We start from the raw sequence: 110,830 nt of genomic DNA on the forward strand, positions 1-110,830 counted from the left end.
TTTTTCATTCCTTCCCCCCACCAACCCCCCCCACCCCCCGGGGGGTTTTGGCCCGGACCCTTACTCCATTTCGATGATCACGTGCTCCTGCCACAGCTGCGGCAGGGCTTTCGAGGTTTCTTCCCAGGCCTTGGCATCCTTGATCGGCTGGACCTTGGCGTACTGCTCATTAGGCAACAGCTTGGCCTTGACCTCGGCCGGCAGGGTCAGGTGCTCGGCACGGATCGGACGGGCGTTGCCCTTGGCCAGGTTGATCTGGCCGGCGTCGCTGAGGATGTACTCGCGGGCCAGCTTCGCTGCGTTCGGGTTCTTCGCGTACTTGTTGATGATGGTGGTGTAGCCGGAGATCACCGAGCCATCGGAGGGGATCAGCACTTCGAAGCGGCTGGGGTCGATCTGGTCGCGGTAGGACAGGCCGTTGAAGTCCCAGACGATGCCCACTTCCACCTCGCCCTTCTCCAGGGTCTGGATGGTCGGGTTGGACAGGGACAGGCGACCCTGTTTGGCGATCTCGGCGAAGAAGTCCAGACCAGGCTGGATGTTCTTCTCGTTGCCGCCGTTGGCGATTGAGGCTGCCAGCACGCCATTGACCGCCTGGGCGGCGGCGCTGACGTCACCAATGGCGACCTTGTACTTGCCTTGCTTCAGGTCGGCCCAGGACTTGGGCGCTTCCTTCACCAGTTGCTTGTTGACGATGAAGGCGATGGAGCCGGTATAGGCCAGCATCCAGTGGCCGTCGGCATCCTTGGCCCAGTCCGGAATTTGCGCCCAGGTGCTGGGCTTGTAGGGCTGGGTCACGCCTTGCTGGACGGCGATGGGGCCGAAGGCCGCGCCCACGTCGCCGATGTCGGCGGTGGCGTTGTCTTTCTCGGCCGCGAACTTGGCGATTTCCTGGGCCGAGCTCATGTCGGTATCGACGTGCTTCAGGCCATACAGCTTGTTGAGGTCCACCCAGGTGTCCTTCCAGTTGGCCCAGCTGTCGGGCATGCCCACGCTGTTCACCGCGCCTTCTTTGCGCGCGGCTTGTTCGAGACTCTTCAGATCTGCATCGCTTGCCATCGCCTGGGTTCCCAGGGCGATGGTCGTTCCCATCAGTGAAGCCAGCAACAGGCGTTTCATGTGAAGCTCCTTAGCAGGTTTGGAGGTTGGTCTAGATCAGCAAGACCCAGGCCAAATCTAAAAGCCTTGGATGACGGTTTGATTGCAGGGTTGCCACCCGGTCCGGCGGTGGCAGACGCCTGGAAAGCGTAGACCATGGCTAAGTGACTGATTCGGGAGGCTGTCGCGATTGGCGATGGCATGGCGCATGCAGGTGTGCCTGACTGTCATCCCACAGTCATCTAGGCTGCCTAGGATGGCCGGCAAACCCGGCCATGACGCACCCAGATGGTGCTGGTCTATTCCAGATTGGAGTTTTTCGATGCGCGATGAGGCGCCCCGCACCCTGACCGCCATCTGCAGTGCGCTGCAGGAGCAGATCGATCACGGCCTTCTACCCCAGGGCAGCAAGCTGCCGGCCGAGCGCAAGCTGAGCGAACTGTTCGACACCACACGCATCACCTTGCGTGAAGCGTTGGGGCAGTTGGAGGCCCAGGGGCTGATCTATCGCGAGGAGCGCCGCGGCTGGTTCGTCTCGCCGCCCCGGCTGCTCTACAACCCGCTGGTACGCAGTCACTTCCACGCCATGGTGGCCGGGCAAGGGCGCACGCCTGCCACCGAGGTGCTGGGCGCCCGGCTGATTCCGGCCAGCGTGGAAATCTGCGAGTTGCTGGAGCTGCCGGCGCTGTCCAGCGTCTATCAGATCCGTCGGGTGCGCCGCGTCGATGGGCGTCTGGTGCTCTATGTGGAGCACTACCTGAACCCGGCCTACTTCCCGGACATCATCGACTTCGACCTGACCCGCTCGCTGACCGAGCTGTACGACAGCCAGTACGGCATTCGCTACGGTCGGGTTCGATTCGACATGGTGCCTACCGCCCTGCACCCGGAGGCCGCCGCACCGCTGAAGGTGTCACCTGGCAGTCCGGCGCTGAGAATCACCCGTATCAATCGCGACCAGCATGGGCGGCTGATCGATTGTGACCTGGAGTTCTGGCGGCATGACGCGATTCATGTGAGCGTCGAAGTACCCGAGTAGGGCGCAACTCTCCCCTTGCTCTCTTGGGGTGAGGGGTAGGGTGGGCTTCAGACCACGCTGGCATCAGTGGGTGGGCTGAAGCCCATCCTACAAGGCCGACGAATGCCCGTCAGGCGTAGTTCTCCGGGCTCAGCTTGCGCTCGATCAGCTCAATGAGGATGTGCACGACCTTGATGTGCAATTCCTGTACGCGGTCGGCGAAGTCGCCGCCGGGCGCACAGATGCACACATCGGCCAGGGCTTCGAGGGCAGAACCAGGCTTACCCGTGAGGGCAACCACTTTCACACCGATGGTGCGGGCGGCTTCGGCGGCCCTGAGCACGTTGGGGCTTTTGCCGCTGGTACTGAAGGCGAGCAGCACGTCGCCCGCACGGCCGTGGGATTCGACGTAACGGGAGAAGATGTAGTCGTAACCGAAGTCATTGGCGACGCAGCTGATGTGGCTGGCATCGCTGATCGAGATGGCTGCCACACCAGGGCGGTTCCTGCGGTAGCGGCCGGTCAGCTCCTCGGCGAAGTGCATGGCGTCGCACATGGAGCCGCCGTTACCGCAGGAAAACGCCTTGCCCTTGTTCTCGAAACTCTCGACCAGGAGCTCAGCCGCACGCTCAATGCTTTTCAGCGCTTGCTCGTTGGCAATGAAGTTGTCCAGGGCGGTCCTGGCTTCCTCTAGGCTGTTGCGGATATGGCTGAGCATGCGGGCTTACCTGTTCGGGGGAGTGGTCAGGGCAGGTCGTGGCTGGAGTAGAAGGCGGCCAGCACCTTCACCAGGTGAGCCAGGTCATGGCTGCCGGCCAGTTCGCGAATGGAGTGCATGGCGAAGGTTGGCAGGCCGATGTCCACGGTACGAACGCCGAGCTGGCTGGCGGTAATCGGGCCGATGGTGGACCCGCAACCCATGTCGCTGCGGGTCACGAAGCTCTGTACCGGCACTTCGTTCTCCAGGCACAGGTGGCGGAAGAAACCGGCGGTTTCACTGTTGGTGGCGTAGCGCTGGTTGCTGTTGACCTTGATCACCGGGCCAGCATTGAGTTTCGGGCCGTGGTTGCCATCGTGCTTGTCGGCGTAGTTGGGGTGTACGCCGTGGGCGTTGTCGGCGGAAACCAGCAGGGAACGCTGGATGACGCGGGCGAAGGCGTCGCCTTCCGGCAGCACACGGCGCAGCACCTGTTCCAGCATCGGGCCATCGGCGCCGCAAGCAGAGCAGGAGCCCACTTCTTCGTGGTCGGTGCAGACCATTACACAGCTTTCGTCAGCCTCGGCGGCCAGCAGGGCCTGCAGGCCGGCGTAGCAGGACAGCAGGTTGTCCAGGCGCGCGCCAGCGATGAAGTCGCCGCCCAGGCCAATGACCGCAGCGCTCTGGGTGTCATAGAAGGACAGTTCGTAATCGAGCACTGCGTCGGCGACCACGCCATGCTCCAGGGTCAGTTGCTCGGCCAGCAGATCGCGAAAATCGCGGGCCTCGCCAGCGGCCAGTTGCGCCAGGATCGGCGGCAATTCCGTCTGGGCATTGATGGCCCAGCCCTGGTTGGCTTCGCGGTTGAGGTGGATGGCCAGGTTGGGAATCACGGCGATGGGTGCCTGGAAATCCACCAGTTGGCTTTCCACCATGCCGGCGGCACGGTAGGTGACACGGCCGGCCAGGGACAGGTCGCGGTCGAACCAGGGGGCCAGCAGCGCGCCGCCGTAGACTTCCACGCCCAGTTGCCAGAAGCCGTGCTTGTGCAGCTCGGGATTCGGCTTGACGCGCAGGCAGGGGCTGTCGGTGTGGGCGCCGACGAGGCGCAGGCCGCCTTCGAGCATCGGGCGCTTGCCCAGCTTGATGGCGATGATGGAGGAGTCGTTGCGGGTGACGTAATAACGGCCACCACTTTCGATACGCCAGGCCTCGCGTTCATCGAGGCGCACATAACCGGCGGCCTCGAGGCGCTTGGCCAGGCTGCGGGTGGCGTGGAAAGGGGTGGGGGAGGCCTTGAGGAAATCGATCAGGCCTTGGTTCAACTCTTCGCGCATTGGGAGACTCCGGACAGCAGTGGCGGGAGTTTATCCCATCGGGCTTGCGAAGTAGGAGGGCAGGCGGCGGTGAAATTTCGCCAAGGCCTTGATTGGCGCTGGCGTTGTGGGAGTGCAACGCTGTCCTTATCCCAGTCGCCGGGCCACCACCGAGAACAGGTGCCAATGCTTGTTGCGGCCCTTGGCGGTGATGCCGTCTTCTTCCTTTTCTTCCAGCATCAGCACGTCCCAGCCAGACAGCAGCTCTTCCAGTTGCCGGCGGCGCAGGATGGTGATGCCGTTGTTGGCCCAGTCGTCTCGCTCGCCGAACAGGTGGCCGGCGAAGAGGCCGCCCTCCGGGAGGGAGGAGTAGATGGCCTGCCAGAGGGTGGGAAAGGCGACGGGTGGGCAGAGGGGCAGGGCGAAGCTGGAGTTGACCAGGTTCGCTGATGGCAACGGCATGGATTCGAAACGGCAGCAGCGGCTTTGCAGTCGCAGGCGTTTTTCCTCGTCCACCTGGGCTTCAAGGCGGGCCAGGGCCTCGGGTTCGGCGTCCACCGCCAGCACTTTCCAGCCGCGCCTGAGCAGTTCGAGGGTGTCACGGCCGGCGCCACAGCCCAAGTCGAGGGCGTGGCCGGGTGGCCCGTCCCAGAGTTCCAGGGCAGTCAGCAGGGTAACGCGGGCGGGTTGGCCCTCGGTGGCGTTGTAGAACTCGGTGAAGCTCATGATTTCCCCGAATCGCAACCTTTTTCTTGAGCCTAGGTCAGAACGGCGCCGGGCACTCGAATCTCAGGCGTTCGCCCGTCTGTGGGTGGGTCAGGCTGAGCAGGCTGGCGTGCAGGCACAGGCGATCATGGGCGGCCAGGGCTTCGGGGTTGGCGTAAAGGCGGTCGCCGAGCAAAGGATGGCCGATGGAGAGCATGTGCACGCGCAACTGATGCGAGCGACCGGTGATGGGGGTCAACTCGACCCGGCTGTAATGGCCGCAGCGCTCGATCACCTGCCAGAAGGTAAGGGCGTGACGGCCCTGCTCGAAGTCCACCACGTGGCGCGGCTTGGTCGGCGGGTCATAGCGCAAGGGCAGCTCGATGCGGCCGCTGTCCAGTTTCGGCTCGCCCCAGCAGAGCGCGGTGTAAGCCTTCTCGGTTTCGCGGTCATGGAACTGACGGGACAACTCGCGGTGGCTGTCAGCGTCGCGGGCCAGCACGATCAGACCGGACGTTTCCCAGTCCAGCCGGTGGACGATGCGTGCCTCCGGGTAACCGTTCTCCTGCAGGCGGGTGATCAGGCAGTCCTTGTTATCTTCGGCGCGGCCGGGCACCGAAAGCAGCAAGGTGGGTTTGTTGACCACCAGCAGAGCGTCGTCCTGGTGGATGAATTCAATCTGGGAAAGTGGCATGGGAATTCCGAAAACGCCGACGGCGGCCGAAGCCGCCGTCATTGCACAACCACTCGATCAACGATCGGGCAGGGTGATGTTCAACTCGAGAATCGAGCAACTGCCCTGATTCTCCAGCAGGACCTGAACCTGCTCCTCGTCGATGTCGACATATTTGCGGATCACGTCCACCAGGTCTTTCTGCAGAGCCGGCAGGTAGTCCGGCTGGCTGCGTTGACCACGTTCGTGGGCAACGATGATTTGGAGTCGTTCCTTAGCGATCGAAGCGCTGTTCTGCTTCTTCCGCTCGCGAAAGAAGTCGAAAATGTTCATTCACGGCCTCCGAACAGGCGTTGTAAGAGTCCTTTCTTCTGCACGTCGAGGAAGCGGTGAGGCAGCTCCTTGCCGAGCAGGCGATCGACGGCATCGCTGTACGCCTGGCCGGCGTCGCTCTGGTCGTCGAGGATGACCGGGATACCCTGGTTGGAGGCCTTGAGCACCGCCTGGGATTCCGGGATGACACCGAGCAGGTTGATGGCGAGGATTTCCTCGACGTCGTCGACGCCGAGCATTTCGCCCTTGGTAACGCGCTCGGGGTTGTAGCGGGTCAGCAGCAGGCGTTCCTTGATCGGATCTTCGCCTTTCTCTGCACGACGGGACTTGCTGGCCAGCAGGCCGAGCATCCGGTCGGAGTCGCGCACGGAAGAGACTTCCGGGTTGGTCACGACGATCGCCTCATCGGCGTAGTACATGGCCAGGTGGGCGCCTTTCTCGATACCGGCCGGCGAATCGCAGACCACGTACTCGAAGTTCTGCGACAGTTCCTCGATCACCTTGCCCACGCCTTCGAGGGTCAGGGCATCCTTGTCGCGAGTCTGGCTGGCGGCCAGGACGTAGAGGTTTTCCAGGCGCTTGTCTTTGATCAGGGCCTGGGTGAGGGACGCTTCGCCATTGATGACGTTGACGAAGTCGTACACCACGCGGCGTTCGCAACCCATGATCAGGTCCAGGTTACGCAGGCCGACGTCGAAGTCGACGATGACAGTCTTGTGACCGCGCAGTGCGAGACCGGTACCGATGGCGGCGCTGGTGGTGGTTTTACCCACTCCACCCTTGCCGGACGTGACAACGAGGATCTTGGCCAAGGTGATTCACCCCAAATGATAAGAAAAGCGGGAAGTTATGAGCTCTTTCGAACCGTCCGTCTTCCCTTTCAGGTCCCTGAAAATTCGCGGCAGTATCCGTTAAAGGCGGGTGATGTTCAACACGTCTCCCGACAGGCTGACTTGTACCTGTTGACCCCACAGCGGATCGCGCCGCAGGTCGTCGGCAACCTTGTACTGACCGGCCACTGAAACCAGTTCGGCAGCCAGTTGGCGGCAGAATATGCGCGCCTTGGTGTCGCCCTTGATGCCCGCCAGGGCACGGCCACGCATGGGACCGTAAACATGGATGTTGCCGTCTGCGAGAAGTTCCGCACCGGGGCTGACCGCGGCCAGAACTACCAGGTCGCCGCCTGGAGCATACACCTGCTGGCCACCCCGCACCGGAGTCGTGATGATCTTTGTCGGTTGCACCTCGGGTTTGGGCGGCTCGGCGGGCTTTTCGACCTTCTTCTTCGCTTCGGGTTCTACCGGATTGATGGCGCGCTCGCGGGCGCCGGACGGCGGCAGCACTGGAATGTCCAGGGCGTCGGCGGCAGCGATATGCTCTTCGCGGCTGGCGCGGATGGCCAGGGTGCGCAGGCCGTGACGGCGGCAGATGTCCAGCAGGGCAGGGAGGTCGAGGAGGGCGTCGCCGTCGGGCAGCTTGTCCAGCGCCATGACCAGTGGGGTGTTCTGGAAGAAGTTGGGGGCCTGGGCGACTTTCTCGTCCAGTTGCCTGTCGAGGCGTTCGAGGTCGTTGTGTGCCAGCTCCATCACGGTGATGGCGAGCATGCTGCCCTTGAGCTGGAACACAGGTTCTTGGTCGAGAAGGTCGGCTTGGCTCATGGTCTGCCTGCAGTCGTGAATGGCGAGGACTTATAGCGAGATCGTCCGGCGCTAGCAAGCCGGAAGGGGACGGCGCATTTGGAGTAGAATGCGCGATTTTCTCGCTCAAGCGGATTCAGAGATGGATAGACCTCAATTTCGCCCACAGTTCCTCCACCCGCGCTTTTGGGTGCTGTGGCTGGGCCTCGGCCTGCTGTGGCTGATCACCCTGCTGCCCTACCGGGTGCAACTGGGCATGGGGCGTATTCTGGGCGCGCTGATGCTGCGGCTGGCCGGTTCGCGGCGAAAAATCGCCCGGCGCAACCTGGAACTGTGCTTCCCGGAACTGTCCAGCAGCGAGCGTGAGCAACTGCTGCGGGAGAACTTCGCTTCCACCGGTATCGCTTTCTTCGAGATGGCCATGAGTTGGTGGTGGCCCAAGCCGCATCTGGCGAAGCTGTCCCATATAGAGGGCCTGGAACACCTGCAGAAGGCCCAGGCAGAAGGGCAGGGGGTGATTCTCATGGCCCTGCATTTCACGACCCTGGAGATCGGCGCTGCATTGCTTGGCCAGGTGCATACCATCGACGGCATGTACCGCGAGCACAAGAACGCCGTGTTCGACTTCATCCAGCGCCGTGGCCGCGAGCGCCACAACCAGGACGCCACCGCCATCGAGCGGGAGGACGTGCGTGCCATGCTCAAGGTGCTGCGCGCCGGCCGCGCCATCTGGTACGCGCCGGATCAGGACTACGGCCGCAAGCAGAGCCTGTTCGTGCCGCTGTTCGGCATCGAGGCCGCCACTGTCACCGCCACGACCAAGTTCGCCCGCCTGGGCCGCGCCATCGTGCTGCCCTTCACCCAGCGCCGCCTGGAAGACGGTTCCGGCTACAAGCTGGTGATCCACCCGCCGCTGTCCGACTTCCCTGGCGAAACCGAAGAGGCCGACTGCCTGCGTATCAACCAGTGGGTGGAAGGCGCGGTGCGCGAATGCCCCGAGCAATACCTCTGGGCCCACCGCCGCTTCAAGACCCGGCCGGAAGGCGCCCCTAAGCTCTACTGAAATCTATACTCGAAAAATCCCGCCCGGAGAGCTGTCCATGGATGCTAGCGCCGCCGCCAAGAAGCCCGTGACCGGGCTGATTCTTTCCGGTGGTGGTTCGCGGGCGGCCTATCAGGTGGGGGTGCTGGGCGCGATCGCCGACCTGTTGCCAGACGCCGCCTGCAATCCATTTCCGGTAATCGTCGGTACTTCCGCCGGCGCGGTGAACGCCGTTGGCCTGGCCTGTGGCGCGCTGCATTTCAGCCAGGCCGTTCGCCGCCTCAACGATGTCTGGCAGGCCTTTCGTTGTGGGCAGATCTACCGCAGCGACTGGCCCGGCGTAATCCGCCAGAGCTCGCGTTTCCTCGGCCACAGCCTGCTTGGCCTTGGCCGTGACATCCCAGTGGCGCTGCTGGACAACGCGCCCCTGCGCGAACTGCTGGCGCGCGAACTCGACTTCACCGGGATCTCCGCTGCCGTCCGCACCCGCCAGCTGCGCGCCGTGGCCGTGACTGCGTTCGGCTATGAATCCGGACAGGCGGTGACCTTCTACCAGGGGCGCGCGGCCATCGATCCCTGGTATCGCCACCGCCGCGTGGGCGTACCAACCCGCCTCAGCGTCGAACACTTGATGGCCAGTGCGGCGATTCCCCTGCTGTTCCCGCCAGTGCGTCTGGGGCGTGAGTACTTCGGCGATGGCGCGGTACGCCAGACAGCGCCGATCAGCCCGGCGTTGCACCTGGGCGCCAATCGGGTGCTGGTGGTGGGGGTGAGTGGCAACCCGCAGGGCATGAACCCCGGCCAGGAGATGACGCAGCCGCAGGGCGGCCGTCCGCCGACCCTGGCGCAGATCAGCGGACACCTGCTGAACAGCACCTTCATCGACAACCTGGAAGGCGATATCGAACTGTTGGAGCGGATCAACCGCATGAGCCAGGCCATGCCGCCTGAGTCGCGGCCACGCAATCTCAGTTCGGAACAGGTTGAGGTGCTGGTGATTTCGCCGAGCCGAGCGATGGATGAGATCGCGGCTCGCCACCGTCGCGAGATGCCGCGTGCCATCCGCACCTTCTTGCGCGGGCCTGGGGCGACCCGGGCGAGTGGGGCGGGAGTACTCAGTTACCTGCTGTTCGAACCCGGCTACTGCAATGAGCTGATCGAACTTGGCTACCAGGACGCCATGGCCAAGCGCGCTGAACTGCAGCGCTTCCTGGGTCTGGAGATGGCGCCGGTACACCCGCAGGTGATTCCGGCGCTCTAACCCCTGCGTCACTGACCGAAGGCGCCGTCTCGGTAGTCCCGCAGCGCCTGCTCGATTTCCTCTCGGCTGTTCATCACGAAGGGACCGTACTGGACGATGGGCTCGCCCAGCGGGCGTCCAGCTAGCAGCAGGACCTTTGCCCCAGCGTCGGTGGCGATCTCCAGTGCACCTTTCTCGGAGAGACGCGCCAGGCGCCCTTTGCCGATGGCTTGGCCATTGACGTGCACATCCCCCTCGTAGACGTAGAGCATCACCCGCAGGCCGTCGGCCAGGCGTGGTGACACCCGGCTGTGGGCCGGGAGGTCGAGGTCGAAGATCTGCGGTTCGGAATGCGGGCGTTGCACGGCGCCCTCTTGGCTGATCTCGCCATCGTCGAAGCGGCCGGCGATGATCAGCGCTTCGACGCCCTCCGCCGCGCGTACCCGCGGAATCTCCGTCGGATCGAAGTCACGGTAGCCGGGGTCGCCCATCTTGTCCTTGCCCGGCAGGTTGAGCCAGATCTGGAAGCCGCGCATCACGCCTTCTTCCTGCTCCGGCATCTCGCTGTGGATGATCCCGCGCGCGGCGGTCATCCATTGCACGCCGCCGTTCTGCAGCAGGCCGCTATTGCCCAGGTGGTCCTCGTGGCGCATGCGCCCTTCGAGCATATAGGTGATGGTCTCGAAGCCACGGTGCGGGTGCGGCGGGAAGCCGGCGACATAGTCGTCCGGGTTGGCCGAACCGAACTCGTCGAGCATCAGGAAGGGGTCGAAGCGGGGCACGCCCTGCTCGGCAAAGACGCGCGTCAGGTTGACCCCGGCGCCGTCGGACGCCGGTTGGCCGGGACGTTGTTCGAGAATCTGGCGATCGCTCATCTGGACCTCCTCAAGGTTGGAATGAGCGCGATCCTACGCCTATGAATTGGATCAATGGTGCGTGATTTTGCTTGGTTTGTATCGAATTTGTGGATCGTTTTGGCGCTATCTGTAGGGGTGAATTCATTCGCCAATCGGATCGAAGGTTCGGCCTCACGCGGCAAGGGGGCAGCTTCGCCGCCCTGAGAGAATGTTTCACCCCTGCAAATGCCAAGTCAGGCCAGAGGCCTTACTCGGCAATCTGCAACTTGCGCGACTCGGTGTAGACGTAGCGCAGCTTCTCGTACTCGAAGGGCGTGTTGAGCTGGCCGTAGCGGAATTTGGTGGTGTAGCGCTTGTCCACCATGCGCAGCGCGGTGATCTCCGGGTGGTCACTGCTGACTTCCGGGACGTTGAGGAAGTTGATCTGGTAGTCGGCGACGTAGTCCACCACCAGCCCGCCAGTGTCGCGCAGGTTGGACGGGCCGAGGATCGGCAGCATCAGGAAGGGGCCGTCGGTGACGCCGTAATAGCCCAAGGTCTGGCCGAAGTCCTCGGTCTGCTTGGGCAGCCCGATGCGTGCGGCCGGGTCCCAGAGGCCGACGACGCCGATGGTGGTGTTCAGCAGCAGGCGTCCGGTGATTTCCATGGAGCGTTGTCCCTTGAGCTGGAGCAGGCTGTTCAGCAGGTTCGGCACATCTCCCAGGTTGCTGAAGAAGTTGCTCACGCCGCTGCGCACGAATCCCGGTGTCACGTAGCGATAGCCGCGCACCACGGGCAGGAACACCCATTCGTCGAAGCGATAGTTGAAGTGATAGACCCGCCGGTTCCAGGACTCGTAAGGGTCGTAGACGCTCAGTGCGTTAAGGGTGGAGCGTTCGAACTCGCGCTGATCCAGGCCGGGGTTGAATTTCAGGTCTTTCAGCGGCTGAGTGAAGCCGTCCTGGTCGGGCTCCTGGGCTCGAGCCAGGGGGCTTGCCAGCAGTAGGGCGATCAAGAGTGCTTTCTTAGCCACGGAAGAACTCCAGCATGGCGTCGCCGTTGACGCGGTAGTTGAGATTGCCGCAGTGCCCGCCATGGGGGTAGACGGTGAGGCGGTCGCCCAGGGTGCGGCGCAGGAAGCCCAGGTCGCCGGGGCCGAGGATGAGGTCGTCGGCGTTGTGCATCACGGCAATCTTGCTGTTGTCCTTCAGGTAGTCCTCCAGGGCATAGAGGCTGACCTGGTTGATCAGTTGGGTCAGGCTGCCGCCGTCGTAGCGGGCGCGCCAGTAGGGAATCAGTTGCTCGGTCATGTAGCAGTCGAAATCGCACTGCAGGGCGCGCTTGTAGAAGGGCGTCAGGCTGGTGCCTTCGCTGATGGACAACTGCACCGGAGTGATCAGGCCGCGACGGTTGATCAGGTCCGAGGTGAAGGCGATGTCCGAGGAGGAGAAGCGGAAGGCCGTGCCGATCAGCATCGCCATCTGCTCGTTGGACAGCCGCTGTCTGGATTCCTGGAAGTCGAACAGCAGGGCGTCATTGAGGTCGATGTAGCCCTTCTGCTGGAAGTAGCGGGTCAGCTTGCCCAGCACCACCTGGTAGAAGGTGGTGGTGTTGTCGACGCCCTTCACGCGGGTCTGCACAAGGCGGTCGAGGTTAGTCACAGAGGTATAGAGGTTCACCGGCGGATTGAGCAGCAGCACGCGCTTGAAATTGAAGCTGCGGCGGGTTTCGTCCAAGTGGCTGACGAAGGCCGCCTCAAGGGCGCCGAGGCTGTAACCGGTGAGGTAGAAGTCTGTGATCGGCAGGCTCGGATGTTGAGCACGCACGGCCTGCATCACCCGATAGAGGTCGTCGGCGTCTTCGGCGGAAAGTCCTGGGGTCGCATGACGCGAGGCGGCGGCCATGAAGTCGTAGCTGGTGGGCGAGGAAAGCTGCACCACGTGGTAACCGGCGCCGTAGAACAGCTTCTTCAGATTCTCGGCATGGGTGCTCGCGTAGTGGCCGCCCGTGCCGGCAATGACGAACACCAGCGGGGCAGGGCCCTTTTGCTTGGCGAGGCGGTAGCGCAACTTCTTCACTGACCAGAAATTGTCCGGCAACTCGCTTTCGCGCTCCGGATGCAGCTTCAGGTCATAGTCGGATTGGTCGATGTCATCGTCCGTCGGCACCGCGCTTCGCAAGTCCGGAGGCGTGGTGGCGATGGTCGCCTCGAAAGGGTTGGTGATCGGAAAGCCATAACTGGCTGAGTCCAGGTCCGCGGCCAGCACGGGAGCGCAGAGGGTCAGGCTGCCAAGTAGGGCGGCAAGGCGAAGACGGAGCATAGGAAAGGTCCCTGTTCAGATTCTGCGGAGTCCGGACCCCGTGGTTGCGGGCAGGCTCCAGTCACTCCCCCAGGCTTTGCCTGTCAGGGCCGCCGGGTCGCGCTCCTTATAAGCGAACGTCATGAGTGAATACCGAGCCTATGACAACTGCAAGTCCTGTGAGTGCGGGCCGTACGTCAGGCCAGGTTGTGGCAGATTGTTGGAAGGTTCTTGCATAGCGCCATCGCGGGGGTATCCTTGGCGCCGCTTACCCATTCGGAGAGAACCATGTCCAGCCGTTCATCCCTCATCCTGCTGCTGATTCTGCTGCCGCTCTGGCTGGCCGCCAGCTACGGGGTTCGTTTCGCCCTGATGGAGGACGGCCAGTGGGTCGGCCTGTGCGTCGACGAAGCGCAACGCTGGGAGTGCCAGGTGCGCGCTGGCCTGGGGTTGCTGATCCACTTCCGTGTCATCGCCTGGATCGGGTTCGGTGCCGCCCTGGTCGCTTTCTTCGTACCGGGCCGTGCCGGCTGGGGCCTGGCCTTGCTGGCGCTGCTCTTTGCCCTGCCGGCCCTGGTGCTGTACACCGCCAGCCTCGCGGTTTTCGCCTGTGTCATTGCAGGCCTGCGGCTGGTGCGCCGCCAGGTGGTGTCGGTGCCCGCACTGGCCTGAGGATTCAACAGATGCAAAAAAGGACGCTTCAAGCGTCCTTTTTTGTTGCCGGTGTTCCGTCCTGAAACCGCCCCTACCGCTCCCCCGAGGGAGCGGGCCCGGGTGAGTACGGCTCAGCCGCGAACCCGCAGGCTCCGCCACAGGGCGGCCAGTAGCAGGGTGCTTACCGCGGCCCAACCGATGGCCTGGAGGTTACCCAGGGTTTCTTCATAGAGCTGGGGCACGATGCCGGCGCCGATCAGGACGGCCATCAGCGCGATCTCGCGGCGCGGGGCGGCCACCGGGCGGAACAGGTAGACCAGGGCCGGCAGCAGCAGGGCGGCGCTGGGGAAACTGCGGTAGCGGGCATCGAAAACCAGGGCCAGCATCAGCACTGCGCCGGCGAAACCGGACGCAGCCAGCCACCAGCCGCCACGGGCTTCCAGCCAGTCGAACAGGCGACTGCGCGCTCCGCCGCGAGCCGACAGGGCCAGGGCGCCATGGGCCAGGACGATCAGATTGAGTCCAACCAGGAAGGCCGCCCACAACCATTCACCGGCGAAGCGGCTGGTAACGCGCGCCATTTCGCCCCACAGGCCGAGGCAGGCAGCGCCCACCGCCGCCAGCAGCGGTAGCAGCAGGGCGGCGCGGTTGGAGGCGGGGCGACCTGCAAGTGCCAGGGTGGCGAGGAAAATCAGGCCGGAAACGCTCAGCCACATAGGCCAGTTGGGCAGGTTGCTGACCGGACCGGCGAGCACGCCTTTGTCCTGGCGGTCGGCATCGAACAGGCCCCAGTAGCCGCCGACTGCGCCTTCACTGGCGCGCTTCCAGGGTTGGTCGAAGGCTTCAATCAGGTTGTAGCCCCAGCCGTTCTGCTCGGCCATGGCAACGAAGCCACGGATGAACTTGGCTTCGTTCACCCGGCTCGGTACTGCGGTTTCGCGCTGGCGGCCTTCGCTGGGCCAGCCGGTTTCACCGATGAAGATGTCCTTGGGGGCGAAGCGGTTGCCGAACACCTGGCGGATTTCGGCCGCGTGGCGCAGGGCCTGGTCGATGCCGGCAGGGTCGTCTTCCCAGTAGGGCAGCAGGTGGATGGTCAGGAAGTCCACTGCTGGCGCGACTTCCGGGTGCTTCAGCCAGAATTCCCAAACGTCTGCGTAGGTCACTGGCTGGTTCACCTGGGCCTTGACCTGCTCGATCAGCTTGGCCAGTTGGGCACCGGTGACTTCCTTGCGCAACAGGGTCTCGTTGCCCACGATCACTGACTGCACCACGTCCGGGTTGGCGTTGGCGGCCTTGACCAGGGCCTCGATCTCTTTCTGGGTGTCCAGCGGGTTGCCGTTCACCCAGGCGCCCAGCATCAGCTTCAGGCCGTGTTTGCGGGCCAGCTCCGGAATGGCTTCCAGACCTGTCATCGAGTAGGTGCGCACGCAGTGGAAGCGGGTTGCCAGCAGGGCCAGGTCAGCATCCATGCGTTCGGGGCGCAGCACGAAGGGCTGGTCGAACGGCGACTGGTCCTTGTCGAATGGGCTGTAGGAAGCGCACTGCAGCTTGTGGCTGGGGGTGGCAGCGTCCGGCAGGATCACCGGCTTGCCCAGGCCGTACCAGAGGCCAGCGAGGGCTAATGCGGCGATCAGGAAGGAAAACAGGTAGGGGAGTGCAGGGAAACGGGCGTTCTGACTCATGGCTAAGGGTGCTTGCGTTGGGGGCAAAGCCGCGCATCTTAGCGGATTAGCCCTCTTCGCTCCTACGGCCCGCAGTGGAAAATCCGCACAGGGAATGTCCGTTACGCGTGATGGTGCAACCAGGCGTGCTTGGGAATTTCCTGGCGCGGCTTGTCGCCCTTCTCTAAGCGCTTCCAGATTTTCTCGTGGAAGTAGAAACCTACCGAGTTGCACAGTGGCTCGACCGCCGCCACCAGTCCACCGACGGTCAGGCTACCGGTCAGGGCGTAGGCCACGCTGAAGGCAATGCAGAAGTGCATGAGGGTGAAGGTCACGGTCTTGAGCATGTCACACCTCGGTAATGAGAATGATTATTCGATGTGCTCAGGCTAGACCTGCCAAACGATGGATGGAAATGTTCATACAGCATGGTGCTGATAGTTTTTCTGTATCGCTTGAGTACGACCTTGGTCGATGTTGGTCTCGAGTTACGACTAAGGTCGTCTGTTGTGCTTGTACGACCGTTCTATTGTTGGTTCCACCAGCAACCCGCGCTGTGGAGGACAACAACAATGAACGACAGCACCTACAAGCGGATTCAGGAGAATCCGCGTTTTCAGGAACTGGTTTCCAAGCGAGAGCGCTTCGCCTGGATACTCTCTGCCATCATGCTGGGCCTTTATCTGGCCTTCATTCTCCTGATCGCCTTCGAGCCGCAATTGCTCGGCACGCGCATCAGCCCTGAGTCTCCGGTTACCTGGGGTATCCCGATCGGTGTCGGTCTCATCCTGTCGGCCTTCGTGCTGACCGGCATTTACGTTCGCCGCGCCAACGGCGAGTTCGACCGCCTGAACCACGAGATCCTCAAGGAGGTCCAGTAATGATCGCGCGCATCCTTGCCGTCCTCGGCCTGATGGTCGTGGCGCCCGCCCTCTGGGCTGCCGGTGCCATCGAGGGCGATGTCCAGCGGCAGCCGCTGAACACCTCGGCCATCGTCATGTTCGTCGCCTTCGTCGGCGCCACCCTGTACATCACCTACTGGGCCTCCAAGCGCAGCAAGTCGGCCTCCGACTTCTACACCGCCGGTGGCAGCATCACCGGTTTCCAGAACGGTCTGGCGATCGCCGGTGACTACATGTCGGCGGCGTCTTTCCTGGGTATTTCCGCCCTGGTGTTCACCTCCGGCTACGACGGCCTGATTTACTCCATCGGCTTCCTGGTGGGCTGGCCGGTCATTCTCTTCCTGATTGCCGAACGCCTGCGTAACCTCGGCAAGTACACCTTCGCAGACGTTGCCTCTTATCGCCTGAAGCAGAAGGAAATCCGCACCCTGTCCGCCAGCGGTTCTCTGGTGGTGGTGGCCTTCTACCTGATTGCGCAGATGGTCGGCGCCGGCAAGCTGATCGAGTTGCTGTTCGGCCTCAACTACCACGTGGCCGTGGTTCTAGTGGGCGTGCTGATGGTGCTCTACGTGCTGTTCGGCGGCATGCTGGCCACCACCTGGGTGCAGATCATCAAGGCGGTTTTGCTGCTCTCCGGCGCCTCCTTCATGGCGATCATGGTGCTCAAGCACGTCAACTTCGACATCGCCACCCTGTTCAGCGAAGCCATCAAGGTTCATCCGAAAGGCGAGGCCATCATGAGCCCCGGCGGCCTGGTGAAAGACCCAATCTCCGCCATCTCCCTCGGCCTGGCCCTGATGTTCGGTACCGCGGGCCTGCCGCATATCCTGATGCGCTTCTTCACCGTCAGCGACGCCAAGGAAGCCCGCAAGTCGGTGTTCTACGCCACTGGTTTCATCGGTTACTTCTACATCCTGACCTTCATCATCGGCTTTGGCGCGATCCTGCTGGTCAGCACCAACCCGGCCTTCAAGGACGCTACCGGTGCGCTGCTGGGCGGTAACAACATGGCGGCGGTGCATCTGGCCAACGCCGTGGGCGGCAGCCTGTTCCTCGGCTTCATCTCCGCCGTGGCCTTCGCCACCATCCTGGCGGTGGTTGCCGGCTTGACCCTGGCCGGCGCCTCGGCCGTGTCCCACGACCTCTACGCTTCCGTGTTCAAGAAGGGCAAGGCGAGCGAGAAGGACGAGCTGCGCGTATCGAAGATCACCACCGTGGTCCTGGGCTTCGTGGCCATCGGCCTTGGCATCCTGTTCGAGAAGCAGAACATCGCCTTCATGGTCGGCCTGGCGTTCTCCATCGCCGCCAGCTGCAACTTCCCGGTCCTGATCCTCTCCATGTACTGGAAGAAGCTGACCACCCGTGGCGCGATGATCGGTGGCTGGCTCGGCCTGATCACCGCCGTTGGCCTGATGGTCCTCGGCCCAACCATCTGGGTACAGATCCTCGGCCATGCGACCCCGGTCTACCCCTACGAGTACCCGGCGCTGTTCTCCATCCTGGTTGCCTTCATCGGTATCTGGTTCTTCTCCATCACCGACAAGTCGACCGCTGCAGACGAGGAGCGTGCGCGCTTCTACCCGCAGTTCGTGCGTTCCCAGACTGGCCTGGGCGCCAGCGGTGCCGTAGCGCACTGATTCAACGTTATCCCTTGCAAGACTTGGGGCAGCCTTCGGGCTGCCCTTTTTGTTGTTTGTGAGTTGTTGGGGTGGGACATTGGCTCATTCCGGATTGGCAACTTCGTGTGAGGGGCTTGCACGGTTGGTTGCCTGGCTCGTCACCGGGTGGGCATCAGGCTCCTGTTTCGCCACCCGGCGAGTCACTTCTGGCTGTCGCCCCAGAAGTAACCAAGAAGGCTTGCCCCTGCATGCGGCCCCGGCTTCAGACCCGCGTGGGCTTCAGGATGACTCATGCCGTGCTGGCGCGAGTTACCCCCCTACCTTTGGGAGAGGGGACGGGGGTGAGGGCGACGTTTAGCGGCTCGGGGCTAGACAAAGGCAATCGCACAATTCCGCCAATCCGGTCTGAGTCCGAGCCTTCCCCTGGCGGTCAAATCATCCCCAGTAACAACAGCACGACGACGATGACCAGCAGCACCCCGACCATGCCCGACGGGCCGTAGCCCCAGTTGCGGGAGTGGGGGAAGACCGGCAGGCCGCCGATCAGCAGCAGGATCAGGATGATGAGCAGCAGAAGGGTGATCATGGGGACTCCTCGATGGCAGCATTGACCATGCTCCTAGTTACCGACTGACCACCTTTCGTGATAGTTCAAGGAAAACGAACCTGTGGATAACTTGCCGTGAGCTACCGGATCGCCGCTGATGCCGTGTTGCTGCTGCACCTGAGCTTCATCCTCTTTGTCATGCTGGGTGGGTTGCTGGTGTTGAAGTGGCCGCGTCTGGCCTGGCTGCACCTGCCTGCGGTGGTCTGGGGCGCCACGGTGGAATTCCTGCATCTGGTCTGCCCGCTCACGCCCCTGGAGAACCGTCTGCGATTGGCTGCGGGGGAGCAGGGACTCAGCGGCGGTTTCATCGAACACTACCTGGTGCCGGTGATCTATCCGGCGGGGCTGACGCCGGGTATTCAGCTCTGGCTTGGGGCTGTCGTGCTGCTGATCAACCTGGTGCCCTACTGCCTGCTGGCGCGGCGTTCGATGATGCGCCGCTAGCGGCGTTTGCCCTCATCATTCAGCAGCGTGATTCAGGGGCGGCGGGATTATGGCCTTCGCTACACTGCGGTTCATCTACCGCACAAGCATAAAAGGCACCTCACCATGCACAACCGCATCATGATCACCGGCGCCGGTTCCGGCCTCGGCCGCGAAATCGCCTTGCGCTGGGCGCGCGAAGGCTGGCAGCTGGCGCTGTCCGACGTCAACGAGCCGGGCCTGGTGGAAACCCTGAAGCTGGTCCGCGAGGCTGGTGGCGACGGTTTCACCCAACGCTGCGACGTCCGCGACTACAGTCAGCTCACCGCGTTGGCCCAGGCCTGCGAAGAGAAGCTCGGTGGCATCGACATCATCGTCAACAACGCTGGCGTTGCCTCGGGCGGCTTCTTCGAGGAGTTGTCCCTGGAGGATTGGGACTGGCAGATCGCGATCAACCTGATGGGGGTGGTCAAGGGCTGCAAGGCCTTCCTGCCACTGCTGCAAAAGAGCAAGGGTCGAATCGTCAACGTCGCTTCCATGGCTGCGCTGATGCAGGGGCCGGCGATGAGTAACTACAACGTCGCCAAGGCCGGCGTGGTGGCCCTGTCGGAAAGCCTCCTGATCGAACTGAAGGAAGAGGGCGTGGGCGTGCATGTCGTCTGCCCGTCCTTCTTCCAGACCAACCTGCTGGACTCTTTCCGTGGCCCGACCCCGGCGATGAAGCAGCAGGTGGGCAAGCTGCTGGAAAGCTCGCCCATCAGTGCGGCCGACATTGCCGAGTACATCTTCCAGGAAGTAACCGCCGGCACCTTCATGATCCTGCCTCACGAGCAGGGCCGTATGGCCTGGGCCGTGAAGCAGAAGAACCCACAGGCGCTCTACGACGAAATGGCCAGCATGGCCGCCAAGATGCGCGCCAAACACCACGGCAACGCCTGATCGGGACTGTCTGACCGGTCAGCTTCGGCACTGTTCGGGGTTGCCCGGCGGCGGACCGGGGGAGTAGGGTTTCTCCCCCGGCCTGACGGCCAACCCGGATGGACCCTCGTGAAACCCTTCTCCCGAGCGCTGCTGATGCTGGCGCTGGTGCTTGCCGCGATTAACCTGCGGCCCGGCATCACCTCACTTGCCCCCCTGATCGAACGCATTGCCCACGAACTGGCCCTGAGCCGCAGCCTGATCAGCCTGACGACCGCACTGCCGGTGCTTTGCATGGGACTCCTGGCTCCCCTGGCCCCACGCCTGGCGGTGCGATTCGGCCTGGAGCGGGTTATCACTGTCTGCCTCGTGCTGATCGGTCTTGCGCTACTGGCGCGTCTGGGCGGCCATGCCAGTGCCGTGCTGATTGGCAGCGCGGTAGCCATGGGAGCAGGAATTGCCGTCGCCGGCCCCTTGTTGTCCGGCTTCATCAAGCGTCACTTCCACCACCAGATGGGGCGCGTGGTTGCCTGGTATTCCCTGAGCATGACCATTGGCGGTGCCGCCGGGGCAGTTCTGACTCCACCGGTGACCCAACTGCTGGGTGACCAGTGGCACTTCGGTCTGGCCTTCTGGTCTCTGCCGGCGTTGCTGGCGGTGCTGCTCTGGCTGTGCCTGCCCAATCGCGCCGAGCCCTCCAGCGAAGCGGGGCAGGGCGGTTTGCCGTGGGGCGAGCCGCGGGCCTGGCTGATTACCGCCTTCTTCGCGCTCCAGGCCGGCCTGTTCTATGCCCTGACCACCTGGCTGGTGGCTCGCTACCACGAGGCCGGTCTCAGCCTGCTGCGCAGCAACAGCCTGTTCAGTTTCTTCATGCTGGTGGGCCTGCCCAGTGCCTTCATCCTGCCCTGGATGGCCCAGCGCTTCGACAACCGCTATCAGCTGCTGCTGGTCTGCGGCCTGATCAGCACAATCTGCCTGGGCATGATCTGCTTCCAGCCGACTCTGGCTCCGGAAGTCTGGGCGGCGCTGCTGGGCCTGGGGCTGAGCGGTTCCTTCGCCCTATCCCTGGTGCTGCCGCTCTACGAAGCTGACACGCCCCTGGCGGTGAGCCGCTGGACCGCGATGATGCTGTTCGCCGGCTACGGCCTGGGCAGTCTTACGCCGATTCTCGCCGGCCTCGGTCGTGACCTGGCAGGCAACTACCAGGTGCCGTTCATGGTGATTACCGGGCTGGCACTGGTCATGTGCGGGCTCGCCTGGTTGCTGGGGCGCGGCAAGCGTTGAGGACTTCGACGCATTTCCTTTCTCCCGTGGCAGTCCTGTGTTAGAAGGCTGCCACTGTTTTACTGGAGTGCCCGCGTGGAGTCCGAATCCATTGTCTATGGCTGCATTCGCGACTGGCCGTCGCTCGACGATCAGGCGCATCGCCTGCGCCGCGAGACCAATCGCAGTGTGCTGGAGAGCCTGCCCAGTGGCGAGGCCTGGCCCTTTCTCGGTCGCGAAATGTTCTCCTGCTGCGAGCAACCGGGCGAAGGTCTGTTTCGCACTCAAGTGATCCACTTCGGCGCTAGCTATCCGGCGGTGGAGTACGAGTGGAGCCTGTGGGTGAAGGCGTTCGAAGCCCTGCTCAAGCAGCTCTACTGGAGCAGCGCCGTGGTCCATCTGGAAACCGAACTCAACGGCATTCACACCTTCCGCTGGGAAAGCGAGCAGGGCTTGCACAGTCCCCAGGAAGACAACCTGCGGGTGCGCTGCGCCTGGGAACGTGAAGGCGGCGTACACGGCTGATCCGTCTACCCACTCGTCCCGCTCTTCAAGGGATTGACCCATGCTCAACTACCTCTGGTTCTTCCTCGCTGCGCTTTTCGAAATCGGCGGCTGCTACGCCTTCTGGCTTTGGTTGCGGATGGGCAAGAGCGCCTGGTGGGTTGTCCCCGGCCTGCTCAGCCTGACCCTCTTCGCCCTGCTGCTCACCCGCGTGGAAGCCGCCTACGCCGGCCGCGCCTATGCGGCCTATGGCGGCATCTACATCGTCGCCTCGCTGCTCTGGCTCGGCGTGGTGGAGCGCACCCGCCCGCTGGCCAGCGACTGGCTCGGTGCGGCGCTGTGTGTGATGGGCGCCACCATCATCCTGCTGGGGCCGCGCTTCTCGCAGAATTGACGCCGACCCCTGCCGCGCCGAACAGCTATTGCCAGTGAGTTCGCCCCATGGGATCAGGGACAGGTCGAAACTGCTGGCACCTTGCCGCTTGACCGCTGTCGAACCCCTCATGGCGACCCGGAAAGCGGCCTCCAAGGCTGCCGATTCAGATTCCGGGCAACAACCCTCCCTGCCGCGCAGGAGGATGCTGGATGAAACAGCCGTCATCAGGGACAGTGGCGCGTGTCCTGGTGGCGCTTTATGCATCGCTACTCCTGGGCTGCACCTCGCTGCCTCGCATCAACCCCGACATGATCCACTCGCCGGCCACCCCCGTGCAGGTGGACGGCACCCATGGCCCGCTTTCGGATGAGCGCAGCAAGGCCATTCTCGACCGGCTGAAGGCTTCCGGCATGGAAACCGACATCTTCGACCTGCACCTGGCGATCGAAGAGTCCCTGGTCGGCAGTCCGCTCACCGCCGGTAACCGGGTCGACCTGCTGCAGGACGGCCCGCAAACCTACGCGGCGATGTTCGAGGCGATCGAGGCCGCGCGGGATCACATCAACATGGAGACTTACATCCTCGAAGGCGACGACGTGGGGCAGCGCTTCGCCGATGCACTGATCGCCAAGCAGCGCAGCGGCGTCCAGGTCAACCTGATCTACGACAGTGTCGGCACCCTGGGCACGCCGCCGGCGTTCTTCGCGCGCTTGCGCGAATCCGGGATCAGGCTGGTGGAGTTCAATCCGATCAACCCCATGACCGCCAAGGCCGGCTGGGAACTCAACCAGCGCGACCACCGCAAGCTGCTGATCGTCGACGGGCGGGTCGCCATACTCGGCGGGGTGAACATCAGTGGGGTGTACTCCAGCGGTTCCTTCGGTTCGAGCCGTCAGGGCAAGCCGGAACGCGATCTGCCCTGGCGCGATACCGACCTGCGCATCGAAGGTCCGGTGGTTGCGGAACTGCAAAAACTCTTCATCACCACCTGGGACCGGCAGAAAGGCGGGGCCCTGGTCGCGCGTCACTACTTTCCGCCCCTGGAACGCAAGGGCCGGGAGGTGGTGCGGGCCATCGGCAGTTCGCCGGACGAGCCGTACAGCCAGATATACGCCACCCTCATCTCCGCACTGCGCAGCGCACAGAGCGAAATCTGGCTGACCAGCGCCTACTTCGTGCCCGACCCGCAGTTGCTCGATGCTCTCAAATCCGCCGTGGTCCGTGGCGTCGACGTACGTCTTGTGGTGCCCAGCAGCACCGATTCCTGGTTGGTTTTCCACGCCGGGCGAGCTTATTACAGCGAGTTGCTGGAAGCCGGCGTGCGGCTCTACGAGCGCCGCGACGCGCTACTCCATGTGAAGGCAGGGGTGATAGATGGCGTCTGGTCCACGGTGGGCTCCACCAACCTCGACTGGCGTAGTTTCCTGCACAACCAGGAGGTCAACGTTGTCGTGCTGGGGGCGGACTTCGGTGCGCGAATGCGCAATGCGTTCCTGGAGGATGTGAAAGGCTCGGACGAACTGACCTTCGAGACGTGGCAGCGCCGCTCCATACGCGCCCGACTCAGTGAGCGGATCGGGCGCGTCTGGGAATACTGGCTTTAGGCGGGGGTGTCGAAAGGCGTGCTGACGACAGGAGGGTGTTGGCTGCGGGCCAGGACCTCGTCCGCCCGGGCTCGATGGTAGGCCGCTTCGTGCAACGCCTGGGCATCGGCAAGGAGCAGGCCCAGGGCGGATGCGAGCCGAGCGGATTCCTGGGGCAGGACATTGTTTCCGTTGCCGCTCTCCAGGATGCGCAGCAGGTCGCCGAGGGCGGCCATGCGCTGGTTGGCGGCTTCGAACAGGTGGTTCGATGGCGCCTGGATGTTCACGTAGAGAACGTCGCCATAGGGCTGGGAGGAAAGTGAAAGCGGGGTGAAATCGGTAACCGTGCATCCGCATTGCGGCAGATCGCCTGTGGTGCTGATGCCTATCTGCGTGGTGTGTAGGCTTTGCATATCCTTGCTTCCTCGCTTACCAGAGAAGCCGCACCTTACCGTCACGACACGGTAGGGCGGCGGGCCGTGCAGGGGTCGCAAACCGGTTACGCGAGGAAAACCCGGCAAGGCCGAAGCCTTCCCTGCACGGCCCACCATGTAGCAATTGCGTACCAGGTGGGTCGTGACCTGCGTGAAGTTCGGGTTGCGACTCCCGATCGCGGTTCCCACCGCGACGGTCAGGGACTCTAGCGAGCGGCTTTGTAGGCGCTCAAGGTTGAAGGTCTGTATGAAATGTCTCGCCGGTGCGAGGGAATTCATAAGCAGAGGGAAGTCGATTCGCGCATTGGAGATTACGCCGCACGTGTCGAGCGAAAGTCTCGTTCTAGAGCGGTTTATGCGTTTTTCGCGGAATTTGCCGACGAAATGCAGGGTGAATTCGAGCCTACTGTCATCATTTCATCACAGGGCATCTACACTCTGGCTTCAGAGTCTATTGGTGCTCTGTGCTTTGTTTGGGTCGCCCCGTGGCGGCCTTTTTTGTGCCCGCCGTTTTTGTCACCCCGCCTGTCGCTGGTACGGAACAATCGCCGTTTCATCGCCTTTATTGTCATGTCCAGTTACAGATAAGTTCATATAAATCAAAACAATAGAGCGGGTAACCGAGCGGTCGTAGGTATTGCCAGGCCGTTGACGCTGTTGCGCCCCCCAACTACTACTGACTAACACCCCCGAATGCGGGGATCTGATCGAAATTCGGCGAAAGGCGCTGAAAGAGACGGTTATTGCCGTCATTCTGCGGAGTTTTTGCGTCCTTCCATTGGCATAGGCGCAGGCGAGGAAGCAAAAATGGGCGAGCCGGCACAGAAGTCCTTCACTTCAGTTCTCCCCGCTCGGCTAGGTCCCATGGCGCTTCGGCTGATCCTCTGTGTGTCGCTTGCCTTGCTGGTAACCCTGAACGCTGCTGCGGAGGCGCCCCAACTCAATGACAAGTGGCTGGAACCGGCGCGGTCACGGTTGCTGGAGGACAAACAGGGATTGCCGTTCTTTCCCCATCGGGCGAACACGCCGAACAATTCCTTGCTGAAGGTCAGTGACTTCGATGACGCGCAGGTCTGCGGTGCCTGTCATACCGAGATCTATCGGCAGTGGCGCTCGTCAATGATGTCCCACTCCTGGGAAGAACCTATCTACCGGGCGCTGCTGCGACATGCCAGTGAAGCCACTGAGGGGCGGGTGGACAACTTCTGCACCGGCTGCCATACGCCGATCGGCCTTACCACAGGGCAGATCAACTCGACGGTCAATCGTGCTTCAGTAGGGTTCACAGCCCTGAACAATCCCATGCCCGGCGTGGACTGCGAGACCTGTCACAACATCAATGCTCGCACCGGATTGGATAATGGGGCCTACGTGCTGAGCCCCCGCGCACATGGCAAGCCGACAAAGTTCGGACCGCGCAGCGACGCGGTGTCGCCCTACCACGACACGGTGTACTCCGGTCTGCACACCCGCTCAGACTTCTGCGCCACCTGCCACAACGTCACTCACCCCTTCAGTTCGGTGGCGGTCGAGCGCACTTATGACGAATGGCTCGAAAGCCCCTACAGCTTCAACGGTGAAACCTGCCAGAGCTGCCATATGGCGCCTTTTGCCGGCAAGGCGGCGATCATGGGGCCGGACCGCACGGACGTGGCTTCCCATTGGTTCACCGGTGCCAACGCGGCAGTGCTCGAGTACCTGGGCGAGAAGGAAGCGGCCCAGCGCGCGCGGGACAATCTGGCGAAGGCTGCCCAGATCAGCTTCGAATCGATACCGGAAACCCTGGAGCCAGGGCAGGAGGTGTCCGTGCGGGTGAAGGTTGTCAACATCGGGGCTGGACACAAGTTGCCCACGGGCTTTCCCGAGGGTCGTGAAGTCTGGATCGACTTCCATGCGGTGGACGGTGCCGGTCACGAGTTCTATCGGATGGGGGCGATCCGGGATGGCGCAACTGAACCGAACACCCGCAACTTCAAGGTCCATCTCGGCGACAAGGATGGCAAGGAACTGGACATAGAGGTCTGGAACGCCACCCAGATCCTCTCGGACAACCGCATCCTGCCCAAGGGCTATGACGTCCGGGAGTTCTCCTTCGTGGTGCCGGCGGACGCGCAGGGCCCCATTACCCTGACGGCGGAGCTGAACTACTGGCCGTTCCCGCAGCGCCTGGTGGACTACCTGCTGGGCGAGGGCAAGCTCAAGGTAGAAGTGACGCGGATGGATCAGGTGGTGAAGGCTCTGCCGCTTGGTGCGGCGGTGCAGGCGGCGAAGCTGTAAGGGGAGCCTTGTAGGGGGGCCGGGCGGCGCTCCGCTTCATCCCGCACTGACCGGCGATGTTGGGCTGAAGCTCATCTTCCGATCGGCCAACCGCCGATTGAGAAAGGGACTCGCCGGGTGGGCGAAACCAGAAACATCCGCAAAACTCGGAAGTCGATGTTCTCCGACGACGCGCATCAGGCTGGCGCCGATGCCCGGTCTCAGCGGGAAGTAAGACATTTCGTACAGTCCATCGACCTTGAGGGCCTACAAAAGCCCTCGCTAGAGTCCATGGCCGGCGCGGTGGGAACCGCGATCGGGAGTCGCTATCCGAAAAACGCAAGGCGCGAACCACCTGGATTGCAATCGCAACATGGCGGGCCGTGCAGGGAAGGCCTAGGCCTTACCGGGTTCTCCTCGCGTAACCGGTTTGCGACCCCTGCACGGCCCGCCGCCCTTTCATGTCGTGTACGCGCAAGCATTCCAATAAGTATTTTCATCAGGCTTTCCGCGTGCAAATTCAATTCACACAACACTCACCGAAAATCATATCAACCTTGTGTCAATGTATTTAGATTACGCTTAAGCAAGCTTAAGGAAGAACACCAAGAGTTCAACTTTAAAGATATAGAGCGCCCCGCCAGATCATGAAAGTAACCAAGATCCTAGCTGCACTCCTTGTTGTTTGGATGCCATCAATTTCATCTGCAAACTGTGAGTTTTATAACGGGCACTCTCAACAGCTAATAAACATAAACATACCTCCAACGCTATCCATCCCCAGGGACGCGCCAAACAACAGTGTATTATATGAGTCAGCGCCACAGACCTTTAACGGGGCTGCATCTTACAAATGCTCTTCTGATTTCAAGAAGGGTGTAAAAAACAATTTAGGCGGCGACTCTCCAACTTCAACAGTCTTCCCAATTGGCACGAGTGGACTATCATGGCAGTGGATTGTAGATGGCACGAGGCATGGTGGGTTTGGCTCGTCGACTGGCAAAGCTGGAGGCTATGGATTTAATGGCACTACACACTCATTACGAATAATAAAAACGGGCAACATCACATCTGGCACCACCTTAACAGCTGGCATTATGGGCTTCATTCAACGTGGAGCTATTCAGCCCCTTGTAATGACAATAACAAATAGCTCATCTATTGTTTTGCAGTCGTGTGAGACGCCAGATGTAAAAGTAGAAATGAAGGAGCATAATCTTAGTTTATTTAAAAGCTTTGAGAGCTACACCACGCCAAAGACATTCAGCATAAAGCTGAACAATTGCCCCAGCGGAATCAGCAAGGTTGCCTATAGCCTTTCTGCAAACCCAATGGCTCCCGCATGGAATCCAGCTCTCGGAATCGTTGAATTAAACAAGAGCTCAACTGCAAAAGGGATCGCACTGCAAGTGCTCGATAGTAAGCTGGAGCCAATTCAGCTGGACAAAACATACATATTCAGTGAATACGCGAGTAGCGGCGGGAATTTTTCCATTCCCATGAATGCCAGATATATACGAACACTGCCAAGTGGGAGCGCTGGCCAATATGATCCAGGGATGAGTGCGGGAACTGCCAATACCGAGGTCACTTTTATCATGAGCTATCTATGAGAGCTCTGGACCTTTTCCTTCTGATCGGTCAAGGCGCTATAGGTAGCTTCGCAAGCCGCCAACCAGCGCATGACCGCCCAGGCTGAGCTGTTGTGGATTCTGGAGTCCGGCAGCGACAACGCGTTGGCCCAGGAAACTGCCCGACTCGCCTCGGCCCTCGGCCTGCTCCTGGCGGATGTCCAGGCGTTGCACGAAGCGGCCTACCAACATTCGCGCGAGGAAGAAGACGCAGACGGCACTCAACTTGGCTCAGATCGTTCCAGCAACACGTAATGCAGAGATAGCCGATTCATTTGCACTGATTAGCGCAGCTGCCCTCCCGCGTTATTCCTCCAGCCACTCCTTGGGCACGTCCAGCTTGAGCATCAGCTGACAGAGTTGGCTGTCGGGGTCGTAGGCGATCACCGCCTCACCTTTCTGCAACGCCCGGCGGACGCGCTCCACGCGGGTTTCCAGTGGGGTGTCGTCGCCGTTGTCGGTGCCTTCGCGAGTCACGAAGTCCTCGATCAGGCGGGTCAGGGTATCGGCTTCGAGCAGGTCAAAGGGAATGAGCATCGGGAGATCTCCAGCGGGGGCGAAATGCTAACGCCCCCGCGCCATGCCGTCACCCGTCCACGCTCTGGCGCAGGATAAAGCGCTCCAGCGTGGCGAACAGCAGGGCGCTGTCCAGGGGCTTGCCGAGGAAGTCGTCCATGCCGGCGTCGGCGCCAGCCTGGCGGTGTTCTTCGAGGATATGCGCAGTCAGTGCGACGATCGGCACGGGTGGCCAGTTGCGGTTGCGTTCGAGCCGACGAATCTGTCGGGTGGCCTCGAAGCCGTCCATTTCCGGCATCTCGCAATCCATCAGAATCAGCTGGATGCCCTCCGGGTCGCGCTGATACTCGTCCACCGCCGCTACACCATTGGTCACGGTACGTACCAGATAGCCGCGCTTCTTGAGGAAGCCCTGGACTACCATCTGGTTCACCGGGTTGTCTTCAGCCACCAGGATGCAGGGTGTGGCGCTCACGCGGCGGCGCTCTTCCTGTTGCTGGGTGCGCTCTTCCAGGCGCCGCTCACGGTAGAGCTCCTGCAGGGTGTCGCGCAGCTGCGCCAGGGTTAGCGGCCGGGCCAGGGCACGCAGGCGCAGGCCAGCGCCAGCGGGGAGCTGCTGGCTGTGTTCCGGCGAGCAGATCAGCAGCACGCGCTGGCCGTGCTCCAGGTGCGGGCGCAGCTTGTCTACCCAGCGTTCCGGATCCCCCGGCCAGGGGGCCTGCAACACCAGCAAGGGCGGTACGTCGAAGTCTTCCAGCTGGTCAATCAGTCTGGCCGGGTCCTGGCAGCGTTCGCAGCGCATACCCCAGCGGCCGAGCAGGCGACTCAGGGCGTCCAGGCCAAGGGCGTCCTGGCAGGCGAGCAGGGCCGTGCGGCCGTCCAGGAGCCGGTTCATTTCGTCGCTATTGAACTCGCCGGGCTGCAGGGGAACATCGAAGCTGAAGCGAGTGCCCTGGTTGAGGGTGCTCTGCACTTCGATGCGCCCACCCATCATTTCCACCAGTTCTTTGCTGATCGCCAGGCCCAGGCCGCTGCCGCCGTAACGGCGCGTGGTGCTGGAGTCACCCTGGGCGAAGGAATCGAACAGCTGGGCCAACGCTTCGGGCCGGATGCCGATGCCACTGTCAATGACACTGAACACAAGGTGCGCCTTGCCTTCTGAGGTGCGGCGCAGACTGAGGTTGAGCGCCACATGGCCCTCGGCCGTGAACTTCAGGGCATTGCCCAGTAGGTTCATCAGTACCTGCTTGAGCCGCGTCGGGTCACCCAGGATGCGTCGAGGCACCCCGGTGTCCAGGCTGAGATGCAGGCCCAGGCGCTTGTCCATGGCCTGGGCGGTGAACAGGCCGAGCGTGTCTGACGCCAGGTCTTCCAGGTCGAACTCGATATTTTCCAGCTCCAGCTTGCCCGACTCGATTCGGGCGAAGTCGAGGATGTCGTTGATCACCGTCATCAACGCGGTACCCGAGCTGGAGATGGTGTCGACGTAGAAGCGCTGGCTGCGGTCCAGCGGGGTTTCCTTGAGCAGTTGCAGCATGCCCAGCACGCCATTGAGCGGGGTACGGATCTCGTGACTCATCGTGGCGAGGAAGCGGCTCTTGGCCTGGTTCTCGAAATGCGCTTGCTCGGCGGCCTGGCGCGAACGGAAACCTTCTTCCTTGAGGGTGTTGATGCGGTCCGCCAGGCCGATGGAGAGGGTGATCAGCTCGATGGTGACGCCGATCTTCACCACGGTGGCGCCGAACAGCCCCATCACCTCGACGCCCAGCGAACCGGTGGTGACCTGGATAAAAGCGAACAGCAGCACACCCCAGGCCAGGGTGTAGTAGGAGCCGTAGCGCAAACCCTTGCGCCAGACGTAGATGCCGGTGAACAGGAGGAAGGCGGAGATTGCCGAGACCGTGAGGCTGGCGAGGATGTTCCAGTTCTGCAGGCCGATCAGCGGGAAGCTGAGCACCGCCACCAGGGTCGCCGCCATCAGCCCGCGCAGCACCTGGTCCAGGCGTGGGAAGTGCAGTCTGGTGTGGAGGAAGTGGCGGCTGAACTGCACTGCAGTCAGGCAGTGCAGGTACATGAAGATGTAGATCGCCACCGACTGCAGCCCCACATGGTCCGGCAGCAGCTTGAACAGCATGCCGTCGAAGCAGGCGGCGAGCAGGCCGACGTTGAGGTTGTAGGCCAGGTACCAGAGGTAGGCCGGTTCGCGCAGCGACAGATAGAGGAACAGGTTGTAGAAAAACATGGCGAAGAGCACGCCGTAGAAGGCCCCGTTGAACCCCATGAGGTTCTCCTGGGCGGCGGCGCTGGCGTCAAAGGTGCTGAACACCAGCGGCACAAACAGCGTGCTGGTGCTTTCCACCCGCAGGATCAGCGTGCTCTGGCCCGGTTCGACGCGAAGGGGGAACCAGAAGTTGCGCACGTGTACCGGTCGCTGGGAGAACGCGAACCGGTCTCCGGATTCCTGGGCCTGCACGCGACCGTCAGCGGCGATGTGATAGAGGCGGATGTCGTCCAGCAGCGGATAGTTGGCTTCCAGGTAGCCGTCCAGGGCGTGGGCCCGCTGGTTGTCCAGGTGCACCCGGAACCACCAGACCGAACGGTTCTTGCCGAGGTTCGCCTGTTCCCCCGGCAGTTTCCGGAATGCCGGATCGGGGAGCTTGCGTACCTGTTCGAGGTCGAGTTCGCCCTTGGGGTCTTCCAGGTATTCGACCCAGTGGCCGAGCGGAAGGCGTAGTTGATCCCGGTCGAGCGGCACTGCCTCCAGGGCGAAGGCGGGCCGGCAGAACCAGAGCAGAAGAAAGACCAGACCGAGTGCGACAGTTTTCACACAGCCTGAAAGGTGAAGCATGGGTGACCACCCGTGTTGTTATGCGTCCCTGGATGGCACTTTGCTCCTAGCGGGCTCGCCCTTCAAGGGCTGCCGTCACCCTTTCCCACAAGACTTTCCACGGTCGGGACGCGCGTCTCGCTCTCCATCTGTGCGTCATGCTCCAGCTGATGGCTGAAGGGCTCCAGGGACTGCTGACTGTTCACGGCGTCGCTGGCGAAGACCGGGGGGCTCATCAGGTATGCGCCGAGCAGGCGGGTCAGGGCCTCCAGGCTGTCGATATGGGTGCGCTCATAGCCATGGGTGGCATCGCACCCGAAGGCCACGAGGGCGGTGCGGATGTCATGGCCGGCGGTGACTGCCGACTGGGCGTCGCTGTGGTAGTAGCGGAACAGGTCGCGGCGCAGCGGAATGGCTTGGGCCTCCGCCAGGCGCAGCAGATGCCGCGAGAGGTGGAAGTCGTAGGGGCCGCCGGAGTCCTGCAGGGCAACGGTCACCGCATGTTCGCTGGAGTGCTGGCCGGGGGCGACCGGGGCAATGTCGATGCCGACGAACTCGCTGACATCCCAGGGCAGTGCGGCAGCCGATCCGGAGCCGATTTCCTCGGTGATGGTGAACAGCGGGTGGCAATCGATGGGAGGCACCAGGCGGGCCTCGGTGATGCCTTTGAGCGCGGTGAGCAGGGCGGCCACCCCGGCCTTGTCGTCGAGATGCCGCGCGCTGATATGCCCGCTCTCGGTGAACTCCGGCAGGGGGTCGAAGGCGACGAAGTCGCCCACTGAAACGCCAAGGGTCTCGCAGTCGGCCCGAGTTGTGCTGTAGGCATCCAGGCGCAGCTCCACGTGGTCCCAACTGATGGGCAGGCTATCCACCTGGGTGTTGAAGGCGTGCCCGGAGGCCAGCAGGGGCAGCACGCTGCCGCGCAGGACCCGGCCGTCGCCGAACAGGCTGACGCGGCTGCCCTCGGCGAAGCGACTGGACCAGCAGCCTACGGGAGCCAGGCCCAGGCGGCCGTTGTCCTTCACCTCGCGGACGATGGCGCCGATGGTGTCCAGGTGCGCTGAAACCGCGCGGTCGGGGCTGCTCTGCCGGCCCTTGACCGTGGCGCGGATGGTGCCGCGCCGGGTCAGCTCATAGGGAATACCGATCTCGTCCAGCCGCTCGGCGACGTAGCGCACGATGGTGTCGGTAAAACCGGTGGGGCTGGGAATGGCGAGCATCTCCAGCAGAACCTTCTGCAGGTAGGCAAGGTCGGGTTCGGGAAGTGTCTGGCTCATGGCTGCTCCTCGGAATGCTGCACGGTTCTGGACGCTGCGATTGCCGCCGGCATAGTCCCGCAGGATGGATGGAGCCCCGCGATGCGTGTCGGTGGCTCGTGGTGATGGGTATCGCTTCGCTCTACCTATCCTACGAAGGCAGGTCAGGGCGTGCGGCTCAACGGAAACAGCAGGTCGATAAAACGCTCCGCCGTCGGTTGCGGCTGGTGGTTGGCCAGGCCGACCCGTTCGTTGGCCTCGATCAGCACGTACTCCGGCTGGTCGGCTGCGGGTACCAGCAGGTCAAGGCCCACCACCGGGACTTCCAGGGTGCGCGCAGCGAGGATGGAGGCTTCCGCCAGGGCCGGGTGCAGGGTCGCGGTAACGTCTTCCAGGGTGCCGCCGGTATGCAGATTGGCGGTGCGTCGCACGACCAGGCGGGTGCCGGCAGGCAGCACGTCGTCATAGCCAACGCCCGCGGCGCGCAGGGTGCGTTCGGTTTCCCCGTCGAGGGGGATGCGGCTTTCGCCCTGGGTGGCCGCCTGGCGTCGGCGGCTCTGGCGTTCGATCAGCTGGCGCAAGGTGCGCTGGCCATCGCCCATCACCTCGGCCGGGCGGCGGATGGCCGCGGCGACCACTTCGTAGTTGATCACCACCACCCGCAGGTCGAAGCCCGTGTGGCAGCTCTCCAACAACACCCGGCTGTCGAAGTGCTCGGCGTTGGCGATGGCGGTCTTCACCTCGTCCAGGTTGCGCAGGTCCACTGCCACGCCCTGGCCCTGCTCACCGTTCACCGGTTTGACGACCAGGCTGCCGTGCTCGGCGAGGAAGGCGGCGTTGTCCGCGTCGCTACCGGCCAGGCGCTGGGCCGGTTGGCGAATGCCCACCCGGGAGAGGGCGCGGTGGGTCAGGTGCTTGTCCTGGCAGAGGGTCATGCTCACCGCGCTGGTGAGGTCGCTCAGGGACTCCCGGCAACGGATGCGCCGGCCGCCCTGGCTGAGGCTGAACAGCCCACCCTCGGCATCATCCACCTGCACTTCGATGCCACGGCGCAGGGCCTCGTCAACGATGATGCGGGCGTAGGGGTTAAGTGGCTCTTCGGGGCCGGGGCCGATGTACAGGGTGTGGTTGATGCTGTTCTTGCGCTTGACCGCGAAGGTGGCCAGGTCCCGGAAACCCAGCTTGGCGTAGAGCGCCTTGGCCTGGAGGTTGTCGTGCAGAACCGAGAGGTCGAGGTAATTGAGTCCGCGGCTCATGAAGTGCTCGATCAGGTGGCGAACCAGCGCTTCGCCCACGCCGGGACGGCTGCATTGCGGGTCCACCGCCAGGCACCAGAGGCTGGAGCCGCCTTCCGGGTCGTCGAACGCCTTGAGATGGTTGAGGCCCATAACGGCGCCGATCACCTGGCTGTCGTCTTCGTCCTCGGCCAGCCAGTAGACCGGCCCACCCAGATGGCGCGGGGTAATGGCGTCCTGATCCACCGGCAGCATGCCGCGGCAGCGGTAGAGCTGATTGACCGCCTGCCAGTCGGCGTCGCCCAGGGCACGACGGATGTGGAACCCGCGAAAGGCCCGGCGTGCCGGACGGTAGTCGGGAAACCAGAGACGCAAGGTGTCGGACGGGTCGAGGAAGAGATGCTGCGGCGCCTGGGCCAGCACCTGCTGGGGCGCGGCGACATAGAGGGCGATATCGCGCTCGCCGGGCTGTTCGTCCAGTAGTTCGTGGGCAAGGCTCGCCGGATCGGGAAACGTGTGGCCGAGCAGCAGGCGGCCCCAGCCACAGTGGAGTATTTGCGGCGCGTCGTGGGGCTCCTGGTGGCCTTCGGCGAGGCGTGCCTGCAGGCGCTGATAGGACGGCGTCTGGCCACGCAACAGGCGCTGACTGTGCAGAGTGTGGGCTTTCATCGATTCAGAGTCCCTGTTGGTTGAGCCAGAGGTTGAGCGCGGCCATTTGCCAGAGCTTCGAACCCCTTAGCGGGGTAATGTCCTCCGACGGGCTGGCGAGCAGGCGTTCGAGCATGGCCGGTTGGAACAGCCCGCGATCCTGGCTCGGGTCCAGCAGCAGTTCGCGCACCCAATCGCGGGTGCGGCCTTCCAGGTGTTTGAGGCCGGGAACCGGGAAATAACCCTTGGGGCGGTCGATCACCGCCTGGGGAATGACCTGGCGCGCGGCGGCCTTGAGCACCGCCTTGCCGCCGTCGCCCAGCTTGAAGCGCGACGGGATGCGCGCAGACAGCTCGGCCACCCGGTAGTCGAGGAACGGCACCCGCGCTTCCAGGCCCCAGGCCATGGTCATGTTGTCCACCCGCTTCACCGGGTCGTCCACCAGCATCACCGTGCTGTCCAGGCGCAGGGCCTTGTCCACCGGGTCGAGTGCGCCGGGGTGCTCGAAATGCTGGCGCACGAAGTCCCCGGCTAGGTCGGGGGTGAGCCACGCGGGCTGCACCGTGGCCTGGTACTCGGTGTGGGGGCGGTCGAAGAAGGCTGCGCGGTAGCTGTTGAACGGGTCGCAGGTATCGGCCAGTGGTGGGTACCAGTGATAGCCGCCGAACAGCTCGTCGGCGCCCTGGCCGCTCTGTACCACCTTGCAATGCTTCGAGACCTCGCGGGCCAGCAGGTAGAAGGCGATGCAGTCGTGGCTGACCATCGGCTCGCTCATGGCGGAGAAGGCGGCGGGGAGCTGCGCCAGCACCTCGCGCTCGTCGATCCGCAGCTGCTGGTGGCGAGTGCCGTAATGCCGGGCGATCAGATCGGAGTACTCGAATTCGTCGCCGCGCTCACCGCCGGCATCCTGGAAACCGATGGAGAAGGTGGCCAGTTGCTCCACGCCGGTTTCCGCCAGCAGGCCCACCAGGAGGCTGGAGTCCACGCCACCGGAGAGCAACACGCCGACTTCGCGGGCGGCGCGCTGGCGGATCGATACGGCCTCGCGCAGGCTGCCCAGCAAGCGGTCGCGCCAGTCCTCGAAGCCGAGGCCCTGTTCGTCCTCGCGCGGGCCGTACTCCAGTTCCCACCAGGTGCCCTGGCTGCAATTACCGTCGGCGTCGATCTGTATCCAACTGGCCGGCGGCAGCTTATCCACACCCCTGACCAGGGTGCGTGGCGCCGGCACCACGGAATGGAAGTTGAGGTAGAAGTTCAGCGCTTCCGGGTCCAGTGAGGCGTCCAGATCCCCGCCCTGCAACAGGGCTGGCAGGCTGGAAGCGAAGCGCAGGCGCTGGTCGGTGCGCGACAGGTACAGCGGCTTGATGCCGAGGCGGTCGCGAGCGAGGAACAGGCGCTGGCTGTCGCGCTCCCAGATGGCCAGGGCGAACATGCCGTTGAGCCTTGGCAGCATGTCCTTGCCCCAGGCGTGCCAGGCCTTGAGCAGCACCTCGGTGTCACCGTCGGAATGGAAGTGGTAGCCGAGGGCGAGCAGCTTCTTGCGCAGCTCGGGGTAGTTGTAGATGGCGCCGTTGAACACCATGGCCAGGCCCAGCTCGGGGTCCAGCATGGGCTGCCCGGAGGCATCGGCCAGGTCCATGATCTTCAGCCGTCGATGGCCCAGGGCGATCGGTCCCTGGCTGTGCAGGCCCCACGCGTCGGGGCCGCGCGGTGCCAGGTGGTGGGTGATTCTATCGAGGGCGGCCAGGTCGGCCGGTTGTTTGTCGAAACGAAGTTCTCCAGAAATGCCGCACATAAGTCCTTACCGGTGTTGCCGTTGGGGAGTTCGTGTCCGAAGGCACTAAAGGGTCCGACCCCTGTGCGCTTTCTGGAGTTTTATATCGTTTGGTTATAACCGGGTGGGGCTTCAGCCCAATAGCCGTTGCGCCGCCAGGGAGAGGCTCACCGCTACCAGCATCAGAGCGAATAGTCGCTGCAGGGTGGCGCCCCGCAGACGAGTGGCCAGTAGGTTGCCGCAGAGCACACCGATGGCGCCGCCGGCCGCCAGGCCGCCGAGCAGGGCCATGGGTGGCTGGGCGCCGGTCAGGTAAAGGAGGAAACCGCCGCCGGAAACCAGCGCGATCACCGCCATCGAGGTGGCGGTGGCAGCCAGCATCGACAGCGGGGTGAACCACAGCAGTGCCGGCACCACGAGAAAGCCACCCCCCACGCCCATGACGCCGGAGAGCAACCCGACACCCGCGCCGATGGCCACCAAGGGCGCGCTGCGCAGCGGACCGGAATTGCCCGGAGGCAGGCCGGCACCCCGCCACATGCGCCAGGCGGACCAGAGCACCAGCAGGCAGAAGCCCAGGATCAGCGCGAATTCGGGGATGAAACGCCCCAACCACTGGCCGACGGCATTGCCGGGTAATCCGCTGATGGCCAGCAGCAGCACCGGACGCCAGGCCACCAGGCCCTGGAAGGTGCGGGGAATGGCGCCGATGGCGGCGGACAGGGCCACGGCGCCCAGGCTTACACCGATGGCGTCGCGCAGCGGCAGGTGCAGGCTGAGTAGCAGGGGCAGGGCCACCAGAGAACCGCCGGCACCGGTCAGGCCGAGCAGCATGCCGAGGATGGCGCCGATGGCCAGGGCTTCGAGAAGGAGAAGGTCCATGGTCAGGCGTTCTGGCCGCGGATCAGGCGGCGCAAGGCAAAGCGGTTGGGGTGGCAGGCCTCGGCTACGGCGCGCGGCACCGGCAACGGCTCGTCGTCGAGCCAGGCAGCCAGTAACTCGCCGGACAGCGGCGCGGTGATCAGCCCGCGCGAGCCATGGGCGCTGTTCACGTAGAGACCGTCGAACCAGGGTGTCGGTACCTCCGGCACCTGGCGCGCGTCCTTGGCCAGCACCGCATAGGCGTCAGCGAAGGCTTCGGCATCCGCCAGCGGGCCGACGATGGGCAGGTAGTCCGGCGTGGTGCAGCGGAAGGCGGCGCGACCTTCGAGACGGTCGGGTTCCAGTTCGGCGACATGCAGGCGGCGGCCGAGGTCGGGAGAAATCTCTTCCAGCAGTTCGAGATTGCCGGCGTGCTCTGCGGCAGTGGGTTTCAGGCTTGTGCTGTGGAAGTCGAAGCTCGCACCCAGTGTGTGTTCGCCATCGCGCGGCGGCGCGACATAGCCTTCGGCGCAGAGCACGGTGCCGAGTCCCGCACTTTCTGGCGTGGTCGGCAGGCGGCTGACCTGCCCACGGATGCGCTTGAGCTGCAGCCCGGCGGTCTGCGGAAAACGCAGCACTTCAGCGGCGCCGGCCAGCACCGCCACCGGTGCGGCGGCCAGCGTCCGGTCGCCGTCTCGGGCGTACCAGAGGCCGCCTTCGCGGCGCAGTTCCAGGGCTTCGGCATGGGGGACCAGGCGGATGTTCGGATGATCGGCCAGCAGGCGGCATAGCGCCGGCGGATGGACCCAGCCGGCCTCGGGATAGAACAGGCCGCCGGCAGGCAGGGCAACGCCGGCCAGGGCTTCGGCGTCGGCCTGGCCCAGGCTGTGCAGCAAGTCGCTCGGAAAGGCGTTGGCGAGCTTGGCCTGACGCTGCGCTTCCTTGGTGTCGAAGGCCAGTTGCAGCACGCCGCAGGCCTGCCAGTCACGACCCTGTTCCAACCGTTGCAGCAGGCGGCGGGTATGGCCGAAACCGCTGAGGATCAGCCTGGAGAGCGGCGTGCCGTGGGCCGAAAGCTTGAGGTAGAGCACCCCTTGGGGATTACCCGATGCCTCCTGGGCGGGGGCGTCGTGGCGCTCCAGCAGGGTTACTTGCCAGCCCCGCGCGGCAAGGCTGGCGGCACTGGCGCAGCCGGCGAGGCCAGCGCCTATCACCAGGGCTTCGCGGTGTTGGGGGACGAAGCGTGGGCGGGCGTACCACGGCTTGGCATCGTCACGGGCAGCGCCTGTAAACAGGCCGCGGCTCATTTCCCACTTCTTGCCGAAACCGGGCGTGCGCTTGATCGCGAAGCCGGCTTCCTTCAGCGCACGGCGCACGAAACCGGCCGAGGTGAAGGTGGCCAGGCTGGTGCCGGGCGCGGAAAGCCGCGCCAGTTGGGCGAATAGGGCAGGGCTCCACATTTCCGGATTCTTCGCCGGGGCGAAGCCGTCGAGGAACCAGGCGTCGATGCGCGCGTCCAGTTCCGGCAGGCAGTCCATCGCATCCCCCACCAGCAGGGTCAGCGTCACGCGGCCGTTGGCCAGGCTGAAACGCTGGAAGCCGGGATGAACCGCCACGTACTGGCCGATGAGCTCGGTAGCCAGGGGCGCCAGTGCCGGCCAAAGGCCCAGGGCACGCTGCATGTCATCGCGGGAGAGGGGGAATTTTTCCACGCTGACGAAGTGCAGCCGGGCGTCGGCCGGCGCGTGCCGCTCGAACAGCTGCCAGGCGCAGAGGAAGTTCAGCCCGGTGCCGAATCCGGTTTCGCCGATGGTGAAGCGCCCGCCTGCCGGTAGCCCGGCGAAGCGCTGGGTCAGGTCGTTGCCGTTGAGGAACACATGGTGGGTTTCGTCGATGCCCGATGTCGGGGAGAAATAGACGTCGTCGAATTCCCGCGACAGCGGCTGGCCCTGTTCGTCCCAGTCGAGTTGGGCGTGGTGGAAATCGGACATGGGGGTTCCCGAGACTGCGAAGCGCGAATAGTAGCCGATCGAGGAGGGGCGCCGAAGGGAAGGTCGCTTGTGGATGCGCTGGATTGGGGTGGGCGTGAGGCCACGGCTTCCGCTACCTTTTCCCCATCACGCCAAGGAGATCTGCATGTTCGAATCCGCCGAAATCGGCCATTCCATCGACAAGGAAACCTATGAGAAGGCCGTGCTGGAACTGCGTGAAGCCCTGCTGGAGGCGCAGTTCGAGCTGAAGCAGCAGGCGCGCTTCCCGGTGCTCATCCTGATCAATGGCATCGAGGGTGCCGGCAAGGGCGAAACGGTCAAGCTGCTCAACGAGTGGATGGACCCGCGCCTGATCAACGTCGAGAGCTTCCTGCAGCCGACCGACGAAGAGCTTTCCCGACCGCCCCAGTGGCGCTTCTGGCGCAAGTTGCCGCCCAAAGGACGGACTGGCATCTACTTCGGCAACTGGTACAGCCAGATGCTCCATGCCCGCGTCGATGGCGATATCAAGGATGCCCGTCTGGACCAGGCCATCAACGATGCCGAGGCCTTCGAGCGCATGCTCTGCGACGAAGGGGCGCTGATCTTCAAGTTCTGGTTCCACTTGTCCAAGAAACAGCTCAAGGAACGCCTGAAGGCACTGGAGAAAGACCCGCAGCGCAGTTGGCAGCTCAATCCACTGGATTGGAAGCAGAGCGAGGTCTATGACCGCTTCGTGCGATTCGGCGAGCGGGTGCTGCGCCGCACCAGTCGTGACTATGCGCCCTGGTACGTGATCGAAGGCTCGGACGAGTATTACCGCAGCCTCAGCGTCGGCCGCATCATCCTGGAAGGTCTTCAGGCGGCCCTCAAACAGAGCGGCAGGCCCAAGCCACAGCCCCATGCGGCGCCGCTGATGTCCAGCCTGGACAAGCGCAGCCTGCTGGACAGCCTCGACCTCAGCCACAAGCTGGACAAGGACGAATACAAGGAACAGCTCGCCACCGAGCAGGCCCGCCTGAGCGGTCTGATGCGCGACAAGCGCATGCGCGGCCATGCCCTGATGGCGGTGTTCGAGGGCAACGATGCCGCCGGCAAGGGCGGCGCCATACGCCGCGTCACCGGCGCACTGGACCCGCGGCAGTACCGTACCGTGCCCATCGCCGCGCCCACCGAGGAAGAACGTGCCCAGCCCTACCTCTGGCGTTTCTGGCGACATGTGCCGGGGCGCGGCCAATTCACCATCTTCGACCGTTCCTGGTACGGCCGCGTGCTGGTGGAACGGGTCGAGGGATACTGTGCCGATGCCGACTGGCTGCGCGCCTATGGCGAGATCAACGACTTCGAGGAACAACTGCACAATTACGGCATCGTGCTGGTGAAGTTCTGGCTGTCCATCGACAAGGACACCCAGATGCAGCGCTTCAAGGAGCGTGAGGAAGTCGCCTTCAAGCGCTACAAGATCACCGAAGAAGACTGGCGCAACCGCGACAAGTGGGACCACTACGTCGACGCGGTAGACGACATGGTCGACCGCACCAGTACCGAGATCGCGCCCTGGACCCTGGTCGAAGCCAATGACAAGCGCTACGCCCGGGTGAAGATCCTGCGCACCATCAACGATGCCCTGGAGGCCGCCTTCAGGAAGGACTGAGCACAGGATGGGCGCGCATACGCGGGATGAATGATCGTGGTGGGTGAGTATGGCCCGGAACTATGCTCGCCCCACTTTCCATCCCAACAAGAACGAGGTGCGTCATGCGTGAAGTGGTGATCGTCGACAGCGTGCGAACTGGCCTGGCCAAGTCCTTCCGCGGCAAGTTCAACATGACCCGGCCGGACGACATGGCGGCCCACTGCGTGAACGCACTGCTGGCGCGCAACGACCTCGCCCCGGCGCTGGTGGACGACTGCGTGGTCGGTGCCGGCTCCAACGAGGGCGCCCAGGGCCATAATATCGGCCGCAATGTGGCGGTGCTCTCGGGCCTGGGCACCGGCGTCGCCGGCATGACCCTCAACCGCTATTGCTCCTCCGGCCTGCAGGCCATTGCCATCGCCGCCAACCAGATCGCCTCCGGTTGCAGCGATGTCATGGTGGCCGGCGGCGTCGAGTCCATCACCCTGACCCTGAAGAGCATCAACCAGGACAATTTCGTCAATCCGCGCCTGAAGCTCGAACACCCCGGCATCTACTTCCCCATGGGACAGACCGCCGAGATCGTCGCTCGCCGCTATAACGTCAGCCGTGACGCCCAGGACCTCTACGCCCTGCAGAGCCAGCAGCGCACGGCCCGTGCGCAGGCGTCCGGCCTGTTCGACGACGAAATCGTGCCGATGAGCGTGAAGTATTTCGTGGAAGACAAGGCCACCGGCGAGAGGAGCATCCTGGATGGCGTGGTCGACCGCGACGACTGCAACCGCGCCGATACCACCCTGGAAGGCCTGGCTTCCCTGAAGCCGGTGTTCTCCGAGGACGGTTCGGTCACCGCCGGCAACTCCTCGCAGCTTTCTGACGGCGCCTCCATGACCCTGCTGATGAGCTTGGACAAGGCGCTGGAGCTGGGCCTGAAACCCAAGGCGTTCTTCCGTGGCTTTGCCGTTGCCGGTTGCGAACCGGACGAGATGGGCATCGGCCCGGTGTTCTCGGTGCCGAAGCTGCTCAAGGCCAAGGGCCTGACCGTGGACGACATCGATCTGTGGGAACTCAACGAAGCCTTCGCCTCCCAGTGCCTCTACGCCCGTGATCGGCTGGGTATCGACAACGAGAAGTACAACGTCAACGGCGGCTCCATCTCCATCGGCCACCCCTTCGGCATGACCGGCTCGCGTCAGGTCGGCCACCTGGTGCGCGAACTGCAGCGCCGTGACAAGCGCTTCGGCATCGTCACCATGTGCGTCGGCGGCGGCATGGGCGCCACTGGCCTGTTCGAGGCCTACCGCTGAGTCATCGCTTGCCGGGGCAAGAAAAACCCGCGCCAGGCGCGGGTTCTTTCTTTCCGGGGGATGCTCATCGGCCCCGAAGCGCCAGTATGGCGTTGGATTGTTCAATGCGGCGAATGTAAAGCGCGATCTCCCGCTCCGCATCAATCCGGGTGAAAAAGGGTCCCTCCAGGGTCCCCTCTCGGGTGGAAAAGAAGTACTGACCGTTCACGGCGCTGACACGCTCACTGCGGTAGTGGGTGCCTGACGCAACGTCGCACGCACGTCGACCGAACATCGGACCACCTCCGTCAATCGTTGGCTATTTCAGTCTAATCAGCACTGGAGCGCCTGCGCTGGGGCTCGACGGGCGGCTGGCGGTTGCGACAGGTACAGTTGTGCCGCCGACAGGGTCGAAACTGTTCCTGTGCCCTGGGACCGGGCACTTCTAGAATGGCCGTTCCTTTCTGCCCGCTGCCAAATGTCGGGCTTGTTTGCTGAGGTTCCCATGCATATCTCCTCTGGCCGTTGGGTTTATGGCCTGTTCCTCGCCCTGGTCACGGCTGTGCTATGGGGCGTGCTACCCATCTGGCTGAAGGAAGTCCTGCAGACCATGGACCCGGTGACTGTCACCTGGTACCGCCTGATCGTTGCAGGCTCGCTGTTGTTCCTCTACCTGGGCGCCAACCGCCGCCTGCCGGCTTTCCGCCCGCTGGGCTCGCGTGGCCGCTGGTTGCTGGTCCTGGCGGTGGGTGGCCTGACCGGAAACTATGTGTTCTACCTGATCGGCCTGAAGATGCTCAGTCCCGGCACCACCCAATTGGTGATCCAGGTGGCGCCCATTCTCTTTTTGCTGAGCAGCCTGTTCATTTTCAAGGAGAGCTTCAGCCTGGGGCAGGCTTTCGGCCTGGTGGTGACGGTGCTTGGCTTCGGCCTGTTCTTCAACCAGCGCCTGGAAGAACTGCTCACCTCCATGAGCCAGTACACCCTGGGCGTGCTGGTGATCTTGTTGTCAGCCTTCGTCTGGACCTTCTACGGCCTGGCGCAGAAGCAACTGCTGAGCCACTGGAGCTCGGCCCAAGTGATGATGGTGATCTACCTCGGTTGCGCCGCCTTGCTGACGCCCTGGGCGCACCCCATGGAGCTGTTCAACCTGAGTCCACTGCAGGGTTGGCTGCTACTGGCCTGCTGCCTGAACACCCTGGTGGCCTACGGCGCCTTCGCCGAAGCCCTGGCCCACTGGGAAGCTTCGCGGGTCAGTGCCACCTTGGCCATTACCCCGCTGGTGACCTTCGCCAGCGTTGCCGCTTGCGCGTCGCTCTGGCCGGACCATGTGCAGCCGGAAGAAATCAACTGGATCGCCTACGCGGGTGCGGTGTTCGTCGTGCTGGGTTCGGCCTTGACCGCATTGGCCCCGTCGCTGATACGCAGCTGGCGGGCGCGCGGCAGGACGGAGGCGAGCGACCCGGTTTAGGTTGTGAGGCCCAGTGGCAGGCCTCTAGGAAATTCCATGCCAACCTCGTAGCTCCAAGGGTGGATGGCGCTTTTCCATCCACCAGCGGCGCTAGGCCGGTGGACCGGTGAAGCGTGGTCCACCCTGGGGCTCCAATTGATGGGTATCGCTCCGCTCCACCCTTCCTACAAAAGCGGGTCAGCAGCGGGTGCCGAGCAGCTCGGCCTTGCGCAGCCAGGTCTGGCGCTGTTCCTCGGAGGAAGGGCGCACCGGGGAGAACTCGGTCAGGCGACGGGTCTTGATGCCGCAGAAACCGAGGATGGTGCGTACCATCTGCCGGTGTGCCGGGGCGCCGTAGATCCAGCGGAAGTACCAAGGTGGAGTGTCCAGGGTCACCAGCAGGTCCGCCGTGCGTCCGGTCAGCAACTTGTCCCAGGCATGGGACTGACCGCGATAGCGGAAGGCGAAGCCGGGCAGGAAGACCCGGTCGAAAAAGCCCTTGAGCAGCGCGGGCAAACCGCCCCACCAGACCGGATAGACGAACACCAGGTGCTCGGCCCAGTGGATCTGCCGCTGGGCTTCAAGCAAGTCGGGCTCCAGGTTCTGGCTCTGGTCGTAACCTTGGCGCAGTACCGGGTCGAACTGCATCTCCCCCAGCTTCAGCAGGCGCACCACGTGGCCTTCACTGCGCGCGCCCTGGGCAAAGGCGTCGCCGAGGGCGTGGCACAGGCTGCCGCCCTTGGGCGTGCCGAGAATCAACAGGATGCGTTTGCCATCGCCTTCCAGCGGCGTGGCGCCGTGCTTGACCGCATCAGCCATGGTGTCCGGCCTCCAGCATGCTTTCCGGCCGGACCCAGGCGTCGAACTGTTCTTCAGTCAGGTAACCCAGGGCCAGGGCTGCTGCGCGCAGGGTGGTGCCTTCGGCATAGGCCTTCTTGGCGATCTGCGCGGCCTTGTCGTAGCCGATGTGCGGGTTGAGGGCGGTGACCAGCATCAGGCCACGTTCCAGGTGTTCGGCCATGCGCGCGGCGTCCGGCTCCATGCCGGCCACGCAGTGCTGCTGGAAGTTGCGGCAGCCATCGCCGAGCAGTCGAATGGACTGCAGGACGTTGTGCACGATGACCGGCTTGAACACGTTCAGCTGCAGATGCCCCTGGCTGGCGGCGAAACCGATGGTGGCGTCGTTACCCATGACCTGGCAGGCCAGCATCGACAGCGCCTCGCACTGGGTGGGGTTGACCTTGCCGGGCATGATCGAGCTGCCCGGTTCATTGGCCGGCAGGCGTACCTCGGCCAGGCCGCCACGGGGGCCGGAGCCCAGCAGACGCATGTCGTTGGCGATCTTCATCAGGGCCACGGCGAGGGTCTTGAGGGCGCCGGAGAGGTTCACCAGCGGCTCGTGGCCGGCCAGAGCGGCGAACTTGTTCGATGCCGAGACGAAATGCAGCCCGGACAGCGCCGCCAGTTCGGCGGCCATGGCGTCGGCGAATCCGTGAGGCGCATTGAGGCCGGTACCTACGGCTGTGCCGCCCTGGGCCAGCTGTAGCACCATCGGCAAGGCTGCACGGATGGACTTCTCGGCGTAGTCGAGTTGGGCGACGAAGGCGGATAGCTCCTGACCGAACGTGATGGGAGTGGCGTCCATCATGTGGGTGCGGCCGGTCTTCACCAGGTGGGCGTGTCGCGCCGATTGTTCGGCCAGGCCGCCGGAGAGCTCGGCGATGGCCGGCAGCAGTTCGTGCTGCACCGCCTTGGCAATGGCGATGTGCATCGCGGTGGGGAAGCAGTCGTTGGAACTCTGGGCGAAGTTCACGTGATCGTTCGGGTGGACCGGACTCTTGCCGCCACGCTGGCCGGTGGCCAGTTCGTTGCCACGGCCGGCGATCACCTCGTTGACGTTCATGTTGCTCTGGGTGCCGCTGCCGGTCTGCCAGACCACCAAGGGAAACTGGTCGTCATGCTTGCCGGCCAGGACTTCGTCGGCGGCCTGTTCGATCAGGCGGGCGACATCCGGCGGTAGATCACCGTCGCGGCCGTTGACCCGTGCCGCGGCCTTCTTGATCAGCGCCAGGGCATGCACGACCGCCAGCGGCATGCGTTCGCCGCCAATGGCGAAATTCTCCAGCGAACGCTGGGTCTGGGCGCCCCAATAGGCTTCATCGGCGACTTCGACTGGCCCCAGGCTGTCGGTTTCTGTGCGGCTCATGTGGGTTGGCTCCGGCTATTGATTCCGCAGTTTAGGCCCTATCTCCGGCACTCGGTTCAACCGTTCGGGCAATTACCAGCGTGCGTGCGTGGCCCCCAGCCAGCCAAGGGCGTTGGTCACCGGCACGCATTCACCATCCGGACTGCGCAGCACGCCGTCGAAGCGGCCGAACCATTGGCGCGTATTGGCATAGAGCGGTCCCAGGCGCGGGCAGGCCTGGTGCAGCTGGCGCGGGGTAAAGGTGAGCTCCACCCGGCGACACGCGGTGGACAGCTGCCAGGGGGCCAGCAGATTGCTCGTCGCTTGCACGATCTGCACCGGGCGATCGAGCTTGGACAGGCGGCCGCCGAACCACAGGGCGTTCTCGGTGAGGCCGCTGGAATCGGTCCAGCCGGCGCCGAAATTGCCGGCGATGCCTCCGGGCGCGGCAAACGCGGCGCGGGTCCAGTGGCTGTGGAAGGGCCAGACACCACGGCCGAAGTCCAGCGCCGCAAAACTGTGGCCGGTGATGCATGGGTACTGGCGTTCGCCCAGTTGCACGCTGCCGCTGGCGGGCAGGCCAAGCTGGCGGCTGCTGGCATGGAAGCAGCGGCCGGGGAGGGGGGCCACCAGGTTCACCGAATCCAGGTGGGCGGGGCGCAGAACGTCCAGGGCGGCCTGCAGCGGCTGGCCGCCGAGGTCAGGTGCCTCTACCCGCATGCTCAGTCGGCCGGGATGTTCATCCACGCGGATCAGCAGACGAGGGTGGTCGAAGCAATGGCTTTGCAGGGGTGTGTCCGGTAGCCGGCAGCCGAGGGCGAAGGGTCGCAGCTGGGTATGGGCGACGGCCTGGCCGCTGTCGAGATCGAGAAAGTAGGCCGCGCCGTAGCCCAGGTAGTCGAGGTCCGCGAGGGTCAGCGAGAGCATCCAGCGCGGAGTGGTAATGCACCAGTGGTTCCAGCGCTTGCGGCGGCCGAAGTGGCCGGGTATTGCGCAGTTCAACCGTGGCCGGTTGGACCAGCCGACAGCGCCGGGCGCAAGCATGCCGCGCGCATCGCAGAGCTCGGGGATTCCCGGCGGCAGGGTGGATATGTGGCTATTCATCGGGCACGTCCATGTGTGTGCGAAGCCTGGGCATTTCAGACTCTGTACAAGATCAGCCTGCGCTCGGTGATTTTTCGTACAGGCCTAGTGGAAACCGGTTGCGTCCTCATCGGAAATTACGTCAACAGGCACTGCTGGTTTCCAAGCCCTCAAAGGATGCCCATTGGGCGGAAGCATGAGCAAGTGATGGCGTTTTGACAACAGTTTCGTGAAGTGCGGCGTCGCACATTTTCGCCCCGAGGTTGTCGAATTTTTCGCCGCTTGAGCCCGATATCCGCTTGAGCGCAGAATGACCAGCCCCGGGGCAGCCCCCCTCATTCGTGCCCAGACAAGGATTCCCAATGACGAAGCTTCGCATTCTCTGCACCGCCGTACTGCTGGCGTGCGCCAGTGGCCAGGTTCTGGCCGATGCCGCCAGCCATGCCGCCGATGCCGAGCGCTTCCTCAAGCTCGCTCGCGCCGACAAGCTGACCGTTCCGGTCTACGCCCAGGTGCAGCAGATGTTCGAGCAGCGTTTCCAGCAGACCCAGGCGCCGGCCAGCAAGAAGGCCACCCTGGAGAGCTACCAGGCCAAGGCCAACACCGCCCTGGACAAGGCCGTCGGCTGGGACAAGCTGAAGCCTGAGCTGGTGAAGATCTACACCAGCAACTTCAGCGAGAGTGAGCTGAAGGAACTGATCGCCTTCTACGAGTCGCCCCTGGGCAAGAAAGTGCTGGAAAAGATGCCGGCCCTGACCCAGCAATCCGCCCAGCTGACCCAGAGCCGCCTGGAAACCGCCGTACCCGAGGTCAACAAGCTGCTCAGCGACATGACCAGCGAGCTGGCCCCCCAGGACAAGAAAAAGCAGCAGTAAGCGGAGTCAACCGATGTCCATGCGCGACCGTATCCTGACCGCCCTGGAAGCGCTCGCTCCCCAGTACCTCGACGTGCTGGACGAGAGCCACATGCATAGCCGCGGCCAGGAAACCCACTACAAGGCGGTGATCGTCAGCCCGGTGTTCGCCGGACTGAACGCCGTCAAGCGCCACCAAAAGGTCTACGCCAGCCTGGGTGAGCTGATGGGACAGTTCCATGCCCTGGCCCTGCATACCTACACCCCGGAGGAGTGGGCAGCACAGGGCGCGGCGCCGGATTCGCCGACCTGCCGGGGTGGCAGCAAGCTGGATCATTAAGCGCCTGGCCCGGGCGTCCCGATGTCCGTTGGGCGCCTGAGACCAATTCACGCAGCCAGTGGCTGGCGGCTTTTTGATAGACTTCGCACCGCGCCGGCCCAGCCGGCGCAGTCGTTTCTGTCACCCGGTCCGCCCTTTGCGTGGGCGACCACTGGAGGAAGTCACCGCATGACCCAGATCGTTGTTGCGGCGCTGTACAAGTTCGTCACCCTGAAGGACTACGTTGCGCTGCGCGAACCCCTGCTCAAGACCATGCTGGACAACGGCGTCAAAGGCACCCTGCTGCTGGCCGAGGAAGGCATCAATGGCACCGTCTCAGGTACCCGTGAAGCCATCGACGCGCTGCTTGCCTGGCTCAGGATCGACCCGCGCCTGGTGGACCTGGACCACAAGGAGTCCTACTGCACGGATCAGCCCTTCTACCGCACCAAGGTCAAGCTGAAGAAGGAGATCGTCACCCTTGGCGTACCCGGCGTGGACCCCAACCAGAAGGTTGGCACCTACGTCGACCCCCAGGACTGGAACGCCCTGATCAGTGACCCTGAAGTCCTGCTGATCGACACGCGCAACGACTACGAAGTGGCCATTGGTACCTTCGAAGGCGCGGTCGATCCGAAGACGAAATCCTTCCGCGATTTCCCCGACTACATCAAGGCCCACTACGACCCGGCGGTGCACAAGAAGGTGGCCATGTTCTGCACCGGTGGCATCCGTTGCGAAAAAGCCTCCAGCTACATGCTCAACCAGGGCTTCGAGGAGGTTTTCCACCTCAAGGGCGGCATCCTCAAGTACCTGGAGGAAGTGCCCCAGGGCGAAACCCTCTGGCGCGGCGACTGCTTCGTCTTCGACAACCGCGTCACCGTGCGCCACGATCTCTCGGAAGGGGATTTCGACCAGTGCCACGCCTGCCGTAATCCGATATCCGTGGAAGACCGCCAGTCGGAGCACTACTCGCCTGGCATCAGTTGCCCGCACTGTTGGGACAGCTTGAGCGAGAAGACACGTGCCAGTGCCATCGAGCGGCAGAAGCAGATCGAACTGGCCAAGGCCCGCAACCTGCCTCACCCGATCGGTCGCGACCCGCGCCAAGCCCTGGAGGATTGAGCTTGTCCAACGCCCGCCTGCTCTATGTGATGGACCCCATGTGCTCCTGGTGCTGGGGGTTCGCCCCCGTGGTGCAGGCCCTCGCCGGGCAGGCGGCGGCAGCTGACGTGCCGCTGCACCTGGTGGCTGGCGGCCTGCGTACCGGCCAGGGTGCCGCGCTGGACGCGCACACCAAGCGCTACATCCTCGAGCACTGGCAGGCGGTCAACCAGGCCACCGGACAACCGTTCCGCTTCGAGGGCGCGCTGCCCGAGGGCTTCGTCTACGACACCGAACCGGCCTGCCGGGCCCTGGTGGTCGCGCGCAGCTTGGCTCCTGAGCTGGCCTGGCCGCTGGTCAAACTGATCCAGCATGCCTTCTATGCCGAGGGGCGCGACGTGACCCAGGCGTCCACCCTGGTGGCGCTGGCCGAACAGGCCGGGATTCCGCGTATCGAGTTTGCGCAAGGCTTCGACGCCGCCTCCAGCCATGAGGCGACCGTCGCCGATTTCACCTGGGTACAGGACCTCGGCATCGCCGGTTTCCCGACCCTGCTGGCCGAACGTAACGGCCAACTGGCGCTGCTGACCAATGGCTACCAGCCGCTCGACGAACTGGCGCCCTTGCTGGGGCGCTGGCTGGAGCGAGGTGCTCATGCCTGATCGCTTGAGCTGGGCGGAAATCCGTCGTCTGGCCTTGCGCCACAAGAAAGCCCTCTGGTTGGCCAACTTCGTCGCCGTGCTGGCCACCCTCTGCAGCGTGCCCATTCCGCTGCTGCTCCCCCTGCTGGTTGACGAAGTGCTACTGCAACAGGGCGACGCAGCGTTGCGCTTCATGGACAATTTCCTGCCCGAGCCCTGGGAGAATGCAGTCGGCTACATCGGCCTGATGCTGGTCGTGACCCTGCTGCTGCGAGGCATGGCCCTGGTCTTCAACGTGCTGCAGGCGCGCCTCTTCGCGCGGCTGGCCAAGGACATCGTCTACCGCGTCCGTACCCGCCTGATCGAGCGCCTCAAACGCATCTCCCTCGGCGAATACGAGAGCCTCGGGGGAGGTACCGTCACCGCCCATCTGGTGACCGACCTGGACACCCTGGACAAGTTCGTCGGCGAAACCCTCAGCCGCTTCCTGGTGGCCGTGCTCACCCTTACCGGCACGGCCGCCATCCTGGTCTGGATGCACTGGCAACTGGCCCTGTTGATCCTGCTGTTCAACCCGTTGGTGATCTACGCCACCGTGCAGTTGGGCAAGCGCGTCAAACACCTGAAGAAGCTGGAGAACGACAGCACCGCGCGCTTCACCCAGGCACTGACGGAAACCCTGGAAGCTATCCAGGAAGTGCGCACCAGCAACCGCCAGGGCTTCTTCTTCGGCCGTCTCAGCCTGCGCGCCCAGGAAGTCCGCGATTACGCCGTCGCCTCCCAGTGGAAGAGCGATGCGGCAGGGCGAACCAGCGGCCTGCTGTTCCAGTTCGGCATCGACTTCTTCCGTGCCGCGGCGATGCTCACGGTGCTCTTCTCCGATCTCTCCATTGGCCAGATGCTGGCGGTGTTCAGCTACCTCTGGTTCATGATCGGCCCGGTTGAACAGCTACTGGGCCTGCAGTACTCCTACTATTCCGCCGGCGCTGCCGTCGCTCGTATCAATGAACTGCTGGCCCGCGCCGACGAGCCCCATTACGCGCCCAGCGCCGATCCTTTCAAAGGGCGCGAGACCGTGGGCATCGAGGTCAAGGGCCTGCGTTTTGCTTATTCCGATGAGCCGGTGCTCGATGGCCTCAACCTGTCCATCGCGCCCGGCGAGAAAGTCGCCATAGTCGGAGCCAGTGGCGGTGGCAAGAGCACCCTGGTGCAACTGCTGCTGGGTCTCTACCAACCCCAGGCTGGGCAGATCCGTTTTGGTGGCTGCCGGCTGGAGGAGATCGGCCTGGCTGAGGTGCGCGACAACGTCGCAGTGGTGCTGCAGCATCCGGCGCTGTTCAACGACAGCGTGCGCGCGAACCTGACCATGGGCCGCGAGCGCAGCGATGACGCCTGCTGGCGCGCCCTGGAAATCGCCCAACTGGCCGAAACCATTCGTAGCCTGCCGCAGGGACTGGACAGCGTGGTCGGGCGTTCCGGTGTGCGCCTGTCCGGCGGCCAGCGCCAACGCCTGGCCATCGCTCGCATGGTGCTGGCCGAACCCAAGGTAGTGGTCCTCGACGAAGCCACCTCCGCCCTGGACGCCGCCACCGAATACGCCCTGCACCAGGCGCTCAGCACGTTCCTCAACGGTCGTACCACCCTGATCATCGCCCACCGCCTGTCAGCGGTTAAGCAGGCCGACCGGGTACTGGTATTCGACGGTGGCCATATCGCCGAAGACGGCGACCACCAACAGTTGATTGCCGAAGGTGGCCTTTACGCCAAGCTCTACGGGCACCTGCAGCAGGGTTGACTTACGACCGGATGTAGGGGCGAATTTATTCGCCTCGCAGGCCGAAGGTCTGCCCTGCGAGGCCGAATGGGGCAGCTGCGCCGCCCTTGGCGAATGAATTCGCCCCTACAAGAGCTCACTCAGCCGTACTTCACCGCTTCGAGGAACACGATGCGCTGGCCGATATCGTGGAACACGCGTGCAGACGCGATCTGGTTGTAGTCGACGCCGTCCAGCAAGCTGAGCATCTGGGCGTCGTGGCGATAGCGTGGTCTGCAGTCCAGCAACCCTTCGAGGAAGGCGATGCCTTTGACCTCGGGGCGGAAGTTGGCCAACAGTAGCCGCCCCCCTGGGCTCACGGCCTGGAACAGGCGATGGACCAGGCGCTCGCAGCGACGGTCGTCCAGCAGTTCGGTGACCCCGGACGAGTACACCAGGTCGTAGCCCTCGAATGCGCATTCGCCGGACAGCAACTGCTCAAGGTTACCCAGGCGGGTATGCACGCCCAGCGCACCGTAGCTCCGGCGTACGACCTCCAGTCGCGCTGCATCGTCATCGAACACCAACATTTCGCCGAAGCGCCCGTGGCGCAGTTCGTGGGCCAGTTCCGCTTCGCGGAAGTGACCACCGGCGATGCAGAGCAGACGCGCTTTCGCTCCAGCTCGCTGGCAGGTTTCGTCCAGGGCGCGGGCCAGCATGCGTCGTCGGCAACGCAGCGCACGCGCTGCCTGCGCGCTGGTGGCGAAGTCGAATAGCTGGCGAGTGCGCTCCTCAGGCAAGTCGCGCAGGCCGTCGGACTCCACTCCGTAGAGATAGTCCAGCAACAGGGCGTTTCCGCAGCGCAGACTAGGGCTGGCGACTTGTCTGCAGGGGAACTGCACGATATTGCTCGGCGGTGGTTCCGCTTCGCTGGGGGGCGCGGGTTTGTCGAATCTAAGCCGTTCACGTTCGGCCTTGATGTGCACCAGTTCTTCATGGAGTTGCTGTTGTTCTTGAATGCTTCTGCTCAGTTCTTCCGGATCACTGATCTCTTCCACATGCCACCTCCTCTGGCCAGACGTGGATTCCTTGACCCGACACGCGGGATAAAGGCAGACGCTCACTCCGAGTAGAACCTTAGTTGATGGCTATCTGCCTGCAATCATTCAGATAGATGAAATCGCGCTTTAAATTAAGCGCAATAACGCGAATCAGAGCCCCTGCAAGCGGGCAAACAGGGTCGCCAGTTCAGCCTGGCGCTCCGTTTCTGTCTTGCGGAAAAGGGCGCGCAACTGGGTGCGAACGGTGTTGATCGATACGTTCAGGCGTTCGGCGCAGGCTTCCGGCGCCAGGCCTTGCGTGAGGAGTTCGGCCAGGCGCAATTCTGCCGGGCTGAGTTGGAAGAGGTCGGCCAACAACTGGCTGCGCGGTTGGTTCTCCAGCAGCGCCAGCAGCACCAGGGACCCGCTGTGCCGTGCGGCCAGCGCAGACGCATCGGGTACCGGAGTTACCAACAACTGGGTCGGCGGTTCGCTGTCCAGCGGCAGCCAGCCGGCGCGGCGTCTCCCGCCGTGGCCGGCAGCCTGGCGGATCAACGCCTGCAGGCGGCCATCCAGTGTCTTGCCCTGCAGCCGGCCCTGGCGACCCAGCAGGGCGAATTCCAGCTGGCCCAGGCGCAGTTCCGCCTGGTGGTTGCAGAACAGCACGCGTCCTTCGGCATCGAGGAGCCAGACCGGTGCCGGATGGCGTTCCAGCAGCAGCTCGCGATGGGCCACTTCGAGCTCCAGCGTCTGCAGGCGGTTGGACATCCGCGCCGCCCGCAGCAAGTGAGGGCTAAGGCGTGTGAGCAGGTTGCGCTGCTCCTGTTCGGGGAAGCTGGCGCCCACCGCGGTCAGCAACGACAAATAGATGCCGGTGTTCGCCTGTTCGTGCAGCTTGATGCAGGAAATGCTGTTCATGCCGAAGGGCAGGTGGAACTCCTGGTAGTACGGATCGCGGCGGATACGCTGCAAGCCCAGGTCTTCCCGATCGTGGTACCAACTGCCTACGGGGCGCGGAACCAGCACTTCCTTGGCCGGATCGTACTGGTGGTAATAGCTGTTGTAGGCATCCACGCTCGCCGGGTCGCAGAGATTGATAGCGGTGACCTGCGGCCGCTGCTGCCGCTGGTCGAGGAAGAGCAGGGCACCCATCTGGTGGCCGCTAGCCGCCGCCAACTGTTCGAGCATCGGCCGCCAGGCGTCCCTGTCGAGCACGCACTCGTAGCAAAGGTTGACCAGGCTGTCGTAGAGCTCGTCCATGTGCGGCATTGTGCGGCGTCCTTCAGCTAGTGGCGCATTGCTGTCATATGGCACAGGCCAGAGCCCTTGCAAATGGCCGCCGGTCGGCCCGCAGGGCTGGCGCCTGGCAGCCTGGCTGAACGCCTTGTCACAAAAACCTTACGCAGGTGGAGCGCCTGGCAGGCGCAGCCACCACGCCGTCGTGGGCGTAAGGAAAACTTTCCGGATCGACCGTCCAGCGCCTCGCTCTGCCGGATTCCACACCTTGCTCGCCAAGCGCTGCCAGAGTGAGATGACGCAAACAAGAAATCGGCCCGACGCCATGAATACCGAACTCACCCTCTACGGCTACTGGCGCTCCAGCGCTGCGTACCGCGTCCGCATCGCTCTCAACCTCAAGGGCCTGGCCTATCGCCAGGAGCCGGTTCACCTGGTCAAGGATGGCGGCCAACAGCACCAGAGCGCCTACCGCGAGCTCAATCCCCAGGGCCTGTTGCCGCTGCTGGTGGACTCGGGCAATGCCGGTGGCGAAATCCGCATCGCCCAGTCCCTGGCCATCCTCGAGTACCTCGAAGAAGTCTTTCCCGTACCCGCCCTGCTGCCAGCCGACCCGGCCCAGCGTGCCCTGGTGCGTTCCCTGGCCCTGCACATCGCCTGTGACGTGCACCCTCTGAACAACCTGCGGGTGCTGCAGTACCTCAAAGCCGAACTGGGCGTAGCCGATGAAGCCAAGGACGCTTGGTACCGCCACTGGGTAGCCCTCGGCTTCTCCGCTGTGGAAAAGGGCCTGCAAGCCTTTGGCGGCAAGCTCTCCCTGGGTAGCCGTCCGGGTTATCTGGAAGCCTGCCTGGTTCCCCAGATCTACAACGCGCGCCGATTCGACTGTGACCTGTCGGCCTATCCGCGCATCCTCGATATCGCTGCGCGCTGCGAAGTCCTCGAGGCATTCAGGAATGCTGCTCCGGAGGTACAGCCAGACGCGCAATGAGGTTTACACGCCTTGCAAACTTCCGCTGGGCCACAAGCCCGGCGGGTGAAATCCCGTCACGACAACAACAAAAGGTGACGCAATGAGTGACATGCAACACTCAGGCGAGCTGCAACGCGGCCTGAAGAATCGCCACATCCAGTTGATCGCCCTCGGCGGCGCCATCGGCACCGGCCTCTTCCTCGGTTCGGCCGGGGTCCTCAAGTCCGCCGGCCCCTCGATGATCCTCGGCTATGCCATCTGCGGTTTCATCGCCTTCCTGATCATGCGCCAGCTCGGCGAAATGATCGTCGAAGAACCGGTCGCCGGGTCCTTCAGCCACTTCGCGCACAAGTACTGGGGCGGCTTCGCCGGCTTCCTCTCCGGCTGGAACTGCTGGGTGCTCTACACGCTGGTGGGCATGAGCGAGCTCACCGCGGTGGGCAAGTACATCCATTTCTGGTGGCCGGAAGTACCCACCTGGGCTACGGCTGCGGTGTTCTTCCTGGTGGTGAACGCCATCAACCTGGCCAACGTGAAACTCTTCGGCGAGGCTGAATTCTGGTTCGCCATGATCAAAGTGGTTGCCATCGTCGGCATGATCATCCTTGGCTGCTGGCTGTTGTTCAGCGGCTCCGGCGGTGAGCAGGCGGCAGTCAGCAACCTCTGGGAACATGGCGGCTTCTTCCCCAATGGCGTCAGCGGGCTGGTGATGGCCATGGCCTTCATCATGTTCTCCTTCGGTGGCCTGGAGATGCTCGGCTTCACCGCCGCCGAGGCCGACAAACCCAAGCAGGTGATCCCGAAGGCAATCAACCAGGTCATCTACCGCATACTGATCTTCTATGTAGGCGCCCTGGTCGTGCTGCTGTCCCTGAGTCCCTGGGATGCGCTGCTGGCTTCCATCAACAGCGCTGGCGACCCCTACAGCGGCAGCCCCTTCGTGAAGATCTTCGCGCTGATCGGCAGCGACACTGCCGCTCACCTGCTGAACTTCGTGGTGCTCACCGCCGCGCTGTCGGTTTACAACAGCGGCACCTACTGCAACGGCCGTATGCTGCTGGGCTTGGCCGAGCAGGGCGATGCCCCGCGTTCCCTGGCCAAGGTGGACAAGCGCGGCGTACCGGTGCGCGCCTTGCTGGTGTCGGCCCTGGTGACCTTCCTGGCCGTCATCGTCAACTACGTGGTACCGCACAATGCGCTGGAACTGCTGATGTCCCTGGTAGTGGCCGCCCTGGTGATCAACTGGGCGATGATCAGCTACTCCCACCTCAAGTTCCGCCAGCGCATGGACAAGGACGGCGTCCGCACCGGCTTCCGCGCCCTGTGGTACCCCATGGGCAACTACCTGTGCCTGGCCTTCGTGCTGTTCATCCTCGTCATCATGCTGATGATCCCGGGCATCCAGGTGTCGGTGTACGCCATCCCGGTCTGGCTGCTGGTGATGTGGGGCTGCTACCGACTGAAGCAGAATGGCAAGGTCCAGGCTGGCAAGGTCGCCGGTTACGAGGCGGGTTGATTATTCCGCTGCAATACAAGAACCCCGGCCAAGCGCCGGGGTTCGTCTTTCTGCAATAGCGCAGTTGGGATGAGCCACTGCCAATCGGCCTGTTTGCGTGATGCGTCGAGAGCCGTTGTCGTCTAGCGCTGCAGCAGGCTAGCCCAAGTGGATAACGGTACCGCCTGATCCTGATGCCAGACACGTTGCCAGAGCACCTGCAGACGCTCCAGGTCGCCCCGGTCCGTGGGCCAGCGGCGCGCCTGGGCAACCGGCTGCCAGCGGCCGTCCCGCTGTTCGGCGAGGATGAAGCGGAAGGGATGGAAGCCCGTCATGCCCAGGCGCAGGTCAGTGACGACCAGCACCTGGTCGATCTGGTCGTAGCGCAGGATGCCGTGGGTGAACCAGGCCAGGCGCAGGTGCTGCGGCGAATCCCGCAGGCGTCGCGCCAGTTCGGTGCCACGGGGGATGCGTTCGAGCCGGGGCGGATTGCGGTCGAACCAGCTCACCAGGGCTTCGTGGTAGTCCTCGCCGTCAAGCACGATCACCCGCCAGAGCAGCGTGTTGAAGGGCGTTGGCGTACTGAAGATCGCCTGCGGTCGAATGCCTTCGCGCTCCAGCACCTCGGCCACCCGTTGTTCGGCCATGAACTTGCCGCCAAGGCTGGAGAGCAGGTACAGGCTGGACAGCGCCAGGGCTGCTACGGGCACGCGCGGCGCACGGTTGCGCAGGCCGAACAGTAGTCCGCCGAACACCGTCGCCAGCAGGGGCAGTGTGTAGAGCGGATCGATGATGAAGATGCTTGACCAGGCAATAGGTGGCGTCATCAGCGGCCAGAACAACTGGGTACCGTAGCTGGTGAAGCTGTCCAGCAAGGGATGCGTGGCCAGCACCAGCCAGAGGGTGAGAAACAGGCGTTGCGTCGAATAAGCCGGATTCGGCCGCCATCGTCGAACCAGCAAGGTCAGCAATACCGCCAGGGCGCTGAGCACGAAGATCGAATGACTGAAGCCGCGGTGGTAGGTCATCGCCTCCACGGCGTCGGTGTAGCGGATCACCACGTCCAGGTCCGGCAGGGTGCCGAGCAGCGCGCCGTAGAGCAGTGCCTTGCGTCCTTGCCAGCGACCGAGCAGTGCGCCCTGGAGGGTAGCGCCGAGCACCGCCTGGGTGAGTGAGTCCATCGCCGTCCCCTGTGAATGATCCGCTGGCTAAATTACTGCGCCGGCCGATGTCCTTGCAGTGGGAAATTCCCACCAGATTTTTCCATCAATGGGGAAAGTGTTAGTTGTGGAAGCGAAGTCGTTGGCGATTGGCCGTGCAGTTCCCCTCCTGGCGCGGGGCGGGACGCGCCAGGAGAGGGGCACTACTGCAGATCAGTACTCGTAGTCCACACGCTGCGGGTGGTGGCGTGATTGATAGTGGGTTGCGGGTTTCGTGGCCGATTCTGCCGTTTCCCTGGCGATCCCTGAGCCGGCCGCCGTTGGCTTGTCCTCGACCAACTGGGCGAAACGCTCGCTTTCGTCATCGGCCGTCTGCACGCGTTGCGCCTGCATCTCCCGGTATTGCAGGAGGCGATCACCGCCGCCTTCCGCCAGCATCAGCAGCGGTTGCTGGCCTGCTGGTTGAAGAGACGCACTGGATGCCTGTAACGAAGTGAACGCGACAACGGAAAACAGCAGGCTGGACAAGGCAGTGGTGGTAATAGCGGATTTCATTGTTCATTCCTCGTAAACCCCCGGATATTCCCCCGAAGCCGGATATTAATAATATTGAAAAAGAGCGCCAGTGCTATTTTTAATTGCCAGACAAGTGGCGAAATTAAAGATGATCGGTAGTTTTATAACTGGCTGATTGGCATGGATTATTCCGGTTGATGTGATCACTTTTTAGGTATGTAAAGCACTGTATTGTGGTTTGTAAAAACATGTAGGGCGGGTGTTTCTGTCTTGTTTCAGGGAAACACTTCAGAAACATACTTGATTAAAATTTCTTGCAGTCTGGCCCAACTCTTGAATTGCTTTGTCGAGGCGGATTCAGGGCCATGGCGAAATTCCCCGCTGGACTCCCTTGAACGGCCTTCCCGCAAACGCCGAAGCCCCGTCCCACGCGCCTTTCGCGCTAGTCCCAACGGACGATGCTCACCTCTGGGCCTGCCGATTAAATCCCTCCTCATAGAGCCCGCGCCCTGCATGCGCGGCGATAACGACAATGAGGAGAACCGCATGGATATCCGTGGCCTGGGTTACGTCACCGTAGCCTCGACAGACCTGAAGCGCTGGCGCGATTACGCCACCGGCGTGCTCGGCATGATGGTGGATGCCGGATCCGACGAGCGGCTCTACCTGAAGATGGACGAGCGCCCCTACCGCATCCTGGTGGAGCGTGCCGACCGTGACGGCTATGGCGCCTGTGGGTGGGAAGTGGCCGGCAAGGCCGCCTTCGAGCAGGCGATCGTTGAACTGCAACAGGCTGACGTCGAGGTCCAGCGCGGCAGCGCCGCCGACGCCATCAGCCGTAAGGTCCAGGAGCTGGCACGCTTCGCCGATCCGGATGGCAACCGTCACGAACTGTTCTGGGGGCCGCTGCAAGACTTCGCCCCCTTCGTTTCCCCGGCCGGCGTCTCCGGTTTCATTACCAGCGACCTGGGCATGGGCCATGCGGTGCTGCCGGCCCCGGCCTTCGATCGTTGCCTGGACTTCTACGAGCGGGTGATGGGCTTTGGGCTGTCCGACCTGATGAAGGTGCGATTCACTCCTGACCCGGCCGAGCCGGAGAAGCGCATCCACTTCCTCCACTGCAACAACGGCCGCCACCACTCCCTGGCGTTGTTCGAGTGCCCGATTCCTTCGGGTTGTGTGCACCTGATGGTGGAAGTCGGCGAACTGGACGACGTCGGTCGCGCGCTGGACCGCATGCATGCCAGCGGCGTGAAGCTGTCCGCCACCCTCGGCCGCCATACCAACGACGACATGACCAGCTTCTACATGCAGACCCCCGGCGGCTTCGACCTGGAGTACGGCTGCGGCGGCAAGGTCATGGACTGGGACCGCCACACCCCCTTCGAGAGCACCGTGGTCAGCCACTGGGGCCATGACTTCAGCGTCGGTCGTCAATAAGGAGCCTCCCCATGGACAAACGTATGACCGCCACCGACATCGTCGGCCAGCTGCGCGATGGCATGACTATCGGTATCGGCGGCTGGGGCCCGCGGCGCAAGCCCATGGCCCTGGTACGCGAGATACTGCGCTCTGACCTCAAAGACCTCACGGTGGTCGCCTACGGCGGCGCCGATGTCGGCATGCTCTGCGCCGCCGGCAAGGTCCGCAAGCTCGTCTACGCCTTCGTCTCGCTCGATTTCATCCCCCTGGAACCCTACTTCCGCAAGGCTCGCCAGGAAGGCGCAGTGGACGTGATGGAAATCGACGAAGGCATGCTTCTGCTCGGCCTCAAGGCCGCAGCCATGAATGTGCCTTTCATCCCGACGGCCGTAGGCCTGGGCACCGATGTGCTGCGCCTGAACCCGGAGCTGAAACTCGTGAGCTCGCCCTACGACGACAGCCGTGACTGGGTCGCCATGCCGGCGCTGAAGCTGGATGCCGCCCTGATCCACGTCGACCGCGCCGACGCGCGTGGCGTCTGCCAGATCGCCGGTCCCGACCACTACATGGACGACCTCTTCGTGCGCGCCGCCGAGAAGGCCTACGTGAGCTGCGACGAACTCGTGGACAGCGGCTGGTTCCACGAAGACCCGATGCGCGCCCGCCAGGTGTTCTGGGAACGCAACCGCACCAGTGCCGTGGTGCATTTGCCGGGCGGAGCCCATCCATCCTCCTGTGCACCGCTCTACGGCTTCGATATTGCCCATTTCAAGGCCTACAACGCCTCGGCCGCCGAATCGGACGGTTGGCAGGCCTACATGGAGCGCTACGTCAACTGCGGGGAAGCGGAGTACCTCGCCCGTGTCGGTGGCCTGAATGCCATTCGCCAACTGCCGCTCCCGGTTTTCTGAGGACGCTGAGATGACTGCCACCAAACAACCCTACAGCCTCGCCGAACTGATGATCTGCGCTGCCGCCGAGGCCTTTACCCATGACGGCGAAGTGCTCGCCACGGGCATCGGCGTCTTGCAGCGCCTGGCCGCGTCGCTTGCCATGCTCAACAGCAACGCCGACCTGATGATGACCGACTCCGAAGCCTTCATGGTCGCCGAGCCGGTACCGGTTGGGCCGCGCGGCGGCTACCAGCCGAAGTTCGACAGTTGGATGGGCTTCTCGCGCATCTTCGACAACGTCTGGAGCGGCAAGCGCCATGCCCTGGTAGGGCCGGTACAGATCGACCGCTTCGGCCAGGCCAACATTTCCTGCATCGGCGACCACGCCAGACCCAAGTCGCAGATGCTCGGGGTGCGTGGCTTCCCCGGCAACTCCATCAGCCACGCCAACTCCTTCATGGTGTCCAGCCACAACAAGCGGGTATTCGTCGACGGCGAGGTGGATGTGGTGGCCTCGGTTGGCTACAACCCCGAACGCCTGGCCCGTGGCTGGTCCCTGGACGAGATCGACATCCGCCTGATCGTCACTGACCTCTGCGTGCTCGACTTCCAGGGCCCCGGCCGGCAGATGCGTATCCGCTCCCTGCACCCCGGTGTCACGGCGGAAGACGTGCAGGCCGCCACCAGCTTTCCGCTGCATGTGCCGGACGAGATTCCGACCACCGCCGCACCGACCCTCGAACAACTGATCCTCATCCAGCAACTGGACCCGCACAACCTGCGCGCCAGCCAGCTCAAGGACAACCCGCCGGGCGTGCGCGCCCGGGCCACGACCCACTGAGGCGGAGCCGCGCAGATGAACCAAGAACAGGCCGAAGCAGAGGTGGTGCAATACGAGGTGCAGGGTCCGCTGGCCCTGGTCACCATGCATCGCCCCGAGTACCACAACGCGCAGAACTCGCGCATGACCTATGCCCTGGACGCGGCCTTCCGCCGTGCCTGCGACGACGACAGCGTCAAGGTCATCGTGCTGCGGGGTGCCGGCAAGCACTTCTCCGCCGGGCACGACATCGGCACGCCGGGCCGCGACGTGCACGAAAGCTTCGACCGCGCCAGCCTCTGGTACGACCACGTGGGCAAGCCGGGTGGCGAGTTCCTCTATGCCCGTGAACAGGAGGTCTACCTCGGCATGTGCCGGCGCTGGCGCGATATGCCCAAGCCGACCATCGCCATGGTCCAGGGCGCCTGCATCGCCGGTGGCCTGATGCTGGCCTGGGTCTGCGACCTGATCGTTGCCTCGGACGATGCCTTCTTCTCCGATCCCGTGGTGCGCATGGGCATCCCCGGCGTCGAGTACTTCGCCCACGTGCATGAGCTGAACCCGCGCATCGCCAAGGAGTTCCTCTTCCTCGGCGAGCGCATGGGCGCCGAGCGCGCCTACCAGATGGGCATGGTCAACAAGGTGGTGCCGCGCGACGTGCTGGAAGACGTGACCCTGGATGTGGCTCGGCGCATCGCGCAGATGCCGCGCCTGGGTTTGCAGCTGACCAAGCAGGCGGTGAACAACGCCGAGGACCTGATGGGCAAGCGCGCCACCATGGACATGGTGTTCGGCCTGCATCACTTCGCCCACGTACACAACGAACTGGTCAGTGGCGACAAGCTGGGCGGTTATGACGCCCGCGCCATGGCCCAGTCCCAGCGCAACCCGTCGGAGGCGTGATGGCGATATCCCTCGACACCCGCCTGACGCGCCTGCTCGGTTGCCGCTACCCGATCATCCAGACCGCCATGGGCTGGGTGGCTGATCCGAAACTGGTGGCCGCCACCGGCAATGCCGGCGGCTTCGGCTTCCTCGCGGGCGCCACCATCGAGCCCCACCAGATGGAAGCCGCCATCCTCGAAACCAAGCGGCTGACCGACCAGCCCTTCGGTGTCAACTTCCACATGTACCAGGCCAATGCCGGCGAGATCGTCGAACTGGTATTGCGCCACCAGGTGCGTGCGGTGAGCTACAGCCGCTCGCCGGGCAAGGCGATGATCACCCGGCTTAAGGATGCTGGCGTTGTCTGCATGCCCACCGTGGGTGCGCTGAAGCACGCGGTGAAAGCCGTGGAGATGGGTGCCGACGCGGTGACCGTGCAGGGCGGGGAGGGCGGCGGTCACACCGGCTCGGTGCCGACCGCCATCCTGCTCGGCCAGGTGGTGGACGCCGTCGACGTGCCCGTGGTCGCCGCGGGTGGCTTCAAGGACGGTCGCGGCCTGGTCTCGGCCCTGGCGCTCGGTGCCGAAGGCATCGCCATGGGCACGCGCTTTTTGATGAGTGCCGAAAGTCCTGTGCCCCCGGCCACCCTGGATCGCTACCTGAAAGTCCGCGACCCAGCCGCCATCATCATCAGCCGCGCCATCGATGGCATGCCGCAACGGATGATCCGCAACGAATTGCTCGACAGCCTGGAACGTTCAGGCGGTCTGAAACGCCTGTTGCTGGCCCTGCGCAGTGCACTGGCCTACCGCCGTCACAGCGGCGCGAGTATCGCCCAGTTGCTGGGCAGCGCGTTGAAGCTCGGTGGCAGCGATGGCCTCACCGCCGCCCAGACACTGATGGCCGCCAACGCGCCCATGGTGATCCAGAAAGCCATGGTCGACGGCCAACCGGCAGCGGGTGTGCTTCCCGCCGGACAGATCGCCGCCAGCATCGACAGCCTGCCGGGCTGCGCCGAGCTCATCGAATCCATCGTGCAGCAGGCCGAGCAGCGGCTCGCCGAGCTGTGCCGCCGCGTGACCGACAAATCGAACAACTAAGGGGTAGCCGGATGAGCAGTCCATTTCACGTGAGCATCGATAACGGCATTGCCGAGATGGTCTTCGACCATCCGCCGGTGAACGCCTTCGACAGTAAAGGCTGGGCGGCCATCGCCGCCGAACTCGAGCACCTGGGTGAGTCGCCCGAGGTTCGGGTCATCGTCATCCGCGCCGAGGGTCGTGGTTTCTGCGCGGGCGTGGACATCAAGGAACTGGCCGCCGACGGCAACCTGATAGTCGCGGTGAACAAGGGCAACTACGACAGCTTCAAGGCCGTCCACCGCAATCCCAAACCGGTGGTCATTGCCGTGCACGGTTTCGTCCTCGGCGGCGGCATCGGCCTCTGCGGGGCGGCGGACATCCTGGTCGCCTCCGACTGCGCGCGCTTCGGCGTGCCCGAGGTCGACCGCGGCGCCATGGGCGGCGGCGCGCATTTGCAGCGTCTGTTCCCGGTGCAGAAGGTGCGCCACATGTACTTCACCGGCGACATGATCGATGCCGCCGAGGCCTATCGCCTGGGCGCGGTTGAGCGCGTAGTGCCGCGTGCCGAATTGCGCGGGGCAGCCCTTGAGATCGCGCGCAAGATCGCCGCCAAGAGCCCGGCCATGATCGCCCTCGCCAAGGAGGCGCTGACCGGCATCGAGGACGGCAACCTCGAAGACAAGTACCGCTGGGAGCAGGGATTCACCCTGCAGGCCTACCGCTCGCTGGATTCCCAGGAAGCCCGCGATGCCTTCGTCGACAAGCGCACCGCCACCTTCAAGGGATGAGCTCATGGACCTGACCTACACACCTGAACAGAAGGCCTTCCGTGAGGAAGCCCGCGTCTGGCTGGCGGCCAACGTGCCAGCCGAGACGCTGCAATCCTTCGACTGCGAACAAGGCTTCCGCCAGCACCGTGCCTGGGAAGCGAAACTCAACGAAGGTCGCTGGGGCATGGTGACCTGGCCGAAGGAACTTGGCGGACGCGGCTGCGACCTGATCGAGTGGCTGATCTTCGAAGAGGAGTACTACCGCGCTGGCGCGCCGGCACGGGTGAACCAGAACGGCATCTTCCTGCTCGGCCCGACCCTGATGGAGTTCGGCACCGCCGCGCAGCGGGAGCGCTTCCTGCCGAAGATGGCCACGGGCGAAGAGATCTGGGCCCAGGGCTGGTCCGAGCCCAATGCCGGTTCGGACATGGCGGCCATCCGTTGCCGTGCCGAGCGCAAGGGCGATGTCTATGTGATCAATGGCCAGAAAACCTGGTCTACGCGCGCCGTCTGGGCAGACTGGCTGTTCGGCCTGTTCCGCAGCGACCCGCAGTCCAGCCGCCACCACGGCCTGACCTTCATCCTGCTGCCACTGAACAGCCCCGGCATTACCGTGCGACCCATCCAGCAGCTCAACGGCTTGCCGGGCTTCGCCGAAATCTTCTTCGACGACGTGGAAGTGCCTGTGGATAACGTCCTGGGCGGGGAGGGCATGGGCTGGCATGTGGCGATGTCCACCGCCGGCTTCGAGCGCGGTCTGATGCTGCGCTCGCCAGCGCGCTTCCAGGAAACCGCGCGGCGCCTGGTGCAACTCTACCTGGCCAACCGTGAACAGGCCGACCTGGACCCGGCGATCGGCGAAGCGGTGATGCGCGCCTGGATGGACGCCGAGGCCTACACCTTGAACACCTACATGACGGCGTCGCGGCTGGTGAAGGGCGGCAAGATCGGTCCGGAATCCTCCACCAACAAGATTTTCTGGTCCGAGCTGGACCAGCGCATGCACGAGACGGCGTTGTCGATCCTCGGACTGCGCGGCGAACTGCTGCCCCACGCGCCGGATGCCGGCGAAGTCGGCCACTGGCTGGACGGCTTCCTGTTCGCCCAGGCCGGGCCTATCTACGCCGGCACCAACGAGATCCAACGCAACATCATCGCCGAGCGCATGCTCGGCATGCCGCGAGCCTGAGGAGCGCGCCATGGACTTCACATTCAGCGACGACCAACTGCTGTTCCAGGACAACGTGCGTGCCTTTCTCACCAACGAAGTGATTCCGGAGCGCATCCGCGAACTCTGGCAAACCGGGAGCGGCCGCAGCGACGAACTCTGGGGCCAACTCACTGAACTCGGCCTCACCGCACTGACCGTGCCGGACGGGTTCGGTGGCCTGGGCATGAACGAGCTGGACTTCATCCTGCTGGCCCAGGAGTGCGGCTACGCCGGCCTGCCCGAGCCACTGGTGGACACCATGCTCATCGGCGTGCCCCTGCTCGCCGCACTGCCGAACCAGCTCGACCTGCAAGGCGAATGGCTGACCCGCATCGCCGAAGGCAAGGCCCGCCTTGCCGTGGGCGAGCCGGGCAACCCGCTGGTGGCCGATGCCCATGTGGCCGGGCTGTTGCTCCTGCCCCATGGGGACGAGGTACACGCCGTGCTGCCCGATCAGGTTCAGCTCACCCGCAATGAATCGGTGGACCCGAGCCGCCAGCTGTTCCGTGTCGATTGGACGCCGAGTCCGTCCACCTGTGTGGCAGGCGGCGAGCAGGGTAGGGCGCTGTGGGCCGCTGCGCGGAACCGTGGCGCCCTGGGCACCGCCGCCCAGTTGCTGGGCCTGGCCAAACGCATGGTGGACCTGGCGGTGGACTACAGCTTCGAGCGCAAGCAGTTCGGCAAGCCGGTGGGTTCCTTCCAGGCGGTGAAGCACCTGATGGCCAACGTCGCGGTGCAGATCGAGTTCGCCAAGGGGCCGCTGTACCGCGCTGCCTATACCGTCGCCCAAGGGCTTGCGGACCAGGACGTGCAGGTTTCCCACGCCCGTCTCGCCTGCGCCGAGGCCGCCCTGCTGGCGGCGAAGAACGCCATCCAGACCCATGGCGCCATGGGATACACCTGGGAGGTGGACCTGCAACTCTTCATGAAACGCGCCTGGGCCCTGGACAAGGTCTGGGGCGACCGTGGCTGGCACAAGGCACGGATTCGCCAGGCGCTGTTCGATGGTCACGTCCAGCCCGGGGCTGGCAATACCTTCTAGTCATTCGTCACTCCAATCCTGACCATTCGAGACTGCCATGCCCGAAGCCTACATAGTCGACGCCCTGCGCACCCCCACCGGCCGGCGCAAGGGTGGCCTGAGCCAGATCCATGCCGCTGACCTCGGCGCCCATGTGCTGCGCGAACTGGTCGCCCGTAACTCCATTCCCGATGTCGACTACGACGACGTGATCTTTGGTTGCGTCGACACCATCGGCCCGCTGGCCGGGGACATCGCCCGCACCTGCTGGCTGGCCGCCGGCCTTGACCAGGCCGTGCCCGGCACCACCATCGACCGCCAGTGCGGTTCGTCCCAGCAGGCGGTGCACTTTGCCGCCCAGGCCGTGATGAGCGGTACACAGGATGTGGTGATCGCCGGCGGCGTGCAGACCATGACGCAGATTCCCATCTCCTCGGCCATGACGGCCGCCGAGCCGCTGGGTTTCACCGATCCCTTCTCCGGCTCCGAAGGCTGGGTGAAGCGTTATGGCAAGGTGCCGCCGACCCAGTTCCGCGCCGCGCAGATGATCGCCGAAAAGTGGGGCCTGAGCCGCGAGGCCCTGGAGGCCTACGCCCTGGAGTCCCACCGCCGCGCCCTGCGCGCCATCGAGCAGGGCCGCTTTGCTCGAGAGATCGTGCCGCTGGCCGGTGTCGAGCACGACGAAACCCCGCGCCAGACCAGTCTCGACAAAATGGCCGAACTGGAAACCCTGTTCGGCTGCGACCGTGTCACGGCCGCCGTTTCCAGCCAGACCTGCGACGGCGCCAGTGCGCTGCTGGTGGTCTCCGAGGCGGCGCTCAAGCGCTACAACCTCACGCCCCGCGCGCGCATCCACCACATCAGCGTGCGTGCCGACGACCCCGTGTGGATGCTCACCGCGCCCATCCCGGCCACCGAGTACGCGCTGAAGCGTGCCGGCATGAAGCTGGACGACATCGATCGGGTGGAGATCAACGAAGCCTTCGCCTCGGTGGCCATGGCCTGGCTCAAGGAGACTGGCTACCCGCATGAGCGCACCAACGTCAACGGTGGCGCCATCGCCCTCGGCCATCCCCTGGGCGCCACCGGCACCCGGCTGATGTGCACCCTGCTGCACGAACTGGAGCGCAGTGGCGGCCGCTACGGCCTGCAGACCATGTGCGAAGGCGGTGGCCAGGCGAACGTGACCATCATCGAGCGCCTCTAGAACCACTGCACGGACAAACCCCCTCTCCCTCTGGGAGAGGGCTGGGGTGAGGGCAGCCAACCCCCACACGAACTCACCGGAGAATTCCCCATGCCAATCTGCCAATCCCGCTCCGTCATCATCACCGGCGCCGGCGGCGGGCTGGGCCGTGCTTATGCACTGGCCTTCGCCGCCGAAGGCGCCAAGGTACTGGTCAACGATATCAACCTACCCGCCGCCGAAGCGGTGGTCGCCGAGATCCGCTCTAACGGCGGCCAGGCTATCGCCAACAACGGCGACATCACCCAATACGCCGCTGCCGGTGAAATCGTCCGCCAGGCCATCGAAGCTTTCGGCGACCTCCATGTGCTGGTGAACAACGCCGGCATCTGCCGCGACCGGATGTTCGCGAGCCTCACCGAAGCCGACTGGGATGCGGTAATGGCCGTGCACCTGAAGGGCCATTTCTGCCTGGCCAGCCATGCGGTGAAGCACTGGCGTGAGCAGGCCAAGGGCGGCGTGGAGGTGAAGGCGCGGATCATCAACACCAGCTCCGGTGCCGGCTTGCAGGGCTCCATCGGTCAGTCCAACTATGCCGCTGCCAAGGGCGGTATCGCCTCCCTGACGCTGGTGCAGGCCGCCGAACTGGCGCGCTACGGCATTACCGCCAACGCCCTGGCCCCGGCCGCGCGCACCGGCATGACCGAAGACGTATTCGCCGAGGTGATGAAGAGGCCCGAGGACGGCTTCGACTACTTCGCCCCGGAAAACGTCGCGCCCCTGGTGGTCTGGCTGGGCTCCGAAGCCTCACAGGCTGTCACTGGCCGCATGTTCGAAGTGGAAGGCGGCAAACTCTCCATCGCCGACGGCTGGCGCCGCGGCCCCGAGTTTGACAAGGGCGCTCGCTTCCAACCGGAGGAACTGGGCGCCGTGATCGAACAACTGCTGATCGAAGCCGTACCGGCGCAGAAGGTTTACGGCAGCTAACCCACACGACCGTAGGGTGTGCCGCGCGCACCGCGTGGCCATACCCGTACGGCGTACCCTACCGCCATCCCCGAATTCCATCCGGGCTACATTCCTCGTGAAGCGAATTCATTCGCCAAGGGCAACTCGTTGCCCCTATGCCGGCGCGCGGCTCTTCCGTAGGAGCGAGCTCTGCTCGCGAACAACCCCCGCACCAAACTTCCCCAACGCTGTAGGGGCGAACTCATTCGCCAAGAGCAACTCTGTATTCCACCCGTTGCTTCCGACCCCGCCTTCATTGCGTTCAGACGTCTCCTATTTACCCACCGCACGCCAGCCACTGAGCCTTTGGCTAGGCACCTCGCTCACCCCTGAGCCGGTGCCTCCATCGTCAACGAAACAGGGCTCTATCTGCGTTGGGCACCTGGTAGAGGGAGAACTCAGTGGCTACTGGTTATTTCATTCGTCTGGGGGACAAGACCACCTGCGGTGGCACCGTGCTGGAAGCAGATACCCGCGTCATGATGTTCGGCATCGCCCATGCTCGCCAGGGGGATCGGGTCTCCTGCGGCAAGGACGGAAAGGTCTACCGGATCATCGGCGGAGTCTCGTTCATCTCCAGCCACGGGGCCCCGGTGGCGGGCACACTGGATAGCCTCAGCGGCTGCCCGTGCAGGGCCAAGTTGCTGCCATCGTTGTTCAGCGCCACCTACCAATCGGATCGCGGTGAAGCCAAGGCCAAGGCAAGGCCCGCTCCAGCCCCCGCCGTGGCAACGGCGCCGCTTGCCGCGACACCCTCGAGCGCCGCTCCCAAGCCCACCGTGAACAACCTGCTGGAAGAGGAGGAAGAAGAGGAGGAGCTGGAAGAGACGGGCATCGTGCTGCGCCTGGGCCTGTTCTTCGACGGCACCGGCAACAACCAGGCCAATAGCGAGGCGGCGGCGGGCTGTTGGGCCTCCGATGTAGGCCTGACGTCGGAAGCCGCCGAGGATGTTCGTCAGCGCTGTGCGGCCCTCGGTTATGACGGCAAGGGCAACACGCCGGACAACAGCTACGGCAACGATGTCAGCAATGTCGCGCGTCTCTACGCTCTCTATCCGGACGACACGCTCATGCAACTGCCGCCTGGCGCCGAAGAGGCCTATCTCAAGGTTTATCTCGAAGGCATCGGCACCCACAGCGGTCTGGGCGATTCTCTCTACAGCCAGGGCACTGGCCAGGGCGAGACCGGCGTGGTAGCGCGAGTCGAACAGATGCCGGCTCTGTTCATGGAGCAATTGCGTCGATTCAGAACTTCGAATTCCCACGTCAAGATCCGTCGGATCGAGATCGACCTGTTCGGCTTTAGCCGAGGTGCGGCGGCGGCACGGCATTGCGCGAACGACCTGCTCAAGGGGCGGAACAGTCTGCTGGCCCGGGCGCTGCCCGCCGGCTCCCCCTTTCTGGCTACCGGGTTCGCCTGGCGCCATCGCAGTGACGTCATCCTCAACTTCATAGGGCTGTTCGACACCGTGCCCGGCATCGTCTCGCTGGGTAGCTTCGATTTCAGCCCGCACAATGCTGACAACCCCGGACTCGACCTGCGGCTCGCCCCTGGCGCGGCCCACCAGGTGATCCACCTGGTTGCCGCTGATGAGTATCGCCACAACTTCTCCCTGGTCGAAGCCGAAGAGAACATCGTGCTTCCGGGCTCCCATTCGGATATCGGTGGCGGCTACCTGCCTCTGGCCAGGGAGAAGCTGCTGTTGAGCAAGCCGGACAGCAGCCTCGAAATCGACCGGCTCGCCAACGAGCGCAGTGCGGCCTTCTTCCGTACCCGGCAGCGCTTCAACCAGGAGGCGCGCCGCTGGCTGGCCTATGTACCACCCGAGGGGCTCGACATCGTCACCTGGTCGGTGCAGACCCGCCACCGTGCACGGGACACCCAGGCAGAAAAGCGCGTATACGCCGCCATCTCCAGCGAGCGTGACGTGCGAGGCGAACTGTCGCTGGTGTACCTGCGTATCATGCGTGAATGGGCGGTGCGTGCCGGCGTTGCATTTAGAGCGGTACCCCACACTCAGGCATTCGCTTTGCCCAGCGAGCTGCAACCCATCGCTGCCAAATTGCAGGCCTTTGCCCTGCGGGAAACGTTCACCCCGCTCACTGGCGAGGAAATCGCCTTGCTGCGCCGCCGCTACATCCATCTCTCGGCGAACTGGAATGCCACCAAGGGCTGGAACAACAGCGCGTTGAACGTCGTGTTTGTCAACCGTCCGGCCGAGGGTATGCAGCGCAAGGAGCACCCCAATGAATAGGTTCAAGGCGATGCTGTCACTGGGGTTGATGCTCTGGTTGGCAGGCTGTGCCAACGGCGCCCACCGGTTGCCCTACGACTCCTGGCGACTGGGTTTCGGTACCCCCAACTACATGGACGTGTGGATCGAGACCGCTGACGCGGTGGATGTACAAAACCGGGTCTTTCGCCGCGCCATGGACGGGATTGCCTCGACCCAGCGTCCGAAGAACCTCAAACGCGATCCACGCGGGTGGCCAAAGGAGCCAGGAGCTGGCGCGGGCAAGCAGGTGCTGGGTGCCGACCTGCCACGGTTGATCTACGTGCGCTGGCAGTCGTTGGCCGAGCCCCAGACCTATGAGGCTTACATCGTCATCCCCGAGGCCGCCCGGCAGGCGATGGTGAAGGGGGAGAAGGCGTTCTGCCTGGCCGACGCTAAGTGGATTACCGACTATCGCAAGATGCTCACGATTGGCCTTGCCCCGGGCGGCATTGCCAGGGTCTGGCTCATGGGACCGTGCCTGTCAGCACTCGACGTGGCACGGGTACAGGGCACGGTGGTGAAACAAGGACCGGATGGAGGTCGGAGCGGCGGCCGGTATGCCTTGCCATTGGAACCTGCATCCAAGACCTACATCGAGAAGCACGGGATTCCCTATGGCTCGTGGTAAGCGCCCGCTAACACCAATGCGGCAGCGCGCTGGAGGCGGTGTTCATCAACCGCCCCGCCGAAGACCGGCGGCGAGTGGAGCCCCCCAATGAGTAAGCTCAGGGCCATGCTGCTTTTGGGGCTGCTGTTCTGGTTGGCCGGCTGTGCCAATGGTGCTCACCAGCTGCCTTACGACTCCTGGCGGCTGGGCTTGTTCGCGCCCAACTACATGGAAGTGTGGATCGAGACCGCCGATGCGGTGGACGTGCAGGACCGCGTCTTTCGCCGTGCCATGAGCGGGATCGCCGCGATCAATACCCCGAAAGACCTCAAGGGTAATCCTCGCGGTTGGCCGGAGCGGCCTGGGGCTGGTGCAGGCAAGCAGGTACTGGGTGCCGACCTGCCACGGTTGATCTACGTGCGCTGGCAGTCGTTGGCCGAGCCCCAGACCTATGAGGCTTACATCGTCATCCCCGAGGCCGCCCGGCAGGCGATGGTGAAGGGGGAGAAGGCGTTCTGCCTGGCCGACGCTAAGTGGATTACCGACTATCGCAAGATGCTCACGATTGGCCTTGCCCCGGGCGGCATTGCCAGGGTCTGGCTCATGGGACCGTGCCTGTCAGCACTCGACGTGGCACGGGTACAGGGCACGGTGGTGAAACAAGGACCGGATGGAGGTCGGAGCGGCGGCCGGTATGCCTTGCCATTGGAACCTGCATCCAAGACCTACATCGAGAAGCACGGGATTCCCTATGGCTCGTGGTAAGAGCCCCTCAAGACAAGGACGAATCATGAAAAGGCTGATTGTCTGGATCACACTTTTAGTGCTCGAGGAGGAAAAGGGGACAGATCTTGGGACAGATCTATTTTTCCTACTCTAATGCCTTCTTCTGGCCGCGAACCACCACCGCGACTATCCCAACAGATCCATCCAGTCCCTCTCCACGTACTTCACTGAATGCCCCGCCCCGGGGCATATCCCTTGCGCAGGCCATCAGCATGTCATCACCTGCCTGATCCCGTGTTGGGTTTCGCTGCGCTCTACCCAACCTACATGTTGACGCCCACACCTTCCCCGTCGTCCATCCGGACGATTCCCCGCCCGGCGCAAGTCGCCAGACTCCTTGCCAGCCCCAAGAATCACAAAAAGGCAGCCTTATGGAATTCGCGTTCAGCGATGAGCAGGAGATGATCCGCGAGTCCGCCGAGAGCTTTCTCGCGGACGTTTCCGATTCCGCCGCGGTGCGAGCGGCCATGGCCACCGAGCTGGGGCATGACCCCGAGCTCTGGAAGCGCCTATGCAACGAGATGGTCTGGCCGGCCATCCACATCCCCGAACAATACGGCGGCCTCGGACTGGGTTTCGTCGAGCTGGCCATCCTGCTTGAGCAAATGGGTCGCCGGCTGTTCTGTTCGCCCTTCTTCGCCAGTGCCTGCCTGGCCACCCCGGCGTTGTTGCTGGGCGGCAGTGAGGAACAGAAAGCCTGTTGGCTGCCGCAGCTGGCCGATGGCAGCCTGACCGCCACCCTGGCCTTCGCCAGCAATAACCGCAACGGCCTGGATGCAGTGCAGGCGAGCTACCGCGTCGAGGGTAGTGGCTTCGTCATCGATGGCTGCCTGCGCCAGGTGGTGGACGGCCACAGCGCCGGCCTGCTGATCGTCGCCGCGCGCGGCAGGCAGGGCATCGGCCTGTTCGCTGTCCCCGCCGAGACGCCCGGCGTCCACCGCCGCTTCACCCCGACCCTTGACCAGACCCGCAAGCTGGCCGAGGTTGAGTTCAGCCAGGTGTACCTACCGGCCGAGGCCCACCTGGGCGAGCCGGGGCAGGGCGGTGAACTGCTGGAGCAGGTCCTGCAACTGGCCTGCGTGGCCCTGGCTGCCGAGCAGGTCGGCGGTGCCCAGCAGGCCTTGGACCTGACCCTCGCCTACACCGCCGAGCGCCAGCAGTTCGGTCGCGCCATCGCCAGCTTCCAGGCCATCAAGCACCGCGCCGCCGACATGATGCTGGAAGTGGAATGCGCACGCTCGGCGGTCCTCTACGCCGCCTGCGTGGCCGAGGAAACCCTGGCGCCGAATGGCGACAAGGGCGTCGCCGCCGAGCTGCCCCTGGCCGCTGCCCTGGCCAAGTCGCGTTGTTCGGAAGCCTTCTTCCACTGCGCGGCGGAGTCCATCCAGTTGCATGGCGGCGTCGGCTTCACCTGGGAGTACGACCCGCACCTTTACTTTAAGCGCGCCCGGGCCAGTGAAGCCCTGTTCGGCGCGCCGTCCTGGCACCGGGAGCGCATTGCCGCGGCCCTTCTGGGGGAGATCGTATGAAGATCAGTTTCAGTGAGGCGGATGAGGTCTTCCGCCGTGACGTGGCCGGCTGGCTTGCCGACAACCTCCGCGGTGAGTTCGAAGTCCTGCGCTTTCGCGGTGGCCCGGGTGATGAGCACAGCTTTCCCGAAGCGCGCAAAGCCTGGGAGCGCAAGCTGGCCGAAGGCGGCTGGACCTGCGTGGGCTGGGCGCCGGAGCATGGCGGGCGCGGCCTGTCGATCAGCCAGCAGGTGATCTTCCACGAGGAGTACGCCCGTGCCGGCGGACCGGGCCGCATGGGGCACATCGGCGAAGGCCTGGCCGGGCCCACCATCGCCGCCTTCGGCACCGATGAACAGCAACGCCGCCTGCTGCCGGGCATCGTCGCCGGCACCGAGTTCTGGTGCCAGGGTTACTCGGAGCCGGGGGCCGGCTCCGACCTTGCAAACGTGAAGACCCGGGCGGTGCTGGAGAACGGCCAGTGGCGCATCAGCGGCCAGAAGGTCTGGACCTCCCTGGCGCACGAATCCGAATGGTGCTTCGTCATCGCCCGCACCGAGCCGGGCAGCGTCGGGCACCAGGGCCTGTCCTTCCTGCTGGTGCCGATGCACCAGTCGGGCGTTACGGTGCGGCCCATCGAGCAGCTCACCGGCACCTCGGAATTCAACGAGGTGTTCTTCGACGAGGCCGTCACCGACGCCTGTAACATCCTCGGCGCCCCGGGCGATGGCTGGAAGATCGCCATGGCCCTGCTGGGCTTCGAGCGCGGCGTCTCCACCCTTGGCCAGCAGATGCTGTTCCAGAACGAACTGGAGGAAATCATCCGCATTGCCCGCGCCAACGGCGCCGCCCGCGACCCGCTGCTGCGCCAGCGCATCGCCGACGCCTGGAGCGGACTGCGTATCCTGCGCTACAACTCCTTGCGCATGCTCTCCGGCGCCCAGGACGGCTCGCTGCGCCGCGAGGCGATGATCTACAAACTGTGCTGGTCCAATTGGCACGTGGCCCTGGGCAAGCTGGCCATGGACGTGCTCGGCCCAGACGCCGAACTGCTGGAGGGCGGCCCCTACCAGTTGGGGCGCCTGCAATCGATGTTCCTCTTCAGCCGCTCCGACACCATTTACGGCGGCACCAACGAAATCCAACGCAACATCATCGCCGAACGCGCGCTGGGCATGCCCCGCGAGCCGCGTGTGCGCGCCTGATCCGAGGACCTTGCATGAGTACTCCCACCTACGTTCCCGGCCATGGCCTGCTGCGCGGCAAGTCGGTGCTGATCACCGCCGCCGCGGGGGCCGGTATTGGTTTTTCCGCCGCCCTGCGCGCTGCCGAGGAAGGCTGCCGGGCGCTGATGATCAGCGACATCCATGAGGGCCGCCTGCAGGAAGCGGCACTGAAGATCCGCGAGGCCACCGGGCTGGACCGGGTCTACACCCGAGAATGCAACGTCACGTCCGAGGAGCAGGTGCAGGCCCTGGTGGCTGCCGCCGAACGCGATCTGGGCGGCGTCGACGTACTGATCAACAACGCCGGCCTGGGCGGTTCGCGGTTGTTGGTCGAGATGAGCGACGAGGAGTGGAACCGCGTCCTCGACGTGACCCTCACCGGCACCATGCGCATGACCCGCGCCATGCTGCCGACGATGATTGCCCGGCAACGCGGGGTGATCGTCAACAACGCCTCCGTGCTCGGCTGGCGTGCCCAGAAGGAGCAGAGCCACTATGCCGCGGCGAAGGCCGGCGTCATGGCGTTGACTCGTTGCGCAGCGGTGGAAGCGGCGGAGCACGGCATCCGCATCAACGCGGTGAGCCCGAGCATCGCCCTGCACGATTTCCTGAAGAAGTCCGCGCCCAAGGAGCTGCTGGACCAGCTCGCCTCTCGCGAAGCCTTTGGCCGTGCCGCGGAAGTCTGGGAAGTGGCCAACGTGATGATGTTCCTGGCCAGTGACTACAGCTCCTACATGACCGGCGAAGTGTTGTCGGTTTCCAGCCAGAGGGCCTGAGCATGGCAACGATCTTCGACACCCCGGTGGCCCTGCTGGAACGCGTTGGCGAACAGCTGGGCCACAGCGACTGGCTGAGTGTGGAGCAGTCGCGCATCGACCAGTTCGCCGAAGCCACCGGCGACCACCAATGGATCCACGTCGACCCGGCGCGCGCCGCCGTTGGCCCCTTCGGTGCGTGCATCGCCCACGGCTACCTGACCCTCGCCCTGGTCAACCTGTTCCTGCCGCAGATAGTCGAGGTGCGCGGCATTGCCATGGGGGTGAACTACGGCTGCGAGAAGGTCCGCTTCCCCAATGTGGTCCGCGCCGGCAGCCGTGTGCGCGGCAGTGCGCAACTCATCGCCGCCGAAGAAGTGAAGGGCGGCATCCAGGCCGCCATCCGCGTCAGCGTGGAAATCGAGGGCGAAGACCGCCCCGGTTGCGTGGTGGACACCATCAGTCGGTATTACCCGGCAGGTTGAGGCTTGCCTTCCTTGTAGGCGCGAATGAATTCGCCCCTACAGGACATTGAAGAATCTGGAGTCAGCGATGAAAGAAGCCGTAATCGTATCCACCGCCCGCACCCCCATCGGCAAGGCCTTCCGCGGTGCCTTCAACGACACCGAGGCGCCGCTGATGGGCGGCCATGTGGTGCGCGAGGCGCTGCGCCGTGCGGGCGTCGAGCCGGGCGAAGTGGACGATGTGATCATGGGCGCCGCCGCCCAGCAGGGCACCCAGGCCTACAACCTCGGTCGCCTCTGTGCGACCGCCGCCGGACTGCCGGCCAGCGTGTCCGGCATGGCCGTGGAGCGCCAGTGCTCCTCGGGGCTGATGAGCATCGCCCTGGCCGCCAAGAGCATCATGTGCGATGAAATTGACATCGCCGTCGCCGGTGGCCTGGAGTCCATCTCGCTGGTACAGAACAAGCACAAGAACAGCTACCGCAACCAGTCTGAGGCGGTGCTGGCGCAGGACCCACGTGCCTATATCCCGATGATCGAGACGGCGGAAATCGTTGCCGAGCGTTATGGCATTTCCCGTGAGGCGCAGGACGAGTACAGCTACCAGAGCCAGATGCGCACCGTCCTGGCCCAGGGCGCCGGCCGGTTCGACGCCGAACTGGCGCCGCTGGCTGTGCGCAAGCTGGTGATGGACAAAGCGACCGGCGATAGCCGCCACGAAACCGTGACCTTGGTCCGCGACGAGTGCAATCGCGCGGACACCACCCGCGAAAGCCTGAGCGCCCTGGAACCGGTCTGGCAGGGCGGGCAGTGGACCGGTGCCGGGCGCTTCATCACCGCCGGCAACGCCTCGCAACTTTCCGATGGCGCCAGTGCCTCGGTGCTGATGAGCGCGCAACAGGCCGAACGCCGTGGCCTGGAGCCCCTGGGCTTCTACCGTGGCCTGGCGGTGGCCGGTTGCGATGCCGACGAAATGGGCATCGGTCCGGTCTTCGCTATTCCCAAGCTGCTCAAGCGCCACGGCCTTTCCATGGACCACATCGGTCTGTGGGAGCTGAACGAGGCCTTCGCCTGCCAGGTCATCCACTGCCGCGACACCCTGGGGATTCCGGACGAGCGTCTGAACGTCAACGGCGGCGCCATCGCCATCGGCCACCCCTTCGGCATGTCCGGCGCACGCATGGTTGGACATGCGCTGATCGAGGGCAGGCGCCGGGGTCTGCGTTATGTGGTGGTGAGCATGTGCATTGGCGGCGGCATGGGTGCCGCCGCCCTGTTTGAAGTGGCGTGAGGAAAATCCAATGATCAGTCCGCAGCAGGTACAGGAAATCATGGCTCGCTACGTCGAGCTGGTGGATGTCTGTGATATCGACGGCATCATCGCGCTCTATGCCGTCGATGCCACGGTGGAAGACCCGGTGGGCAGCCCGCCCCATGTGGGCATCGAGGCCATCGACCGCTTCTACCGCGAGGGACTGGGGCGCGCCAACGCCCGGGCCCGCCGCACCGGTCCGGTATCGGCCAGTCATGCCGGCAGCGGCGCGGTTCCCTTCTGCGTTGACCTGGACTGGAACGGCCGCGCCTGTTCCATCCAGGTAATCGACGTGATGGAGTTCGACGCCGACGGCCTGATCTGCTCCATGAAGGCCTACTGGGGAGAAACGAACCTGGTCGAGAGGGACGCGCCATGAGCATCGAGCAACGCATTGCCCGGCTGGAGGCGCTGGCCGCCATCAGCCAACTCAAGCACCGCTACTTCAATGCCTGCGACCTCAAGGAGGTGGAGGCGATCCGTGACTGTTTCGCCGAGGGCGAGATCACCATCGACTATGGTCCGGTGGGTACTTTCCAGGAGCGTGACAGCTTCGTCGCGCTCTACCAATCGATGGCCTGCAACGAGCGGGTGATCGACCTTCACCATGGCGCTAACCCGGAGATCGAACTGGTCGCCGAGGATGAGGCCGAGGCGCGCTGGGCGCTCTACTACTTCAACCTCGACGCCGAGACCGGCGCCACGCGGCAACTGGGTGGGGTCTACCAGGATCGTTATCGTTGCATCGATGGACGCTGGAAGATCGTCGAGACGGTGTTCAGGGCGCATTCGATGGTGGAGCGTTAAGGCTGTTGGGCTTCGCTTGGCTCAGCGAAACGAAGCCCAACGACTCGTCGTCAGTTCACCCCCGCCTGCTGCAGAAACACCGGCTTCTCCCCGCCACCGTGCACGCAGATATCCACTCCGCTCACATACCCCGCCATCGGTGATGCCAGGTACAGGCAGGCATCGCCAATGTCCTCGGGGCTGGCCATGCGCTGCAACGGAATCCCCGCCGCCACCCGCGCAACGCCTTCGACATCGCCGTAATGCAATTCGGCCTGCTCGGTAAGGATCAGGCCGGCGGTCACCGCATTCACACGCACCTTTGGTGCCCATTCCACGGCGAGCGAGCGGGTCAGGTTGAGCAGCCCCGCCTTGGCCGCGCCATAGGCGGCGGTGCCGGGGGAGGGGCGGACGGCGCTGACGCTGCAAATGTTGATGATGGCGCCGCCTTCGGGCTGGCGCTGCATCACCCGGTTGGCCAGCTGGCAGAGGTTGAGCGGGGCCAGCAGGTTCAGGCGGATGATCGACTCGGAGAAACGCGGCGAAGCCGTGGCGGCATCCGCATGGGGGGCGCCGCCAGCATTGTTGACCAGCACGTCCAGGCGCCCGCAGCGCTCGACAATGGCATCCACCAGGCCTTGCAGCTGATCCATGTCGCGCACGTCGCAGGGCAGGAACAGCGCCTGGCGGCCGTCATGGGCCGGTAGGTCGTCAGGGGCGTTGCGGCCACAGATCACCACCTGCGCCCCCTGTTCGAGGAAGCGCTGGCTGATACCGCGCCCCACACCCTTGCCGCCACCGGTCACCAGTACCACCTTGCCGCTGAAATCCATCGGGTCGCCCATGGCTGCCTCGCTTGTCGGTTCTCGATGGGGAGAGGCTAGGGGGTGCGCGCGCAGGCGCCCACGTCCGAGAGGACTAGCTGACCGATATCCGCAGGGACGAAACCTTCCTGTCGGGGCGATTTCAACCTGTAGGGGCGAATTCATTCGCCAAGCAGGCCGAAGGTCTGCCCTTCGAGGCCCCAGGGGGCAGCTGCGCTGCCCTTGGCGAATAAATTCGCCCCTACAAAAAGCAGTCGCCCATGCAGGACCCCGGACAGCTGCTAGTCCTCTCGGACGATGTTGGCGCGATGGCCCGCCCGAATAATCCCGGCAAACAACAAGCCGAGGAGAGTCCCATGGGCGCGCTACCGCAAGGGCGTTTCGTCACGCTGCCGGATGGCCTGCGACTGCACTACATCGAAGCGGGCGAGGGCGAGCCGGTGGTGTTCATCCACGGCAGTGGCCCTGGCGCCAGCGGCCATAGCAACTTCAAGCAGAACTACCCGGTATTCGCCAGCTTCGGCTACCGCGCCATCGTCCCGGACCTCCCGGGTTACGGCGCTTCCGACAAGCCGGAAACCACCTACAGCCTGGACTTCTTCGTCACCGCCCTGACCGGCCTACTGGACGCCCTGGACATTCAGCGCTGCGTGCTGGTGGGCAACTCCCTGGGGGGCGCCATCGCCATCAAGCTGGCGCTGGAGGCGCCCAAGCGAGTCAGTCGCCTGGTGCTGATGGCACCCGGCGGGTTGATGGAGAAGGAGCAGTACTACCTGCAAATGGAAGGCATCCAGAAAATGGGCGCGGCCTTCGCCAATGGCGAGCTGAACGATGCAGACGGCATGCGTCGCCTGCTCGGTCTGCAGCTCTACGATGCGTCGCTGATCAGCGACGAGACCGTCAACGAGCGGGTCGCCGTGGTGCAGCAGCAGCCTCGCTGCGTGCTCAGCACCATGCAGGTGCCGAACATGGCGGCACGCCTTTCCGAGCTGTCCTGCCCGATCCTCGGTTTCTGGGGTATGAACGACAAGTTCTGCCCATCCTCCGGTGCCCAGACCATGCTCGAGGCCTGTCGCAACATTCGTTTCGTGATGCTCAGCGAATGCGGCCACTGGGTGATGGTGGAGCACCGCGAACTGTTCAACCGTACCTGCCTGGACTTTCTCGCGGAGGGCCGGCCATGAGCGACGCACTGCACCGCCAATACGGCGAAGAGCTCTACCAGGCCCTGCAAGGCGGGCGCACGCTGGAGCCCCTGACCCACCGCTGGCCGGCGATCACCATCGACGACGCCTACCGGATTTCCCTGCACGCCATCGAGCGCCGGGTGGCGGCGGGCGATGCCATCGTCGGAAAGAAGATCGGCGTCACCTCTGCCGCCGTGCAGCGGATGCTCGATGTGCACCAGCCAGACTTCGGCTTCATCACCCGGGATATGTGGTTCGACCATGGCGCGGAGATTTCCCTGTCCGCCAACCGCCTGATCCAGCCGCGCGCCGAAGGCGAAATCGCCTTCAAGCTAAAGCGTGACCTCAAGGGGCCGGGCGTGACCGAGCAGGACGTGCTGGACGCCACCGAATGCGTGATGCCCTGTTTCGAGATCGTCGACTCGCGCATCCACGACTGGAACATCCGCATCCAGGACACCGTCGCCGACAACGCTTCCTGCGGGGTCTTCGTCCTCGGTCGCGAGCAGGTGGACCCGCGTGAGCTGGACCTGCCCAACCTGCGCATGACCGTATTCAAGAACGGTGCACAGGTCAGCGAGGGGCTGGGCTCGGCAGTACAGGGCAACCCACTCACGGCGGTAGCCTGGCTGGCCAACACCCTGGGTGAGCTGGGCATCCCCTTCCTGGCCGGCGAGATCATTCTCTCCGGCTCGCTGGTACCACTGGAGCCAGCGCGAGCTGGTGACCGATTCGAACTGACCATCGACGGCCTGGGCAGTGCCCGGTTGTCCTTCTGTGCCTGACTCCGGGGGAGTGGTGATGAGCAAGAAACTCAAGGCGGCCATTATCGGGCCGGGCAATATCGGTACCGACCTGCTGATCAAGATGCGTCGGTCGGAATGGATCGAACCGGTGTGGATGGTGGGCGTGGACCCGACCTCGGAGGGGCTCAAGCGCGCCGCCGAGTTCGGCCTGAAAACCACCGCCGAGGGTGTCGACGGCCTGCTGCCGCACGTGCTGGACGACGACATCCGTATTGCCTTCGACGCCACCTCGGCCTATGTGCATGCCGAGAACAGCCGCAAGCTCAATGAGCTGGGCGTGATCATGATCGATCTCACCCCAGCGGCCATCGGCCCGTATTGCGTGCCGCCGGTCAACCTCAAGGAGCACGCCGAGAAGCTGGCGCTCAACGTCAACATGGTCACCTGCGGCGGCCAGGCCACCATTCCCATGGTGGCGGCGGTGTCCCGCGTGCAGCCCGTGGAATATGGCGAAATCGTCGCCACGGTATCGTCCCGCTCGGTGGGGCCGGGTACCCGGCAGAACATCGACGAATTCACCCGCACCACCGCCGGTGCCGTGGAGATAATCGGCGGCGCCAGACGCGGCAAGGCCATCATCGTCATCAACCCGGCCGAGCCGCCCCTGATGATGCGCGACACCATCCATTGCCTGACCGAAGGCGAGCCTAACCAGGCGGAAATCCGCACCTCGGTGCTGCACATGGTCAAGGAAGTGCAGCGCTATGTGCCGGGCTACAAGTTGATCAACGGCCCGGTGTTCGACGGCCGCAAGGTGTCGATCTTCATCGAGGTCGAAGGCCTGGGCGACTTCCTGCCCAAGTCCGCCGGCAACCTGGACATCATGACCGCCGCCGGCCTGCGCACCGCCGAGATGTTCGCCGAAGAAGCCCACAAGGGCGCCCTGCAACTGCCCGTCCGTTGAGTGGAGATACCCCATGAACCTGCAAGGTAAGCACGTGCGCCTGCACGACATGAGCCTGCGCGACGGCATGCATGCCAAGCGCCATCAGATCAGCCTGGACGAGATGGTCGCCGTGGCCACCGGCCTCGATGCAGCCGGCGTGCCGCTGATCGAGATCACCCATGGCGATGGCCTGGGCGGATCGTCGTTGAACTACGGCTTTCCGGCGCACAGCGACGAGGAATACTTCGATGCGGTGATTCCCAAGCTCAAGCAGGCGAAGGTTTCCGCGCTGCTGCTGCCGGGCATCGGCACCGTCGACCACCTGAAAATGGCCCATGATCTCGGCGTTTCCACCATCCGCGTCGCCACCCACTGCACCGAGGCGGACGTCTCCGGCCAGCACATTGGCATGGCCGCGAAGATGGGCCTGGACACCGTCGGCTTCCTGATGATGGCGCACATGGTCAGTGCCGAAAAACTGCTGGAGCAGGCGAAGCTGATGGAGAGCTACGGCGCCAACTGCATCTACTGCACCGACTCGGCGGGCTACATGCTGCCCGATGAAGTGACTGAGAAGATCGCCGTGTTGCGTAACGGGCTGAATGCCGGCACCGAAGTCGGTTTCCACGGCCACCACAACATGGGCATGGCCATCGCCAACTCCCTGGCCGCCATCGAGGCGGGTGCCGCGCGCATCGACGGCTCGGTTGCGGGCCTGGGTGCCGGTGCCGGCAACACCCCGCTGGAGGTGTTCGTGGCGGTGCTCGAGCGCATGGGCGTGGCTACCGGCATCGACCTCTACAAGATCATGGACGTGGCCGAGGATCTGGTGGTGCCGATGATGGACCAGCCGATCCGCGTCGACCGCGATGCCCTGACCCTGGGTTATGCCGGGGTTTACAGCTCCTTCCTGCTGTTCGCCAAGCGCGCCGAGAAGAAGTACGGCATCCAGGCCCGCGAATTGCTGGTGGAACTGGGCCGTCGCGGGACGGTGGGCGGGCAGGAAGACATGATCGAAGACCTGGCGTTGACCCTGTCGCGCCAGCGCGAGGTGTTGCCGACCTGAGGTCTGGCAGTGAGCAGCGTTTCGCTTCCCTCACCCCAACCCTCTCCCTGAGGGAGAGGGAGCACTCTGTGTGGAGTCTGGGCCGCGAGTCACCCCTCGCCCGCCGGGAGAGGGGCCGGGGGGAGTCTGGCCTCGCGCGACTACTCACACCCGATTTCCACTCCCCCTTCTCCGCGCCTGCGCCAGCAGTGCCGGTGCGATCTCCTCCAGCGGCAGCACCTCTTCCGCCGCACCGATTTCCGCAGCTTCCCGGGGCATGCCATACACGACGCAGCTGGCCTCATCCTGGGCCAGGGTGTAGCCGCCGGACTCGCGGATTTCCAACAGGCCACGGGCGCCGTCCTTGCCCATGCCGGTGAGCAGGGCGGCGATCAGGTTGCGGCCGGCGCAGCGGGCGGCGCTGTTGAACATCACATCCACGGCCGGACGGTGGCCGTTGACCGGCGGTGCGTCCGACAGTCGCGCGACATAGTTGGCGCCGGAGCGGGTCACTTCCATGTGCAGGCCGCCAGGGGCGAGGAGGGCGGTGCCAGGGAGGATTCGGTCGCCGTCGCGGGCTTCGCTGACGCTGATGCGGCAGAGCTTGTCCAGGCGCGCGGCGAAGGAGCGGGTGAAGCCCGCGGGCATGTGCTGGGTGATGACCACACCGGGGCTGTCCGCCGGCAGGCCCAGCAGCACGTCCTTGATGGCCTCGGTGCCGCCGGTGGAGGCGCCGATGGCGATCAGTTTTTCGGTGCCGATGATGGGCAGGCCGCGCTCTGCCGGACGTTCCGCGGCAATTCGGCGGATCATCCGCGCGCGCGCGGCCACCTTTAGCTTGGCGCGAATCTCTTCGGCATAGGCCTGCATCCCGTCGGCGATGCCCAACTTCGGCTTGGCGACGAAGTCGATGGCGCCCAGTTCCAGGGCCCGCAGGGTGGCTTCGGAACCGCGCTCGGTGAGGGAGGAAATCATCACCACGGGCGTCGGCCGGCCCTTCATCAGTTTGTCGAGGAAGGTCAGGCCGTCCATGCGCGGCATTTCGACGTCCAGGGTGATGACGTCCGGCGCGTGCTGCTTGATCAGGTCGCGGGCCACATAGGCGTCGGGCGCCACGCCCACCAGTTGCAGTTCGTGGTCGGCACGGACGATCTCGCTGAGCAGGCTGCGGATGAGCGCCGAGTCATCCACCACCAGTACCTTGATGGGCACGTGTTCACTCCTTGAACAGGTCGTAGGGCCCCAGCGCCTCCCCGCGCTTGAGGTAGAGGATGTACTCCAGCTCGCGCTGCAGGATGGTGTCGTTGTGCAGGCACTTGAGCTTCTTCACCAGCACCTTGCCGCTGGATGGGAATACGTAAACCTTGCGCGCCTCGGCGCCCATCACGTCCTCGGCCAGCAGGGGAATGCCTTCGGTATCCAGGTAGCTGTGGACGAACTCCACGGTGCGCAGGGTGGTGTCGACCCGCAGCAGGTCGTTGGGCAGGTTGCCGGCGCCGAAGACCTTGGCTTCCAACTGGTGGCGGCGGGCGCCCTGACGCAGCAGCTCTTCGCTGAGCTGCTCCATGATGCGCACGCCGTGATGCGTCGACGCGCTTGCCAGGCCGCTGCCGGGGCCGGGCTCGGGCAGCAGGAACTGGTTCATGCCGCCGATGCCGCGCTGGCTGTCGAACAGGCAGACCGCCACACAGCTGCCAAGCACCGAGACCAGCACCTGGTCTTCAGTGGTGGCGTAGTACTCGCCGGGCAGTAGCTTGACGGCCGGCAACTGGTGGTCCGGGTCGAAATAGCGGGTGGCGGCGATGGCGCCTGCGGTTTCACCTTTCATGTCGGGACTCCCGGCACGGGCTGGTAGACGGTGCGGCTGACCAGCTTCACCACATGGTTGGCCTGCACGAAGCTTTCCGAATGACCGGCGAAGAACAGGCCGTCGGACCTGAGCAGGCGCACCATGCGTTCCAGCAGGCGCACCTGGGTGGGCTTATCGAAATAGATCATCACGTTGCGACAGAAGATGGCGTCCAGCCCGCCGCTGAGGTGCCAGTCGGCATCCAGCAGGTTGATGCGGCGAAACTCCACCATCTGCCGCAGCTCCGGCACGACGCGCGCCAGGCCAGCGTTGGCGCCGGTGCCGCGCTGGAAATAGCGCTTCTTCAATGCCGGGTCCAACTGCTCGATGCGTTCCAGCGGGTAGACGCCACGGCGCGCGATTTCCAGCACGCCGGTGTCGATGTCGGAGGCAATGATCTGCAGGCGCAGGGCCCGCTCGCCCAGGGCCTGGTGCAGGGCGATGGCCATGGAGTAGGGCTCTTCCCCGGTGCTGGAGGCGGCTGACCAGAAACGCATGGCCTGGCCTCGGTGCTGGTGTTCGCGCGCCAGGGTGGTGAGCTGGTCGAAGTGGTGGCGTTCGCGGAAGAACGCGGTGATGTTGGTGGTCAGCGCGTTGATGAAGGGTTGCCATTCCTCGGGATGCTGGTCGAGGTAGGCGAGGTAGCTGGAAAAGTTGCGCAGTTCCAGTTGGCGCAGGCGACGTGTCAGTCGGCTGTAGACCATCTGCTGCTTGCTGGTGGCCAGGCTGATGCCCGCGCGGCGATAGAGCCGCTCGCGCACCTGCTCGAAGTCGTGATCGTTGTAGCCGAACTCGTGTTCGCCAAGTACCAGCGCGTTCATCGCTTCACCTCGAAAGCCCCGGCGCAAGCGCCGGGGTTATGGCCTGGGACTAGAATTCTTCCCATTCCTCTTCCTTGCTTCGCCCAACGCGGCCGGCCGTGCGCTGCGGCCTCGCGGGCGACTTGTGCCGAGTGGCTCCGCGAGCCGCGGCGGGCTGACCGGCATGGGCTGGGTCCAGTTTGAACACCGCCACCGACTGGGCCATCAGCCCGGCCTGTTCCTGCAGGGCTTCGGCGGCCGCGGCGGCCTCTTCCACCAGGGCGGCGTTCTGCTGGGTCATCTCGTCCATCTGGTTGACCGCGCCGTTGACCTCCTCGATGCCCCGGCTCTGCTCGGCGGATGCGGCGGCGATCTCCGCCATGATGTCGGTGACTCGCTTGATGGCGATCACGATGTCGCTCATGGTCTGGCCCGCCTGGGCCACCAGGGTGTTGCCGTTCTCCACCTTGCTCACCGAGTCGGAAATCAGCGTCTTGATCTCCTTGGCTGCCGCCGCCGAGCGTTGTGCCAGGGTGCGTACCTCGGCCGCCACCACGGCGAAACCGCGGCCCTGCTCACCGGCGCGGGCGGCTTCCACCGCAGCGTTGAGGGCGAGGATGTTGGTCTGGAAGGCGATGCCGTCGATGACCCCGATGATGTCGGCGATTTTTCGCGCCGACTCGTTGATGGCGGTCATGGTGCTGACCACCCTCTGCACCACGTTGCCGCCTTCGGTGGCTACTTCCGAGGCGTTTACCGCCAGGGAGTTGGCCTGGCGTGCGTTCTCGGCGTTGAGTTTCACCGTGCTGGTCAGTTCCTCCATGCTGGAGGCGGTTTCTTCCAGGCTGGAAGCCTGTTGCTCGGTGCGGGTGGACAGCTCGGCGTTGCCGCTGGAGATTTCTCCGGCGGCGGTGTTGATGGTGTCGGCGGCTTCGCGGATCTGCCCGAGCATGCGCGACAGGCTCTGCGCGGTTTCGTTGGAGTAGTCCTTGAGTTCGCCGAACGTGCCCTGGTAGTCGGCGTCGATGCTCTGCGAAAGATCACCCTTGGCCAGGGCGCCGAGCATCCGCGAGACGTCCTTGAGGCCCTTGTCGGCGGTGTCTACCAACTGATTGAGGCCGGTCGCCAGGTTGAGGATGAAGCCAGTCTTGCCCTCTTCGTTGATGCGTTTGGAGAAGTCGCCATTGGCGGCGGCACCAACCAGCCCGGCCACTTCGCGCTCGACGTTCACTTCCAGGGTGCGGTCGGCCCATTCCACCACCGAGCCGAGACGCTCGCCGGTGTCGCTGATGACCGGGTTGGCGACCAGGCCAAAGGTGCGTCCGCCAACCTCGATCTGCGCACGGAAGGTGCTGGTGAAGGTGGCGAGCAGGCGCTTCTGGTGTTCGGGGTTCTTGTGGAACTGGTCGATCGAACCGCCCAGCAACTTGCTCACCGAGAAGCCAGGCAAGGCCTTGCGCAGGTCGGCCTCGGCGTTCTGCAGCATGCTGGTGACCGTCTTGTTCATGTAAATGATGTTGCGCTCGCCGTCGGCGATCATCACGTTGGTGCTGCAGTTGTCCAGGGCGCTCTTGATACGGATGTTCTCGCTGGCGGCCTGGGCAGCGCTGCGCAACTGGTCGCGGACCTTGTCGATGGCCTGGGTGATCTGCGCCTTCTTGCCGGGCAGGCGGTCCATATCCTGGCTGAAGTCGCCATCACCATAGGCGGTGACCACGCGCACCACTTGCATCTTCACCGCGATATGGGCGGCCACCAGATCATTGACGCCTTTGGCGATGCGCGCCTGGGTGCCGCTGAACTGTTCCACCGGGATGACTTCGTCGATCCAGCCGTCGCTATGCTGACGGGTCATTTCCACCAGGGCCTTGTCCAGCGCCTCGGTCTGGGTGGTTTCCGTCTGTTGCTGGCGGAGGCCTTTCTGCAGGCGGGCGAGGCTGTCGTAGACCGGGGCCCAGATCGGGTCATCGCCGGCGCCGATCGATTGGTCGAGGTTCCCGTCGGCCAGGCCTTGGATCAGGCCGGCCAGGTGCTGCGCGCGAAGCTGTGCTTGTGCTTTTCCGTTGAACAGACCCATGGATTATCCCCTTGCGTGTCAGGCTGCGGCTGCTTCGACCAGGGCCATTTCGCGGCTGGTCATCAGCTTCTCGATATCCACCAGGATCAACATCCGCTCGGCCGCGGTGGCAAGGCCCAGCAGGTATTCCGTATCGAAACTGGCGCCGAACTCCGGCGGTGGCTTGATCTCCTCACCCGACAGGGCGATCACGTCGGACACTGAATCCACCACCACGCCGACGATGCGCCGGCCGATGTTGAGGATGATCACCACGGTGAACGGGTCGTAGGTGACGTCGGCCAGGTTGAACTTGATCCGCAGGTCGACGATGGGAACGATGGCGCCGCGCAGATTGATCACGCCCTTGATGAAGGCCGGGCTGTTGGCGATGGCGGTCACTTGGTCATAGCCGCGAATTTCCTGCACCCGGAGTATGTCGATGGCGTACTCCTCGCGGCCGAGGGTGAAGGTCAGGTACTCCTGGGCCGGCTGTCCGGCCTGTTCCGCACTAGGTGAGTTCATGCAGCACCGCTCCTTGTTGTAGGGCCAGGCCCGGCAGGGCGTCGACATCCAGGATCAGGGCGACGCTGCCGTCGCCCATGATGGTGGCGCCGGCGATGCCTTCGATCCGGCGGAAGTTCTGTTCCAGACTCTTGATCACCACCTGCTGCTGGCCCACCAGGTCATCCACCAGCAGGGCGAAGGGGCGCCCGTCGGCTTCGAGGATGACCACGATGGACTGCTCGGCCGGCAGCGGCGGGGTGGATTCGCCCAGCAGGTCGTGCAGCGAGAGCAGCGGCAGGTACTCGCCACGCACGCGGATCACCGCGCCTTCCTGGCCCCCCAGGCCACGGATGTCCGCCGCCTTGGGCTGCAGCGATTCGACGATGTAGGTCAGCGGAATCACGTAGTGGGTGCGCGCCACGGCGACGATCAGGCCGTCGAGGATGGCCAGCGTCAGCGGCAGGCGGATGCTGATGCGGGTGCCCAGGCCCGCGGCCGAGTCGATGTCGATACGCCCGCCCATGGCCTGGATGTTGCGCTTGACCACGTCCATGCCGACGCCGCGCCCGGAGAGGTCGGTGACCACTTCGGCGGTGGAGAAGCCGGGCATGAAGATCAATGACCAGACCTCGGCGTCGCTCATGCCCTCATGCACCGCCAGGTTCTTCTCGCGGGCCTTGGCGAGGATGCGCTCACGGTCCAGGCCACGGCCGTCATCGCTGATCTGGACGACGATGCTGCCGCCCTGGTGGAAGGCCCCCAGGCGCACGGTACCGCTGGCCGGCTTGCCGGCGGCCAGACGCGCCTCGGGCAACTCGATACCGTGGTCGATGCTGTTGCGCACGATGTGGGTGAGCGGGTCGCTGAGGCGCTCGATCACGCCCTTGTCCAGCTCGGTGTGCTCCCCCTGCAGCACCAGCTCAACCTGCTTGCCGAGCCGCGCCGAGGTGTCGCGCACCAGGCGCGGGAAGCGGCTGAAGATGAAGCTGATGGGCAACATGCGGATCGACATCACCGATTCCTGCAGGTCGCGGGTGTTGTGCTCCAGTTGCGCCAGGGCCTGGTGAATACGTTCGTGGACGCTCGGGTCCAGCGCGCCGCCGAGCTGGCCGAGCATGGCCTGGGTGATGACCAGCTCGCCTACCAGGTTGATCAGGCTGTCGATCTTCTCGACGCTGACGCGGATGGAGCTGGATTCGCCTTCAGCGGCTGCCGGTTTGCTGGTGGCCGGCATTGCCGCTGGTACTGGCTTGGGCGGTTCAGCGGCGACCTGGACCGGCGCGCCGGGGGCGTCATCGAAGAAACCGAATTCGCTGGATTCGGCCTGGGCGGGCGTACCGGGCGCATCGTCGAAGAAGCCGAAGTCGTCGCCGGCGTCCACCTCCGGCACTTCATCGAAGAAGCCGAAGCTCGCCTCTTCACGGGCAGCCGGTGCGGCCTCCAGCAACTCGCGCAGGCGGGCGACTGTCTCTGCCACCGGCACACTCGGGTCCGGGCGCTGCTGGCGATGGGCGTCCAGCAGGCGCATCAGCACATCACGGGCCTGCAGGAAGAGGTCGACCATCTCGCCGTGCAGGGCAATCTGTCCGCTGCGAATGCGGTCGAGCAGGGTTTCTAGCTCGTGGGTCACGGCGGTCAGGTCATCGAAACCGAACATGCCGGCCGAGCCCTTGATGGAGTGGGCGGCGCGGAAGATGCCGTTGAGCGCTTCCGCGTCAGGCTGCTGCAGGTCGAGACCGAGCAGCAGCAGTTCGAGGCTGGCCAGGTGCTCTTCGGTTTCCTCGAAGAACACCTGGAGGAATTGATTCATCCCGTCGCTCATGGGAAGCGCCTTGTGCAGGGGTCAGGGGAGGACCTTGCGGGTGACTTCCAGCAGTTTCGGCGGATCGAAGGGCTTGACCAGCCAACCAGTGGCGCCGGCGGACTTGCCTTGCTGCTTCATGGTGTCGCTGGATTCGGTGGTCAGCATCAGGATGGGGGTGGCGCGGTAGCCGGGCAGCCCTCGCAGGCTGCGGATCAGGCTCAGCCCGTCCATGTTGGGCATGTTCTGGTCGGTGAATACCAGGTTGTAGGCCTTGCTCTGTGCCTTGCCGAGGCCATCCTTGCCATCGACCGCCTCGTCCACGAGGTACCCAGCGGCCTTGAGGGTGAAGCTCAGCATCTGCCTTATGGATGCCGAATCGTCGACTATCAGGATCTGCTTGCTCATCAGTGCCGCTCTCCATGCCGCTTTTTTCTGTTTTTTAGGGGCACCTTCGTCGCCCTTGGCGAATGAATTTGTCCCTACAAGCTGTTGCATCCGTTTGCTAGCTGGTGGCCATGGTTAGGTGTAGATGGGCGCCTATCGAGCGTCCAGCCACGGGCGTCAGCCATTCATCGCGCGGATGAGCGGCAAATGGCTGAGGGCTATCGACTCAGAAAAGCTCCACCTCTCCCACATTGACACTGCTCTGGCTCACGGGGTTGGCGACCGGTTTCCTCAATTCGGCGGTCTCCTCTTCGACCCGTTCCGCCCAGTGCTCCGGCGCCACCGCGTGCAGCGCGCCGAGACCTGTAGCGAAACTGCCGAGCTTGGCGAAGTGCTTGCGCATTTGCCCGATCAACTGACTGCTCATGTCCTGGAATTGCAGGGCGGTAATGGCCTGGTCGACACCCGCGCCCACTTCCAGGGAGATTCGGTCCAGCTCCTGGATCACCTTGAGGGTGTGGCGGTTCATGCCTTCCAGGTCTTCCAGCATGTGATGCAGTTGCTGCTTGGATTCCAGGGCGATGCCCATGTCCTTGTCCGCCAGTTGGGCAATGGCCGACTCGGCATCCTGTATTTCGCGGTAGACCACATCCACATGCTCGCGAATCTGTTCGGAAAACCCGGTGGAACGGGTGGACAGGGCACGTACCTCGTCGGCCACCACGGCGAAACCCCGACCGCTTTCGCCAGCGCGGGCGGCCTCGATGGCGGCATTCAGCGCCAGCAGGTTGGTCTGCTTGGCGATGGCGTCCATATCGTGTGTGGATTTCAGGATATCGGCGATTTTCTGCGTCACCCGGTCCATGCGCTTGACCAGCTCCTGGGAGGTCTGGCTGGTTTCCAGCGTGGCCTCGACGAACAGGCCAAGGGTGTTGCGAGTGGTGGCGATGAACTCCTGGAAGTTCATGCCGTCGTCGGCACCTTGCTGGTTGCCATAGCGTTCGATCAGGGAGTGGGAGTGCGTACGCTGCTGGTCGATGCGCGCGGCCAGGCCGTGGAAGCTGTCGCCGAGGCGACCGATGGCATCCAGCAGCAGGCAATCGACCTGCCCGGCATGGGCCTGCAGGGTACCGAGCTGCTCATCCAGCGCATCCTGCGTTTGCTGCCAGTCGGGTGTCGCCACCACCGGTTGCGCATTGGCCTGCGCCGCATGGACGCGTGCTTCCCGCTGCAGCCAGACCAGCAACAGGCTGGCCAGCCAGCCACCGGCGAAGGCCAGCCAAACCGGCAGGCCGACGGCGACCATGCCGGCGCAGGCCAGCCAGATCAGGGAATGCAGGGCCAGGCCCTTGATGGGGTTGGCGGACGACGGATGCGACATGGAGCACTCCCTTGCCAGGATGGTTGAACCGAAATGCGGCTTTATGAAAGCCATCGGCAACGCTGGATAAAGCTAGAGGGTCGCAGCGTGCTGTCAAATGGCTACCCGTTGGTTGCCTGCGCCATTCATCCGGCTGTTTCTGCCTCCTCCGGCAGGCTCAGGTAGCGATGGGCACCGCAGCGCAGGCAGCGCTGGCAGATCATGGGCACGGCGCCCACTTCGGTACGAAACCCCTCGGTCCATTGGCAACCGAGCACAAAGCAACGAATTCGCATGGCTCCTCCCCGGGGATCACCCCTGGTTCGATCCGGCAGTAGTGGATGGAACTGCACGTGCCTTGTTCTTGTTGGAGGCATGGGTCGCCGCGAGCATCGGCCGCCCGCGCTAGAACCCACAACCTAAAGGGGCGAACGGTGGCACCGTTGGTCGGGGCGGGATGCTGCGGCAGGCGGGCAGATCCAGGGCAATCCCTGTCAGGGCACACACCCTGTGACGATCGAACTGCCTGATTTACAGGATGAAGTCGGATTGTCAGTAGCTGGCTACATCCGCGATGTCCCCTCATAGGGGGCCGTAGGCAATTCCACCCATCAGACGTGTGACAGATATCCCCTGTGCGCATGAACCTGCTCCTCGCGCAGCAGTCATACACCGGCCTTGATCCATCAACCTTCTCTACAAGCCCATTCATGCGCCCAATCGTCAGAACCCTTCGCTTGCTCCCTCTGTTCCCCGCCGCCCTGATCTCCCTGCTCGCCAACCCGGTCCATGCCGGCGATGAGCGTCAGTTGCTGGCGGCTATCAACGACTACCGCACTCACAACCAGCGCTGCGGTTGGCGCAGCGTCCAGGCCACGTCGCCGCTGGTGTTGAAATCGAACCTGGCCTTGCCGGTGGGCTACTCGGGTGAATTGCGGCGTAGGTTGCGTGAGGCCGGGTATCAGGCCGGAGAGGTGCGCAGCATCAGTCTGTCGCGGGCGCGAGATGCTCGGGCGGCCTTCAACATGCTTCGCGACGATTATTGCGCGGACCTGCTCGACAGCCAGGTTTCCGATATCGGCATCAGTCGCAACGGCAACCAATGGCGCCTGGTGCTCTCGCGGCCGCTGGCCAGTGCCCAGTTGGGGGATGCCCGTTCGGCCGGGCAGGCATTGCTGGCCCAGGTCAACGCCGCGCGGGCCAAGCCGCGCCAGTGCGGTAGCAAGCGCTTCGGTGCCGCCCGCGCTCTGACCTGGAGCACCGCGCTGGGCAAGGCCGCCCAACAGCACAGCCGCTCCATGGCCAACCGCGACTACTTCTCCCACAACGGCCCCGATGGCGATTCGCCCTTCGATCGTGCCCGCGCGGCGGGTTTCAAGGGACGACAGGTCGGCGAAAACATTGCCGCCGGCCAGGGTTCACCCCGCGCGGCCATGGACAGCTGGCTGGCCAGCCCCGGCCATTGCGCCAACCTGATGAACCCCAGGTTCACCCAGGTCGGCGCCGCCTATGCCTCGCAGACCCACAGCGAGAACGGTATTTACTGGACCATGATGTTCGGCGCGCCCTGAGTCCGCAGGACGGGTATCGCTGCCCGTCCATCCTGTGAGCCCCAGTGCTGCCCGTCCGCCAAAGGCATTTTCCGCCAACTCGACTCATCCCGCGTTGCTTGGGCTTTCGGGCAGGGCGGGAATCTGCAGCAACACGAAATCGCCCTGACTGGCCGAGGCCTCTTTGACGGGCGGGGCTTTTCCTGCGCCTAGATAAAGAATAATGTAGAGCTAGAGACATATTTTGTTAGATACCCTACATGAAAGATTGGCTCTCTCTCGTTCTTACCCTCCCCACTGCCAATGCCACTGCGCGCATGCGCGCCTGGCGGGCGCTGAAGGCCTGTGGCGCAGCGGTGCTCCGAGACGGGGTGTATCTGCTACCAGACAGCGACGTCTGCCGCACGGCGCTGGCCGCCATCGAACGCGACATCCTTTCGATCCAGGGCACCGCCTACCTGCTGCCCATCCACGATCCCCAGGGCGATCGCTTCATCCCGCTGTTCGATCGAGCCGAGGACTACGCGGCGCTGCGCGCCGAGATCGAGGTCTGTCGCGGCCAACTGACAGCCGAGAACGCGCTGGCCTCTGCCAGGCAGATCCGCAAGCTGCGCAAGTCCTTCACCCAGCTTGCAGCCATCGACTTTTTCCCGGGTCGAGCCGGCCAGGATGTCGACGTGGCGCTGCAAGGCCTGGAAACCGCCCTGAGCCGTGCCCTGTCGGCAGATGAGCCCTGTAGCCATGACCAGCCCATTCCCGTTCTCAGGCGACGGGACTACCAGGGCCGCCTCTGGGCCACGCGAAAGCGTCCGTGGGTCGACCGTCTGGCCAGCGCCTGGCTCATCCGTCGTTACATCGACGACGACGCTCGAATCCTCTGGCTGGACTCACCTCATGATTGCCCGGCGGATGCCCTCGGTTTCGATTTTGATGGCGCCACCTTCAGCCACGTCGGCAACCGCGTCACCTTCGAGACCCTGCAAGCCAGTTTCGAGCTGAACGCACCGTCCCTGGGAAAAGTCGCCGCCCTGGTGCACTACCTGGACGTAGGCGGTGTTCAGCCGGTAGAAGCGGCGGGTATTGAGCGGGTTCTGGCCGGCCTGCGGGAAAGCATCTCGGATGATGATCAGCTCCTGACCGCAGCCAGCGCCATTTTCGATGGCCTGCTGACTGCCTTTGCCAATGAAGAGAAAAACGATGAGTGAAACCAGCATGCGCGCCGACGAACAGTCGCCATCCGGTGCCCGTCCCGTAGGCCTGTTCCAGGCTTTCCTGTTCTGGCTCAAGCTTGGGTTCATCAGCTTCGGCGGGCCCGCCGGGCAGATTTCGATCATGCACCAGGAGCTGGTGGAGCGGAGGCGCTGGATCAGCGAGCGACGCTTTCTCCACGCCCTGAACTACTGCATGTTGCTGCCGGGGCCGGAGGCCCAGCAGCTCGCGACCTATATCGGCTGGCTGATGCACCGTACCTGGGGAGGTGTCATTGCCGGCGCGCTTTTCGTATTGCCGTCGCTGTTCATCCTCATCGCGCTGTCCTGGGTCTACATCGCCTTTGGTGAGGTGCCGGTCGTAGCCGGATTGTTCTACGGCATCAAGCCGGCAGTCACTGCCATCGTGGTCCAGGCCGCCCACCGCATTGGCTCGCGCGCCTTGAAGAACAATTGGTTGTGGGGTATCGCCGCTGCTTCCTTCATCGCCATCTTCGCCCTGAATGTCCCGTTTCCCCTGATCGTGCTGGGCGCGGCACTGATCGGGTACGTGGGTGGACGCCTCTTCCCGGACAAGTTCGCGCTGGGCGGTGGCCATGCTGCGGCGAAAGCCACCTATGGGCCGGCGCTGATCGATGACGACACACCCACGCCCGAGCATGCGCGCTTTCGCTGGCCTCGCTTGCTGGCACTGGCGGTCATCGGCGGCGTGCTCTGGCTGCTGCCCATGGGCCTGCTGACGGCTGCCTTCGGCTGGCACGGCACGCTCACCCAGATGGGCTGGTTCTTCACCAAGGCGGCGCTGCTTACCTTCGGTGGCGCCTATGCGGTGTTGCCCTATGTCTATCAAGGTGCGGTGGGCCACTACGGCTGGCTCACCCCGACGCAAATGATCGACGGCCTGGCCCTGGGGGAAACCACGCCGGGTCCGCTGATCATGGTCGTCGCCTTCGTCGGTTTCGTGGGGGCCTACGTGAACCCGATGTTCGGCGCCGACCAGGCCTTTCTGGCCGGCGCCGTGGCCGCCACCCTGGTCACATGGTTCACTTTCCTGCCGTCATTCCTGTTCATCCTCGCGGGCGGCCCGTTGGTGGAATCCACCCATGGCGAGCTTAAATTCACTGCCCCGCTCACCGGCATCACCGCCGCCGTGGTGGGGGTGATCCTCAACCTGGCCCTCTTCTTCGGCTACCACGTGCTCTGGCCACAAGGCTTCGACGGTCGCTTCGATTGGCCGTCGGCGCTGATCGCCGTGGCCGCGGCGATGGCACTGTTCCGATTCAAACGAGGCGTCATCCCGGTGTTGCTGGCCTGTGCCCTGATTGGGTTGCTGGTGCACCTGTTGCGTACCTGAGAGGTGTGAGATGAGCCGGATCACGAGTTGCGAACTGATGGAGTGGCAAGCAGCAGGACGCAATTTCACTCTGCTGGATGTGCGCCGCGAAGCGGCACGCGAGGCTGACGCGGCGGCAATCCCTGGCGCGCGCTGGCTCGATCCCGAGTCGGTGTTTACCTGGAAGAATTCGGTACCACGGGACAGGCCCGTGGTGCTCTATTGCGCCCATGGCCACGAAATCAGCCAGGGTATCGCCGCCACGCTGGACGCCATGGGGCTCGATGCGCGCTACCTGATCGATGGCTTTTCCGGCTGGCGTGAAGCCGGCCGGCCCACCCGGAGCCTGTAGACGCAGGCGGGAGGTGCTCCATGAAATGGGTTACCCGTGAACGTCCGAAGATCGACCGTATCGCCTGCCCCTGGCTCATCCAGCGTTTCATCGATCCGCAGCCGGAGTTTCTCTATGTTCCGGCCACCGAAGTGCTGCGCGTGGCCACCGAGCAGGATGCGGCCCCCTACGACATCCCCGGCGTCGAACTCAGCCACGACGGCGAGCTATGCAGCTTCGACGCCTTTCTGAAGAAGTACGGACTGGATGACCCCGCCCTGCGCCAACTGGCGGAGATCGTCCGTGGCGCCGACACCGCACGCCTTGGCCTTACGCCGCAGTCGGCGGGCCTGTACGCCATCTCACTGGGCCTGTCGCACAACTTCACCCATGACCACGAGATGCTGCAGCACGGCCTGATCCTCTATGACGCGCTTTACGCCTGGTGCAAGGACTGCCAGACCGAAACCCATGACTGGCCGCCCCAGAGGTGAGGCGGCCAGCCCGGCTCGATGGGCGGTGACTCAATGGGTATGGTAATCGGGGCCGATCGTCCGACGGGTCTCCAGTCATGCCGGGATCTCGACCACCTGGCACAGCGCTGACGGGGCCACAATTGGCCCTGTCTCCACTGCTGCTATACAGGATCGAAAAACACGGGGAGGGCCGCTCATGCAACTGGCGACTGTCTGGGGGAAGTACATATTGGAGCGGGATACGGATGCCATCGCGCCTACCGAGTCGTTCAACCTGCTCCGCTGGTTCTCGATCATCAGCCTGGTGATCATCAGCTCTGTCGCCGTGGGACTCGGGCTCATCGCCACGCGCTTCGTGGTCAATGAGAGCCTGGCGCGCGACGCCCTCCTGACCGCGCAGTTCATCCAGACCCTCGCCGCTGGCGAAGTCCGGCATCACCGTCTGCCAGGCATGGACATGGGCGAGCTGCTGCTTCTCCAGGACGCCGCTGGACTGTCGGCGGACGAGCGACACCGACGGGAACGCGCTCGTTCCGAGTTTCTCGAACACCTTTCCCACTTGCCGGACGTCTTGCTGGCCACCATTTACTCCCCTGACCACGTTGTCGTCTGGTCGACCAACCCCGCCCTGATCGGCCAGCGTGTCGAGGGTGAGGAAGAAATGGAGAAGGCCTTCAGTTCGGCGACCGAAGTTTCAGCGGAAATCACCGAGGTCGGGGAAAAGCGCGTCGAGCAGCAGTTCCTGCGGCCGCCCAAGAACTTCTTCATCGAGAACTACATCCCGCTGACCGATGGCAGGGGCAAGGTTCTGTCCATGGTCGAGATCTACAAGGAGCCCGTGGACCTGATCGAGCGGGTGAACCGAGGCTACAGGATGATCTGGCTGGCTACCGCAGTCGGTGGCCTGCTGATCTACTTCGGCCTGTTCTGGATTGTGCGGCGTGCCTCGCGGCTGCTGGCCTCGCAGCAGAACCAGCTGGTAGCCAACCGGACTTATGTGGGCCTTGGGGAAATGTCTTCGGCTGTTGCCCATAGCCTGCGCAACCCCCTGGCCTCGATCCGCTCCAGCGCCGAACTGGCCCAGGAGCTGGAAGGCCCGGATTTGCAGAAGTGCGTGCGCGACATCATCAGCCAGGTTGATCGTATGTCCGCCTGGGTTCGTGAGCTTCTTCTCTGCCTGCGCCCCCTGCACGGTGAGTCGCAACAGGTTGAGCCGGTCGAAATCATGAAAGAAACCCTGGAGCATTTCGGAGCGCAACTGGCGAAGGCGAACATCCAGGTTGAGATGAGCAATGACTCTCCACCCAAGGTGGTCAGCCACCACATGCTGCTCTCCCAGGTGCTGAACAGCGTCGTCGCCAATGCCATCGAGGCGATGCAAAAGGGCGGCAAGCTCAAGGTCGGTATCGAGACGGACGTTACAGGTCGGTGGCTCTTCATGAGCATCAGCGACACCGGCCAGGGCATGTCGCGTCAGCAGGAAGCGATGGCTTTCAAGTCCTTCTACACCACCAAACAAGGTGGGCTGGGGATTGGCTTGATCATGGTGAAACAGATCATGGAGCGCTTTGGGGGGCGAGCCAGTCTGACCAGTCGCGAGAACGAAGGCACCAGCGTCCGCCTCTGCTTCAAGGTTGCTGAGCCGGACCCAGAACACGTGCAACCGTAGCGACCGCTTCTACAAGGTAGCGATGCGCACCAACTGCAGAATGACCAGGTGTACCGGGTAAAAGATGTAGCCCCAACGTCGCACCGGCCACACGTTGAATCCCGTGGATTGCCGCAGCAACCACAGGCCGAACAAGGGCGCGACGAACGCGGTGGCTAGCACCAGGATCGGATAGAGCTGGTAGCTGGCCACTCCACTCAGCAGGTGGTCACGCGCATTCATCAGCACACACAGTGCGGCCGGCAGCAGCCACAACAGCCCGGGCTGTCTGATCGCTACCAGCAAAGCAGCGGGCACCAGCGCGCCGATGAAGCCGTACATCAACGGGCCATCGAGGACGAACGCTAGCGCAGCTGCGGCCAGCGCCATTACGCAGGCCTCGCGTGTCTGATGATGGACGCCCCAGGCAATCACCAGTCCCAGTAACAGCGTTGGCAGCACGTTGAGTGACGTGGTTCCGTAGAAATAGCTGCGGTAAGGCACTTCGGACAGCGCCGCAAAAAGCAGCAGCCAGCCTAGATAGCGGGCATTCTCGGCGGTGAACACATCACCAACACGGGATCGCGCCACGTTGGCGGCAATGGCCAGGCAGAAGAAAGGAAAGGCAATTCGCCCGGGCACATACAGGCCATTGGCCTCCGGCCATATGTAACGCAGGTGATCCATCACCATGGTCAGCATTGCCAGCCACTTTATGAGGTCCAGGCTGCCGTTTCGGATCGATGACGGGGAGGGTACCTGCTCAGCCGCCATCGTTTTATCCGTGCGGGGCATTCAGCCCCATCCAGCCGTGGATGCCTACGTAGATGCCCACGCCGATGATCAGCAGACTCGACAGATAGGGCGCTCGTCGTGCCACGGTTCCCAGCCAGGGCCAGCGATTGGAGGCCCGCCGAGCGCCGATGGCCGCTGCCGCTCCTACGCTGACCAGGGTAAGGGCAAGGCCAATGCTGAAACACCACACGAGCGCGGCGCCAAGGGCGACTTCTTTCACTTGCAGGCAGAGCAGCAGCACAGTGATCGCTGCCGGACAGGGAATCAGCCCTCCCGTCAGGCCGAATAGAATGATTTGTCCGGTCGTCACATTGCGGTTGGCGAAGCGTTTGCGGATGTCGTTGGCGTGGGCCTGTTCGTGGGCATCCTGGTAGCCTTCCAGCGGCAGTTCCGGCCCCTCCAGGTTCGCATGGCCGTGCGCGTGCCTCTGGAACGCCAAATCGTAATCGTGGGAGTGACCACCATGGCCCAGGCTGAGCCGTGCGCTGAACTCATGGGGCTCTGGAATCTCATCCACGGACTCCAGGTAGCCGCCCCGGTCGGCGAACGCGAAGTGACGCATGCGGCCGTCCGGGCGGGTGGTCTGCAAGGTCACTTCTCCAGCCGCCCAGGCGTGGCCACTGATCACGTTAAACCGCCAACGCGGCGGCGCCCCTTCCTCGATAATCGATAGTTCAACACGCCCATGGCCCGTGTCGATACGCCGGGTTTCGTCATGATGGTGGTCGTGGTGATGGTCATTGTCCTGCTCGAGGCGCCACATCTGCTCGCCACGCCAGGTTCGCCAGAGCATCCAGAGCGCGATGACCACGATGATCAGCGCAGAAGCCAGTTGGAAGTACGGCTCGGTGGTCTCGGCGTCCAGGTTCTGGCCCAGGTAAATACCGCCCAGAGCGACCAGCCAAACCACGGCGGTATGCGAAACGGTCGCGGCCAAACCCAACAGGATCGCCTGTTTCACAGTGCCTCGAATGGCCACGATGAAGGCCGCCATCATCGTTTTCGAATGGCCCGGCTCCAGGCCGTGCAAGGCTCCCAGGAGGATGGCGCTAGGAAAGTAAAGCCAGGCTTGAGTCGTGCCCTGTTGCAGCAGTTCGGTGAAGCTGGACATGGCAGGTCAGAGGTACTTGGTGATCTGTTTGAACGCTTCCAGCGGGGCGCGCTCGCCGTTGGTCAGCGCGCCCACGGTGTGTTCCAGGCAATGGTCGATATGGTCCTGAATCAACGTGCGCTTGGCCTGGCAGACAGCCTTCTCCACTGCATGCAACTGTTGGGCGATATCCGCGCAGGCCCGGCCATCCTCGATCATGGTGACGATGCTGCGCAGATGGCCTTCTGCCCGCTTCAACCTTTTGATGATTTCGCTGTGACTTTGGTGCTGATGGCCGTGTTCGTGCTTGCTCATCGAAAGACATCCGTGCTGCGATATGGATCGTTGCATCCTATCCCCCTGGGGGGGGATGGGTGTCAAGCACGCAGGTGGTTGTCTTTCCGGGCGGGTAGATCGGAAATGCTCGGCAACGCTGTCAGAACGCACGCGGTACTAGCGCTGCTCCTGCCCTTGCTGGCAATCGCCCTATTGTTCGCGGTTTGGCCCATGGCGTACCTGAAGGCGACAAGGGCTTCATCCAGGAAAGTGCCGGTGTGCTTCTGCTGCCCTTCGTGTACATGCGCGCCAAGCACACGATCACCGGTTAGGATCACCTGCTGTTCCTCTTCGGCGTGCTGACCAACGTCAGCATCAGCGTCTACGTCATCGATGCAATCATCGGCTTCTCGGTGGTCTACAAGGCCTTGGATAACCTCGGCGCCTTCCAGCGTTGGTTCGGCTACCAACCCGATACCTGTGCAGCAACGCTGATTTTCGGCTTGCTCCACGGCTTCGGCCTGGCTACCGAGATCCAGGAATTCGAGATTTCCCCAGACGGCCCGATCGCCAACCTGATCGCCTTCAAGGTCGGCGTCGAAATCGGCCAGCTCCTGGCCCGCGACACCAGAAGTCACCGGATAGCAACATGAAATGAGCATCACCCTGAAGCCGAACCAGGGTGCTGAGATCAAGCTGGAGATGAAGAAGGGCGCCAAGGTGAATTACCTCTGGACCGCCAACGGCAGCGCAGTGAATTACGATACTCACGGCGACCCTTACGGTGCCCCTCGCGACTTCTACCACGGCTACGGCAAGGGTCGCGCCACCCCGGTAGATTCCGGCGTGCTGGAAGCCACCTTCGCTGGCAAGCACGGCTGGTTCTGGCGCAACCTCACCAACAAGCCGGTGACCGTCACCCAGCGCACGCAGGGCGATTACATCAGCATCAAGCGGGTGATCTGAAAACAGGACCGGCCCCGCGAAGGGCCGGCTTCCTTCTCGCTGTCGTGCCCGAGTGGAGCGCTCCCAGCGGCGTTAAACTGCTCCAGGCAATCGGCCGATCACCCCACTGCGGTTACACCTACGAGTTCGAATCCCGGCTGTCGCGCTTGTTAGGCTCACCGCCTGAAGCGTCCGGATTCTCAGCATCGTCACCTGACTCTTCCTCAACGGGGGTCGCAAGGATCTTGTCGATGCGTTTTCCATCCATGTCCACAACCTCGAACATCCATCCGCCCCATTGAACGCGCTCCCCTGTCGACGGAACCCGACCGAGCAGCAACATGAACATCCCACTGACGGTGTGGTAACGATTTCGCGCTTCCTCGGGGACGGTCTTCAAGGACAGACGATCCTTCAACTCCGGGATTGGAATGGCGCCATCGAGCAACCAGGAACCGTCGTGCCGCTGGACCGCCCATGCGTCCTCGGCGTTGTTTGGTGTGAATTCACCGGTTACCGCCTCAAGCAAATCCTGCAAGGTGACAATGCCTTCCAACTCGCCGTACTCGTCGATGACGAAGGCCATCTGCATGCTGTTGCCTCGGAACTGCTCCAACAACTCCAGGCCGGTAAGGGTTTCCGGAACGAAGACGCAGGACTGGAGTTGCTCGGTGAAGTCCGGTGCCTGCCCCTGGGCCAATTGTGCCAGGGCCTGTTTCGCATGAATGACGCCGAGCAGGTTGTCCGGGCTGCCGTCGCAGACCGGAAAACGCGAGTGCTCCGACTCGATCATCAGCCGAAGGTTTTCCTCGGGTGATTTACGGATATCGACAAAAACCAGGTCGGAGCGGGGAATCATCAAGGACCCCAGTTGACGGTCGTCCAGGCGAAACACATTGCGGACCATTTCATGCTGATGTTGCTCAATCACGCCGGACTCCGAGCCCTCTTCCAGCATGGCGTGGATTTCTTCTTCGGTGACCCCCGAGTTATTGACCTGCCGCACGCCCATGATGCGCAGGATGGTATGGGTCGACCAGGACAGCAGGAGCACGAAGGGTCTGGTAAGGAAGGACAACGTCACCATGGGGCGGGCCACCATGCGCGCGATGGCCTCTGGGTTGAGCTGGCCAATGCGCTTGGGCACCAATTCGCCGATCACAATGGAGAAATACGTGATGACGATAACCACGCCAGCGGTAGCGCCAATGGCCGCAGTCGCTTCAGGGACGCCCAATGACTGCAGCCATTTTGATAACGGCTCCGCCAGCACCGCCTCACCCACGATACCGTTGAGGATACCGATGGAGGTGATGCCAATCTGGATGGTGGACAGGAACTGAGTAGGATCCTCGCCCAGCTTCAGGGCCGCCGCTGCCGACGAGTCTCCATCTGCTGCCAACTTCATCAGCCTGGCCCGCCTGGCTGCAACCAATGCGATTTCCGACATGGCGAACGCGCCATTCAGGACAATCAGCAAGGCCAACGCAAAGATTTCCACCACCTGTCTCCTTCGCACCTTTACCGCGGTGCTGTCGAAATAAACCCACGCGATCCGCACGGGTCATGGCCGGATGATCCGGCGCTGTCATTAATGGGTTCTGGCGAACCAGGGTAAGGCCGAGACTGAAGGGGTGAGTCTCGGAGCACTCTAAGGCTTGTCAGCTGGCCGATTCGCAGGCTCGAACATCTGGGACTTCGCCAGAGCATTTTCAACATCGTTCGGGGTGACTATGCCGATCAGCCGACCTTCGCTGGGGACAAACCCCAGATGAGCGCCGCTGGCGGCAAGGCCGATAGCCGCTTCAGAAAGGCTGACATCCGCGGCAAAAGAAGGCCCGAACACAATCAGACGTTCAAGGTTGGGACGATTTCCGGTCAACAGCACAATGGCCAGTTGTTTTTTCAAGATGTAACCACGGGGAAAACCAGCTGATGTGCCATTGAGCACCACCAGGCAGGAGTACCGAGACTGCATGATGATTTGCCGCATGGACTCGTAGCTGATTGAGATATCAATCGTCTCAAGGCAGGGGACATCCGTCATGGCGGAGCACAGCGCGATAGGCTGCTCAATACTTTGGCTCAAGGCAGAAATCGACCGTAGGTTGACGAGGCGAGTGGCAGGGATGAACGCTGTGCTATCAGCGCCACCACGCGTGTAGCGGATGTTACGTGACCGTGGCCGAGGCAGGATAGGGGAGATGGGCGTGGCACAGACCACGGAACATCTGGAGGCACTGGGGTGGCGCCAGTCGACTTTCGACCCGACGCGGTCCAACCCGCGCCAAGCCTGCACGCACTACCGTTCAGCCCCGTTCGCGCCGTCCCGCCACCCGGCCAGCATGCGCTGGGCGTTTTCCTCGCAGGCCATGCCTTCGGGTTTGCCTTCGATGCCGGCGATGATTTCCAGCAGCCGCGCGCGGTTCTGCGCCAGGCGTTGCTGCATCGCGTCGATCTCGCTGACCTTGCGCTGAAGACTTTCCAGCAGCAGGTCGTGGTTGCTGGTGCGCTGGGCGGGGTCGGGCATGAGGTTGCGCATTTCCTCCAGGCTGAAGCCAGCCTGTTGCCCACAGGCGATGATCTCCAGCGCGTGCAGCGTCTGCTCGGAATAGTCGCGATAGCCGTTGCCCATGCGGCGGGCGCTGATCAGGCCGCTGGCTTCGTAGAAACGGATGCGCGAGGTGGCCAGGCCACTGCGCCGGGCGAGTTCGCCGATTTTCATTAAATGGGGCTCCCCTATTGACTTTAAAGTTGACTTTAACCTTAGGCTTTGCCGCGACATAGTCCCGCCATCGCCCGGTTATCCAAAAACCGACGCACGGCGCCCCACCTTTCCGGAGAGCCTCCATGTCGCCGTTCCAGTCCCTGCAGTTGCCCAATGGCGCCGTCATTCCGAACCGCATCGCCAAGGCGGCGATGGAGGAAAACCTCGCCAATCAGGACCAGACCCCGTCTGACCAGCTTTTGCGCCTCTACCGTGCCTGGGCAGAGGGGGGCGCCGGGCTGCTGCTGACCGGCAATGTGATGGTGGACGCCCGCGCCATGACCGGCCCCGGCGGCGTGGTGCTGGAGGAAGGGCAACGGCTGGAGCGCTTCCGCGAATGGGCACGCATCGGCCGGGCGCGAGGGGCGCAGTTCTGGATGCAGATCAACCACCCCGGCCGGCAGATGCAGGCCAACCTCGGCCAGCCCACCGTGGCGCCCTCCGCCGTGGCGTTGGACATGGGGGGGTTGTCGAAGCTGTTCCCGGTGCCCAAGGCGCTGGACGAAGCGGAGATTGCCGAGCTGATCCAGCGCTTCGCCCGCACCGCAGCGCTGGCCGAACAGGCCGGCTTCAGCGGGGTGCAAGTGCATGCCGCCCACGGCTACCTGCTGAGTCAGTTCCTTTCGCCCTTGAGTAACCGCCGCGAGGACCGCTGGGGCGGCTCTATCGAGAACCGTGCGCGCTTGTTGCTGGAGGTAGTGAAGGCTGTGCGCGCAGCGGTGTCGCCGGGCTTCTGCGTGGCGGTGAAGCTGAACTCGGCGGACTTCCAGCGCGGCGGCTTCGAGCCGAGCGATGCGCGCCAGGTGGTGCTCTGGCTCAGCGAGCTGTCGGTGGACCTGGTGGAACTCTCCGGTGGCAGCTACGAGGCGCCTGCCATGCAGGGCGATGCCCGCGATGGCCGCACCCTGGCCCGCGAAGCCTACTTCCTGGAGTTCGCCCAGGAGATCGCCGCAATAGCGACCGTGCCGGTGATGGTCACCGGCGGTATCCGCCGCCTGCCGGTGGTGGAACAGGTGCTGGCCGGCGGTGTGGCCATGGCTGGCATCGCCACTGCCCTGGCGGTCAACCCGGCGCTGCCGGGCCTCTGGCAAGCGGGCCAGGCCCAGGCCAGCGCCGAGCTGCCGCCGATCCGCTGGAAGCGCAAGGCCCTGGCCGCGCTGGCCTACATGTCTCTGGTGAAACTCCAGATGCATCGTCTGGCGCGCGGCAACCAGCCGGACCCGAATGCCTCCCCCCTGCGGGCATTGCTGCAGGAGCAGTGGAAGACCCTGAGCCGTGCACGGCAATACCGACGGCATATGAGTAGCCGGGCCGACTGAGGCTTCTCGGAACGCCGCTCATCCGGCCGGTCTGGCGTGCTTCTTTTTCTGGGAACTGGCTGTGTTGAGTGCCACGGCGGCGTGAATCAGCGCCGTCAGTGCCTTTTCATCGAGGCTGTCGCCCTCATGGATATCGATGGCGCGGCGGGTGTTGCCTTCGAGACTGGAGTTGAAGAGGGCTGAAGGGTCCGCCAGCGACGCACCTTTGGCGAAGGTCAGCTTCACGACGTGCTTGTACGTCTCCCCGGTGCAGATGATGCCGGCGTGCGACCACACCGGAACCCCTCTCCACTTCCATTCCTCGACCACGTCGGGGGCGGCCTGCCTGATGAGCGTTCGGACCCGGACGAGCATCTCGCCCCGCCAATCACCCAGCTCCCTGATTCTCGCGTCGATCAACCGGGAGGCAGCGCCTTCTTCCACAACTGCCGTTGAGCCGATCGGGTCCCTGTTCATGATGATTGCCGCCTTTTGGGCTAGAGGAAGTCACGGTCCAGCGATTGAGTATTGCTCACGGGCGACTTTCCTCCAGCGGACGTCGCATTGGCCAAAGGCGGTGATGGGTATCGCTGCGCTCCACCGCGTCCTACGAAGAACTCGCGCAATCAACGGCTTTCAGCGGTTACTTCACCCCTTTGTCTTCGATCAGGTCAGCGTCGAACAGATGCTCCAGCTCGGCACGGGCTTGGCGAGCAGTCTGGATCACGGCGACCTCGTCGTCGTAGACCTGGTGCTGGGCGGCCAGCACTTCTTCATCGTGGCGCTGGAAGCGGCGGATGCGGGCATTGGCCTGATCCTCGTCGAGGCCCATGCCGAGTAGCGCCTGGCGACTCATTTCCAGGGCGGAGTGGAAGGTTTCGCGCACCGGCACGGCGCCGAGGTCCAGCAGGCGATGGACGTGCTGGCGGTTGCGCGCGCGGGCGATGACCTTGATGTGCGGGTAGAGGCGTTTCACCAGCTCGGTGGTCTTGAGGTTGGTGTCCGGATCATCGGTGGCGACGATGAAGAATTCGGCCTTATCCACCTTGGCCGCGCGGAGGATTTCCGGGCGCAGGGGATCGCCGTAGTAGATAGGCATGCGGCCCAGGCTGCGACCGTACTCGATCATTTCCACATTGGTGTCCAGCGCCACGTAGGGCACCCGCTGGGCGCGCAGCATCCGCGCGATGATCTGGCCCATGCGACCCATGCCGGCGACCACCACGCGGGGCGCATCGTTGTCGATGCGGGTGTATTCCTCCGGGACGGTCACCGGCGCCGGCCTGGTCTTGAACAGGCGGAACAGGGTCAGCACCAGCAGCGGGGTGATGGCCATGGACAGGGTGATGGCGAGCACCAGCAGGTCGTGCAGGTGGTTATCCAGCAGGTGCTGCTCGAAGGCCAGCTTGAACACTACGAAGGCGAACTCGCCGCCTGCCGCGAGGACGATGCCCAGGCGCAGTGCATGGGCGTTATCCAGCCCACCGCCAAGACGGCCGACCAGGAACAGCAGCGGCAGCTTGATCAGCACCAGCAGCAGGGTCAGGCCGATCACCACCCGTGGCTGGTTCAACAACAGGCTGAGGTCGGCGGTCATGCCCACGCTGATGAAGAACAGGCCCAGCAGCAGGCCCTTGAACGGCTCGATCTGGGATTCCAGCTCGTGGCGGTATTCCGAGTCCGCCAGCAGCAGGCCGGCGATGAAGGCGCCGAGGGCCATGGAGACGCCCACCAGTTCCATCAGCCAGGCGGTACCGATCACTACCAGCAGTGCAGTGGCGGTGGAGACTTCCTGCAGCTTCGTTTTGGCGACGATGCGGAACACCGGCCGTAGCAGGTAGCGGCCGCCCACGATGACCGCCCCCACGCTGCCTACGACCTGGAGCAGGTGGACCAGCGTGTCGCGGTCGGCCTCCAGCTCGCCGGCGCCACTGATGACCGGAAGCAGGGCGATCAGCGGGATGGCGGCGATATCCTGGAACAGCAGGATGGCGAAGGCCAGGCGGCCGTGGGGGCTGGTCAGTTCCTTGCGCTCGGCGAGTATCTGCAGGCCGAAGGCGGTAGACGACAGCGCAAGACCAAGGCCCAGCACGGCGGCAGTATTCAGCGATTGGGCGAAGCCCAGCCAGGCGATGGCGCCGATGGCGAGGGCGGTCAGCAGCACCTGGGCAAGCCCGATACCGAATACCGAGCGGCGCATGACCCAGAGTCGCCGGGGCGAGAGTTCGAGGCCGATGATGAAGAGCAGCAACACCACGCCCAGTTCGGAGAGGTGGGCGACGCTTTCCGTGTCGCTGATCAGCCCCAGTGCGGACGGACCGATCAGCACCCCGGCGGCGAGATAACCCAGTACAGCCCCCAGTTGCAGGCGCTTGGCCAGGGGCACCGTGAGGACGGCTGCGACCAGGAAAATCACTGCGACCTGCAGCAGGCTGCCGTCATGGGGCATGTGTCACTCCTTTGTGTGGGGCTGGCGGGGGCGACATCTTAGAGCAGGGGCGCGCATCGGGGCAGGGAGCCGCGCCGATACGACGCGGCCCCTGTATGGCTCACTTCGCGGTGAGGGTGCTGTAGCTGGTGATCAGGTTGCGATAGTCGGGAATGTGGTTGGAGAACAGGGTACCGAGGCCTTCGATGTCGTTGCGCCAGTCGCGGTGCAGCTCGCAGGCCACGCCGAACCAGGTCATCAATTGCGCCCCGGCAGCTTCCATTCGGCGCCAGGCAGCGTCACGGGTGACTTCGTTGAAGGTGCCGGAGGCGTCGGCGACGACGAATACGTCGAAGCCTTCTTCAAGGGCCGACAATGCAGGGAAGGCCACGCAGACCTCGGTCACCACACCCGCGATGATCAACTGCTTCTTGCCGGTGGCCTTTACCGCCTTGACGAAGTCCTCGTTGTCCCAGGCATTGATGTTGCCGGGGCGGGCGATGTAGGGCGCATCGGGGAACTGCTCTTTCAGCTCGGGCACCAGCGGACCGTTGGGGCCGGTCTCGAAACTGGTGGTGAGGATGGTCGGCAGCTTGAAGTATTTGGCCAGGTCGCCCAGGGCCAGCACGTTGTTCTTGAACTTGTCGGGATCGATGTCCCGTACCAGCGAGAGCAGGCCGGCCTGATGATCGACCAGCAGTACTGCAGCGTCGTTCTTGTCCAGGCGTTTGTATTGGAAAGACATAGTGGTTCTCCTTGCTTCGATTGGTCGCCCACCTTCGAGTGGTGGACTGCGGGGGTCAGCGTTGCGAATCCAGCACTTCGTTTTCCTTGGCCACCTGCTGAGCCTTCATGTAGCTCTCGATCAGCAGTTGGTAGTGCGGGAATACATGGCTGTAGGCTTCGGCCCACTGGGCCGCGTCCGGTCGGTTCCAGGTTCGTTGCACTTCGGAGCAGACGGATGCGGTGTCCATCGGCACCACGCCGGCCTGGACGACGCGCGCCAGGGTGATTTCCTGGGCCATCTTCGAGTAGGTACCTGACGCGTCGATGACAGCGAACACCCTGTAGCCGGCGTTCACCGCGCTGATGCTGGGGAAGGCCATGCATACGCTGGTGATGGTGCCGGCGATGATCAGTGTCTTGCGGCCGGTTTTCTCTACGGCGGCGACGAACTCGGGATTGTCCCAGGCGTTGATCTCGCCCTTGCGCGCCACGTACTGGGCGTGGGGCGCGGCTTCGTGGATCTCCGGGATCAGCGGGCCGTTCGGGCCCTGGGGCACCGAAGCGGTGGTGATGACTGGCATCTTGGCCAGGGAGGCGACCTTCGCCAGGGTGATGGCATTGGCCCGCAGCTCGGTCATGGGCATGTCCTTGACCGTCTGGAACAGCCCACTCTGATGGTCGATCAGCAGCATCGCGGCATCATCGGGGTCGATTCTCGGAATCTGTCCGTTGAAGTTTGCGATTTGGGCGAAGTTGCTCATGGCGTCTTACCTCTTTATCAGGGTGATGGCCGTCCTGGCCGAAGCGGTTGCCCGCCGGCTCACGAATCCGTCGTGAGGGATTGTCCAGACTAGGCAAGCGCCCGGCCCGGTGTGTGACCGTCAGTCGTCCATGTGGCCGAAACGGCCGCTCTGGAAGTCCTGGATCGCGTGGCGAATCTCGCTTTCGCTGTTCATCACGAAAGGGCCGTAACCGACGATCGGTTCATCGATTGGCTCGCCGGAAAGCAGCAGCACCAGGGCCTGGTCGTTGGCCTCAAGCAGCAGTTCGTCGCCGGCGGGTTCGAACAGCGCCAAGTGCCCTTGGCGCACCCATTCTTCGCCGTTCACCAGCAGGGTGCCGCGCAGCACTACCAGGGCAGTGTTGCGGCCGGGCCGGAGGCCCAGGTTGACCGGCCTGCCACGGTTCAGGCGGATGTCCCAGACATCCATGTCCGTGAAGGTGCGTGCCGGCCCGCGCTTGCCGGAGAACTCGCCGGCAATCAGGCGCAGGCTGCCGGCAGCGTCGGGCAATGGCAGGTGGGGAATATCGGCGTCGAGGAGGGTCTGGTAGCCGGGGGCTGCCAGCTTGTCGCGGGCCGGCAGGTTGACCCAGAGCTGAACCATTTCCAGGGTGCCGCCACTGCGGGTGAAGGCTTCGGAGTGGAACTCCTCGTGGAGGATGCCCGCGGCCGCCGTCATCCACTGCACGTCACCGGGGCCGATCAGTCCGCCGGCACCGGTCGAGTCCCGGTGTTCCAGTTCGCCCTGGTAGACGATGGTCACGGTCTCGAAACCCCGGTGCGGATGCTGGCCGACGCCGCGTGGACGTTCAGTTGGGGCGAATTCGGCGGGACCGGCGTAGTCCAGCAGCAGGAACGGGCTGATGTGCTTGCCCAGGCTGTCGTAGGAAAACAGCGTGCGAACCGGAAAACCGTCGCCCACCCAATGGGGCCTGGGGCTGGTGTAGATGCCACGGATCTTTTTCATGGTGTGCCTCCTGAAGTGCATGGGGCACATCTTGAAACTGCAACACTGGCTCCGGTAGTCGGGCTAAATTGCTCTCAGAGTCCTATTTGGAGAACGCTGGTGGACGACCTCAACGACCTCTACTACTTCGCCCAGGTGGTCGAGCATGGCGGCTTTGCCCCGGCCGGGCGGGCGCTGGACATGCCCAAGTCCAAGCTCAGCCGGCGCATCGCCAACCTCGAAGAGCGACTGGGCGTGCGGTTGATCCAGCGCTCGACACGGCATTTCTCGGTCACCGAGATTGGCCAGGAGTATTACCGCCATTGCGTGGCGATGATGGTGGAAGCGGAAGGCGCCGCCGAGGTGATCGAGCGCAACCGCTCCGAGCCCCAGGGCGTGGTGCGGATCAGCTGCCCCACGGCGCTGCTGGACTTCTGGGTGGGGCCGATGCTGACGCGCTTCATGGTGGAGTACCCGTTGGTGGAGTTGCATATCGAGAGCACCAACCGCCAGGTGGACCTGATCCAGGAAGGCATCGACATCGCCCTGCGGGTGCGCTTCCCGCCTCTGGACGACACCGATCTGGTGATGAAGGTGCTGGCCAATAGCACCCAGTGTCTGGTGGCCGCTCCGACCCTGCTGGAACGCCTGCCGCAGCCGTTGGTGCCAGCGGATCTGGCCGGCCTGCCGAGCCTGCATTGGGGTGCTGCATTGCGCGAGTACACCTGGCAACTGGACGGCCCGGACGGGGCGAGCGCCGCCGTGCGCCATCATCCCCGTCTGGTGACGGATGACCTGCTGGTGCTGCGCCAGGCAGCCGAGGCGGGGGTGGGCGTGGTGCATATTCCCTGGGTGGTGGCACGGGATGGGCTGGCCAGCGGCAAACTGATAGAGGTGACCCCGGACTGGGTACCCAGGACCGGCATCGTGCATGCCGCGTTTCCGTCCCGGCGGGGGCTGTTGCCCTCGGTGCGGACCCTGATCGACTTTTTGGCGGAGGCGTTCAAGGAGAGTGGGATCAGGTGAGGGGCTGTGGGGGCGAACGGCTCTTCCTGAAGAGGCGAATGCATTGGCTATGTCTGCGTTAGCTGTTGCGAGCGATTTACCCTCCGGGCAAGAGCCTTGTAGGAGCTGGCTTGCCAGCGAAACGCCGCCAATAGCTG

General features: G+C 64.0%; 109 protein-coding genes and 1 pseudogene. 59 read left to right on the plus strand and 51 right to left on the minus strand.

Annotation, left to right across the window (positions count from 1 at the left end; genetic code table 11):
* Positions 1-60: 60 nt before the first annotated feature.
* The gene (locus AAHM40_RS12470; protein ID WP_342244920.1) at positions 61-1,119 is read right to left on the minus strand and encodes an ABC transporter substrate-binding protein; all 1,059 of its coding nucleotides are present in this window, start codon (positions 1,117-1,119) and stop codon (positions 61-63) included.
* A gap of 301 nt (positions 1,120-1,420) precedes the next feature.
* Here AAHM40_RS12470 and AAHM40_RS12475 point away from each other — a divergent pair, with 301 nt between their 5' ends.
* The gene (locus AAHM40_RS12475) at positions 1,421-2,137 is read left to right on the plus strand and encodes a UTRA domain-containing protein (RefSeq protein WP_342244921.1); all 717 of its coding nucleotides are present in this window, start codon (positions 1,421-1,423) and stop codon (positions 2,135-2,137) included.
* 109 nt (positions 2,138-2,246) lie between these two features.
* On the opposite strand, the gene lpcA is transcribed toward AAHM40_RS12475, so the two are convergent.
* The 7 genes from lpcA to minC all read right to left on the minus strand — a co-directional run bounded on the left by lpcA (position 2,247) and on the right by minC (position 7,498).
* Entirely contained in the window at positions 2,247-2,834 is a 588-nt protein-coding gene (lpcA, locus tag AAHM40_RS12480; protein ID WP_342244922.1) for a D-sedoheptulose 7-phosphate isomerase, read from the minus strand.
* A gap of 26 nt (positions 2,835-2,860) precedes the next feature.
* Positions 2,861-4,150 carry a M18 family aminopeptidase gene (locus AAHM40_RS12485; RefSeq protein WP_342244923.1) on the minus strand — a complete coding sequence of 430 codons (1,290 nt, stop codon included), beginning with the start codon at positions 4,148-4,150 and terminating at the stop codon, positions 2,861-2,863.
* 126 nt (positions 4,151-4,276) lie between these two features.
* Positions 4,277-4,855, minus strand: coding sequence for a class I SAM-dependent methyltransferase (locus tag AAHM40_RS12490; protein ID WP_028628208.1), 579 nt, complete (start codon positions 4,853-4,855; stop codon positions 4,277-4,279).
* Positions 4,856-4,892: 37 nt separating this feature from the next.
* Positions 4,893-5,528, minus strand: a complete 636-nt coding sequence (locus AAHM40_RS12495) for an RluA family pseudouridine synthase (RefSeq protein ID WP_342244924.1) — start codon at positions 5,526-5,528, stop codon at positions 4,893-4,895.
* Between the two features lie 57 nt (positions 5,529-5,585).
* Positions 5,586-5,840, minus strand: a complete 255-nt coding sequence (minE, locus tag AAHM40_RS12500; RefSeq protein WP_016491219.1) for a cell division topological specificity factor MinE — start codon at positions 5,838-5,840, stop codon at positions 5,586-5,588.
* Positions 5,837-6,652 (minus strand): septum site-determining protein MinD, encoded by an 816-nt coding sequence (minD, locus tag AAHM40_RS12505; protein WP_342244925.1) that lies wholly within the window; start codon positions 6,650-6,652, stop codon positions 5,837-5,839. The genes minE and minD overlap by 4 nt, the downstream gene beginning before the upstream one ends.
* Before the next feature lie 99 nt (positions 6,653-6,751).
* Positions 6,752-7,498 (minus strand): septum site-determining protein MinC, encoded by a 747-nt coding sequence (gene minC / locus AAHM40_RS12510; protein ID WP_342244926.1) that lies wholly within the window; start codon positions 7,496-7,498, stop codon positions 6,752-6,754.
* Between the two features lie 121 nt (positions 7,499-7,619).
* On the opposite strand from minC, the gene AAHM40_RS12515 reads away from it, so the two are divergent.
* Positions 7,620-8,540, plus strand: coding sequence for a lipid A biosynthesis lauroyl acyltransferase (locus AAHM40_RS12515; RefSeq protein WP_342244927.1), 921 nt, complete (start codon positions 7,620-7,622; stop codon positions 8,538-8,540).
* A gap of 37 nt (positions 8,541-8,577) precedes the next feature.
* Complete coding sequence (locus tag AAHM40_RS12520) at positions 8,578-9,780, plus strand: patatin-like phospholipase family protein (RefSeq protein ID WP_342244928.1); 1,203 nt, start codon at positions 8,578-8,580, stop codon at positions 9,778-9,780.
* An 8-nt stretch (positions 9,781-9,788) separates the two neighbouring features.
* Here the strand turns inward: AAHM40_RS12520 and AAHM40_RS12525 are convergent, their stop codons facing one another.
* The 3 genes from AAHM40_RS12525 to AAHM40_RS12535 all read right to left on the minus strand — a co-directional run bounded on the left by AAHM40_RS12525 (position 9,789) and on the right by AAHM40_RS12535 (position 12,916).
* The gene (locus AAHM40_RS12525; protein WP_342244929.1) at positions 9,789-10,634 is read right to left on the minus strand and encodes a pirin family protein; all 846 of its coding nucleotides are present in this window, start codon (positions 10,632-10,634) and stop codon (positions 9,789-9,791) included.
* Between the two features lie 229 nt (positions 10,635-10,863).
* Positions 10,864-11,610, minus strand: a complete 747-nt coding sequence (locus AAHM40_RS12530) for an MlaA family lipoprotein (RefSeq protein ID WP_342245015.1) — start codon at positions 11,608-11,610, stop codon at positions 10,864-10,866.
* A 10-nt stretch (positions 11,611-11,620) separates the two neighbouring features.
* On the minus strand, positions 11,621-12,916 hold the full coding sequence (locus tag AAHM40_RS12535; protein ID WP_342244930.1) for a serine/threonine protein kinase: 1,296 nt from the start codon (positions 12,914-12,916) through the stop codon (positions 11,621-11,623).
* A gap of 267 nt (positions 12,917-13,183) precedes the next feature.
* Between AAHM40_RS12535 and AAHM40_RS12540 the strand changes: the two genes are divergently transcribed.
* A complete protein-coding gene (locus AAHM40_RS12540; RefSeq protein WP_342244931.1) occupies positions 13,184-13,567 on the plus strand; it encodes a hypothetical protein in 384 nt (127 codons plus the stop codon).
* 113 nt (positions 13,568-13,680) lie between these two features.
* On the opposite strand, the gene AAHM40_RS12545 is transcribed toward AAHM40_RS12540, so the two are convergent.
* Together AAHM40_RS12545 and AAHM40_RS12550 are read right to left on the minus strand one after the other, a co-directional pair.
* Positions 13,681-15,231, minus strand: a complete 1,551-nt coding sequence (locus AAHM40_RS12545) for a glycoside hydrolase family 17 protein (protein ID WP_342244932.1) — start codon at positions 15,229-15,231, stop codon at positions 13,681-13,683.
* Positions 15,232-15,332: 101 nt separating this feature from the next.
* The gene (locus tag AAHM40_RS12550; protein ID WP_342244933.1) at positions 15,333-15,557 is read right to left on the minus strand and encodes a DUF2061 domain-containing protein; all 225 of its coding nucleotides are present in this window, start codon (positions 15,555-15,557) and stop codon (positions 15,333-15,335) included.
* Between the two features lie 225 nt (positions 15,558-15,782).
* Between AAHM40_RS12550 and AAHM40_RS12555 the strand changes: the two genes are divergently transcribed.
* Together AAHM40_RS12555 and AAHM40_RS12560 are read left to right on the plus strand one after the other, a co-directional pair.
* Complete coding sequence (locus tag AAHM40_RS12555; protein WP_342244934.1) at positions 15,783-16,091, plus strand: DUF485 domain-containing protein; 309 nt, start codon at positions 15,783-15,785, stop codon at positions 16,089-16,091.
* On the plus strand, positions 16,091-17,749 hold the full coding sequence (locus tag AAHM40_RS12560) for a cation acetate symporter (RefSeq protein WP_342244935.1): 1,659 nt from the start codon (positions 16,091-16,093) through the stop codon (positions 17,747-17,749). The genes AAHM40_RS12555 and AAHM40_RS12560 overlap by 1 nt, the downstream gene beginning before the upstream one ends.
* A gap of 412 nt (positions 17,750-18,161) precedes the next feature.
* On the opposite strand, the gene AAHM40_RS12565 is transcribed toward AAHM40_RS12560, so the two are convergent.
* The gene (locus tag AAHM40_RS12565) at positions 18,162-18,317 is read right to left on the minus strand and encodes a DUF3309 family protein (RefSeq protein WP_342244936.1); all 156 of its coding nucleotides are present in this window, start codon (positions 18,315-18,317) and stop codon (positions 18,162-18,164) included.
* Between the two features lie 96 nt (positions 18,318-18,413).
* Between AAHM40_RS12565 and AAHM40_RS12570 the strand changes: the two genes are divergently transcribed.
* The 6 genes from AAHM40_RS12570 (at position 18,414) to cls (ending at position 23,426) form a co-directional block, all read left to right on the plus strand.
* Positions 18,414-18,782 carry a DUF2784 domain-containing protein gene (locus AAHM40_RS12570; protein WP_342244937.1) on the plus strand — a complete coding sequence of 123 codons (369 nt, stop codon included), beginning with the start codon at positions 18,414-18,416 and terminating at the stop codon, positions 18,780-18,782.
* Between the two features lie 105 nt (positions 18,783-18,887).
* Positions 18,888-19,700 (plus strand): SDR family oxidoreductase, encoded by an 813-nt coding sequence (locus tag AAHM40_RS12575; protein ID WP_342244938.1) that lies wholly within the window; start codon positions 18,888-18,890, stop codon positions 19,698-19,700.
* A 108-nt stretch (positions 19,701-19,808) separates the two neighbouring features.
* Positions 19,809-20,963: an MFS transporter gene (locus AAHM40_RS12580; RefSeq protein ID WP_342244939.1), complete on the plus strand. Its 1,155-nt coding sequence runs from the start codon at positions 19,809-19,811 to the stop codon at positions 20,961-20,963.
* A gap of 75 nt (positions 20,964-21,038) precedes the next feature.
* Positions 21,039-21,467 carry a hypothetical protein gene (locus AAHM40_RS12585; RefSeq protein ID WP_342244940.1) on the plus strand — a complete coding sequence of 143 codons (429 nt, stop codon included), beginning with the start codon at positions 21,039-21,041 and terminating at the stop codon, positions 21,465-21,467.
* Between the two features lie 40 nt (positions 21,468-21,507).
* On the plus strand, positions 21,508-21,840 hold the full coding sequence (locus AAHM40_RS12590; protein ID WP_274801531.1) for a YnfA family protein: 333 nt from the start codon (positions 21,508-21,510) through the stop codon (positions 21,838-21,840).
* Positions 21,841-22,031: 191 nt separating this feature from the next.
* Positions 22,032-23,426 (plus strand): cardiolipin synthase, encoded by a 1,395-nt coding sequence (gene cls / locus AAHM40_RS12595; protein WP_342244941.1) that lies wholly within the window; start codon positions 22,032-22,034, stop codon positions 23,424-23,426.
* Here the strand turns inward: cls and AAHM40_RS12600 are convergent.
* Positions 23,423-23,818, minus strand: coding sequence for a hypothetical protein (locus AAHM40_RS12600; protein WP_342244942.1), 396 nt, complete (start codon positions 23,816-23,818; stop codon positions 23,423-23,425). The genes cls and AAHM40_RS12600 overlap by 4 nt on opposite strands.
* 885 nt (positions 23,819-24,703) lie before the next feature.
* Here AAHM40_RS12600 and AAHM40_RS12605 point away from each other — a divergent pair.
* From AAHM40_RS12605 to AAHM40_RS12615, 3 genes are all read left to right on the plus strand, one after another.
* Entirely contained in the window at positions 24,704-26,116 is a 1,413-nt protein-coding gene (locus AAHM40_RS12605) for a multiheme c-type cytochrome (protein WP_342244943.1), read from the plus strand.
* Positions 26,117-26,742: 626 nt separating this feature from the next.
* On the plus strand, positions 26,743-27,708 hold the full coding sequence (locus AAHM40_RS12610) for a fimbrial protein (RefSeq protein ID WP_342244944.1): 966 nt from the start codon (positions 26,743-26,745) through the stop codon (positions 27,706-27,708).
* A 69-nt stretch (positions 27,709-27,777) separates the two neighbouring features.
* Positions 27,778-27,981, plus strand: a complete 204-nt coding sequence (locus tag AAHM40_RS12615; protein ID WP_342244945.1) for a hypothetical protein — start codon at positions 27,778-27,780, stop codon at positions 27,979-27,981.
* A gap of 51 nt (positions 27,982-28,032) precedes the next feature.
* Here AAHM40_RS12615 and AAHM40_RS12620 read toward each other — a convergent pair whose 3' ends face one another.
* The 7 genes from AAHM40_RS12620 to mnmC form a co-directional block, all read right to left on the minus strand.
* Positions 28,033-28,263 (minus strand): YheU family protein, encoded by a 231-nt coding sequence (locus tag AAHM40_RS12620; protein WP_028628188.1) that lies wholly within the window; start codon positions 28,261-28,263, stop codon positions 28,033-28,035.
* Positions 28,264-28,312: 49 nt separating this feature from the next.
* On the minus strand, positions 28,313-31,090 hold the full coding sequence (locus AAHM40_RS12625) for a hybrid sensor histidine kinase/response regulator (RefSeq protein WP_342244946.1): 2,778 nt from the start codon (positions 31,088-31,090) through the stop codon (positions 28,313-28,315).
* 62 nt (positions 31,091-31,152) lie between these two features.
* Positions 31,153-32,346 carry an osmoprotectant NAGGN system M42 family peptidase gene (locus AAHM40_RS12630; RefSeq protein WP_342244947.1) on the minus strand — a complete coding sequence of 398 codons (1,194 nt, stop codon included), beginning with the start codon at positions 32,344-32,346 and terminating at the stop codon, positions 31,153-31,155.
* A 143-nt stretch (positions 32,347-32,489) separates the two neighbouring features.
* The gene (gene ngg / locus AAHM40_RS12635) at positions 32,490-34,229 is read right to left on the minus strand and encodes an N-acetylglutaminylglutamine synthetase (protein WP_342244948.1); all 1,740 of its coding nucleotides are present in this window, start codon (positions 34,227-34,229) and stop codon (positions 32,490-32,492) included.
* Positions 34,230-34,233: 4 nt separating this feature from the next.
* On the minus strand, positions 34,234-36,003 hold the full coding sequence (locus tag AAHM40_RS12640; RefSeq protein ID WP_342244949.1) for an N-acetylglutaminylglutamine amidotransferase: 1,770 nt from the start codon (positions 36,001-36,003) through the stop codon (positions 34,234-34,236).
* 111 nt (positions 36,004-36,114) lie between these two features.
* The gene (locus AAHM40_RS12645; protein WP_342244950.1) at positions 36,115-36,864 is read right to left on the minus strand and encodes a sulfite exporter TauE/SafE family protein; all 750 of its coding nucleotides are present in this window, start codon (positions 36,862-36,864) and stop codon (positions 36,115-36,117) included.
* A gap of 2 nt (positions 36,865-36,866) precedes the next feature.
* Positions 36,867-38,834, minus strand: a complete 1,968-nt coding sequence (gene mnmC, locus AAHM40_RS12650; protein ID WP_342244951.1) for a bifunctional tRNA (5-methylaminomethyl-2-thiouridine)(34)-methyltransferase MnmD/FAD-dependent 5-carboxymethylaminomethyl-2-thiouridine(34) oxidoreductase MnmC — start codon at positions 38,832-38,834, stop codon at positions 36,867-36,869.
* Positions 38,835-38,979: 145 nt separating this feature from the next.
* On the opposite strand from mnmC, the gene pap reads away from it, so the two are divergent.
* Complete coding sequence (gene pap, locus AAHM40_RS12655; protein WP_342244952.1) at positions 38,980-40,467, plus strand: polyphosphate:AMP phosphotransferase; 1,488 nt, start codon at positions 38,980-38,982, stop codon at positions 40,465-40,467.
* A gap of 104 nt (positions 40,468-40,571) precedes the next feature.
* A complete protein-coding gene (locus AAHM40_RS12660) occupies positions 40,572-41,756 on the plus strand; it encodes a thiolase family protein (RefSeq protein WP_342244953.1) in 1,185 nt (394 codons plus the stop codon).
* 64 nt (positions 41,757-41,820) lie between these two features.
* Here the strand turns inward: AAHM40_RS12660 and AAHM40_RS12665 are convergent, their stop codons facing one another.
* Positions 41,821-42,030, minus strand: coding sequence for a DUF6316 family protein (locus tag AAHM40_RS12665; RefSeq protein ID WP_342244954.1), 210 nt, complete (start codon positions 42,028-42,030; stop codon positions 41,821-41,823).
* A 210-nt stretch (positions 42,031-42,240) separates the two neighbouring features.
* Between AAHM40_RS12665 and AAHM40_RS12670 the strand changes: the two genes are divergently transcribed.
* Positions 42,241-43,206, plus strand: a complete 966-nt coding sequence (locus AAHM40_RS12670) for a DMT family transporter (protein ID WP_342244955.1) — start codon at positions 42,241-42,243, stop codon at positions 43,204-43,206.
* 177 nt (positions 43,207-43,383) lie between these two features.
* On the opposite strand, the gene AAHM40_RS12675 is transcribed toward AAHM40_RS12670, so the two are convergent.
* The 3 genes from AAHM40_RS12675 to AAHM40_RS12685 form a co-directional block, all read right to left on the minus strand.
* The gene (locus tag AAHM40_RS12675; RefSeq protein WP_342244956.1) at positions 43,384-44,004 is read right to left on the minus strand and encodes an NAD(P)H-dependent oxidoreductase; all 621 of its coding nucleotides are present in this window, start codon (positions 44,002-44,004) and stop codon (positions 43,384-43,386) included.
* Positions 43,997-45,391: a class II fumarate hydratase gene (locus tag AAHM40_RS12680; protein ID WP_342244957.1), complete on the minus strand. Its 1,395-nt coding sequence runs from the start codon at positions 45,389-45,391 to the stop codon at positions 43,997-43,999. The genes AAHM40_RS12675 and AAHM40_RS12680 overlap by 8 nt, the downstream gene beginning before the upstream one ends.
* Before the next feature lie 72 nt (positions 45,392-45,463).
* On the minus strand, positions 45,464-46,474 hold the full coding sequence (locus tag AAHM40_RS12685) for a DUF2804 domain-containing protein (RefSeq protein WP_342244958.1): 1,011 nt from the start codon (positions 46,472-46,474) through the stop codon (positions 45,464-45,466).
* Between the two features lie 341 nt (positions 46,475-46,815).
* Between AAHM40_RS12685 and AAHM40_RS12690 the strand changes: the two genes are divergently transcribed.
* From AAHM40_RS12690 to AAHM40_RS12710, 5 genes are all read left to right on the plus strand, one after another.
* Positions 46,816-47,328, plus strand: a complete 513-nt coding sequence (locus AAHM40_RS12690) for a DUF2059 domain-containing protein (protein ID WP_280286230.1) — start codon at positions 46,816-46,818, stop codon at positions 47,326-47,328.
* Between the two features lie 13 nt (positions 47,329-47,341).
* Positions 47,342-47,647, plus strand: coding sequence for a BolA family protein (locus AAHM40_RS12695; RefSeq protein ID WP_342244959.1), 306 nt, complete (start codon positions 47,342-47,344; stop codon positions 47,645-47,647).
* A gap of 168 nt (positions 47,648-47,815) precedes the next feature.
* Positions 47,816-48,751, plus strand: a complete 936-nt coding sequence (gene trhO / locus AAHM40_RS12700; RefSeq protein ID WP_280286228.1) for an oxygen-dependent tRNA uridine(34) hydroxylase TrhO — start codon at positions 47,816-47,818, stop codon at positions 48,749-48,751.
* A 38-nt stretch (positions 48,752-48,789) separates the two neighbouring features.
* Positions 48,790-49,392: a DsbA family protein gene (locus AAHM40_RS12705; protein WP_342245016.1), complete on the plus strand. Its 603-nt coding sequence runs from the start codon at positions 48,790-48,792 to the stop codon at positions 49,390-49,392.
* On the plus strand, positions 49,385-51,166 hold the full coding sequence (locus AAHM40_RS12710; RefSeq protein ID WP_342244960.1) for an ABC transporter ATP-binding protein: 1,782 nt from the start codon (positions 49,385-49,387) through the stop codon (positions 51,164-51,166). The genes AAHM40_RS12705 and AAHM40_RS12710 overlap by 8 nt, the downstream gene beginning before the upstream one ends.
* Positions 51,167-51,285: 119 nt before the next feature.
* On the opposite strand, the gene AAHM40_RS12715 is transcribed toward AAHM40_RS12710, so the two are convergent.
* Together AAHM40_RS12715 and AAHM40_RS12720 are read right to left on the minus strand one after the other, a co-directional pair.
* On the minus strand, positions 51,286-52,182 hold the full coding sequence (locus AAHM40_RS12715; RefSeq protein WP_342244961.1) for a class I SAM-dependent methyltransferase: 897 nt from the start codon (positions 52,180-52,182) through the stop codon (positions 51,286-51,288).
* Between the two features lie 153 nt (positions 52,183-52,335).
* Positions 52,336-53,433: a helix-turn-helix transcriptional regulator gene (locus tag AAHM40_RS12720; RefSeq protein WP_342244962.1), complete on the minus strand. Its 1,098-nt coding sequence runs from the start codon at positions 53,431-53,433 to the stop codon at positions 52,336-52,338.
* Between the two features lie 292 nt (positions 53,434-53,725).
* Between AAHM40_RS12720 and maiA the strand changes: the two genes are divergently transcribed.
* Complete coding sequence (gene maiA / locus AAHM40_RS12725) at positions 53,726-54,391, plus strand: maleylacetoacetate isomerase (protein ID WP_342244963.1); 666 nt, start codon at positions 53,726-53,728, stop codon at positions 54,389-54,391.
* Between the two features lie 82 nt (positions 54,392-54,473).
* The gene (locus AAHM40_RS12730) at positions 54,474-55,889 is read left to right on the plus strand and encodes an amino acid permease (RefSeq protein WP_342244964.1); all 1,416 of its coding nucleotides are present in this window, start codon (positions 54,474-54,476) and stop codon (positions 55,887-55,889) included.
* A gap of 122 nt (positions 55,890-56,011) precedes the next feature.
* On the opposite strand, the gene AAHM40_RS12735 is transcribed toward AAHM40_RS12730, so the two are convergent.
* Complete coding sequence (locus AAHM40_RS12735; protein ID WP_342244965.1) at positions 56,012-57,049, minus strand: metal-dependent hydrolase; 1,038 nt, start codon at positions 57,047-57,049, stop codon at positions 56,012-56,014.
* Positions 57,050-57,241: 192 nt separating this feature from the next.
* Positions 57,242-57,583: a hypothetical protein gene (locus tag AAHM40_RS12740; protein WP_342244966.1), complete on the minus strand. Its 342-nt coding sequence runs from the start codon at positions 57,581-57,583 to the stop codon at positions 57,242-57,244.
* A gap of 507 nt (positions 57,584-58,090) precedes the next feature.
* Between AAHM40_RS12740 and AAHM40_RS12745 the strand changes: the two genes are divergently transcribed.
* The 20 genes from AAHM40_RS12745 to AAHM40_RS12840 all read left to right on the plus strand — a co-directional run bounded on the left by AAHM40_RS12745 (position 58,091) and on the right by AAHM40_RS12840 (position 77,582).
* A complete protein-coding gene (locus AAHM40_RS12745; protein ID WP_342244967.1) occupies positions 58,091-58,984 on the plus strand; it encodes a VOC family protein in 894 nt (297 codons plus the stop codon).
* 11 nt (positions 58,985-58,995) lie between these two features.
* Positions 58,996-59,877 (plus strand): CoA transferase subunit A, encoded by an 882-nt coding sequence (locus AAHM40_RS12750; RefSeq protein ID WP_028628163.1) that lies wholly within the window; start codon positions 58,996-58,998, stop codon positions 59,875-59,877.
* Between the two features lie 10 nt (positions 59,878-59,887).
* Complete coding sequence (locus AAHM40_RS12755) at positions 59,888-60,700, plus strand: CoA-transferase subunit beta (RefSeq protein WP_028628162.1); 813 nt, start codon at positions 59,888-59,890, stop codon at positions 60,698-60,700.
* A 15-nt stretch (positions 60,701-60,715) separates the two neighbouring features.
* Entirely contained in the window at positions 60,716-61,582 is an 867-nt protein-coding gene (locus AAHM40_RS12760; RefSeq protein WP_342244968.1) for an enoyl-CoA hydratase, read from the plus strand.
* On the plus strand, positions 61,582-62,664 hold the full coding sequence (locus AAHM40_RS12765; RefSeq protein ID WP_342244969.1) for an NAD(P)H-dependent flavin oxidoreductase: 1,083 nt from the start codon (positions 61,582-61,584) through the stop codon (positions 62,662-62,664). Before AAHM40_RS12760 ends, AAHM40_RS12765 begins: the two co-directional genes overlap by 1 nt.
* Before the next feature lie 11 nt (positions 62,665-62,675).
* The gene (locus AAHM40_RS12770; RefSeq protein WP_342244970.1) at positions 62,676-63,434 is read left to right on the plus strand and encodes an enoyl-CoA hydratase family protein; all 759 of its coding nucleotides are present in this window, start codon (positions 62,676-62,678) and stop codon (positions 63,432-63,434) included.
* Positions 63,435-63,438: 4 nt separating this feature from the next.
* Positions 63,439-64,605: an acyl-CoA dehydrogenase family protein gene (locus AAHM40_RS12775; RefSeq protein WP_342244971.1), complete on the plus strand. Its 1,167-nt coding sequence runs from the start codon at positions 63,439-63,441 to the stop codon at positions 64,603-64,605.
* A gap of 10 nt (positions 64,606-64,615) precedes the next feature.
* Positions 64,616-65,668: an acyl-CoA dehydrogenase family protein gene (locus AAHM40_RS12780; RefSeq protein ID WP_342244972.1), complete on the plus strand. Its 1,053-nt coding sequence runs from the start codon at positions 64,616-64,618 to the stop codon at positions 65,666-65,668.
* A 37-nt stretch (positions 65,669-65,705) separates the two neighbouring features.
* Positions 65,706-66,854, plus strand: a complete 1,149-nt coding sequence (locus AAHM40_RS12785; RefSeq protein ID WP_342244973.1) for an acetyl-CoA C-acetyltransferase — start codon at positions 65,706-65,708, stop codon at positions 66,852-66,854.
* Positions 66,855-66,944: 90 nt separating this feature from the next.
* A complete protein-coding gene (locus AAHM40_RS12790) occupies positions 66,945-67,820 on the plus strand; it encodes an SDR family oxidoreductase (RefSeq protein WP_342244974.1) in 876 nt (291 codons plus the stop codon).
* Between the two features lie 422 nt (positions 67,821-68,242).
* Entirely contained in the window at positions 68,243-70,096 is a 1,854-nt protein-coding gene (locus tag AAHM40_RS12795; protein WP_342244975.1) for a PAAR domain-containing protein, read from the plus strand.
* Complete coding sequence (locus tag AAHM40_RS12800) at positions 70,089-70,745, plus strand: DUF2931 family protein (RefSeq protein ID WP_342244976.1); 657 nt, start codon at positions 70,089-70,091, stop codon at positions 70,743-70,745. The genes AAHM40_RS12795 and AAHM40_RS12800 overlap by 8 nt, the downstream gene beginning before the upstream one ends.
* Before the next feature lie 87 nt (positions 70,746-70,832).
* The gene (locus AAHM40_RS12805) at positions 70,833-71,489 is read left to right on the plus strand and encodes a DUF2931 family protein (protein ID WP_342244977.1); all 657 of its coding nucleotides are present in this window, start codon (positions 70,833-70,835) and stop codon (positions 71,487-71,489) included.
* 392 nt (positions 71,490-71,881) lie between these two features.
* Positions 71,882-73,039 (plus strand): acyl-CoA dehydrogenase family protein, encoded by a 1,158-nt coding sequence (locus tag AAHM40_RS12810; RefSeq protein WP_342244978.1) that lies wholly within the window; start codon positions 71,882-71,884, stop codon positions 73,037-73,039.
* Entirely contained in the window at positions 73,036-74,223 is a 1,188-nt protein-coding gene (locus tag AAHM40_RS12815) for an acyl-CoA dehydrogenase family protein (protein ID WP_342244979.1), read from the plus strand. The genes AAHM40_RS12810 and AAHM40_RS12815 overlap by 4 nt, the downstream gene beginning before the upstream one ends.
* 14 nt (positions 74,224-74,237) lie before the next feature.
* Entirely contained in the window at positions 74,238-75,020 is a 783-nt protein-coding gene (locus AAHM40_RS12820; RefSeq protein ID WP_342244980.1) for an SDR family oxidoreductase, read from the plus strand.
* A 2-nt stretch (positions 75,021-75,022) separates the two neighbouring features.
* A complete protein-coding gene (locus AAHM40_RS12825) occupies positions 75,023-75,484 on the plus strand; it encodes a MaoC family dehydratase (protein ID WP_342244981.1) in 462 nt (153 codons plus the stop codon).
* Between the two features lie 67 nt (positions 75,485-75,551).
* The gene (locus AAHM40_RS12830; protein ID WP_342244982.1) at positions 75,552-76,754 is read left to right on the plus strand and encodes an acetyl-CoA C-acyltransferase; all 1,203 of its coding nucleotides are present in this window, start codon (positions 75,552-75,554) and stop codon (positions 76,752-76,754) included.
* Between the two features lie 10 nt (positions 76,755-76,764).
* A complete protein-coding gene (locus tag AAHM40_RS12835; RefSeq protein WP_342244983.1) occupies positions 76,765-77,154 on the plus strand; it encodes a nuclear transport factor 2 family protein in 390 nt (129 codons plus the stop codon).
* Positions 77,151-77,582 (plus strand): nuclear transport factor 2 family protein, encoded by a 432-nt coding sequence (locus AAHM40_RS12840; RefSeq protein WP_342244984.1) that lies wholly within the window; start codon positions 77,151-77,153, stop codon positions 77,580-77,582. The genes AAHM40_RS12835 and AAHM40_RS12840 overlap by 4 nt, the downstream gene beginning before the upstream one ends.
* Positions 77,583-77,632: 50 nt before the next feature.
* Here the strand turns inward: AAHM40_RS12840 and AAHM40_RS12845 are convergent, their stop codons facing one another.
* Entirely contained in the window at positions 77,633-78,406 is a 774-nt protein-coding gene (locus tag AAHM40_RS12845; RefSeq protein ID WP_342244985.1) for an SDR family oxidoreductase, read from the minus strand.
* 335 nt (positions 78,407-78,741) lie between these two features.
* Here AAHM40_RS12845 and AAHM40_RS12850 point away from each other — a divergent pair, with 335 nt between their 5' ends.
* Genes AAHM40_RS12850 through dmpG form a run of 4 tightly spaced genes read left to right on the plus strand, consistent with a single transcriptional unit; the run spans position 78,742 to position 82,330 of the window.
* Entirely contained in the window at positions 78,742-79,569 is an 828-nt protein-coding gene (locus AAHM40_RS12850) for an alpha/beta fold hydrolase (RefSeq protein ID WP_342244986.1), read from the plus strand.
* The gene (locus AAHM40_RS12855) at positions 79,566-80,357 is read left to right on the plus strand and encodes a fumarylacetoacetate hydrolase family protein (RefSeq protein ID WP_342244987.1); all 792 of its coding nucleotides are present in this window, start codon (positions 79,566-79,568) and stop codon (positions 80,355-80,357) included. Before AAHM40_RS12850 ends, AAHM40_RS12855 begins: the two co-directional genes overlap by 4 nt.
* 16 nt (positions 80,358-80,373) lie before the next feature.
* On the plus strand, positions 80,374-81,282 hold the full coding sequence (locus AAHM40_RS12860; RefSeq protein ID WP_342244988.1) for an acetaldehyde dehydrogenase (acetylating): 909 nt from the start codon (positions 80,374-80,376) through the stop codon (positions 81,280-81,282).
* A 13-nt stretch (positions 81,283-81,295) separates the two neighbouring features.
* Complete coding sequence (dmpG, locus tag AAHM40_RS12865) at positions 81,296-82,330, plus strand: 4-hydroxy-2-oxovalerate aldolase (protein WP_137822217.1); 1,035 nt, start codon at positions 81,296-81,298, stop codon at positions 82,328-82,330.
* Positions 82,331-82,474: 144 nt separating this feature from the next.
* Here dmpG and AAHM40_RS12870 read toward each other — a convergent pair whose 3' ends face one another.
* From AAHM40_RS12870 to AAHM40_RS12910, 9 genes are all read right to left on the minus strand, one after another.
* Complete coding sequence (locus AAHM40_RS12870; RefSeq protein WP_342244989.1) at positions 82,475-83,521, minus strand: protein-glutamate methylesterase/protein-glutamine glutaminase; 1,047 nt, start codon at positions 83,519-83,521, stop codon at positions 82,475-82,477.
* A gap of 4 nt (positions 83,522-83,525) precedes the next feature.
* Positions 83,526-84,137 carry a chemotaxis protein CheD gene (locus tag AAHM40_RS12875; RefSeq protein ID WP_342244990.1) on the minus strand — a complete coding sequence of 204 codons (612 nt, stop codon included), beginning with the start codon at positions 84,135-84,137 and terminating at the stop codon, positions 83,526-83,528.
* Positions 84,134-84,979, minus strand: coding sequence for a CheR family methyltransferase (locus AAHM40_RS12880; RefSeq protein ID WP_342244991.1), 846 nt, complete (start codon positions 84,977-84,979; stop codon positions 84,134-84,136). Before AAHM40_RS12880 ends, AAHM40_RS12875 begins: the two co-directional genes overlap by 4 nt.
* A 49-nt stretch (positions 84,980-85,028) precedes the next feature.
* Positions 85,029-87,035, minus strand: coding sequence for a methyl-accepting chemotaxis protein (locus AAHM40_RS12885; RefSeq protein ID WP_342244992.1), 2,007 nt, complete (start codon positions 87,033-87,035; stop codon positions 85,029-85,031).
* An 18-nt stretch (positions 87,036-87,053) separates the two neighbouring features.
* Positions 87,054-87,539, minus strand: coding sequence for a chemotaxis protein CheW (locus tag AAHM40_RS12890; protein WP_028628133.1), 486 nt, complete (start codon positions 87,537-87,539; stop codon positions 87,054-87,056).
* Complete coding sequence (locus tag AAHM40_RS12895; RefSeq protein ID WP_342244993.1) at positions 87,526-89,343, minus strand: chemotaxis protein CheA; 1,818 nt, start codon at positions 89,341-89,343, stop codon at positions 87,526-87,528. The genes AAHM40_RS12890 and AAHM40_RS12895 overlap by 14 nt, the downstream gene beginning before the upstream one ends.
* Positions 89,344-89,364: 21 nt before the next feature.
* Positions 89,365-89,730 carry a response regulator gene (locus AAHM40_RS12900; protein ID WP_028628131.1) on the minus strand — a complete coding sequence of 122 codons (366 nt, stop codon included), beginning with the start codon at positions 89,728-89,730 and terminating at the stop codon, positions 89,365-89,367.
* A 205-nt stretch (positions 89,731-89,935) separates the two neighbouring features.
* Positions 89,936-91,144 carry a methyl-accepting chemotaxis protein gene (locus AAHM40_RS12905; RefSeq protein WP_446731567.1) on the minus strand — a complete coding sequence of 403 codons (1,209 nt, stop codon included), beginning with the start codon at positions 91,142-91,144 and terminating at the stop codon, positions 89,936-89,938.
* 71 nt (positions 91,145-91,215) lie between these two features.
* Positions 91,216-91,365 (minus strand): PSPA7_2676 family Cys-rich small protein, encoded by a 150-nt coding sequence (locus AAHM40_RS12910; RefSeq protein ID WP_342244995.1) that lies wholly within the window; start codon positions 91,363-91,365, stop codon positions 91,216-91,218.
* A 414-nt stretch (positions 91,366-91,779) separates the two neighbouring features.
* On the opposite strand from AAHM40_RS12910, the gene AAHM40_RS12915 reads away from it, so the two are divergent.
* From AAHM40_RS12915 to AAHM40_RS12940, 6 genes are all read left to right on the plus strand, one after another.
* Complete coding sequence (locus tag AAHM40_RS12915) at positions 91,780-92,640, plus strand: CAP domain-containing protein (RefSeq protein ID WP_342244996.1); 861 nt, start codon at positions 91,780-91,782, stop codon at positions 92,638-92,640.
* 239 nt (positions 92,641-92,879) lie between these two features.
* Positions 92,880-93,824 carry a chromate resistance protein ChrB domain-containing protein gene (locus AAHM40_RS12920; RefSeq protein ID WP_342244997.1) on the plus strand — a complete coding sequence of 315 codons (945 nt, stop codon included), beginning with the start codon at positions 92,880-92,882 and terminating at the stop codon, positions 93,822-93,824.
* The gene (chrA, locus tag AAHM40_RS12925) at positions 93,817-95,181 is read left to right on the plus strand and encodes a chromate efflux transporter (RefSeq protein ID WP_342244998.1); all 1,365 of its coding nucleotides are present in this window, start codon (positions 93,817-93,819) and stop codon (positions 95,179-95,181) included. The genes AAHM40_RS12920 and chrA overlap by 8 nt, the downstream gene beginning before the upstream one ends.
* 10 nt (positions 95,182-95,191) lie before the next feature.
* Positions 95,192-95,512 carry a rhodanese-like domain-containing protein gene (locus AAHM40_RS12930; protein WP_342244999.1) on the plus strand — a complete coding sequence of 107 codons (321 nt, stop codon included), beginning with the start codon at positions 95,192-95,194 and terminating at the stop codon, positions 95,510-95,512.
* A gap of 20 nt (positions 95,513-95,532) precedes the next feature.
* A complete protein-coding gene (locus tag AAHM40_RS12935; protein WP_342245000.1) occupies positions 95,533-95,985 on the plus strand; it encodes a chromate resistance protein ChrB domain-containing protein in 453 nt (150 codons plus the stop codon).
* Positions 95,986-96,163: 178 nt separating this feature from the next.
* The gene (locus AAHM40_RS12940; protein WP_342245001.1) at positions 96,164-97,636 is read left to right on the plus strand and encodes a sensor histidine kinase; all 1,473 of its coding nucleotides are present in this window, start codon (positions 96,164-96,166) and stop codon (positions 97,634-97,636) included.
* A gap of 9 nt (positions 97,637-97,645) precedes the next feature.
* Here the strand turns inward: AAHM40_RS12940 and AAHM40_RS12945 are convergent, their stop codons facing one another.
* The 3 genes from AAHM40_RS12945 to AAHM40_RS12955 are packed head-to-tail and all read right to left on the minus strand — an operon-like array spanning position 97,646 to position 99,815.
* The gene (locus tag AAHM40_RS12945; RefSeq protein WP_342245002.1) at positions 97,646-98,410 is read right to left on the minus strand and encodes a TraX family protein; all 765 of its coding nucleotides are present in this window, start codon (positions 98,408-98,410) and stop codon (positions 97,646-97,648) included.
* The gene (locus AAHM40_RS12950; RefSeq protein ID WP_342245003.1) at positions 98,394-99,521 is read right to left on the minus strand and encodes a nickel/cobalt efflux transporter; all 1,128 of its coding nucleotides are present in this window, start codon (positions 99,519-99,521) and stop codon (positions 98,394-98,396) included. The genes AAHM40_RS12945 and AAHM40_RS12950 overlap by 17 nt, the downstream gene beginning before the upstream one ends.
* 6 nt (positions 99,522-99,527) lie before the next feature.
* Positions 99,528-99,815: a metal-sensing transcriptional repressor gene (locus AAHM40_RS12955; RefSeq protein WP_342245004.1), complete on the minus strand. Its 288-nt coding sequence runs from the start codon at positions 99,813-99,815 to the stop codon at positions 99,528-99,530.
* Positions 99,816-99,920: 105 nt separating this feature from the next.
* Here AAHM40_RS12955 and AAHM40_RS12960 point away from each other — a divergent pair.
* Both AAHM40_RS12960 and AAHM40_RS12965 read left to right on the plus strand, forming a co-directional pair.
* A pseudogene (locus tag AAHM40_RS12960) lies at positions 99,921-100,396 on the plus strand (HupE/UreJ family protein); the annotation flags it as partial.
* Positions 100,397-100,430: 34 nt separating this feature from the next.
* Complete coding sequence (locus tag AAHM40_RS12965) at positions 100,431-100,742, plus strand: hypothetical protein (protein ID WP_342245005.1); 312 nt, start codon at positions 100,431-100,433, stop codon at positions 100,740-100,742.
* A 118-nt stretch (positions 100,743-100,860) separates the two neighbouring features.
* Here AAHM40_RS12965 and AAHM40_RS12970 read toward each other — a convergent pair whose 3' ends face one another.
* The 3 genes from AAHM40_RS12970 to AAHM40_RS12980 all read right to left on the minus strand — a co-directional run bounded on the left by AAHM40_RS12970 (position 100,861) and on the right by AAHM40_RS12980 (position 103,446).
* Positions 100,861-102,222, minus strand: a complete 1,362-nt coding sequence (locus tag AAHM40_RS12970) for a hemolysin family protein (protein ID WP_342245006.1) — start codon at positions 102,220-102,222, stop codon at positions 100,861-100,863.
* Positions 102,223-102,372: 150 nt separating this feature from the next.
* A complete protein-coding gene (locus tag AAHM40_RS12975; RefSeq protein WP_342245007.1) occupies positions 102,373-102,810 on the minus strand; it encodes a hypothetical protein in 438 nt (145 codons plus the stop codon).
* Positions 102,811-103,023: 213 nt separating this feature from the next.
* Positions 103,024-103,446: a MerR family transcriptional regulator gene (locus tag AAHM40_RS12980; RefSeq protein WP_342245008.1), complete on the minus strand. Its 423-nt coding sequence runs from the start codon at positions 103,444-103,446 to the stop codon at positions 103,024-103,026.
* Positions 103,447-103,571: 125 nt separating this feature from the next.
* Here AAHM40_RS12980 and AAHM40_RS12985 point away from each other — a divergent pair, with 125 nt between their 5' ends.
* On the plus strand, positions 103,572-104,807 hold the full coding sequence (locus AAHM40_RS12985) for an NADH:flavin oxidoreductase/NADH oxidase family protein (protein WP_342245009.1): 1,236 nt from the start codon (positions 103,572-103,574) through the stop codon (positions 104,805-104,807).
* An 18-nt stretch (positions 104,808-104,825) separates the two neighbouring features.
* On the opposite strand, the gene AAHM40_RS12990 is transcribed toward AAHM40_RS12985, so the two are convergent.
* From AAHM40_RS12990 to AAHM40_RS13010, 5 genes are all read right to left on the minus strand, one after another.
* Complete coding sequence (locus AAHM40_RS12990; RefSeq protein ID WP_342245010.1) at positions 104,826-105,263, minus strand: DUF1801 domain-containing protein; 438 nt, start codon at positions 105,261-105,263, stop codon at positions 104,826-104,828.
* Positions 105,264-105,429: 166 nt separating this feature from the next.
* A complete protein-coding gene (locus AAHM40_RS12995; RefSeq protein ID WP_342245011.1) occupies positions 105,430-107,235 on the minus strand; it encodes a monovalent cation:proton antiporter-2 (CPA2) family protein in 1,806 nt (601 codons plus the stop codon).
* Positions 107,236-107,335: 100 nt separating this feature from the next.
* Positions 107,336-107,959 (minus strand): isochorismate family cysteine hydrolase YcaC, encoded by a 624-nt coding sequence (gene ycaC, locus AAHM40_RS13000; RefSeq protein WP_342245012.1) that lies wholly within the window; start codon positions 107,957-107,959, stop codon positions 107,336-107,338.
* A gap of 55 nt (positions 107,960-108,014) precedes the next feature.
* A complete protein-coding gene (locus AAHM40_RS13005; RefSeq protein WP_342245013.1) occupies positions 108,015-108,701 on the minus strand; it encodes a hydrolase in 687 nt (228 codons plus the stop codon).
* A 120-nt stretch (positions 108,702-108,821) separates the two neighbouring features.
* A complete protein-coding gene (locus AAHM40_RS13010) occupies positions 108,822-109,688 on the minus strand; it encodes a pirin family protein (RefSeq protein WP_342245014.1) in 867 nt (288 codons plus the stop codon).
* Between the two features lie 96 nt (positions 109,689-109,784).
* On the opposite strand from AAHM40_RS13010, the gene AAHM40_RS13015 reads away from it, so the two are divergent.
* On the plus strand, positions 109,785-110,693 hold the full coding sequence (locus AAHM40_RS13015; RefSeq protein WP_342245017.1) for a LysR family transcriptional regulator: 909 nt from the start codon (positions 109,785-109,787) through the stop codon (positions 110,691-110,693).
* The last annotated feature ends 137 nt before the right edge of the window (positions 110,694-110,830 follow it).

This window comes from Pseudomonas sp. OTU5201 (assembly GCF_038440135.1).
In the GTDB taxonomy this organism is placed as follows: Bacteria; Pseudomonadota; Gammaproteobacteria; order Pseudomonadales; family Pseudomonadaceae; genus Metapseudomonas; species Metapseudomonas resinovorans.

What these genes read in the sequence shown, in the direction of transcription:
- AAHM40_RS12620 (WP_028628188.1), bottom strand. Translation starts at nt 28,263, where the DNA reads ATGCTCATTCCCTTTGACCTGCTCGAAGCCGATACCCTGACCCGCCTG.
- AAHM40_RS12720 (WP_342244962.1), bottom strand. Translation starts at nt 53,433, where the DNA reads ATGCCGCACATGGACGAGCTCTACGACAGCCTGGTCAACCTTTGCTAC.
- AAHM40_RS12990 (WP_342245010.1), bottom strand. Translation starts at nt 105,263, where the DNA reads ATGAACAGGGACCCGATCGGCTCAACGGCAGTTGTGGAAGAAGGCGCT.
- AAHM40_RS12850 (WP_342244986.1), top strand. Translation starts at nt 78,742, where the DNA reads ATGGGCGCGCTACCGCAAGGGCGTTTCGTCACGCTGCCGGATGGCCTG.
- AAHM40_RS12995 (WP_342245011.1), bottom strand. Translation starts at nt 107,235, where the DNA reads ATGCCCCATGACGGCAGCCTGCTGCAGGTCGCAGTGATTTTCCTGGTC.
- AAHM40_RS12930 (WP_342244999.1), top strand. Translation starts at nt 95,192, where the DNA reads ATGAGCCGGATCACGAGTTGCGAACTGATGGAGTGGCAAGCAGCAGGA.
- AAHM40_RS12845 (WP_342244985.1), bottom strand. Translation starts at nt 78,406, where the DNA reads ATGGGCGACCCGATGGATTTCAGCGGCAAGGTGGTACTGGTGACCGGT.
- AAHM40_RS12755 (WP_028628162.1), top strand. Translation starts at nt 59,888, where the DNA reads ATGACTGCCACCAAACAACCCTACAGCCTCGCCGAACTGATGATCTGC.
- AAHM40_RS12815 (WP_342244979.1), top strand. Translation starts at nt 73,036, where the DNA reads ATGAAGATCAGTTTCAGTGAGGCGGATGAGGTCTTCCGCCGTGACGTG.
- AAHM40_RS12790 (WP_342244974.1), top strand. Translation starts at nt 66,945, where the DNA reads ATGCCAATCTGCCAATCCCGCTCCGTCATCATCACCGGCGCCGGCGGC.
- AAHM40_RS12600 (WP_342244942.1), bottom strand. Translation starts at nt 23,818, where the DNA reads ATGCAAAGCCTACACACCACGCAGATAGGCATCAGCACCACAGGCGAT.
- AAHM40_RS12760 (WP_342244968.1), top strand. Translation starts at nt 60,716, where the DNA reads ATGAACCAAGAACAGGCCGAAGCAGAGGTGGTGCAATACGAGGTGCAG.
- AAHM40_RS12895 (WP_342244993.1), bottom strand. Translation starts at nt 89,343, where the DNA reads ATGAGCGACGGGATGAATCAATTCCTCCAGGTGTTCTTCGAGGAAACC.
- AAHM40_RS12830 (WP_342244982.1), top strand. Translation starts at nt 75,552, where the DNA reads ATGAAAGAAGCCGTAATCGTATCCACCGCCCGCACCCCCATCGGCAAG.
- AAHM40_RS12495 (WP_342244924.1), bottom strand. Translation starts at nt 5,528, where the DNA reads ATGCCACTTTCCCAGATTGAATTCATCCACCAGGACGACGCTCTGCTG.
- AAHM40_RS12525 (WP_342244929.1), bottom strand. Translation starts at nt 10,634, where the DNA reads ATGAGCGATCGCCAGATTCTCGAACAACGTCCCGGCCAACCGGCGTCC.
- AAHM40_RS12605 (WP_342244943.1), top strand. Translation starts at nt 24,704, where the DNA reads ATGGCGCTTCGGCTGATCCTCTGTGTGTCGCTTGCCTTGCTGGTAACC.
- AAHM40_RS12880 (WP_342244991.1), bottom strand. Translation starts at nt 84,979, where the DNA reads ATGAACGCGCTGGTACTTGGCGAACACGAGTTCGGCTACAACGATCAC.
- AAHM40_RS12545 (WP_342244932.1), bottom strand. Translation starts at nt 15,231, where the DNA reads ATGAGTCAGAACGCCCGTTTCCCTGCACTCCCCTACCTGTTTTCCTTC.
- AAHM40_RS12690 (WP_280286230.1), top strand. Translation starts at nt 46,816, where the DNA reads ATGACGAAGCTTCGCATTCTCTGCACCGCCGTACTGCTGGCGTGCGCC.
- AAHM40_RS12890 (WP_028628133.1), bottom strand. Translation starts at nt 87,539, where the DNA reads ATGAACTCACCTAGTGCGGAACAGGCCGGACAGCCGGCCCAGGAGTAC.
- AAHM40_RS12540 (WP_342244931.1), top strand. Translation starts at nt 13,184, where the DNA reads ATGTCCAGCCGTTCATCCCTCATCCTGCTGCTGATTCTGCTGCCGCTC.
- AAHM40_RS12965 (WP_342245005.1), top strand. Translation starts at nt 100,431, where the DNA reads ATGAGCATCACCCTGAAGCCGAACCAGGGTGCTGAGATCAAGCTGGAG.
- AAHM40_RS12875 (WP_342244990.1), bottom strand. Translation starts at nt 84,137, where the DNA reads ATGAAAGGTGAAACCGCAGGCGCCATCGCCGCCACCCGCTATTTCGAC.
- cls (WP_342244941.1), top strand. Translation starts at nt 22,032, where the DNA reads ATGAAACAGCCGTCATCAGGGACAGTGGCGCGTGTCCTGGTGGCGCTT.
- AAHM40_RS12855 (WP_342244987.1), top strand. Translation starts at nt 79,566, where the DNA reads ATGAGCGACGCACTGCACCGCCAATACGGCGAAGAGCTCTACCAGGCC.
- AAHM40_RS12785 (WP_342244973.1), top strand. Translation starts at nt 65,706, where the DNA reads ATGCCCGAAGCCTACATAGTCGACGCCCTGCGCACCCCCACCGGCCGG.
- mnmC (WP_342244951.1), bottom strand. Translation starts at nt 38,834, where the DNA reads ATGTCCGATTTCCACCACGCCCAACTCGACTGGGACGAACAGGGCCAG.
- ycaC (WP_342245012.1), bottom strand. Translation starts at nt 107,959, where the DNA reads ATGTCTTTCCAATACAAACGCCTGGACAAGAACGACGCTGCAGTACTG.
- AAHM40_RS12680 (WP_342244957.1), bottom strand. Translation starts at nt 45,391, where the DNA reads ATGAGCCGCACAGAAACCGACAGCCTGGGGCCAGTCGAAGTCGCCGAT.
- AAHM40_RS12900 (WP_028628131.1), bottom strand. Translation starts at nt 89,730, where the DNA reads ATGAGCAAGCAGATCCTGATAGTCGACGATTCGGCATCCATAAGGCAG.
- AAHM40_RS12735 (WP_342244965.1), bottom strand. Translation starts at nt 57,049, where the DNA reads ATGGACTCACTCACCCAGGCGGTGCTCGGCGCTACCCTCCAGGGCGCA.
- AAHM40_RS12705 (WP_342245016.1), top strand. Translation starts at nt 48,790, where the DNA reads ATGTGCTCCTGGTGCTGGGGGTTCGCCCCCGTGGTGCAGGCCCTCGCC.
- AAHM40_RS12520 (WP_342244928.1), top strand. Translation starts at nt 8,578, where the DNA reads ATGGATGCTAGCGCCGCCGCCAAGAAGCCCGTGACCGGGCTGATTCTT.
- AAHM40_RS12935 (WP_342245000.1), top strand. Translation starts at nt 95,533, where the DNA reads ATGAAATGGGTTACCCGTGAACGTCCGAAGATCGACCGTATCGCCTGC.
- AAHM40_RS12780 (WP_342244972.1), top strand. Translation starts at nt 64,616, where the DNA reads ATGGACTTCACATTCAGCGACGACCAACTGCTGTTCCAGGACAACGTG.
- AAHM40_RS12470 (WP_342244920.1), bottom strand. Translation starts at nt 1,119, where the DNA reads ATGAAACGCCTGTTGCTGGCTTCACTGATGGGAACGACCATCGCCCTG.
- AAHM40_RS12920 (WP_342244997.1), top strand. Translation starts at nt 92,880, where the DNA reads ATGAAAGATTGGCTCTCTCTCGTTCTTACCCTCCCCACTGCCAATGCC.
- AAHM40_RS12770 (WP_342244970.1), top strand. Translation starts at nt 62,676, where the DNA reads ATGAGCAGTCCATTTCACGTGAGCATCGATAACGGCATTGCCGAGATG.
- dmpG (WP_137822217.1), top strand. Translation starts at nt 81,296, where the DNA reads ATGAACCTGCAAGGTAAGCACGTGCGCCTGCACGACATGAGCCTGCGC.
- AAHM40_RS12745 (WP_342244967.1), top strand. Translation starts at nt 58,091, where the DNA reads ATGGATATCCGTGGCCTGGGTTACGTCACCGTAGCCTCGACAGACCTG.
- AAHM40_RS12915 (WP_342244996.1), top strand. Translation starts at nt 91,780, where the DNA reads ATGCGCCCAATCGTCAGAACCCTTCGCTTGCTCCCTCTGTTCCCCGCC.
- AAHM40_RS12750 (WP_028628163.1), top strand. Translation starts at nt 58,996, where the DNA reads ATGGACAAACGTATGACCGCCACCGACATCGTCGGCCAGCTGCGCGAT.
- lpcA (WP_342244922.1), bottom strand. Translation starts at nt 2,834, where the DNA reads ATGCTCAGCCATATCCGCAACAGCCTAGAGGAAGCCAGGACCGCCCTG.
- AAHM40_RS12695 (WP_342244959.1), top strand. Translation starts at nt 47,342, where the DNA reads ATGTCCATGCGCGACCGTATCCTGACCGCCCTGGAAGCGCTCGCTCCC.
- minE (WP_016491219.1), bottom strand. Translation starts at nt 5,840, where the DNA reads ATGAACATTTTCGACTTCTTTCGCGAGCGGAAGAAGCAGAACAGCGCT.
- AAHM40_RS12535 (WP_342244930.1), bottom strand. Translation starts at nt 12,916, where the DNA reads ATGCTCCGTCTTCGCCTTGCCGCCCTACTTGGCAGCCTGACCCTCTGC.
- trhO (WP_280286228.1), top strand. Translation starts at nt 47,816, where the DNA reads ATGACCCAGATCGTTGTTGCGGCGCTGTACAAGTTCGTCACCCTGAAG.
- AAHM40_RS12730 (WP_342244964.1), top strand. Translation starts at nt 54,474, where the DNA reads ATGAGTGACATGCAACACTCAGGCGAGCTGCAACGCGGCCTGAAGAAT.
- AAHM40_RS12475 (WP_342244921.1), top strand. Translation starts at nt 1,421, where the DNA reads ATGCGCGATGAGGCGCCCCGCACCCTGACCGCCATCTGCAGTGCGCTG.
- AAHM40_RS12800 (WP_342244976.1), top strand. Translation starts at nt 70,089, where the DNA reads ATGAATAGGTTCAAGGCGATGCTGTCACTGGGGTTGATGCTCTGGTTG.
- AAHM40_RS12945 (WP_342245002.1), bottom strand. Translation starts at nt 98,410, where the DNA reads ATGCCCCGCACGGATAAAACGATGGCGGCTGAGCAGGTACCCTCCCCG.
- AAHM40_RS12670 (WP_342244955.1), top strand. Translation starts at nt 42,241, where the DNA reads ATGCATATCTCCTCTGGCCGTTGGGTTTATGGCCTGTTCCTCGCCCTG.
- pap (WP_342244952.1), top strand. Translation starts at nt 38,980, where the DNA reads ATGTTCGAATCCGCCGAAATCGGCCATTCCATCGACAAGGAAACCTAT.
- AAHM40_RS12575 (WP_342244938.1), top strand. Translation starts at nt 18,888, where the DNA reads ATGCACAACCGCATCATGATCACCGGCGCCGGTTCCGGCCTCGGCCGC.
- chrA (WP_342244998.1), top strand. Translation starts at nt 93,817, where the DNA reads ATGAGTGAAACCAGCATGCGCGCCGACGAACAGTCGCCATCCGGTGCC.
- minC (WP_342244926.1), bottom strand. Translation starts at nt 7,498, where the DNA reads ATGAGCCAAGCCGACCTTCTCGACCAAGAACCTGTGTTCCAGCTCAAG.
- ngg (WP_342244948.1), bottom strand. Translation starts at nt 34,229, where the DNA reads ATGAAAGCCCACACTCTGCACAGTCAGCGCCTGTTGCGTGGCCAGACG.
- AAHM40_RS12765 (WP_342244969.1), top strand. Translation starts at nt 61,582, where the DNA reads ATGGCGATATCCCTCGACACCCGCCTGACGCGCCTGCTCGGTTGCCGC.
- AAHM40_RS12775 (WP_342244971.1), top strand. Translation starts at nt 63,439, where the DNA reads ATGGACCTGACCTACACACCTGAACAGAAGGCCTTCCGTGAGGAAGCC.
- AAHM40_RS12515 (WP_342244927.1), top strand. Translation starts at nt 7,620, where the DNA reads ATGGATAGACCTCAATTTCGCCCACAGTTCCTCCACCCGCGCTTTTGG.
- AAHM40_RS12665 (WP_342244954.1), bottom strand. Translation starts at nt 42,030, where the DNA reads ATGTTCGGTCGACGTGCGTGCGACGTTGCGTCAGGCACCCACTACCGC.
- AAHM40_RS12740 (WP_342244966.1), bottom strand. Translation starts at nt 57,583, where the DNA reads ATGAAATCCGCTATTACCACCACTGCCTTGTCCAGCCTGCTGTTTTCC.
- AAHM40_RS12710 (WP_342244960.1), top strand. Translation starts at nt 49,385, where the DNA reads ATGCCTGATCGCTTGAGCTGGGCGGAAATCCGTCGTCTGGCCTTGCGC.
- AAHM40_RS12630 (WP_342244947.1), bottom strand. Translation starts at nt 32,346, where the DNA reads ATGAGCCAGACACTTCCCGAACCCGACCTTGCCTACCTGCAGAAGGTT.
- AAHM40_RS12905 (WP_446731567.1), bottom strand. Translation starts at nt 91,144, where the DNA reads ATGGCTTTCATAAAGCCGCATTTCGGTTCAACCATCCTGGCAAGGGAG.
- maiA (WP_342244963.1), top strand. Translation starts at nt 53,726, where the DNA reads ATGAATACCGAACTCACCCTCTACGGCTACTGGCGCTCCAGCGCTGCG.
- AAHM40_RS12950 (WP_342245003.1), bottom strand. Translation starts at nt 99,521, where the DNA reads ATGTCCAGCTTCACCGAACTGCTGCAACAGGGCACGACTCAAGCCTGG.
- AAHM40_RS12840 (WP_342244984.1), top strand. Translation starts at nt 77,151, where the DNA reads ATGAGCATCGAGCAACGCATTGCCCGGCTGGAGGCGCTGGCCGCCATC.
- AAHM40_RS12660 (WP_342244953.1), top strand. Translation starts at nt 40,572, where the DNA reads ATGCGTGAAGTGGTGATCGTCGACAGCGTGCGAACTGGCCTGGCCAAG.
- AAHM40_RS12550 (WP_342244933.1), bottom strand. Translation starts at nt 15,557, where the DNA reads ATGCTCAAGACCGTGACCTTCACCCTCATGCACTTCTGCATTGCCTTC.
- AAHM40_RS12565 (WP_342244936.1), bottom strand. Translation starts at nt 18,317, where the DNA reads ATGATCACCCTTCTGCTGCTCATCATCCTGATCCTGCTGCTGATCGGC.
- AAHM40_RS12805 (WP_342244977.1), top strand. Translation starts at nt 70,833, where the DNA reads ATGAGTAAGCTCAGGGCCATGCTGCTTTTGGGGCTGCTGTTCTGGTTG.
- AAHM40_RS12490 (WP_028628208.1), bottom strand. Translation starts at nt 4,855, where the DNA reads ATGAGCTTCACCGAGTTCTACAACGCCACCGAGGGCCAACCCGCCCGC.
- AAHM40_RS12860 (WP_342244988.1), top strand. Translation starts at nt 80,374, where the DNA reads ATGAGCAAGAAACTCAAGGCGGCCATTATCGGGCCGGGCAATATCGGT.
- AAHM40_RS13005 (WP_342245013.1), bottom strand. Translation starts at nt 108,701, where the DNA reads ATGAGCAACTTCGCCCAAATCGCAAACTTCAACGGACAGATTCCGAGA.
- AAHM40_RS12615 (WP_342244945.1), top strand. Translation starts at nt 27,778, where the DNA reads ATGACCGCCCAGGCTGAGCTGTTGTGGATTCTGGAGTCCGGCAGCGAC.
- AAHM40_RS12820 (WP_342244980.1), top strand. Translation starts at nt 74,238, where the DNA reads ATGAGTACTCCCACCTACGTTCCCGGCCATGGCCTGCTGCGCGGCAAG.
- AAHM40_RS12560 (WP_342244935.1), top strand. Translation starts at nt 16,091, where the DNA reads ATGATCGCGCGCATCCTTGCCGTCCTCGGCCTGATGGTCGTGGCGCCC.
- AAHM40_RS12555 (WP_342244934.1), top strand. Translation starts at nt 15,783, where the DNA reads ATGAACGACAGCACCTACAAGCGGATTCAGGAGAATCCGCGTTTTCAG.
- AAHM40_RS12485 (WP_342244923.1), bottom strand. Translation starts at nt 4,150, where the DNA reads ATGCGCGAAGAGTTGAACCAAGGCCTGATCGATTTCCTCAAGGCCTCC.
- AAHM40_RS12980 (WP_342245008.1), bottom strand. Translation starts at nt 103,446, where the DNA reads ATGAAAATCGGCGAACTCGCCCGGCGCAGTGGCCTGGCCACCTCGCGC.
- AAHM40_RS12675 (WP_342244956.1), bottom strand. Translation starts at nt 44,004, where the DNA reads ATGGCTGATGCGGTCAAGCACGGCGCCACGCCGCTGGAAGGCGATGGC.
- AAHM40_RS12810 (WP_342244978.1), top strand. Translation starts at nt 71,882, where the DNA reads ATGGAATTCGCGTTCAGCGATGAGCAGGAGATGATCCGCGAGTCCGCC.
- AAHM40_RS12885 (WP_342244992.1), bottom strand. Translation starts at nt 87,035, where the DNA reads ATGGGTCTGTTCAACGGAAAAGCACAAGCACAGCTTCGCGCGCAGCAC.
- AAHM40_RS12985 (WP_342245009.1), top strand. Translation starts at nt 103,572, where the DNA reads ATGTCGCCGTTCCAGTCCCTGCAGTTGCCCAATGGCGCCGTCATTCCG.
- AAHM40_RS12625 (WP_342244946.1), bottom strand. Translation starts at nt 31,090, where the DNA reads ATGCTTCACCTTTCAGGCTGTGTGAAAACTGTCGCACTCGGTCTGGTC.
- AAHM40_RS12610 (WP_342244944.1), top strand. Translation starts at nt 26,743, where the DNA reads ATGAAAGTAACCAAGATCCTAGCTGCACTCCTTGTTGTTTGGATGCCA.
- AAHM40_RS12590 (WP_274801531.1), top strand. Translation starts at nt 21,508, where the DNA reads ATGCTCAACTACCTCTGGTTCTTCCTCGCTGCGCTTTTCGAAATCGGC.
- AAHM40_RS12645 (WP_342244950.1), bottom strand. Translation starts at nt 36,864, where the DNA reads ATGGACCTTCTCCTTCTCGAAGCCCTGGCCATCGGCGCCATCCTCGGC.
- AAHM40_RS12940 (WP_342245001.1), top strand. Translation starts at nt 96,164, where the DNA reads ATGCAACTGGCGACTGTCTGGGGGAAGTACATATTGGAGCGGGATACG.
- AAHM40_RS12835 (WP_342244983.1), top strand. Translation starts at nt 76,765, where the DNA reads ATGATCAGTCCGCAGCAGGTACAGGAAATCATGGCTCGCTACGTCGAG.
- AAHM40_RS12910 (WP_342244995.1), bottom strand. Translation starts at nt 91,365, where the DNA reads ATGCGAATTCGTTGCTTTGTGCTCGGTTGCCAATGGACCGAGGGGTTT.
- AAHM40_RS12955 (WP_342245004.1), bottom strand. Translation starts at nt 99,815, where the DNA reads ATGAGCAAGCACGAACACGGCCATCAGCACCAAAGTCACAGCGAAATC.
- AAHM40_RS12685 (WP_342244958.1), bottom strand. Translation starts at nt 46,474, where the DNA reads ATGAATAGCCACATATCCACCCTGCCGCCGGGAATCCCCGAGCTCTGC.
- AAHM40_RS12640 (WP_342244949.1), bottom strand. Translation starts at nt 36,003, where the DNA reads ATGTGCGGCATTTCTGGAGAACTTCGTTTCGACAAACAACCGGCCGAC.
- AAHM40_RS13010 (WP_342245014.1), bottom strand. Translation starts at nt 109,688, where the DNA reads ATGAAAAAGATCCGTGGCATCTACACCAGCCCCAGGCCCCATTGGGTG.
- AAHM40_RS12825 (WP_342244981.1), top strand. Translation starts at nt 75,023, where the DNA reads ATGGCAACGATCTTCGACACCCCGGTGGCCCTGCTGGAACGCGTTGGC.